General features: G+C 51.2%; 77 protein-coding genes, 3 pseudogenes and 1 riboswitch (1 of these 81 only partly in view). Of the genes and pseudogenes, 28 read left to right on the top strand and 52 right to left on the bottom strand.

What is annotated here, in order from left to right; translation table 11 throughout:
• The 3 genes in view from FKP33_RS10210 to FKP33_RS10220 are tightly spaced (at most 34 nt apart) and all read right to left on the bottom strand, a layout consistent with a single transcriptional unit that may run on beyond the window.
• Positions 1-725 carry the 5' end (the start) of an ABC transporter ATP-binding protein gene (locus tag FKP33_RS10210; protein WP_196426928.1) on the bottom strand. It extends 1,195 nt beyond the left edge of the window, so only the first 725 of its 1,920 coding nucleotides appear in the window; its start codon is at positions 723-725; its stop codon lies beyond the left edge, outside the window.
• Positions 722-2,452 carry an ABC transporter ATP-binding protein gene (locus FKP33_RS10215; RefSeq protein ID WP_141334863.1) on the bottom strand — a complete coding sequence of 577 codons (1,731 nt, stop codon included), beginning with the start codon at positions 2,450-2,452 and terminating at the stop codon, positions 722-724. The genes FKP33_RS10210 and FKP33_RS10215 overlap by 4 nt, the downstream gene beginning before the upstream one ends.
• A gap of 34 nt (positions 2,453-2,486) precedes the next feature.
• On the bottom strand, positions 2,487-2,966 hold the full coding sequence (locus FKP33_RS10220; protein WP_141334865.1) for a MarR family winged helix-turn-helix transcriptional regulator: 480 nt from the start codon (positions 2,964-2,966) through the stop codon (positions 2,487-2,489).
• Between the two features lie 392 nt (positions 2,967-3,358).
• Here FKP33_RS10220 and FKP33_RS10225 point away from each other — a divergent pair, with 392 nt between their 5' ends.
• Both FKP33_RS10225 and FKP33_RS10230 read left to right on the top strand, forming a co-directional pair.
• A complete protein-coding gene (locus FKP33_RS10225; protein ID WP_054797217.1) occupies positions 3,359-3,661 on the top strand; it encodes a hypothetical protein in 303 nt (100 codons plus the stop codon).
• 49 nt (positions 3,662-3,710) lie between these two features.
• Positions 3,711-4,373 (top strand): NAD(P)H-dependent oxidoreductase, encoded by a 663-nt coding sequence (locus FKP33_RS10230; protein WP_054797218.1) that lies wholly within the window; start codon positions 3,711-3,713, stop codon positions 4,371-4,373.
• 105 nt (positions 4,374-4,478) lie between these two features.
• On the opposite strand, the gene FKP33_RS10235 is transcribed toward FKP33_RS10230, so the two are convergent.
• The 3 genes from FKP33_RS10235 to FKP33_RS10245 form a co-directional block, all read right to left on the bottom strand.
• Entirely contained in the window at positions 4,479-6,344 is a 1,866-nt protein-coding gene (locus FKP33_RS10235) for an FMN-binding glutamate synthase family protein (RefSeq protein WP_127605187.1), read from the bottom strand.
• A 366-nt stretch (positions 6,345-6,710) separates the two neighbouring features.
• A complete protein-coding gene (locus FKP33_RS10240; RefSeq protein WP_141334867.1) occupies positions 6,711-6,923 on the bottom strand; it encodes a cold-shock protein in 213 nt (70 codons plus the stop codon).
• 73 nt (positions 6,924-6,996) lie between these two features.
• Positions 6,997-7,200, bottom strand: a complete 204-nt coding sequence (locus FKP33_RS10245; RefSeq protein WP_054799749.1) for a cold-shock protein — start codon at positions 7,198-7,200, stop codon at positions 6,997-6,999.
• 346 nt (positions 7,201-7,546) lie between these two features.
• On the opposite strand from FKP33_RS10245, the gene FKP33_RS27095 reads away from it, so the two are divergent.
• A complete protein-coding gene (locus FKP33_RS27095; protein ID WP_181410110.1) occupies positions 7,547-7,639 on the top strand; it encodes a PspC domain-containing protein in 93 nt (30 codons plus the stop codon).
• A gap of 207 nt (positions 7,640-7,846) precedes the next feature.
• Here FKP33_RS27095 and thiC read toward each other — a convergent pair whose 3' ends face one another.
• Complete coding sequence (thiC, locus tag FKP33_RS10255) at positions 7,847-9,625, bottom strand: phosphomethylpyrimidine synthase ThiC (RefSeq protein WP_141334871.1); 1,779 nt, start codon at positions 9,623-9,625, stop codon at positions 7,847-7,849.
• A gap of 393 nt (positions 9,626-10,018) precedes the next feature.
• Here thiC and FKP33_RS10260 point away from each other — a divergent pair, with 393 nt between their 5' ends.
• Both FKP33_RS10260 and FKP33_RS10265 read left to right on the top strand, forming a co-directional pair.
• Entirely contained in the window at positions 10,019-10,720 is a 702-nt protein-coding gene (locus FKP33_RS10260; protein ID WP_141334873.1) for a futalosine hydrolase, read from the top strand.
• Complete coding sequence (locus FKP33_RS10265; protein WP_127605384.1) at positions 10,720-11,571, top strand: 1,4-dihydroxy-6-naphtoate synthase; 852 nt, start codon at positions 10,720-10,722, stop codon at positions 11,569-11,571. Before FKP33_RS10260 ends, FKP33_RS10265 begins: the two co-directional genes overlap by 1 nt.
• A gap of 31 nt (positions 11,572-11,602) precedes the next feature.
• Here FKP33_RS10265 and FKP33_RS10270 read toward each other — a convergent pair whose 3' ends face one another.
• The 4 genes from FKP33_RS10270 to FKP33_RS10285 form a co-directional block, all read right to left on the bottom strand.
• Entirely contained in the window at positions 11,603-12,013 is a 411-nt protein-coding gene (locus FKP33_RS10270) for a YitT family protein (protein ID WP_141334875.1), read from the bottom strand.
• 82 nt (positions 12,014-12,095) lie between these two features.
• Entirely contained in the window at positions 12,096-13,310 is a 1,215-nt protein-coding gene (locus FKP33_RS10275) for a cation:proton antiporter (RefSeq protein WP_127605197.1), read from the bottom strand.
• Between the two features lie 3 nt (positions 13,311-13,313).
• Complete coding sequence (locus FKP33_RS10280; RefSeq protein WP_141334877.1) at positions 13,314-13,805, bottom strand: cation:proton antiporter regulatory subunit; 492 nt, start codon at positions 13,803-13,805, stop codon at positions 13,314-13,316.
• A 319-nt stretch (positions 13,806-14,124) separates the two neighbouring features.
• Entirely contained in the window at positions 14,125-14,487 is a 363-nt protein-coding gene (locus FKP33_RS10285) for a hypothetical protein (protein WP_054799747.1), read from the bottom strand.
• Positions 14,488-14,728: 241 nt separating this feature from the next.
• On the opposite strand from FKP33_RS10285, the pseudogene FKP33_RS28075 reads away from it, so the two are divergent.
• From FKP33_RS28075 to FKP33_RS10305, 5 genes and pseudogenes are all read left to right on the top strand, one after another.
• Positions 14,729-16,161 (top strand): annotated as a pseudogene (locus FKP33_RS28075) (spore germination protein).
• Entirely contained in the window at positions 16,158-17,273 is a 1,116-nt protein-coding gene (locus FKP33_RS10295; protein WP_141334879.1) for a GerAB/ArcD/ProY family transporter, read from the top strand. The pseudogene FKP33_RS28075 and the gene FKP33_RS10295 overlap by 4 nt, the downstream one beginning before the upstream one ends.
• A 29-nt stretch (positions 17,274-17,302) precedes the next feature.
• Complete coding sequence (locus FKP33_RS27665; protein WP_258313428.1) at positions 17,303-17,542, top strand: hypothetical protein; 240 nt, start codon at positions 17,303-17,305, stop codon at positions 17,540-17,542.
• Positions 17,521-18,360 (top strand): Ger(x)C family spore germination protein, encoded by an 840-nt coding sequence (locus FKP33_RS10300; protein WP_258313429.1) that lies wholly within the window; start codon positions 17,521-17,523, stop codon positions 18,358-18,360. The genes FKP33_RS27665 and FKP33_RS10300 overlap by 22 nt, the downstream gene beginning before the upstream one ends.
• A gap of 64 nt (positions 18,361-18,424) precedes the next feature.
• Positions 18,425-20,020, top strand: a complete 1,596-nt coding sequence (locus FKP33_RS10305) for a catalase (protein WP_174817554.1) — start codon at positions 18,425-18,427, stop codon at positions 20,018-20,020.
• A 68-nt stretch (positions 20,021-20,088) separates the two neighbouring features.
• Here the strand turns inward: FKP33_RS10305 and FKP33_RS10310 are convergent, their stop codons facing one another.
• Together FKP33_RS10310 and FKP33_RS10315 are read right to left on the bottom strand one after the other, a co-directional pair.
• Positions 20,089-20,589 carry a GNAT family N-acetyltransferase gene (locus tag FKP33_RS10310; RefSeq protein ID WP_141334881.1) on the bottom strand — a complete coding sequence of 167 codons (501 nt, stop codon included), beginning with the start codon at positions 20,587-20,589 and terminating at the stop codon, positions 20,089-20,091.
• Positions 20,590-20,610: 21 nt separating this feature from the next.
• Positions 20,611-21,219 (bottom strand): VC0807 family protein, encoded by a 609-nt coding sequence (locus FKP33_RS10315; RefSeq protein WP_054797226.1) that lies wholly within the window; start codon positions 21,217-21,219, stop codon positions 20,611-20,613.
• Between the two features lie 212 nt (positions 21,220-21,431).
• Between FKP33_RS10315 and FKP33_RS10320 the strand changes: the two genes are divergently transcribed.
• Together FKP33_RS10320 and bluB are read left to right on the top strand one after the other, a co-directional pair.
• Entirely contained in the window at positions 21,432-22,949 is a 1,518-nt protein-coding gene (locus FKP33_RS10320) for a LysM peptidoglycan-binding domain-containing protein (protein WP_127605207.1), read from the top strand.
• A 101-nt stretch (positions 22,950-23,050) separates the two neighbouring features.
• Positions 23,051-23,692, top strand: a complete 642-nt coding sequence (gene bluB / locus FKP33_RS10325; protein WP_127605209.1) for a 5,6-dimethylbenzimidazole synthase — start codon at positions 23,051-23,053, stop codon at positions 23,690-23,692.
• 89 nt (positions 23,693-23,781) lie between these two features.
• Here bluB and FKP33_RS10330 read toward each other — a convergent pair whose 3' ends face one another.
• From FKP33_RS10330 to FKP33_RS10340, 4 genes are all read right to left on the bottom strand, one after another.
• The gene (locus tag FKP33_RS10330) at positions 23,782-24,315 is read right to left on the bottom strand and encodes a YceI family protein (protein WP_054797227.1); all 534 of its coding nucleotides are present in this window, start codon (positions 24,313-24,315) and stop codon (positions 23,782-23,784) included.
• Between the two features lie 197 nt (positions 24,316-24,512).
• Positions 24,513-24,740: a class III extradiol ring-cleavage dioxygenase family protein gene (locus tag FKP33_RS27980; RefSeq protein ID WP_306439348.1), complete on the bottom strand. Its 228-nt coding sequence runs from the start codon at positions 24,738-24,740 to the stop codon at positions 24,513-24,515.
• Positions 24,707-25,285: a DODA-type extradiol aromatic ring-opening family dioxygenase gene (locus FKP33_RS10335; RefSeq protein WP_306439349.1), complete on the bottom strand. Its 579-nt coding sequence runs from the start codon at positions 25,283-25,285 to the stop codon at positions 24,707-24,709. The genes FKP33_RS27980 and FKP33_RS10335 overlap by 34 nt, the downstream gene beginning before the upstream one ends.
• Positions 25,286-25,296: 11 nt before the next feature.
• Entirely contained in the window at positions 25,297-25,947 is a 651-nt protein-coding gene (locus FKP33_RS10340) for an alpha/beta hydrolase (RefSeq protein ID WP_141334883.1), read from the bottom strand.
• A 148-nt stretch (positions 25,948-26,095) separates the two neighbouring features.
• Here FKP33_RS10340 and FKP33_RS10345 point away from each other — a divergent pair, with 148 nt between their 5' ends.
• The 4 genes from FKP33_RS10345 (at position 26,096) to FKP33_RS10360 (ending at position 29,133) form a co-directional block, all read left to right on the top strand.
• The gene (locus FKP33_RS10345) at positions 26,096-26,638 is read left to right on the top strand and encodes a helix-turn-helix domain-containing protein (RefSeq protein ID WP_127605386.1); all 543 of its coding nucleotides are present in this window, start codon (positions 26,096-26,098) and stop codon (positions 26,636-26,638) included.
• 72 nt (positions 26,639-26,710) lie between these two features.
• Complete coding sequence (locus tag FKP33_RS10350) at positions 26,711-27,013, top strand: ArsR/SmtB family transcription factor (RefSeq protein ID WP_054797234.1); 303 nt, start codon at positions 26,711-26,713, stop codon at positions 27,011-27,013.
• A 139-nt stretch (positions 27,014-27,152) separates the two neighbouring features.
• The gene (locus tag FKP33_RS10355; protein ID WP_141334885.1) at positions 27,153-28,130 is read left to right on the top strand and encodes an LLM class oxidoreductase; all 978 of its coding nucleotides are present in this window, start codon (positions 27,153-27,155) and stop codon (positions 28,128-28,130) included.
• Positions 28,131-28,143: 13 nt separating this feature from the next.
• Complete coding sequence (locus tag FKP33_RS10360; RefSeq protein WP_141334887.1) at positions 28,144-29,133, top strand: LLM class flavin-dependent oxidoreductase; 990 nt, start codon at positions 28,144-28,146, stop codon at positions 29,131-29,133.
• Between the two features lie 108 nt (positions 29,134-29,241).
• Here FKP33_RS10360 and FKP33_RS10365 read toward each other — a convergent pair whose 3' ends face one another.
• The gene (locus FKP33_RS10365) at positions 29,242-30,573 is read right to left on the bottom strand and encodes a purine/pyrimidine permease (protein ID WP_141334889.1); all 1,332 of its coding nucleotides are present in this window, start codon (positions 30,571-30,573) and stop codon (positions 29,242-29,244) included.
• Between the two features lie 242 nt (positions 30,574-30,815).
• Here FKP33_RS10365 and FKP33_RS10370 point away from each other — a divergent pair, with 242 nt between their 5' ends.
• Positions 30,816-31,142 carry a hypothetical protein gene (locus tag FKP33_RS10370; protein ID WP_141334891.1) on the top strand — a complete coding sequence of 109 codons (327 nt, stop codon included), beginning with the start codon at positions 30,816-30,818 and terminating at the stop codon, positions 31,140-31,142.
• A gap of 73 nt (positions 31,143-31,215) precedes the next feature.
• On the opposite strand, the gene FKP33_RS10375 is transcribed toward FKP33_RS10370, so the two are convergent.
• From FKP33_RS10375 to FKP33_RS10405, 7 genes are all read right to left on the bottom strand, one after another.
• Positions 31,216-32,799, bottom strand: a complete 1,584-nt coding sequence (locus FKP33_RS10375; protein WP_141334893.1) for a SagB family peptide dehydrogenase — start codon at positions 32,797-32,799, stop codon at positions 31,216-31,218.
• A gap of 19 nt (positions 32,800-32,818) precedes the next feature.
• Positions 32,819-34,762 carry a TOMM precursor leader peptide-binding protein gene (locus FKP33_RS10380; protein WP_141334895.1) on the bottom strand — a complete coding sequence of 648 codons (1,944 nt, stop codon included), beginning with the start codon at positions 34,760-34,762 and terminating at the stop codon, positions 32,819-32,821.
• A complete protein-coding gene (locus FKP33_RS10385) occupies positions 34,759-36,681 on the bottom strand; it encodes a putative thiazole-containing bacteriocin maturation protein (RefSeq protein ID WP_141334897.1) in 1,923 nt (640 codons plus the stop codon). The genes FKP33_RS10380 and FKP33_RS10385 overlap by 4 nt, the downstream gene beginning before the upstream one ends.
• 54 nt (positions 36,682-36,735) lie before the next feature.
• The gene (locus tag FKP33_RS27100) at positions 36,736-37,119 is read right to left on the bottom strand and encodes a hypothetical protein (protein WP_181410111.1); all 384 of its coding nucleotides are present in this window, start codon (positions 37,117-37,119) and stop codon (positions 36,736-36,738) included.
• 421 nt (positions 37,120-37,540) lie between these two features.
• A complete protein-coding gene (locus tag FKP33_RS10395; RefSeq protein WP_127605228.1) occupies positions 37,541-38,137 on the bottom strand; it encodes an MSMEG_1061 family FMN-dependent PPOX-type flavoprotein in 597 nt (198 codons plus the stop codon).
• A gap of 48 nt (positions 38,138-38,185) precedes the next feature.
• Entirely contained in the window at positions 38,186-39,196 is a 1,011-nt protein-coding gene (locus FKP33_RS10400) for a FecCD family ABC transporter permease (RefSeq protein WP_141334901.1), read from the bottom strand.
• Entirely contained in the window at positions 39,193-40,230 is a 1,038-nt protein-coding gene (locus FKP33_RS10405; protein WP_236595729.1) for a FecCD family ABC transporter permease, read from the bottom strand. The genes FKP33_RS10400 and FKP33_RS10405 overlap by 4 nt, the downstream gene beginning before the upstream one ends.
• Before the next feature lie 184 nt (positions 40,231-40,414).
• Here FKP33_RS10405 and FKP33_RS10410 point away from each other — a divergent pair, with 184 nt between their 5' ends.
• A complete protein-coding gene (locus FKP33_RS10410; RefSeq protein WP_141334902.1) occupies positions 40,415-41,374 on the top strand; it encodes an ABC transporter substrate-binding protein in 960 nt (319 codons plus the stop codon).
• A gap of 104 nt (positions 41,375-41,478) precedes the next feature.
• Here the strand turns inward: FKP33_RS10410 and FKP33_RS10415 are convergent, their stop codons facing one another.
• Positions 41,479-42,264, bottom strand: a complete 786-nt coding sequence (locus FKP33_RS10415) for a formate/nitrite transporter family protein (protein ID WP_127605234.1) — start codon at positions 42,262-42,264, stop codon at positions 41,479-41,481.
• Positions 42,265-42,511: 247 nt separating this feature from the next.
• Here FKP33_RS10415 and gdhA point away from each other — a divergent pair, with 247 nt between their 5' ends.
• Both gdhA and FKP33_RS10425 read left to right on the top strand, forming a co-directional pair.
• Complete coding sequence (gene gdhA, locus FKP33_RS10420; protein ID WP_054799229.1) at positions 42,512-43,873, top strand: NADP-specific glutamate dehydrogenase; 1,362 nt, start codon at positions 42,512-42,514, stop codon at positions 43,871-43,873.
• A gap of 150 nt (positions 43,874-44,023) precedes the next feature.
• Positions 44,024-44,812 carry an MBL fold metallo-hydrolase gene (locus FKP33_RS10425; RefSeq protein WP_141334904.1) on the top strand — a complete coding sequence of 263 codons (789 nt, stop codon included), beginning with the start codon at positions 44,024-44,026 and terminating at the stop codon, positions 44,810-44,812.
• 5 nt (positions 44,813-44,817) lie between these two features.
• On the opposite strand, the gene FKP33_RS10430 is transcribed toward FKP33_RS10425, so the two are convergent.
• Entirely contained in the window at positions 44,818-46,107 is a 1,290-nt protein-coding gene (locus tag FKP33_RS10430; protein WP_054799227.1) for a nucleobase:cation symporter-2 family protein, read from the bottom strand.
• The gene (locus FKP33_RS10435; protein WP_054796137.1) at positions 46,101-46,721 is read right to left on the bottom strand and encodes a xanthine phosphoribosyltransferase; all 621 of its coding nucleotides are present in this window, start codon (positions 46,719-46,721) and stop codon (positions 46,101-46,103) included. Before FKP33_RS10435 ends, FKP33_RS10430 begins: the two co-directional genes overlap by 7 nt.
• A 167-nt stretch (positions 46,722-46,888) precedes the next feature.
• Positions 46,889-46,992, bottom strand: a riboswitch (purine riboswitch).
• A 182-nt stretch (positions 46,993-47,174) separates the two neighbouring features.
• Here FKP33_RS10435 and FKP33_RS10440 point away from each other — a divergent pair.
• Positions 47,175-47,933 carry a DeoR/GlpR family DNA-binding transcription regulator gene (locus FKP33_RS10440; RefSeq protein WP_054796143.1) on the top strand — a complete coding sequence of 253 codons (759 nt, stop codon included), beginning with the start codon at positions 47,175-47,177 and terminating at the stop codon, positions 47,931-47,933.
• 39 nt (positions 47,934-47,972) lie between these two features.
• Here FKP33_RS10440 and FKP33_RS10445 read toward each other — a convergent pair whose 3' ends face one another.
• The 7 genes from FKP33_RS10445 to FKP33_RS10475 form a co-directional block, all read right to left on the bottom strand.
• Entirely contained in the window at positions 47,973-49,262 is a 1,290-nt protein-coding gene (locus FKP33_RS10445; protein ID WP_127605238.1) for an MFS transporter, read from the bottom strand.
• Between the two features lie 46 nt (positions 49,263-49,308).
• Positions 49,309-50,148, bottom strand: coding sequence for a carbohydrate ABC transporter permease (locus tag FKP33_RS10450; protein WP_141334906.1), 840 nt, complete (start codon positions 50,146-50,148; stop codon positions 49,309-49,311).
• A gap of 14 nt (positions 50,149-50,162) precedes the next feature.
• Positions 50,163-51,059 carry a carbohydrate ABC transporter permease gene (locus FKP33_RS10455; protein ID WP_127605242.1) on the bottom strand — a complete coding sequence of 299 codons (897 nt, stop codon included), beginning with the start codon at positions 51,057-51,059 and terminating at the stop codon, positions 50,163-50,165.
• Positions 51,060-51,143: 84 nt separating this feature from the next.
• Positions 51,144-52,463: an ABC transporter substrate-binding protein gene (locus FKP33_RS10460; protein ID WP_181410112.1), complete on the bottom strand. Its 1,320-nt coding sequence runs from the start codon at positions 52,461-52,463 to the stop codon at positions 51,144-51,146.
• A gap of 131 nt (positions 52,464-52,594) precedes the next feature.
• Positions 52,595-53,053: a ribose 5-phosphate isomerase B gene (rpiB, locus tag FKP33_RS10465; RefSeq protein WP_141334910.1), complete on the bottom strand. Its 459-nt coding sequence runs from the start codon at positions 53,051-53,053 to the stop codon at positions 52,595-52,597.
• A gap of 163 nt (positions 53,054-53,216) precedes the next feature.
• Complete coding sequence (locus FKP33_RS10470) at positions 53,217-54,278, bottom strand: LacI family DNA-binding transcriptional regulator (protein ID WP_141334912.1); 1,062 nt, start codon at positions 54,276-54,278, stop codon at positions 53,217-53,219.
• A 141-nt stretch (positions 54,279-54,419) separates the two neighbouring features.
• Complete coding sequence (locus FKP33_RS10475; RefSeq protein ID WP_141334914.1) at positions 54,420-55,463, bottom strand: oxidoreductase; 1,044 nt, start codon at positions 55,461-55,463, stop codon at positions 54,420-54,422.
• A gap of 250 nt (positions 55,464-55,713) precedes the next feature.
• Between FKP33_RS10475 and FKP33_RS10480 the strand changes: the two genes are divergently transcribed.
• The gene (locus tag FKP33_RS10480; RefSeq protein WP_141334916.1) at positions 55,714-56,286 is read left to right on the top strand and encodes a DeoR/GlpR family DNA-binding transcription regulator; all 573 of its coding nucleotides are present in this window, start codon (positions 55,714-55,716) and stop codon (positions 56,284-56,286) included.
• An 84-nt stretch (positions 56,287-56,370) separates the two neighbouring features.
• Here the strand turns inward: FKP33_RS10480 and FKP33_RS10485 are convergent, their stop codons facing one another.
• Entirely contained in the window at positions 56,371-56,784 is a 414-nt protein-coding gene (locus tag FKP33_RS10485) for a winged helix-turn-helix transcriptional regulator (protein WP_141334918.1), read from the bottom strand.
• Positions 56,785-56,941: 157 nt separating this feature from the next.
• Here FKP33_RS10485 and FKP33_RS10490 point away from each other — a divergent pair, with 157 nt between their 5' ends.
• Entirely contained in the window at positions 56,942-58,147 is a 1,206-nt protein-coding gene (locus FKP33_RS10490) for an MFS transporter (RefSeq protein ID WP_141334920.1), read from the top strand.
• 112 nt (positions 58,148-58,259) lie between these two features.
• Positions 58,260-59,099 (top strand): aldo/keto reductase, encoded by an 840-nt coding sequence (locus tag FKP33_RS10495; RefSeq protein ID WP_372814122.1) that lies wholly within the window; start codon positions 58,260-58,262, stop codon positions 59,097-59,099.
• Positions 59,100-59,196: 97 nt separating this feature from the next.
• Here the strand turns inward: FKP33_RS10495 and FKP33_RS10500 are convergent, their stop codons facing one another.
• The 5 genes and pseudogenes from FKP33_RS10500 to FKP33_RS10520 form a co-directional block, all read right to left on the bottom strand.
• On the bottom strand, positions 59,197-60,465 hold the full coding sequence (locus FKP33_RS10500) for a nickel pincer cofactor-dependent isomerase, group 22 (RefSeq protein WP_141334922.1): 1,269 nt from the start codon (positions 60,463-60,465) through the stop codon (positions 59,197-59,199).
• A gap of 17 nt (positions 60,466-60,482) precedes the next feature.
• Entirely contained in the window at positions 60,483-61,478 is a 996-nt protein-coding gene (gene pdxA / locus FKP33_RS10505) for a 4-hydroxythreonine-4-phosphate dehydrogenase PdxA (RefSeq protein ID WP_141334924.1), read from the bottom strand.
• Complete coding sequence (locus tag FKP33_RS10510) at positions 61,475-62,848, bottom strand: four-carbon acid sugar kinase family protein (protein ID WP_181410113.1); 1,374 nt, start codon at positions 62,846-62,848, stop codon at positions 61,475-61,477. Before FKP33_RS10510 ends, pdxA begins: the two co-directional genes overlap by 4 nt.
• Positions 62,849-63,337: 489 nt before the next feature.
• Entirely contained in the window at positions 63,338-65,200 is a 1,863-nt protein-coding gene (locus FKP33_RS10515; RefSeq protein ID WP_054796126.1) for a PrpR N-terminal domain-containing protein, read from the bottom strand.
• A gap of 215 nt (positions 65,201-65,415) precedes the next feature.
• A pseudogene (locus tag FKP33_RS10520) lies at positions 65,416-66,204 on the bottom strand (SDR family oxidoreductase); the annotation flags it as partial.
• Between the two features lie 242 nt (positions 66,205-66,446).
• Here FKP33_RS10520 and FKP33_RS10525 point away from each other — a divergent pair.
• The gene (locus tag FKP33_RS10525; RefSeq protein WP_127605396.1) at positions 66,447-67,571 is read left to right on the top strand and encodes an L-dopachrome tautomerase-related protein; all 1,125 of its coding nucleotides are present in this window, start codon (positions 66,447-66,449) and stop codon (positions 67,569-67,571) included.
• A gap of 1,206 nt (positions 67,572-68,777) precedes the next feature.
• Positions 68,778-69,851: an LLM class flavin-dependent oxidoreductase gene (locus tag FKP33_RS10530; protein WP_174817555.1), complete on the top strand. Its 1,074-nt coding sequence runs from the start codon at positions 68,778-68,780 to the stop codon at positions 69,849-69,851.
• Between the two features lie 171 nt (positions 69,852-70,022).
• Here the strand turns inward: FKP33_RS10530 and FKP33_RS10535 are convergent, their stop codons facing one another.
• The 10 genes and pseudogenes from FKP33_RS10535 to FKP33_RS27670 all read right to left on the bottom strand — a co-directional run.
• Positions 70,023-71,312 (bottom strand): polysaccharide deacetylase family protein, encoded by a 1,290-nt coding sequence (locus FKP33_RS10535; protein ID WP_219996649.1) that lies wholly within the window; start codon positions 71,310-71,312, stop codon positions 70,023-70,025.
• 39 nt (positions 71,313-71,351) lie between these two features.
• The gene (locus tag FKP33_RS10540; RefSeq protein WP_258313430.1) at positions 71,352-71,999 is read right to left on the bottom strand and encodes a hypothetical protein; all 648 of its coding nucleotides are present in this window, start codon (positions 71,997-71,999) and stop codon (positions 71,352-71,354) included.
• Between the two features lie 563 nt (positions 72,000-72,562).
• On the bottom strand, positions 72,563-73,336 hold the full coding sequence (locus FKP33_RS10545) for a TerC family protein (protein WP_127605291.1): 774 nt from the start codon (positions 73,334-73,336) through the stop codon (positions 72,563-72,565).
• Positions 73,337-73,995: 659 nt separating this feature from the next.
• Complete coding sequence (locus FKP33_RS10550; protein ID WP_141334934.1) at positions 73,996-75,084, bottom strand: ABC transporter ATP-binding protein; 1,089 nt, start codon at positions 75,082-75,084, stop codon at positions 73,996-73,998.
• Between the two features lie 12 nt (positions 75,085-75,096).
• The gene (locus tag FKP33_RS10555; protein ID WP_141334936.1) at positions 75,097-75,879 is read right to left on the bottom strand and encodes an ABC transporter permease; all 783 of its coding nucleotides are present in this window, start codon (positions 75,877-75,879) and stop codon (positions 75,097-75,099) included.
• Positions 75,876-76,739, bottom strand: a complete 864-nt coding sequence (locus FKP33_RS10560; protein ID WP_141334937.1) for an ABC transporter permease — start codon at positions 76,737-76,739, stop codon at positions 75,876-75,878. Before FKP33_RS10560 ends, FKP33_RS10555 begins: the two co-directional genes overlap by 4 nt.
• Before the next feature lie 36 nt (positions 76,740-76,775).
• Positions 76,776-77,870, bottom strand: a complete 1,095-nt coding sequence (locus FKP33_RS10565) for an ABC transporter substrate-binding protein (protein WP_141334939.1) — start codon at positions 77,868-77,870, stop codon at positions 76,776-76,778.
• A 32-nt stretch (positions 77,871-77,902) separates the two neighbouring features.
• Positions 77,903-79,075, bottom strand: coding sequence for an amidohydrolase family protein (locus FKP33_RS10570; RefSeq protein ID WP_141334941.1), 1,173 nt, complete (start codon positions 79,073-79,075; stop codon positions 77,903-77,905).
• A 257-nt stretch (positions 79,076-79,332) separates the two neighbouring features.
• Positions 79,333-79,983 (bottom strand): GntR family transcriptional regulator, encoded by a 651-nt coding sequence (locus FKP33_RS10575; protein WP_181410114.1) that lies wholly within the window; start codon positions 79,981-79,983, stop codon positions 79,333-79,335.
• Positions 79,984-80,349: 366 nt separating this feature from the next.
• Positions 80,350-80,439 (bottom strand): annotated as a pseudogene (locus tag FKP33_RS27670) (transcriptional regulator); the annotation flags it as partial.
• Between the two features lie 69 nt (positions 80,440-80,508).
• Between FKP33_RS27670 and FKP33_RS10585 the strand changes: the two are divergent.
• On the top strand, positions 80,509-80,757 hold the full coding sequence (locus FKP33_RS10585; RefSeq protein WP_141334944.1) for a hypothetical protein: 249 nt from the start codon (positions 80,509-80,511) through the stop codon (positions 80,755-80,757).
• A 313-nt stretch (positions 80,758-81,070) separates the two neighbouring features.
• Complete coding sequence (locus tag FKP33_RS10590; protein ID WP_141334946.1) at positions 81,071-81,472, top strand: 23S rRNA (pseudouridine(1915)-N(3))-methyltransferase RlmH; 402 nt, start codon at positions 81,071-81,073, stop codon at positions 81,470-81,472.
• Between the two features lie 54 nt (positions 81,473-81,526).
• Here the strand turns inward: FKP33_RS10590 and FKP33_RS27105 are convergent.
• Positions 81,527-81,961, bottom strand: a 435-nt coding sequence (locus FKP33_RS27105; RefSeq protein ID WP_181410115.1) for a hypothetical protein, incomplete at its 5' end; no start/stop codon positions are given.

Raw genomic sequence — 81,961 nt, forward strand, 5'->3', positions numbered from 1 at the left:
TTCTGCGAACGCGGTGTCACCAGCCGGATCACCATAAAGCTGAGCGGCAGCGTCACGACGACGATCAGCGTCATCAGCGGGCTGATCGTCAGCATCATCACCACGACGCCGACGAGCGTTACGACCGAGGTGATCAGCTGGGTCAAGCTTTGCTGCAGTGTCGAGCTGATCGTATCGACGTCGTTGACGACACGGCTTAACGTTTCGCCGTGGGTGTGCGAATCGAAATATTTAAGCGGCAGACGGGCCAGCTTCCGATTGACCTCGGCACGCAGATCGTACACGACCTTCTGCGAGATGCCTGCCATCACATATTGCTGAATGTAGCTGAATAGCGTACTGACCACATAAAGACCGGCCAGCAGCAGGAGCAGGCTGCCGATAAACCCGAAGTCGATGCCTGCGCCAGGCACACCCTTCATCTTCGCCGTCATGCCTTCGAACAGCTTGGTTGTCGCGTCGCCCAAAATTTTCGGGCTGACGATGGAAAATACGGTGCTCAGCACCGCTGTGAGGAAGACGACCATGAGCGCCGTGCGATGCGGCTTGAGATAACCGATCAGCCGGCGCAGCGTGCCCTTGAAGTTTCTGGCCTTTTGCACGGGCATGCCCATGCCGGGGCCGCCGCGTCCGGGACCGAAGCCGAAGCCCTGAGCGGGACCGCCGGGTCTGCCGCCCATGCCGCCGGCGCCTCCTTGAGAACGTTCGTGCGGACGCTCACTCATGCGATCTCCTCCTCCGATAGCTGCGAAGCTACAATTTCCCGGTACACGTCCGACGTCTGCAGCAGCTCGCGGTGCGTACCCATCCCGACGATTCTGCCTTCGTCGAGAACGATAATCCGGTCGGCGTCAATGACCGTGCTCACCCGCTGTGCGACAAGAATGACGCACGCATCCGCGGTTTCCGCCCGCAGGGCTTCGCGCAGCTTCGCATCGGTCTTGAAATCGAGCGCCGAGAAGCTGTCGTCGAACACATAGATGCCGGGTTTACGCACAAGCGCCCGCGCGATGGAGAGCCGCTGCTTTTGCCCGCCGGATACGTTGGCCCCCCCTTGCGAGATGGGCGAATCATAGCCGTCCTTCATGCCCCGGATGAACTCGGACGCCTGCGCAATTTCGGCGGCTCGGCGAACCTCTTCGTCCGTCGCCTGCTCCTTGCCGAAGCGGATGTTATCGGCAATCGTACCGGTAAACAGCAGCGCCTTCTGCGGCACAAGGCCGATCTGCGCCCGCAAGCTTTCCTGCGTCAGCTCGCGCACGTCGATGCCGCCGACGAGCACCTGCCCTTCCTCCACGTCATAGAAGCGCGGGATGAGGTGCACAAGCGTCGACTTGCCCGAACCGGTGCCGCCGATAATCGCTGTCACTTCGCCGGCGTGCGTCGCGAAGGAGATGTTCGAGAGCGCCTGCATCTCCGCGCCCGGATAGCGGAACGATACATTCCGGAATTCGACGGACGGTCTTACCGAGCCCGCACTCCGCTTCCCTCCATCAGCATCCCGGATGTCAGGCATCATGCTCAGCACCTCGTTGATCCGGGCCGCCGAAGCGGACGCTCTCGGAATCATGATGAACATCATCGAAGCGAAGACGAGCGAGAACATGATTTGCCACGCATATTGGATGAAGGCGATAAGATCGCCTATCTGCATATGTCCGGCATCGATCCGAATACCGCCGAACCAGATAATCGCAATGCCGGCGAAATTAAGCACCAGCATCATCACCGGCATCATGAACGCCATAATGCGGTTCACTTGAATCGCCGTATTCGTCAAATCGCGATTGGCCCGGTCGAACCGCTCCTGTTCGTGACCGATCCGGTTGAACGAACGGATCACACGGATGCCGGTAAGATGCTCGCGCAGCACAAGGCTCAGCTTATCCAGCTTCGTCTGCACCGCTTTGAAGAGCGGACCGCCCTTGCGGAAGACAAGGAAAATGAATCCGGCCAGCACAGGCACGACGGAGATGATAACCATCGCCAGCGCAGCGTCCTTCGACAGCGCCATCACGATGCCGCCGATACACATCATCGGGGCCATGACCATCACGCGCATCATGATCGTCAGCACCTGGTTCAATTGCGTAATATCGTTCGTCGTCCGGGTAATGAGCGACGCCGTGCCGAGCCGATCGAATTCGCTTAACGAGAATCGCTCCACATGCCCGAACAGCCGGCTGCGCAAATCGCGGGCAAACCCGCTCGCCGACTTCGCGGACCACAGACTCGCCCCGACCGAGCACAAAGCGCCGCAGGCGGCGACCAGCAGCATCAACCCGCCGATGCGCCAAATATAAGGCGTGTCGCCTTGAACGACGCCGCGGTCGACGATGTCGGCCATCAGGGTAGGCAAATACAGCTCCGCGATCGATTGCAGGAATACGAGCAGCAGCACGAGCCCAACCTGTCGGCGATAAGGCCTTAGAAAACGAAGCAGTTTAATCATAGGTTCACCTTCACTTTCCTTCGAATCCGATTCTTCAGGAATCCGTCTCCCGCTCCTGCGGCGGTTCGGCGGCCTGCGCACGGTAGTATGCGGCAACATCGTCGAGCAATTCGATGAGCTGTAAGCTGCGTTCGTGGCCCAAGTGGTCGATCAGTCCCTTCATTCCCTCCAGCATCGCTTCTTCCGCCTGCTCGGTTTCCCGTCTTCCGGCTTCAGTCAGCCGAATGCGCACAGCTCTTCGATCGTCCGGATCGGTACCTCGCTCCAGCAGCCCTCTGGCTACGAGCAAGTTAACCGTCTGTGTGACGGTCGGCAAAGAAACGCGCAGAATGCCGCTGATCTCCGACATCTTCAAGCCGGGCGAGCCGGCCGACATCCCCCGGCGAATGGCAAACAGCAGCATCGTTTCGCTTCGCGTACAGCCTTCGGCCGGTCGCCGGCCGCTCCAGTTCATATGCCGCAGCTGACGGAAGGCGCGGATGAGCTCAAGGGAAGTGGTGTATTCAGTAGTCAATCGCAACAGCCTCTTTTCGCCTCGAAAAATTAATAACCGAAATATTTAGTTAGATAACCTAATTATATAGATATTAATTATTTACTGTCAACGCAATTCCGCGATGGGCATCGGAAGCGGCAGGAAGCACGCCGGGCAGCATCCGATGCCGCTCCAAACCGCCGTACGGCCCCGGCGTCCGATACCGCGATCAGCAAGCAGTATGCGGCATGTCCGCATCCCTTGCCCGTTCCGCTCATTCTTCTGAATAGCCGTATTCCTGCTCTTCCCGCCATAAGGCACATCTTATTCCAGCTAACTTTATGTAAGCGAACCGCCGTGTTATACTCGAGAAAAGAATGAGTTCTCTCACCACACGCTTCAGGCGTATCCGAGAATGGAGGGCTGTTGATATGAACCAGATGTATATTCGACACACGGTAGGTAGCCGGCTGCTGTTGGATTCGGTGAAGCATAACGCCGATTTCGACATCCAGCCCGTTGACGGACAGTGGCAATTCGTCATCCGGCTTGCGGACGACAAGGTCGCTGAAGAAGTGCTTAAGTTCCGGGACGAGCTTAACCTGTTTGTCGTCGATGACGAGAAGCCGGACGTGAAGACCTGGTACTATTCCTCGGACGGACGGGTCGATTACGATAAGGCCGGACGCACCTTGACCATCATCGCCGACGCCAGACTCGATTATAACGTGTAGTCCGGTACGCAGCCGGACAAACGAAAAACAAAAAGGAAGGTGATCCCGGATGAGCAAGGAGCGCATTATTGAAGCTTACCGTTTCAGACACGCCTGCAAGGAGTTTGACGCTTCCCGCCGGATCCGTGAGGAGGACTTTCACTTCATTCTGGAGACCGGACGCCTTTCGCCAAGCTCCTTCGGCTTCGAGCCTTGGTCGTTGGTCGTGCTGCAAAATCCGCAAATCCGCGCAAAGCTTCTCCCCGTCACATGGGGCGGGCAGAAGCAAATTCCGACAGCCAGTCACCTCGTCCTTCTGTTGGCGAGAAACGCCTCTAGCCTGAGGCCAGACGCTCCCTATATTACTTCCATGCTGGAAGACGTGCGTAAAATCCCGCCAGAGCTCGTAACCGGCGCCCGCGATCGCTACCGGAAGTTTCTGGACAGCGATTTCAAGCTGAGCGGCAACGATCGGGCGATGTTTGAATGGGCGTGCCGGCAGTCGTATATCGCATTAGGCAACATGATGACGGCTGCAGCCCAGATCGGCATCGATTCATGCCCGATCGAAGGCTTCGACAAGGAGGCGGTAGAGACGCTGCTTCGGGCGGAAGGCGTTGTGACGGGCGACGATTTCGGTCTCGCCTGCATGGCGGCCTTCGGCTATCGTATCCGTGAACCGCGCGACAAGACCAGACGCCCTTTGGACCAAGTGGTGCGCTGGGTTTTGTAACCCGCGCAGCTTAAAGAGGGGCCGGCCTTTGTTTGAGGGCGGCCCCTCTTGGGCATGCATATTTGGTGCGCTTTCCACAGGCGGCTCCCCGCCAGCATCCGGCCGCTACGAGGACTTCACGATCCGAACCGCCGGTTCGTTCGGCCCGGCCGTGTCCCCTTCCGGATCGGGAAACAGCCGATCCATCCGGATCGCCGCGGCGTTCCGGTCTTTGAACGTCACATGGCTCCGCTTAAACCCGGTTGGCGACTCCAGGCCGCAAGAAGCGGCAAGCATAAAGACGCCTTCGCGCACCGTCGCCAAATAGTTGGCCGTCCGAAACCGCTTCTCCTGCACGACAAGTCCCTGCTTGAGCTCCGGCTTATGGCTCGTCACCCCGGTCGGGCATTCGTTCGTATTGCACTTGAGCGCATTAATACAGCCGATCGTATTCATCGCCGCCCGCGCGACGTTGATCAAATCCGCGCCGAACGCGAGCGCGATAGCCATCTTGTCGGCGGAGGCCAGCATGCCGCTGGCGAAAATTTTCACCCGGCCGCGAACGCCGTATTTGCGCAGCGTACTGTCGACGATCAGCAGTGCCGAATACAGCGGGAGCCCCAAAGAATCGGCCATCTCCATATACGTAGCGCCCGTTCCGCCCTCACCGCCGTCCACGGTCAAGAAGTCGGGCGAGCGGCCCGTGCTCCGCATATAGTCGGCCAGCTCCTCCACCGCCAGCTCGCTGCCCGCCACCAGCTTCACGCCGACCGGCTTGCCGGACAACGCGCGCAGCTTCTCGATGAAATCGAACAATGTCGGGATATCATGGAAGTCGGTAAAACGGTTCGGCGACTCCACATCTTGATCCCAATCCATCGGGATCCCGCGGATTCGGCGGATCATCGGCGTCAGCTTGCTCTTCGGCAGCTTGCCGCCGCGCACCTTCGCCCCCTGCGCCAGCTTCACTTCGATCAGCTTGACTTCCGGCCGCCCGGCCGTCTGCAGGAAAGCTTGTTCGTCGAACGTTCCATCCGCATCGACCCGGGAGCCGTTCTTGGCCGAACCGATCTGATAGATCAGATCCGTCTCCTTACGCTGCAAATAGCCGCGATCCACAAGCCGCTCAGCCGCGAGCACGTACGGATTGCGTTCCATGTCGAACACATCCATGGCGTCGTGCTCGATACCGCTCAAGTCCTTCATAATCTCAAAGGTCGACACGAGCAGCTTCCTGCCTACCAAGTCGTACACCTGAAGCTCCTCCGGTTGCTCCGGCCGGGGCAGCTTTCGGTCCCGCATCTCGTACACTTTGGACAAGTGATACGGCGACAGCCCGCCCTCTCCCGTATTCATCCAGGTGCCGGTTGCAATGGCAGCGCCTTGCGCCAGCGCCATCACCGCATGGTCGGACAACGAGCCGAAGCTCATCGCCGAGATGCCGATAAACCCTTGCGTCCGGTAAGGCTGCCGAACGTCGTTGCAGCCGCCGATGACAACGGCATCGCGCGCGTCAAGCAGCCAAGGCTTCGCCGACGTGAGATACCTTGTCTCCTTCCGGGAGACAAGCCCTTCCTTCACGATTTGATACTTATACGTGATCGAGATCGGGGACGACTGATCGACCGCGAGCTCATCCCCATTTTTAGGGAACATCGCGTTGTTCAAATAAAAGCCTTCCTGCGAGAAATCTTTACGCGAACCGAACCCGATGACGGTGGATCCGTATTTGCCCGCTTTGGCAATATACCCCTGCGTGTCCCGGTCGATCGGTCTGCCCTCTTTATCGCCCCAGATGAAATATTGGCGAAGCTCCGGGCCCAGCATTTCGAACACATACCGGAATCGGCCGATCACCGGATGCGTCCTCAGAATCGAATGCTGCTTCTGAATATATTTGTCCCATACATAGACCCCCGCTACCGTCAGCGGGAGCGCCAGAACGACGACCTTCGTCACGATATCGAGAATCGCCCACCATACATCGAACATTGTACCGCCTCATTTCCGTCTAAGATGCAACCTCATCTTTGAATGAAAACGTATACAACTTCTTCTGTTTCTTTCATTGCCGGCTCCTGGCCAGGAGGTAGAGCATGATTGGGCGTTCGCCGACATGGGCTGCAGCGCCGCGCATTTCCACCCCTACCATCTTATTCCGGCATTCGATAATTCGACTGGCGTTTCGCCCATTTCCCGGTATGAATCGCCGCGCGTCGGGAAGGAGAAGTCTGCGGCTGCCGTTCTTTGCGGCTCCACGGATCCGGCCTATCCCCCGGCCTCATCGCCAACAAAAAAACCGCGATCCCAAAGTTCAGACTGCGGTTATTATTCCAATATGAACTTTTCCTTCGCGTCTTATCGGAACGACTTGCGGTCCGCGTTCGAGTTGATAAGTGACGGGAGCATCCTGGTGTCGCTGACCATTGGAGATGCGCATAACGGGCAGCTCGGCTCGTGTTCGAACGCAAAGTTGTCCCGCATCCACCCCTTGCAGCCATCCATTGTACAAGACCAGATCGAGGTTTGCTCCGTAGGGATTTCCTCTAACGTCTTCTTACGAAAATTCATGAATACTCCCCCTTCTTATCCTTATCCGAAAAGAAAAACTGCTCTTAACAACCGTTAAGAGCAGCTAGGTTTCTTAGTAAACTTTAACGACGTTCTCAGCTTGCGGTCCGCGGTTGCCTTGAACCACATTGAATTGAACGCGTTGGCCTTCGTCCAAAGACTTGAAGCCTTCGCCTTGGATTGCGCTGAAGTGAACGAATACGTCGCTGCCGCCTTCAACTTCGATAAAGCCAAAACCTTTTTCTGCGTTAAACCATTTAACTGTACCTGTTTGCATTGTTTGTTGCCTCCAAAATTGTTTTTAACATGTTCATTTTTCCTATACGAAAAAAATTCACACATTGAAAAAAGTACCCTTCTAAACATGACACCTTTTTCAATATGCGAATTCCGGTTTCAAATTTTTCAATTACATACATCTTATCACAGCTGGAAGCAGAAAGCAAATACTATGATACTCCGTCCAAAGCAGAGGGATTCCCCGCCTGAAGGCTAGCTTCGAATACCGCCTTCGGTCCGTTTTCTCCTCGTCTTGCTTCCCCTAGAATAAAGACATGAACAACACCCGCGAAACCGGCCGCCGGCCGAATGAATCTTACCTGATCCCGAAAGGAGAACGAACCATGAATAGATTATACCGTTCCAGAACGGACAACAAAATGACGGGTCTTTGCGGAGGGATTGCCGATTGGCTCGGGCTTAACACCACTTATTAAATAAAGCGCGTCTGGACGAATATAACCGGCTGGCGGAGCAGTGCGAGAGGCAGGCGGTCGAGGCGTTGGCAGAAGAACGTACGGCGGAAGCCCGGCTGGCGCTGGAAACGCAGCTGCGCAGCGTACCGCCGACTCCCTAATAAAGACCGGACTGCCGGCCGGAACCTTGGCAAGCCCCCCTGCTTTGGCAGGGGGGCTTGCCTTGTTCTAGGAGTAGATGGCGCTGCCGCCTTCTTTAAACGCTTTGGCCTTCTCCTTCATCCCTTCTGCAACGGCCTGCTCATCCGTGAGCTTTTCTTGCTTGGCCAACTCGCGAATATCATGGGTGATCCTCATGCTGCAAAACTTCGGACCGCACATCGAGCAGAAATGGGCCGTCTTGGCCCCTTCGGCCGGTAACGTTTCATCGTGATATTCCATCGCTCTTTCCGGATCCAGCGACAGATGAAATTGATCTCTCCACCGGAACTCGAACCGGGCTTTGGATAAGGCGTTGTCCCTCTCCTGCGCGCCGGGATGGCCCTTGGCCAAATCCGCCGCATGCGCAGCGATTTTATAGGCGATGACCCCTTCGCGAACATCGTCCTTATTCGGAAGACCCAGATGCTCCTTCGGGGTCACGTAGCACAGCATCGCCGTACCGAACCAACCGATCATGGCCGCGCCGATAGCCGAAGTAATATGATCATAGCCGGGGGCGATGTCCGTCGTTAAAGGGCCCAAGGTGTAGAACGGGGCCTCCTTGCACACCTCCATCTGACGATCCACATTCTCCTTGATCTGATGCATCGGCACATGACCGGGCCCTTCCACCATCACCTGTACATCGTGCTTCCAGGCCAGCTGCGTTAACTCGCCTAGCGTCTCCAGCTCCGCAAACTGGGCCTCATCGTTCGCATCGGCAATGGACCCGGGACGCAGGCCGTCCCCGAGAGAAAAGGCTACATCATAAGCTTTCATAATTTCGCAAATCTCTTCAAAATGCGTATACAGGAAGTTTTCCTGGTGATGCGCCAGACACCACGCCGCCATGATGGAACCGCCGCGGGATACGATCCCGGTCACACGATTCGCGGTCATCGGTATATAACGCAGCAGCACGCCGGCATGAATCGTGAAATAGTCGACGCCCTGTTCCGCTTGCTCGATAAGCGTATCCCGGTAAATGTCCCAGCTTAAATCTTCCGCTTTGCCATGGACCTTCTCCAGCGCTTGATACAAGGGTACCGTTCCGACAGGCACGGGGGAGTTGCGGATAATCCATTCGCGGGTCGTATGTATTTGCTTGCCCGTCGACAAATCCATGATCGTGTCCGCCCCCCAACGGGTAGCCCACCGCATCTTCTCCACTTCCTCCTCGATCGAAGAAGCAACCGCCGAGTTCCCGATGTTCGCATTGATTTTCACCAAGAAGTTGCGGCCGATAATCATCGGCTCGCTTTCCGGATGGTTAATATTCGACGGAATAATCGCCCGGCCGCAAGCGACCTCGCTGCGGACGAATTCCGGCGATACGTTCTCCCGAATCGCGATGTATTCCATTTCCGGCGTAACGATCCCTTGTCTGGCATAATGCATTTGGGTTACGTTGGCGCCCGGCTTCGCTCTTAACGGTTGGCGTTCCAGGCCTGGGAACCGCTCCGGACTGTCCGGCTGTCCCTGCTTGTAGCCGTTGTCTTCGGGCTTGACGGCGCGGCCTGCATAAGCTTCCGCATCGCCGCGCTGCAAGATCCAGTTCAACCGGTTCCGGGGCAAGCCCTTGCGGACGTCCGCGCTGTACGAGCTGTCCGTGTAGGGGCCGCTGCTATCATACACACGAACGGGGGGATTCTCCTGCTCGGTACCGCCGACGGCCGTCGGCGTTAACGTAATTTCCCGCATCGGAACTTGAATATCCTCGCGGGAGCCTTGCACATACACTTTCCTGCTTCCCGGTATAGACGATAAATTCGGGACGACTTCCACTTTCTTGTTTTCGCTTGCCATTTCATTTCCTCCTCGGATGAATGTGGAGCAAGCGGAGAATTCCTTGTATACGCCAAAAAAGACCGCAACGAAGAAGCGGTCTTTGTGTGTACAAAGGCTAAGTCTTTTCCTCCGCTGGCATTACCCAGATCAGGTATTACGGTCGATAGCATTAGGGCTACCCTCTCAGCCTGGCTCACCAAGCTCCCGTGTTTATTCGGTTGTCGTAACTATCATATTACAGATCGCCCGTAAAAATCAATCCATAGCTTTTCGGGAGTCTGCCTGTCGGGAACGTTGCTTTTATCGCCCTTGATGTAGTATTTTGGGTATGAAGGGCTTGTTCGCATGATCGATAGACCAGGACGATTCCCCTTCCATCCGGACAGGGTAGATATAAAGGAGATTATCGCCATGAAGCTCGATCCAAACACGGAAACACCTGCCGGTTCAGGCTCCGGCGAACCGGACAAGCATTTGCGCGTTCTCGTGATGACCGCAGTCGCTGCCGAGCGAGACGCGGTGCTGCGCGGGCTCCGCGGATCCGGCAGATTCGATGTCCTGCTGGCCGGTGTCGGCCCGGCTATGGCCGCCGCCCGTACGGCAAGGGCATTAGCCTCGGCCGAGTACGGCTTGGTCGTAAGCGCCGGGATCGGCGGCGGATTTATCGGCAGGGCTGAAGTGGGGTCCCTGGTGGTGGCGAATGAGATCGTAGCCGCCGACCTGGGCGCGCAAACCCCGGAAGGCTTCTGCAGCCTGGACGAGTTGGGCTTCGGCTCTTCCCGCATCCAGGTCGACCCCAGCCTGACGATCCGGGTAACGGAGGCGCTGCAGGCGGCCGGACAGCCGGTTTATGCAGGCCCCGTACTTACCGTATCGACGGTGACCGGAACGGCGGCGCGAGCCTTGGAGCTGGACGTCCGGGTGCCGGGGGCTGCCGCCGAGGGGATGGAGGGGTTTGGTGTAGCTGCCGCCGCCCTCGACAGCGGCGTGCCGATCCTCGAAATCCGTGCCATCTCGAATGCGGTCGGTCCGCGTGACCGGACTGCCTGGCGTATCCAGGAAGCGCTGGACGCACTGGAAGCTGCAAGCACAGTATTACTGGAGGTGTTATGATGAACATTGCCTTTTCTCCTTGCCCCAACGACACGTTTGTTTTCCACGCCTGGGCGCACGGGCTGCTGCCCGGAGCTCCGAAGCTTGACGTCATGTACGCAGACATCGATATTACGAACACGCTGGCCGCCGGCCCGGACGGGCCGGAAGTGCTCAAGATCTCGTATGCGGCGCTGCCTTGGGTACTGTCCGATTACGCGCTGCTGCCGTGCGGGGGCGCACTTGGCAGAGGCTGCGGGCCCCTGGTGCTGACGGCCAATCCTGCAGTCAGCGCCAAAGGCCCGGCGGCCCTGAGCGGCCGGCGCGTAGCGGTACCGAGCGAGCGGTCAACCGCCTACCTGCTCTTCCGGCTATGGGCTGCTCAGCAAGTGCCGGGAGGCGTCGGCGAGATTGTGATTATGCCGTTTCACGAGATCATGCCGGCCGTACGCGATGGCGTGATCGATGCCGGTCTGGTGATCCACGAGGCGCGTTTCACCTATCCGTCGTACGGGCTCACTCTCCTGACCGACTTAGGCAGCTGGTGGGAGAGTGACACCAACCTGCCGATTCCGCTCGGGGCGATCGTCGCCAAGCGGTCGCTGGACCTGCAAGCGATCGCCGGCTGGATCCGCGCATCCGTCGAATACGCCTGGGCGCACCCGGAAGCGTCGCGCGATTACGTGCTAACCCACTCCCAGGAACTGGCCCCCGAAGTCGCCCAAGCGCACATCGACTTGTACGTGAACGAATTTACCGCGAATTTGGGAGACAGCGGATATGCCGCGGTGAATGCGCTGCTCAGCCGCGCCGCACAAGAAGGGCTGGTGCCGAAGATCGATCCGGCTGCCCTGCGGCTGCCGCAGGCATAACGGTCAGGTGGCGCCGGGTCTCACCTGCCGCTTATTTATAAAACACATTTCCATACTTGGAAACACGCGGCGGCTTTCCTGGCGAATGCCGCGTATTTCCGTCGTTTTCTCCGTTCTCGCGATCCATCGGGACAACGTCAACAATGGCGTCGGGATCGATGGAATGAACGAGTTCTCTCAGTGTCAGCTCTTCCAGCCTGTAGATGACCAATTGCAGCCTGTGCACGACCGCGCGATCCCCGCTTTGTATGCTTGCAAACCGTACCAGGTTACGCCCTGTCTCCCGTTTGACCGCTTCCTCCATGATATCCCCATGGCGGGTGTTAATCCGCATCATCCGATTCAACGACCGCACGTTCAGCAACCGATATCCTGCGATAAACGAAGTTGCCAGCACAATCGCATAAAAGACTGCATCGTATATCATCAGTTCATGTCTCACTTGGGTTCCTCCTCACCACATGGGTTAGAAGCTCCTTGACTCGACGCTTTTGTAACAGACTCGCATTCCTGCTGCTCCAGCTTTATCCCTTTTGTTTCTCACGGTTTAATCGGGATAGTTTAAATACGCGATCCAGGCCTTTGTATATCACTTTGGTTTCCTTCGTTAGCAGCGGCCCCAGCACCGCCAGAATCAATACGTACAGCGCCGCAAACGGCTGCACGATCGGCAGCAAGCCTCCCGCTTTGGCCAGGTTGGCCATAATAATTGAAAATTCGCCGCGCGCCACAATCGTGAGTCCGATATTCACAGACGCTTTCGGAGACAAGCCGGCGCTATGCCCGGCCCACATGCCTGCGGCGAAATTGCCGAGCAGCGTCAGCGCGACCGCGCCTAAAGACAGCCAGACGGCGCCGCCGAGCGAGAAGGGATCGATCGTCAGACCGAAGCTGAAGAAGAAGATCGCCCCGAAAAAATCGCGAAACGGTAAAATCAGATGCTCGATCCGCTTCATATGCTCTGTTTCGGCGAGCACCAGCCCGACGAGCAGCGCTCCGATCGCCTCCGCCACATGGATCGTTTCCGAGAACCCGGCGATAATGAACAGCCCGGCGAAAATGACGAGCAAGAACAGCTCATTCGAGCGAATATTCAACAGCCGGTTGAGCAGCGGAACCGCTTTGCGTCCGATGATCAGCACGAGCAGCATAAACCCGAGCGCGATGGACGCGGACAAGAGGACGCCTCCCAACGAGGAGGAGCCGCTGAGAACAAGACCGGAGACGACCGAGATGTAGATAGCGAGAAATACGTCCTCGAACATAATGATGCCGAGTATCATCTCCGTCTCCGGATTGGCCGTACGTTTCAGATCAACCAGCACCTTGGCCACGATCGCACTGGAGGAAATCGTCGTAATCCCCGCTACGATAAGCATCTCCAGAAAGGGAAGCCCCGCCACGAAGCCGAACAGGAGACCCAGCGTGAAATTGATCGCGATATAAATGGTACCGCCTACAGCGATGGACCGGCCCGATTTAATCAACCGCCCCACCGAAAACTCAAGCCCCAAATAAAAGAGCAGGAACAGAACGCCTATCCGGCCCAAAAAATCTATCAATGGCGCACTTTCTATAAACCTCAGATCAAAGTGCCACCACTCGAAGGAATGCGGGCCGACCGCCATGCCAACCAATATATAGAAGGGAATAACGGAGAAGCGCAGCTTGGCGGACAGCAGTCCGGCAAGCGCAATGAGCGCAATCGCCAACCCGATTTCAAATACGATGTAGTTCATAGGTCACTCACATCCATTCATTAGAATATTTTTGAAATGTTTCTGCTGCCTCCTTTCTCCCGCTACAACAAGCGTCGATTCCGCCTTTAGGACAACTTCGGGCCCCGGATTGATATGCTTGGATTGCTTCTCGACAACGGCGATAATGGTTGCGCCTGAAGTTTGACGCACGTTCAGCTCGCCTATGGTTTTGCCGACGCATTTGTACTCGGGCTCCACCCGATACCATTCAATAATAAGATCATCCAGCGCCATTTCCATCGTCTCCAGCGCCTTTGGCTTGTACGTCATCCCGCCAATAATGCCCGCGACTAACCGCGCTTCATCATCATCCAGCGTAACTAAAGAAATACTCTCGTCGGAGTCCTCGTAATCAAAATGGTAGCATTCCCGCCTGCCGTCATCATGGACGACGATCACCAGCTTGTCTCCCCCCCGTGTCGTGATTTGAAATTTTTTCCCGATTCCAGGGAGATCGCTTTCTCGAATTGTCATATCGATAACCCTCCTATATTTAATTTTCCCTATCCTTAATCCGATACGTACAGAACGTTTCGGCGCAAGGTCCATGGTATCATTATCGCCTTATAGGGACAGTTTTCAGACAACAGCAAACAGACCCTACGCTGTCGTTTTTTTTAAAACGAAGCAAGTGCGCATTTGATTATCGCATTCCTTGAAAAATTGGGAAGATTCAGTTTACAGATGAGCCCAGCACAAATAAACGTTCGGACATAACCGAAAAAATGGCTGTTCGTTCATGGAATGATCGCATGTCAGATTGTCAATAACCGACAGGGGCAGGAAGAAACAACTACACGAAGAGGGAGGTAAACTTAATGGGGGATAATAACAGCCGGGTTAAACGGCGCGCGATTTGCGGACGAAAGGAGACGCGGGCTTTTGGAAGCGCTCTCGAGGCGGCATTCTTCATAGCAAGCAGCAGAAAAGAGAAGGCAGAGATATGCCCTGCAAGCCGCAAGCCTTCGGTAGCCGAGGAGTGCTTCCGAACAGTCGCTTGGTTGGAGGTAAAAAATTCCATGCCATGAGACATTGAGGTGCGAGCCGATTCGCCGGCGCTTACCTCGAGACCGGGAGTCGGAGTAGCGAAAAGCATAAACACCATCATTAAAACTAAAGGAATCCAACGATTGGACGAGATATCACGCGAGAACATGCAAATACACCTCCTTTTCCGATGATTATAATGAAATTATACCATATTTCAGCCTTAACATCCAGATTACTTGCGATTTAGGGCTGGCAAGTTTTCCCCCATGCTGTATTAGGTATATATATTCACCAAACCATTTCCTCGTTCTGGATAAAGGCACACCTGCCTGAACATAATAAAGCCGATGATCCTCATATGCCATATTCTTGAACATGCGTGGTCAAATATGAACTCCAGGTGATGAATGATCATGTCCGTAACACTCGATGCCCTGAGACAACTCGTAGTGAACATGAATGATGCCGAAATCATAGAACGCCAAACCGGTCAGGGTCATCCGGTGACACTTCTGTTCATTCGAACGTTAATCGATCAGGAGCGTTTGAATGAAGCCGTTATCGGACCGCTGAACGGCCGCTCTCACGACACGATCATCGGCAGTCTGGCGGCCCCCCGTGATGCGAAAATCACGGCTTTGAATGAGGCGAGGAAGCACCTTCTGCAAGGGTCCGTGCTCATCCATGACGGAATCCGGGACGAGTGGTGGGCCGTGCCGTTACCCAATCCGTTGGCCCGTTCCATCGAAACCTCCGAAACGGAAACCATTATATTCGGACCTAAAGACAGCTTCAGCGAACAATTGGAACAAAATATTACTTTAATTCGCAGGAGGCTTCCCTTAGCGGCGCTAAAAACGGAGACATATACGCTTGGTTCCCTAAGTCAAACAACGGTTGTCCTCATGTACATCGATGGATTGACCAACCCGGAATTCATATCCATAGCAAGAAATAAAATAACGGCGATCGACTTCGATCTTTTTCTGGATTCCTCCCATATTGCCGCGTTCATGGAGGACCAGAATCACAGTTTGTATCCGCAGTTTATGCAAACGGACCGGCCCATTCCTGCGCGTATTCGCTTGGGCTGGGTAAACTTGTATTGCTGGTGAACAATACGCCGTTTGCCTTAATCGCTCCGATTACCTTGTTCCATCTGTTTCAGTCCCCTGAGGACTACATTAACCGTTGGCTGGTGGCCAGTGCTTTGCGTTGTCTTCGATACTTTAGCTTCTTCCTGTCGATCACGCTGATTCCGATGTACGTTGCCTTAACGACGCACCACTATCAGATGCTTCCGCTGCAAATTCTTTTTGTCATCCTGGAATCGAGAAGCAAATTGCCGCTTACGCCGTTCTGGGAAGCGTTTCTGATGTTGGTTACGCTGGAAATTCTGAAAGAAGCCAGCTTGCGGATGCCGACCAAAACAAGTCAAACCCTTGGAGTGATCGGCGGTATCGTCATCGGACAAGCGGCGGTGCAAGCCGGCTTCGCCAGTCAGGTATTGATTGTTCTGATGGGTATTTCGGCCGTTGCCTCGTTCCTGGTTCCCAACTATCTGGTGACCAAATCAAGTTTGATCATTCAGTTCCTTTTTCTGGCGCTCGCGTCTTTATTGGGTATCCCCGGGATGGTGCTCGGTTCGACCGCAGTGCTTGCTCATCTGAATGGACTTACTTCCCTGAAACAACCTTATTTGGCGCCTATATCCCCCTTTTACTGGAGAGAATGGATGGATCTTTTCATACGCGGTCCTTTGCGTTTCATGAATTTCCGTCCTGAATCTTTAAAGCCTTTATATAAATGGCGAAAACAGCCAAAGGAGAAAATAACTTGACGTCATCTTCACTATTCAATAAAACGTCTCCCTATGGCGGCGTATACGCCATGTTTCTGGTAAACCGGCTTCAAATGCTTTACTTCGTCCTGGTTATGCCTGCGTTTTTAGTTCATCCCTATATGATCTGGGCCATTATCGCCATGGGGTTATTATCGCAGGTTAATCTGATCATGCTCTCCAGATGGTTTGCTTCCGATCTTTCTGAACAGGGCTATGAAGGATTTGTGCTGCTTTTTGGCGAGCGGACGGTGCGTTTGCTTGCGATGGCAGGCCTATTGTTCATCTTGATCAAGATCACCGTTATCACGCAGGGCTACACCGATATTATTCATCAGTATATTTTTCCGTCGATGAACCGGAATTGGCTGATTCTTTTTCCCATCCTGATGAGTTTTTACTTGGCGGCTCAAGGCATGGAGAACATGATCCGCTTTATCATGATCGCTTGTTTAAGTACGTGCTGGATGGTTATCGTCTTTGTTCCCTTTTATTTTTCGCCGACTGCATCGCTGACCGATTTATATCCGCTGATCCCTGCAAGCGGGTCGGCGTTTACATGGAAATCGCTGTTATTCATTTTGTCCGCCTTGTCAGGTCCGGAATATTTGATCCTGTTAACCCCTTGGCTTAATCCGCGGCAGAAGACGCTGAAATATTTTACTGCTGCAAATGCATACACAATTTGGGGATATTTGTTTCTGTTTATCGGCGCGTTATTATTTTATGGTTCCCACTACTTGAACACGATCAAGTTTCCGATTGTGAGTATGGGACGATACTTGCAATCCCCGGTTTTTGAGCGCGTGGACATCTTTCTGGTGTCGGTACATATGATTTACTTCATGTATATGATGGCTCTCTTCTTGTTATTATGCTATGGGGCTGTGCGGATCATTGCAGGCAGAGTACACGCCAAGACCAGCCAGATCGGGCTTCTGTTAAGCGGTACGGCTGTACTTCTCTGTATGTTCGCGGTAAGCAATTGGTTTTGGGATGCAGGAACCGATCAGAACATGTGGCTCAGCCTGCAGAGCTGGTCAGGCGCATGTACGTATCTGCTCGCTCCCGCAGTCCTTCTGATAACCCTTAAACGAAAGAGGCGTGTCTAGCTATGCGGCATATCCAAAGGTGTGCGTTAATGGTCATATTGAGCGGTTTGTTGCTGCTGACAGGATGCGCCCCGTTCGTGGAGAACAATATGATCGAGGAGCTTTCCCCTGTCATTTTCTGGTCGCTTGAGGATGCGGGTGAAGGGAAGCTGACGATCAGCACGCTGGTACCGCCGCTGATCAGGGAAAGAAAGCGTATTCTCAAGCTGCAAGTCGATCTCATTAACAAGGGGGAAAGGGATTTAATTTGCTTTATTACCGCGAATTGAAAGCCGGACAGCTTCGAATCCTGTTAATCCATGAAGACCTTGCCAAAAAAGGGATCAATTCGCTGCTTAACAACTTATTGACGGACCCCGATATTTCGCATCGCCTTTATCTGGTGATCGTAAAAGGAAGCTTTGACGATTACATCAACAGTCAACTGCTAAAGCAAGAAAAACTTGATTATTTTCTTTACCGCATGCTCAAACATTACGAGAAAAAAAATCAAGGAGAGCTGACGATCGTCAATCTGCATCATTTCATGAAAAAGCTTTACTCTCCGTATTCGTACCCGACGCTGCCTGTCTTCAAGGTCAACAACGAAAATTTCACTTACGAAGGAACCGCTTTCTTCAAGCATGACAAGCTTATAGCAAACGTTAAACAAGCCGATGACCAAATTATCCAGCTCATTGGCAACAATCGTTACCTGAAATTCCTCCCCATACCGGAATTATCGGTCGCTGTAGGTCATATTCGCTCCAAGGTCGATGCGCGAATCAATGAAGATCATTCGTCCATGTATATGCACGTCGATCTGAACGGCCGGATTGAGGAATACCGGGGGAATGAAAATATATTGGAACCCGGCCAATTAGCCGAGCTCAACCAGGAAATAAAGTCCTACCTGGAGAAACAGACTACAGCCCTGCTGCAAAAAATGCAGCGCTGGAAAGTCGATCCCTTGCAGCTCGGGAATGTCACGCGAACCCCATTCTCGAAGGGCGTCCCTGAACAAGAATGGATGGATCAGTGGGAGAAAATGAAAATTTCCGTCACTTATGATCTTCACTTTCAGCCTTTGACCAATGTAAATCCATGAATGATACGGGTGCCGACTGGCAAATAATAGTATTCGGAAACTTTAATCCGAAAGGGGTATACCATTGAATCACGATAAGAAAAGCGAAACGAGCCCCAATCTCTCCGCAGCGAGCCAAACGCTGACGACCCGTCAGGGGCATCCGGTCACGGACAACCAGAACATCCGAACGGTTGGCAGCCGGGGGCCCAGTACGCTGGAAAATTACCATTACCTGGAGAAGATTACCCACTTTGACCGTGAACGCATTCCGGAGCGGGTCGTTCATGCGCGGGGAGCCGGAGCCCACGGTATTTTTGAGGCCTACGGGAAAGCCGGGGACGAGCCCATTGCGAAATACACCCGCGCCAAGCTGCTCCAGCAGCCGGGAAAACAAACCCCTGTCTTCGTCCGATTTTCTACGGTCATACATGGCACGCATTCGCCGGAGACGCTCCGCGATCCCCGCGGTTTTGCGGTTAAATTTTATACCGAAGACGGCAATTGGGATATGGTGGGCAATAACCTGAAGATCTTTTTTATCCGCGATCCGTTGAAATTTCCCGACATGATTCACGCCTTCAAGCCGGACCCCATTACGAATGTGCAGGATATGCAGCGCTTCTTCGATTTTGTATCGTTAAGTCCGGAAGCTACCCATATGATCACGTTTCTCTTTTCTCCATGGGGGATTCCCGCCAACTACCGGCAAATGCAGGGCTCCGGCGTCAATACCTACAAGTGGGTAAATGAGGCTGGGGAAGCTGTGCTCGTGAAGTACCATTGGGAGCCGTTGAAGCAGGGAATTAAAAACCTGCTGCAGCCGGAGGCCAACGAGATTCAGGCGGTGAATTTCAACCATGCGACACTGGATCTGTACCAGGCCATCGAGCGGGGCGACTATCCGGAGTGGGAGCTTTGCGTTCAAATCATGAGCGACGACGAGCATCCCGAACTCGATTTTGATCCGCTGGATCCTACCAAGCTGTGGCCTACCGATCAATTTCCTTTCCTGCCGGTAGGCAAGATGACGTTGAACCGCAACCCCGAGGACTATTTCACCGAAGTCGAACAGGCCGCATTCGGTACCGGCGTTCTGGTGGACGGGCTGGACTTCTCGGACGACAAGCTGCTGCAGGGGCGCACGTTCTCCTATTCCGATACCCAGCGGCACCGCGTAGGGACCAACTATTTGCAGCTTCCGATTAATGCGCCGAAGACACATGTCGCAACGAACCAGAGCGGCGGACAAATGCAGTATCGCCCGGACCGCGCCCCCGGACAAAACCCTCATGTGAACTACGAGCCCTCGTCCATGGGCGGTTTGCAGGAGGCGCCCAAGCGGGGCAAAGATCACGAGCCCTACTACGAAGCGAAGCTGGTCCGCCAGAAGATCGATCGGACGTGCGACTTCAAGCAGGCCGGCGAGACGTACCGGTCATTCGAGGATTGGGAACGGGATGAGCTCATTAACAATCTGGTCGATGCGCTCAGCATGTGCAAGAGCGATATCCGCGAGCGCATGATCCGTCATTTTACGGAAGCGGACGCCGACTACGGCCGGCGTGTGGCAGAAGGGTTAACCCGGGCCGATCAGATCAAAATCGAAAGCGGACAAACCGATCCTGAACAAGCTGTCAAGAAAGCGCAGCAAAAGGGACACGAAGCAGAACCTTATTGAGAAGAACGCCGCAGGCATACGCCTGTGGCTGCTTGCTGTAACGGCAGATAATTGTAATGCGCGTGCATTTACAATATTTTCTCAAAACAATAGTAAGGCGTACTCCGGAAAGGAAATTGGACGGCTCCGGTATGCATATACCCGGCTCGTATATACATCGCTAATGCCGTCTCATTCGCGGAGTACACATCCAGCCGGATGCTGGAGCATCCTTGCGTTAACGTATATTGCTCTGCAAATTGAAGCAGCTTCTTCCCGAGTCCCATTCCCTGATAATCCGGATGAACCGCAAGACGATGAATACAGGCTGCTTTTCCCTGACGATCTTGCCAGTTTACTTGTAAATATTTGGAGCTTTGCTTTTCATCCACGACGACCGCCGCAATGACGGCCCCATCCTGCTTCACCCCGAACAGGCAGCCGTTCTTGAGATCGTTATGAATGACGAACCGATTCGGATAGAAGCGGTCCCATTGATAAATACCGTTCTCTCTGAGGTGACTCGTAACCGCTTTGTACAAATGCATCACGCTCTTATGATCCTGACGCTGCAAGGCTGCAATATGCATAGCTACCCCCCGATTCTCTTCTTATTCCGACTGAAGCTTGATTTGTTCAAGACGCCGGGCAGATTTCTTCCGATAAACGACGGTCCATACAATAGCCGCGCCGACAAAACCATACAGCACGAAGTTGGACAAAGCCAGAAATTGCGAGGTGGTCAGTTGAAACACCAGGATCACACGGACAACCGACTCCAGAAGCAGCATGCCCCCCCAAACCAAGGTCATTAATCGCATGACAAACCGGAAATAATCATATTTCCAATTGTCGGAAATGTCCTTATTGAGAAATCGGACAACCAGGTAAAACATGAGCGGACGCTTGAACAAAAGAGAGCCCAGAAAGACGAGTCCAACCGCTCCCGTAATAAGCGACTCCCGAACCAGCAATATTTTCTCGCTTCCCCCGAAGGATACGAGTACAAGCGTCAGCACCAAAGTGAAAAGCATTAACGTCCCGAACGCATCCAGCTTCTTGTGCTTGATCAAATGAACGACGTTATCCGCGAGCGGCACTAGCGTTGCAATGGATAAGGCCGCTATACTGCTCATGTAATGGGATAACCATTCATAAATGGCCCAAGGTGCGAGACCGTTGATCAACAAGGCAAAAATGACGTATTTACGGGTGGACATTTCGTATCCCTTCCTTTTCCGAGCACTTATTTTTGTTGTATACCGACCGTCGGTATGTTATATATTCCATAATACAGACCGTCGGTCGGTATGTCAAGCGTTTTTGGAAGAAGTCTCTTCCGGGGCATCCCGATCATCTTCTGCATGTCCGTCCTATTGGATAGGCTTTGTGAATAGCATAGTATGGATAAACGTGTAAAGGGAGATTGTCCATGCTGACTTATGTGGTTCAACAAGGCGATTCGCTTTATCTCATCGCCAGACGGTTCGGAATTACCGTAGAGGCTTTAATGAAAGCGAATCGTCTGACTTCGTCCGTCCTTTACGTCGGCCAAACGTTGACTGTTCCTGTAGCTTTGCCGTTCATGTACCAAGTACAGCCGGGCGATTCGCTCTACTCGATTGCCCGGAGATTCAACACGACCGTAGATGCGATCATGGTCCTGAACAGCCTGACATCGGCATCGCTCTATGTGGGCCAAAGACTGCGAATTCCCGTCTATACCGAGGTGGTGGTCACGGTCGAAACGGCCAATGTGCGCAGCTATGCGGGGACGGGGTTCTCGGTCATCGCCCAAATGGACCGCGGCGCCCGTCTTCCTGTGACCGGGATTGCCGGCGATTGGGTTCGGGTTCGGCTATATAACAACAGGCCGGGCTGGATATTCCGCGACGTCGTCAACCTGGTTGCGCATGACGGCGAACGCCCGATCAAGGAAATATTGGGCTATTATACGGAAGAAGAAGGACCGACCTTGCCCAGCTCCCATCAGGTCTTCGTGCAGCAAAGCGCCCAGCTGTCCAATGTCGGGATGTTCCATTTCCGTATAAACAGGGAAAGCCCGACGCAAGTCGAGAAGTTTCCCGTGTTCGATGATTCTTATATGCGGCAAGAGGTCGAGTTCGGTCACCGCCACAATGTTAAAATGCTTGCCACCATTCATAACCTTCTATATGAACGGGGCAATCAGGAGGTCAATAAGGAAGTGGTCCGGCGGATGCTGGCCAGCTCCGATACCCGCAAAGGGTTTATCCAACATGTGATACGTCTTCTTCAAACCTATAACTTCGACGGCGTGAATATCGACTTTGAAGATGTTCATTACGAGGACAGAGAATTGCTTAACTCGTTCTATCGGGAATTGGGCCGGGAATTAAAGCGTTTAGGGTATTATTATTCCGTCGCTGCCCCGTCACGCACTTCTGACGAACCGACCAATCCTTTCTCCGCTCCATTCAATTATGCGCTTCTTGGGGAAGTTGTCGATGAGCTGGTGGTCATGCTTTATAACGAGCACGGCTGGCCGGGAAGCGGCCCCGGTCCGGTCGTTTCCATCGGATGGATGGAAAGCGTCATCAAATATGCCTTAACGAAAATGCCGGGCCGAAAAATTACGGCTGCCGTTTCCGTATTCGGTTTTGATTTCAATTTGACGACCGGCCGGAATACGTATGCGACTTACGATATGGCGATGGACCTTGCGAAAAAATACAATAAAACCATCACTTTCGATCAAAAAACACAAACGCCTATGTTCGCTTATACGGATGAGTCCGGCAACGAGCATGAAGTATGGTTTGAGAATGCGGCGAGCATTCGCGCCAAGCTTCTGGCGGCCCAGCGCCTTGGCATCCGGGGAATTGCCCTTTGGCGGTTAGGGATGGAGGATCCCGATATATGGAGGATGATTGCAGACGAATTTGTCGTAGAGAAAAGTATTGCGCCTTGAGCAAACCCATTCACTCCCGCATCCAATACGGCAGCCAAACGTTTCCTTTTTCGGTATAATGAAAGGCGTATAGACGTGTTTTGTCATGGGGGGATGCCTGCGTGTTTAACGAACAAGAAAAAGAAGCCTTTTACAAAATCATTCACACGAGAAGAGACGTAAGAACCTTTTTAACCGATCCGATTCCTCCTGAAACGATCATGAATTTGCTTGATGCGGCACATCATGGCCCTTCGGTAGGCTTCATGCAGCCATGGAATTTTATTTTAATAACGAAGGAAGAGATTAAGGCAAGGCTGGCTTGGGCAGCCGATAAAGAAAGACGGGCGTTGGCCATCCATTACGAAGACGGCCGGCAGGACCAGTTTTTAAGCTTAAAGGTGGAAGGCATCAAGCAGGCGCCGCTGACCATCTGTGTCACGTGCGACCCCACTCGCGGAGGTTCCCATGTCTTAGGACGAAATTCGATCCCGGAAACCGACATCTTATCTACGGCTTGCGCCATACAGAACATGTGGCTGTCAGCCTGTGCCGAGGGTCTTGCTATGGGCTGGGTCAGCTTTTATAAAAAAGCCGACGTCCGTGATATTTTAAGTATCCCTCCCCACATCGAGCCTGTTGCTCTGCTATCCGTTGGATATACCGAGCATTATCCCTCCAAACCGATCCTGGAAGCAGCGAATTGGGAAAAAAGAAGAAGTCTTACCCATCTTATCTTTCACGAATCGTGGGGAACCGCCTGACTCGGCCGGCTAGGATCCCCTTCTCCCGGTATGGACGGATACAGCCGAAAAAAGGCAGGCGGGCTGTGCCCCCTGCCTTTCCCTTATCGTTACGCTTGCTTGGAAGCTTCAATTTCAATCGTAAATTTAACCTCATCGCCGATGAGCACTCCGCCTGTTTCCAGGACAGCGTTATACGTTAAACCATAGTCGCTGCGTTTGAGTTTTCCTTGCCCGCTGAATCCGACTTTCTCATTCCCCCACGGATCTTTGCCCGCACCCTCGAATGTGACGGAGAACGTTTCGGAACGAGTTACGCCATGAAGCGTCAGATTGCCGGTCACATCGTATTCTCCATCGCCGGTTTTGGTGATTTGAGTAGATTGGAACGTCAATTTCGGGTGTTGCTCAATATCGAAGAAATCGGCCGAGCGCAAATGATTATCGCGGTCGTTATTGCGTGTATCAATGCTGCTTAAGTCGACCTGCAATTGAATATCGGCCGATGTGAGGTCTTCCGGATCGGCTTCAATCTGGGCCTCGAAGGAATGAAAGGCTCCTTTAACTTTAGCAATCATCATGTGTTTAATCGTGAAATCGATACTGCTGTGCGTGGGATCGACGTTCCATTTCGATTTAGCCATAGATATGATGCCTCCTAATGAAATTTACTTACTTTTAATTATCGGCTTATAATTTATTATCTTATAATCATTCTATTTGTTTATCCTGATTTTGTCAATCCTGTCTTGGAAAATTTTGTTTTGATCTCCTTCGGTTTCCTGACACTTGGCTTCTTGGCCGTGATCAGCGTCGCTTACCGCTCCATGCTGCGCTCGCCTTACTCGAACTTCCAGCAGCTTAAACTCAAGCTGCCGTATTGATAGCTTCGGTGCGATAAGCTCGCCCTTCGGTTCGGGTCGCCGGTTCCCATAGCCAGCAGTAAGGGGATAAAATGCTCCGGGGTTGGCACGGCTTCCCGGGCAAACGGCGCCAAGCGATCGTATTGAAATAGCGCCTCCAGATCCCATGCTGTCAGCTTGTCCTCCAGCCAGCTATCAAATTGCAAGGCCCAATCGTTGACACGGGACGATCCTCCCCACTCCAAGCGCCGAAATTATGCACCGTTCCCCCGCTTCCGATCATCAATATATGTTTCTCCCGAAGGGAGGATAACGCTTTGCCGATCCGGTATTGCTCGGCATTCGACAAATGACGGTTGACGGAGAGCGCGATGACCGGGATATCGGCCGCCGGATAGAGCAGACGCAGGACGACCCAAGCGCCGTGATCCAATCCCCGGACGGTATTGATTCCGGCGGCAATGTTCTCTTGCCGGAATAAATCTTGAATCTCGCTTGCAATCGCCGAATCGCCGGAAGCAGGATATTGAACTTCGTACAGCTCCTTTTGAAACCCGGAAAAGTCATAGATCGTATCATACGATTCGGCGCCGGCGATTTGTTGTTCTCTGCTCTCCCAGTGGGCGGAAAACAGGACGATGGCTCTCGGCTTCGGCAGCTCTGAAGCCAATTGCTTCAGAAAGGCCGTGTATTCATTCTGTTCCAACGCCAGCGACGGGGCGCCATGCGCAATAAAATAGGAAGGGATCACAGGTAAGCTCCTTATCGGTTATTGTTGGCATCTTGCAGCAGCCATAGCGTGAAATCTCTTCGATTATCGGAGGTCACCTCATGGGCGGCCGCATACGTTTTGTACGTGACATGGTTGGACAATCCGCGGAAATAGGCATGGTTCGCGTCGCCCAGCTGCTGCGGAAATACGGGATCATACTCGCCGTGGGAGATGAAGACGGACATATTCTTCACCGATTGATGCGGGTATTCGTGCTGCACGAAAGCCGGAATATATCCGTTTAAGGCAACGATCCCTTTCAACTGCTCTCCCATGACCAGCGCCAGCGACATGGAAAGAATCGCACCCTGGCTGAAACCGAGAAGGTAGCGGCGGCCAGGGTCAATGGCGTATTTATCGGTAGCGCAGCGGATAAAACGTTCCAGCTCCCGGATCGATTGATCAAAGTGTTCGCGAATCGGATTGCCGATGCTTTTAATATGGAAATAAGCATACCCGCTCCCTTGGGACAGATTTCCGCGGACGCCGATCACAATAAAATCATCCTTCAACCCGTCCAATAACCCCATCATGTTCTTCTCGTTAGAACCAAGTCCATGCAGGGCGAAAATGGCCGGATACTTCTTCTCGGGGTCATAGGAAGAAGGCAGCTGCACGTCATACCTATAGTCGATAGTCACGGAATCAATCTCCCTTCATTTGTATTCTTATAGAATACTTAGGTTCATATTTGTTAACTTTAAACTATCATGCGACGCTTGGAGTGTCAACCGTTTGTTTGGTATTATGAATATTATATATTTACGACTAAACCAAGGGGCATTCATGATGAATATCGGAGCTACCATTCGCGCTATACGCAAACGTAAAAAACTAACCATTCCCCAGCTGTGCGAGGGAACCGGTCTATCCAAAGGGTTTATCAGCAATGTCGAAAATAATAAAACCTCTCCTTCCATCGCTACATTAGAGAGCATAGCCGCCTTTCTCAAAGTGCCTCTCCCTTATTTGCTGCTCCACGAAGAACAACGGATGCAGGTGACTCGAAAGGAAGAAAGAAAGCTTACCACAACCGGCAAACAAAAATTGAAGGTCGAGCATCTCTCGGCACAGGGAGGACTGCGCATGATGATCGTCGAATTCCCCCCGGGGGCAACGACCGGCGATAACATCCATGAGGGAGAAGAATGCCATTTCGTCTTGAAAGGAACCCTGCTGGCAGAGCAGGGCGAAGATTCAGCCGTACTGGAAGAAGGGGATTCGTTCAGCTGGAACGCCAGTGTCCCCCATAAAGTAACGAACACCGGCGAGGGTCCTGCGCTGGTGCTTATCTCCGTTTACAAGGAAGTGCATTCATATGAGGAGATGTAGCAGGTCGAATCGACAAAATTTACACTTTTCTGGAATATTGACATATCGGTATTCGACGATATAATGAAGCACATGGATCCTATTTTAATTTTTAAAGCTCTATCGAACGAAACGCGCCTGCAAATTCTTCATTGGTTGAAAGAACCGGAGAAATACTTTCCCTCCCAAGAAGGCGGTGACAGTAAGAAAATCGGGGTTTGTGTCAGCCACATTCAAGAGAAAGCGGGTTTATCCCAATCGACCGTTTCTCAGTATCTGTTAATGCTGCAGAGGGCCGGTTTGTTAGAAGTGAACCGCTACGGCCAGTGGACCTACTACAAGAGAAACGAAGCCGCTCTGCAACAGTTGTCTGCTTATATCCGGAATCAACTTTAATAAAGCATACCCAAGATACATGGCTGAATTTCTTCCGACTGGAAATTCAGCCATGTATATATTGCGTTTAATATATCTAAAAATTTAGATATGTAGATATGTGAGTTTGTAAATTCGTGGATGGGAGCGGGCGAATACAATGAATTCAATTGAACAAAATAGAGCTTATAAGCAAATGTATGCCAAAGATAAGCTCACCCTCGGTTTCTTTATCCCGATTGAAGCTCATAAAGGCCGTGACATTCCGACCATGGAAAACCAGGCTCAACTGGCTCGCCGCGCAGACGAGTTAGGCTTCTCCGCGCTCTGGTTTCGCGATGTTCTTCTGCATGATCCCTCTTTCGGCGATGCGGGCCATCTGTATGATATGTGGATTTATTTGACCTATATCGCTGCGGGCACCAACCAGATAGCGCTTGCCACCGGCAGCGTTGTATTGCCGCTTCATCCTCCGGCACGGGTTGCAAAAATGGCGGCTTCTTTAGATCAATTGTTTCAGCAGCGTTTGATCCTTGGCGTTTCGTCCGGAGACCGCATGTACGATTTTCCGGCTCTAGGCGTTTCTCATGCCGATCGATCCGAGCTCTTCCGGGAATCCTTTGCTTATTTGCAAAAGGTTATTTCGGAATCGTTCCCGATCATTTCCTCACCTCTCGGCGTCATGCAAGGAAATGTAAACCTGATTCCCAAACCGTCCGGAAGGGTGCCTACCTTCATTACGGGCTACAGCCAACAAACCATAGAATGGATTGCCGAGCATGGAGACGGATGGGTGTACTATCCCCGGAACGTGGCCAATCAGGCCCGGTCCATTGCGGAATGGCGCAGATGCATCGAAGAGAAAACACCCGGCGTGTTTAAACCGTTCTCCCAGTCGTTATTCATCGATCTGAGCGAGGATCCGGACGAAATGCCTACCCCGATTCATCTGGGGTACCGGCTAGGCAGGAACTTGCTGATTGAACTCTTGGAAAGCTTCCGGGAAATCGGGGTCAATCACGTCGCGCTCATTCTTTCCCTGGGGATCCGGCCGGCTGACGATGTGCTTGAAGAGCTTGGACAATTCGTCCTTCCCCACTTTCCCACCCATACGCATGAACACATGCATAGACCTTAGGAGGTAACGAAAGATGCTTATATCCATTTTGGATCTTGCCCCCATCGTTGTGAACGCTACAGCGGCAGATTCGTTCCGCAATACGCTTGATCTCGCGCAGCATGCCGAAAAGTGGGGCTATAACCGTTACTGGCTTGCCGAGCATCACAATATGCCGGGGATTGCCAGCTCGGCCACATCGCTGGTTATCGGCCATGTCGCAGCGGGCACCAAGAAGATCCGCGTAGGCTCCGGCGGCATCATGCTGCCCAATCATGCTCCTCTGGTCATTGCCGAGCAGTTCGGGACGCTGGAATCGCTCTACCCGGGCCGCATTGACCTGGGGCTCGGAAGAGCCCCGGGGTCCGATCAGCTTACAGCCCGGGCTCTGCGGCGCGGTCTGGGAAGCGACGGTCATGATTTCCCCGAGCTGCTAAGCGAGCTCCGGGCCTACTTGAACCCGGCAGCCGCCGACGCCCGTCCGATGGGCGTGCGCGCCATTCCCGGCGAAGGTCTGAATATCCCGATCTGGCTGCTCGGCTCCAGCGGCTTCAGCGCCCAGCTGGCCGGCCAGCTGGGCCTTCCCTTCGCCTTCGCCAGCCACTTCGCTCCGGATTATATCAAGCAGGCTTTAGAACTGTACCGCAGCAATTTCCGTCCATCGGAAGCGCTGGATAAGCCTTACGTCATGATTGGCATTAACATCATTGCCGCGGACACGGACGAAGAGGCCCGTAAGCTGGCTACGTCACAGGAGCAGCAATTCCTGAACCTCATCCGCGGCGGCACCGGCCCCTTGAAGCCTCCGGTAGAAAGCATGGATGCTCTGTGGTCTGTCCATGAAGAAGCTATGGTTCGCAGACAATTGAGTTATACCATTGCCGGGAATAAAGAGACGATTCGGAAGGAATTGCCTGCTTACCTTCAAGCAACGCAGGCCGACGAATTGATCGTCGCCGGGCAAATTTATGATCATCAAGCCCGTTTGCGATCCTATGAAATTTTAGCCGAGGTCGTGCAATAACATAAACGTGACCTATATGAAGGACCTGGCCGAGTGGCCAGGTCCTTTGTTGTGCACATCCATGAATCAGACTTTCCCCGTGCCGGTTCTGCTCTCCGGAAGCGCCCGTTAAGGACGAATGCCCTCGCTGACCGGCGCCTGCTTGGGAAGCCACGTCTGCTCGAGCAGCAAGGCGGTCAAAATCCCCACCAGCACGCCGTTACTCATGATATACTGCAAGACCGTCGGCAATCCGGAGAAAACGGCTTGCGGCAAAAACATAACTCCTGTTCCAAGCGTAAGCGAAAGGCCAAGGATGGTCAGACGCCGTTGATCCAACGTTTCTTTCAGGACCGAGCTGATCCCAATCCCGACCATCTGTGAAAACAACGCCAGCATGGCTGCATTCGCAACGGGCTCGGGCAGCGTGGAGAGGAACGCGTATACGAACGGAAAAAAAGAAGCCGCGGCAAACGCCAGACAGGCGATAAAGAACGGAAGCATCCGGGTCTGACCGGTCGTGCGCACAAAGCCTGAAGAGACGGAAAAGGGAACGGTTGCTATCGTTGAAAATACGGACGCCAGGATTGTCGATACACCGCTGATCAATCCGCCCTTCTCTAAACGACCTTCACGGCCGACAGGCTGGCCTGTCATCTGCTCTCTTTCACTAAGAACCTGCCGCATAGAGGATACCGAAACGATGACACTGGAAACGAGTACAAGCGAGACCATGACCGAGGAAACGAACGTGCCTGCGTCCAGCCGCGGCAATCCCCATGCGAATAGATCCGGTAAGGATACAAGTGCCGTCGCCCGGGGCATACTTTCTCCCCCGTTCACCAGCACAAAGACCACCCACCCGGCAATCATCCCTGTGAGGACCGCATAGCTTTTCATCCAGCTTTTCCCCCAGATGGAGAGAGCCAGCACCAGGAGGAAGACGGAGAATGAAACGGCGACATTGCCCGGCTCAATCGGGGTCGACGTCCCGCTGAACCCTATCATTCCCTTTAACATGGCGCCGCTTAATTGAAAAGTGAGGATGATCAAGTAAACCCCGTTGACCAGAGGTGTAAATAACTTGAGCATCTTTTCCATCCAGCCCGCCGCCCCAAGGACCGCCAAAATCGTGCCCGCCAGCAGCATGGAGCCTTCCAGCAGCCGCAAGTTCTCCATGGGATCCTGTTGATTTAAGAAAGCCATCTGCCCCATTAAAACAAAAACCCCAACCCAGATGCCGGCCGGACCGTCAACGATAGGCAAGCGGTGACCTAACCATCCCCCCAATAAAGTCGATACCCCCACGACAAGGAACGTGCGCTGCATGAACCCGGAAATTTCATCGGCGGGCAGTTGATAGGCATGGCCGATGATGATCGGAAACGCTATAGATCCGGCAAGCAAAAACATAAACCATTGAATGGAGGCCATAGCCGTTCCCCATGATCCGTTTTTCATTCTTGATCTCCTCTTCTTCCTCTTCGTAATGGTAACCGAATCTTGACATTTATTCTCTAAGATTACTCTTACTCCCCCTGCAGCTCAAGATTTTTTTGGCATCCGCGTATAGGGATAAGTGCCCTTTTCCCGCATGCCGGCATATGATGCAGTATGTTAAGCGAAGGATCCATGGCTGTACGAAGCAGGGAGAGGCATAGATCCGGCGCGACAAAGCTCAACTTCACCGCGGGAGGAAAAACATGAATCAACAACAACTATCCGGACAGAGCCCCCTGGCAGTACCCCCATCCTACCAGCCGATGCAGCCGGGTCCGGCTCAACCGTCTATTTATCCTTGGCCTCGTCAAGACTACATCCTGTATGAGGACTACTTTCAAGACGTACGCGATCATGACTACTACTTTCATGATGATTATGTTCATGACTATTGGGATCAGCCGGAGCCTGCCTGGCACCATCCATGGGATCATCACGAACACCGCTACTCTTGGTGGCATGACGGGCTGTGGCACGACAACCCCTACCCTCCATCCCTCTTGCCGGCTTATCCTGGCTTTATCGATTAAAGAAAGCCGACACCCCTACTACGGGTGTCGGCTTGAGTCCTATCCAATATAGCGGCTAGTTTCCCTTGGATAACTAGCCGTGCAAACCTCCTTGCAGCCTTGGGCGATGCCGATACGGGCCGACTGCGATTTGGATCAGACTCGTTTTGCCTTGCGGCGTTAACCGGTAGATCTCATCGCACACAGCCGCATCAAAGGCGAGCAGCGGATGTCCTCCCATCCCGAGAGCGGATGCCGCAAGCAGTAACCGCTGCACGAGCATTCCCGCTTCCATCTGTTGGATGCGGTATCCTCTGTAGCCCAGTTCAGACTTGTAGTGCTCCTTGTCCCCCGATACGTGCAGGCAGAGCGGCACCTGGAACAGATTGACAATGTCTGGAGGCGTCCCCTGCAGCAGCCGGAACCGGTGGTCACCGGGACGTATGGGCCGCAGCGCATGAGCTGAGCGGTCATAGCGGTAAGCGCCATCCGGGACGCCTTCTACATGATGTAAACAGCCATGCAGCGATACCCGGGACTCCGGCGGCCGTCCATGCGCTCCATCCAAGTCGTTCCAATACGGGAAGGATGCCGTCGCCTCGTGAAGCAGCGCGGCTACTTGCAGCCGGCTTACCTTGGCCAACGCGAAATCCATCGCCGGCGAATACCGCTTTCGGCAAGCCGAAGCCAGATCATAGGACAATCGCTTCACAGGAGGCAAGGCCACCGCCCGATCCCCGCCCTCAGCGGTTCGTCCTTCCCCGACCTGCCGGAACGATTCCCTCGAATCCAGCCGGGACGCTTCATTCATACGGATCAGCATCGGGTACTCCACCATTCTCCGCGACCGCACATAGTGGTCGTGCCGAACCGCAGGCAGCTCCTGGCCTAGTTGTGCGGCCGACCCCATCGTGCCTCCGTCGCTCCCGACCCCGAACCATGTGACTGCAGGCTCCACGGACAAAGGAATGACGGCGTACACGCTCTCCTCATTGTCGTTGAGCCCTATAAGATGGTTGACAGCCCGGTCGAGAAACTGGAAGTAAACCCCCGAAGCAAACTTGTAGCGTTTGGCCACCTCCAGCAGCTGCCCGATCAGCACGCCGGCATCCAGCCCTTGAAGGCGGTATGAGAAATTGTGGTATTTAAAAAAGTTTTTCCAATACATCGCCGACACAAAAACGGCGGCGAAACAAGCCGACACCTCGCAGCGGCCGCCAAGAGCCCGGGCCAGATACGAATCGAAATGTCCTTCGCGCAGCAAGACCAGGCGATGGTGCGCGGCATCGTAGTGGTATACCCCGGCAGGCAAATCGTCCAGTTTCAGATACACGTACAATTCATTGGCATACAGCCCCCCGCCGGACGGGGCAAACCGCCGGCAGGTTGAGCTCAGATCCGCGGATTGTTCCGCAGGATCCGACCAAAAGACGGATTGACTGAACTGCGTGAGTCCATAGGTGTACCAGAGGAAATGACCGATTTCGCGAAGAGCGGGCATCGAGGGCGATACCCGTCCCTCAAGCGTCAGCGGGATTTCAGCAGACAACGGGACCGTAGGCAGCCCCCGGTAGAGCTTATAGGCAAGCGGTGCGTCTTCCCAATCCACCTCCCAGTCCGCGGGTTTGTTCTGGTCGATGTCAACATGCAGATGGCGCAGAAAGGCATCCAGACTCATCTTTCCCTCCTACTCGCGTTTATGGAAACGGATGCGGATGCGGATTAAGCTGTTCAAGTGTGAGCGGCTGCTTCACATAGCCGAGTTCGGCCGGAACCCGCAGCACCCTTTCCAATCCTGTCAAGCGCGTCAAGTGATGTCCGAATGTCATCGGCAGCATGCCCGGTATCAGTACTTTCACACAGTGCAGTCCGTTTCGCCTCATCTCCGCCGTCGTCTGATTCACGACGATGACTTCGAGGTTCAAGCGGTTGAACACTTGAATCAAACTCATCAGATCATCAGTAAGATCGGCCCGTCTCTCCCTTGGCTTGAATTCCTCGTTAAAGGTTCGCAGCGGGCGCTTCTCATCGAGCAAAAAGTGCAGGCGTTCTTCCGCCTGCGGCAAACCGTACAGCATGGAGTGGTGTTCCATCTGCTGCACCAGGGACGAATCTTGGAGCATTCGCGCATATTCCTCCCGGTTTGCCTCAAATTTCTCGTCCATCGTCCGCATCATACCGGCCAACTCGTAAATCGCGCCTTTCACCGCCCGGATCGGGTCCAGATGGGAGCCTGCTGCACAGATGAGGTTCAGCCCGGTCGGCTTCCTGTTTTTCGCCACGGCCCAGACGCTGGGGATCCCGTTCTCCATCGTCGCGTTAAATACATGCAGATCGAATCCCGCCACGGCCTGCACACGCTCGACCATCAACTGCAGCTCCTCGTCGTCCGCTGAACGAAGCTCGAGGCGCGGGAGCGGCAATTGCGCGTACCAGGTCAGCAAGAAGGAATCGCGCTCCACGATCTCCAAAATACCGTAAAATATAGCTTCCTCCAGGCTTCCGCCCAAGGCGCAGCCGTTGGAGGTTTCATAAACGAAGCCGTGTCCGCAGCCCAAGCTGTAATAGGAGAGCAGCTCCGGAACGAGAATCGGCCGTTCCTGCAGGAACGAATAGCCCCATACCCAGTCGATTTTACGATCGGGATGAAACGGCTTGAACGGAAACCTGGGACGCTCATACTGCGCCTTGTCGTGCACGCCAACCTGGAAAGGGTTGAGCGCTTGGTCCCGCAGACGGCTGAAGCTGTCGCGGATGACGGTCCGCTTGCCCCGGGGAGTAACGCCGCCGTAGCGCTCCAAAGCCTCCAGAACGGCGGTCAGCTCGCTTTCCGCATAGGAGTGCGTCCGGCCCGCCGAAACTTCATCGCCCGCGAACAGCGGCTGGTTCACCGTTACATCGGCAAACGGCGACACGAGATCTACCATTTTTCCGTTCAACAGGCCGGTCCGGTAATCCAAGTAGTCTTTGAGCAAAACTTGCTTCAGTTCGTCCAGCGGACGGCAGCGGAAGCTGTCCGGGCTGCTCTTCGGATTAGGCTGCAGCGAAATGTGCGCAGCTTCCGGCGAATCGTCGGGCACTTGCCCGCAAACGGAACAAAGCGGGTTGGGCAGGAAGAAGTGAAGCGAGCTGCGCAGCGTTTTCAGGTTGATGGCATATACCTTGTCTCCCAGTAAGGCCGGTTCTCCCTGAAGCGCTCGCCGGGCTTCCGCCGCGAGCAGGTGAGCCGCCTGCAGCAGCCCTGTGCGAGACGCCCACGCATCGCGGCGGAAGCCCTCGTGCGCAGCCAAGCTTTGCCGCAGCTCCCACATTTCCTTGCGGTCGCGCCCCGCCATCAGATGCCGCATGTCGGCGCACTGCGAGCACCCGGGGATACCCGGGCGAACCAGCGGTCCGATGAGGCCCTCGCCGAAGTGGACGAAGCCCCGTAACCAGGCAATGCCGGCCGACTGGAACATCTCTTCGGCCTCATGATACGCGGAGGGATGCCACGCATCATGCAGCAGCAACGCCAACTCCGCTGCTTGCGGGATGCCATCTCTCAAGCCTGTTTGACGAACGACCTGATATTGGGCGGACAACTCGCTGCATACATAGTCGGCCAACAGTCCATCTCCGACAACCGCGACGACAGCGCTCATTGATGCTCCTCCTCTCGCCATACCACGCCGAACGCACCCGCCAGCTCCTCTTCCCACAACGGTTCCGCCGTCAGCTCGAAGACTTCGAGCCGCTTCTGATTCCGCTTCAAGACCTGCAGGGCCGATTGCAATACCTTCGACTGCTCCCCGTCTTCACACGGGGAAATCACGAGGCTTTGCCGTGCGTTTCTTTCAGGCTGCAGGGATAACACCTCGACGGCTTGCGTCAGACGCGCCGCCGGATGTTGTACCTTCAGCAGCGCCTGCTGCAAGGCTTGCCGCAAGGCCAGCGTCGCATTCAACCCTGCACTGCCGTACCAGCGACCGCCCGTTCCGATCCACGCTACGGGGAATCCGCACAGTTCCTCCCCCAGCCCGATCATCGGTTCTCCTTGCAAGGTAGTCAACGCCTGTAAATAATACCGGCAGCGGTCATCCTCTACCGCACGAAGCCGCAGCGGAATGACCGTTGTCTGCCGCTCCTCTTGCCGCTTGCGCAGTTCCTCGTCCAAACGATGACGCAGCCCGCGGCTAACGCCTTCCGCGACGGTTGCCCCTGCTCCCACACCGACGAATTCATGCGGTTGCACAAGCTTACCCTCTGCCAGCGGCCGGACCATACGCGACAGATACGCTTCGATCCCGGCCAGCCCCGCTTCCCTTCGCGCTTCCTCATGCGTCAGCCCCGCAGCAATGATGTCCGGCAGCGGCATAACCGGCCCCTCCGAGAGCGGATCGGCCGGCCGGACGCGGCATAGCGCCAACGGCAGCTGCTTCAAGTCGCCCTCCTCCCAACTGTGGAAAATGCCCGATTGCGGCGATGTCAGCTGGTTAAAGAAAGGAAGCAAACCCCCGGATTCATCCCCGTCCTTGCTGTGTTCGAGCCGCACATCGAGATCTTGAACCCATTGGACGGCGGCACGTCCGGTCACCAGCGGATGGGGGACGAACGTATGCCAGCCGCCTTCCAGCGTCTCCAGATCAAGGAGGAAGAATTGATTGTACAATTCCGCTTCGGTCATGCCCGTAATCGTTTTAAACAGCTCAAACACAATGACATTCGCGAGCATCGCTCCCGCTACGGAAGAAAACGGGTGCAGCTGCGGGTCTTTGTCGATGGCGGACCGGTGTATCCGGCGCCAAGCCGACTCCCAGCACCCCTCGGAGTCCGGGTGCACCACAGGGCCGGCGAAACCGACCTGCTGCATACACATGGCGGGGAGAAACACCTTCTTCTCAGCTCGGCAAACCGCATGAAGAGCCCTCAGTTCCTCGGTATTGCCCTCCTCCGACACATACAGAATCGAATGAAACGGCTGCACGGCTTCGCGCCAGCCCTCTTGCAGGCCAACCTCTACAAGCGCCGCCTCGGGATCGGCTCTGCGGGCATGCGCCTCCAGTTCCGCCAACCGCCACCGGTGGGCCGGCTCCGACTTCGTGATCAGCACGTGGACCTTAGGCATGCCGGATTCGAACAACGCCGCAACGAGCGAGGCCAGGAAGGAACCTGAGCCGACCGCCAATACCGGGGCTTCCCGATAGGATTGGAAACGGTACGCGCCCGAATCGCCGAAATTGTCCAACAATTCAATTTGCGGGGCAAAGTTTTGGAGAACTTCGTCCGGCAATTGATGCGGGCGGTCTTGACTCACATCCCGGACAAAACCGTTTTCGTACATTTTTCCTGCGATTTCATACACCCGATTCCGATACGGTTCCGGTAATCCGTTCGTCAAATCGTCCAACGTGTACTTGCCGTTGAACACCGGGATCAGCTTCTCGATCCATTGATCGATCGTACTGCCTTCCAACTTGAACGAGCCTGAGTTATTTCGAAAATAGACATGGCCATCTGGATCAGGAAGAAAAAACGTATCCCCTTTCACTTTCAGACGCATAGAAGGATTCAAACCCGTCATTCCGCTCCTCCTTACCGCGAGCAGCTTTATAAGCTGTGCCCTCACGTTTTATCTTTATCTTATGTACGGCTTGTTGTCCCACTTGCCTAATCTTTTTCTTGTTGAGAAAAAACCCCTGCGAAACAAATGCATGGTCTGCGCAGGGGTTACCTTTTCTTCAATACCAGCCGCGGTTTCCTTCAGAAAACTAGCCTGCGAAACAACGGTGGGCACAACCGCCGCAGCCGCCGCAGCCGCCGCAGCCACCGCAGCCGCACCGGAAGCCGCCACAGCCGCACCGGAAGCCGCCGCAGCCGCACCGGAAGCCGCCACAGCCACAACGGAAACCGCCGCAGCCGCATCGGAAGCCGCCTCCGCCGCACTGGAAGCCGCATAGTCGAGCCGGATCGTACTGGCCTTGGTACTCCATAGGTACCATCTCGCCTGCTTGGAATTCACTAATTTTCAATTGTTGAAGCTCTTTTTTGAAATCATCCATGATTTAACCTCCGAAAATTTAGTTTAGTTGGAGTTTGCCGCGTAACAGGAATGTGCAGGAAGCACGAGCTTTAGGCAAACGCACCATCCAACATATACTGCAACTGTATGAAGGAGGCTCCGCTCTTGTTACTGATTTTCTCCTTTTTCTTTGCAGCCCTTGGCCACATGCAGGCCCCATCCCGCTTCCATCGGCGGAGATTCCACAGCTGCCTATACCTTCTTGCCCCGGAAGCTTCCCCGCATCATGGAAAAAACAAATAAGGCACCCTCAACAGGTGCCCTTACCGCTTACCGCACAATGAGAAATATATTTCCGCAGATTGCGCATCGGACCTGATATCCGAACGCCTTCATCCTTGTTCCCTTTCAAGGACGAAGGCTATTCCTTCAGTGTGTAGCCATTGATCTTCAAGTGAGCTTGAAACATCTCCGCTGCTGAAGGCAAGTTCTCTTTCGAAGGCCACGTGTCAACATCCCAAATTTGAGATTTGTTTAAAGCTCTGGAGCAATGGATAAAACATTCCTCCACCTCAACCACAACGCTAAGTAAAGGAGGCTCTTGGTTCGCGGGCCACTTTGGCATAACGTCAGCGGTTTTGACTACACAGGCACGTCCATTAATCCGCAGCACTTCATGGAGTCCGGGGATGAGAAAGAGAAGTCCGGCATGAGGGTTGGATAAAATGTTAAACATTGAATCCCCCCGTCTGTTGCCCGGTTTTTCGGGGATCATCAATCGACGCTCATCCAGAATGTGCACAAATCCCGGCTGATCCCCCCGGGGGGAAACGTCGCATTTCCCTTCTGCGCTGCTGGTCGAAATGAATACAAGTGGCGACATGGAGATGAAATCCTGGGTACGTTCATCTAACTGAGCAACACTTTTCTTTACAACCGCTTGGTGAGGCGTCCCTACCAGCTCTCTTAACTCGTTCTGCGAACGAATGGAAAGTTCAAAAATATCGCTACCGTCCATGGTTGAATTCCTCCGTCTTCTGGTCAAAAATGGTCATCGTCATCCGCCTTACTTCACTCTCATCAGCAAATACACAAAATACGGTGCGCTAACCATGGAAATGACCAGTCCGGCGGGAATCTCGGTGGGCGGCAAGGCGTTTTTTCCAATCGTATCCGCCAGCAGCAGGATGAGCGAGCCCAACAGCGCCGCTGTCGGCAGCAGCATCTGATGTCTGGGCCCGACAAGGCGGCGGGCGATATGGGGAGCGATGAGGCCCAGGAAGGAGATTCCTCCCCCGGCAGCCACACCGAGACCCGCCAGCGCCACCGCCAGCACGAGAAGGATGAGGCGCTCCCGGTCTGCACGAACACCGAGTCCCATCGCCACCGGACTGCCCAAATTTAATACATTAAGCGTATGAGCTTTATACAGCGTGTACGGAAGCAGCACCGTATACCAAGGCAGCAGCGCCCATACAAACGACCACTGCGTCGTCCACAAATCGCCCGACAGCCAGACCGCCGCTTTCATGAAGTCAAGCGGATTCAGCCTCAGCTGCAGGGCAATCAGGATAGCGCTCAGACCGGCGTTGATGCCTATCCCGACCAGAATGAGACGAGTGGCTTGAAGTCCGCGCTTCCAGGCAAATACGAAAATGAAAACTGCGGTCAATAAGGCCCCGGCAAAAGCAAAGAGCGGCAGCATGAACGTGCTTAGCGTGCTCAGCCCTCCGGTTGCAGTTTGAAACAAGGTGATATAAACGACGACCGCTAACCCCGCTCCCGCATTAATCCCCAGGATGCCGGGATCCGCCAGTTCGTTGCGCGCCGCGCTTTGCAAAATAGCCCCGGAAACCGCCATGCCGGCGCCAACGAGGAGCGCCAGCACGATGGAAGGCAGCCGAATGTGCAGCAGGATCAGCTGCTGTTTCTCGCTTCCGCTGCCGATGAGCGTCCGGAATACTTCGCCGGGTGACAGCGAAACGGCGCCGAGGTTCAGGCTGACTAAAGCGACAAGAAAGAGGAGCACCGCCAGCGCCAGCATCGTCCAACCAAATTTACCCGGCATGCTGTTCATGAGAACCGTCCCCCTTCTCTTCGGACTAAATACAGGAAGAACGGCACGCCCATGGCGGCTGTCACTACGCCAACCGGCGTTTCGTACGGCGGACTGATCATCCTTGCCCCTACATCGGCCAGCACCAGCAGAAAGCTGCCCAGCACGGCGGAAACCGGAAGCAGGAAGCGGTAGTCCGGCCCGACCAGCATGCGGCTGATATGAGGGACAACCAGTCCTACAAAGCCGACCGCCCCCGCTACGGCAACCGAGCTGCCCGTTAACAGCAGCACCGCGAAGACCCCGAGTATTTTAACCAGCATCACATGGATGCCCAGTCCCTTCGTCACTTCCACTCCCAGATTGAACAGCGTTAACGAGCGGGCGAGCAGGAGGGCCAGCGGAATGCCGATCGCACCGGCTGCCGCAAGCATCCGAACCGCCTTCCAATCGGTATTGGCCAATCCGCCGGCATACCAGAAGCTCATCTCTTTCGACACGTCAAAATGCAGCGCCACCACGGAAGTGAGCGAGCTCAGAAACATGCCGATCGCCACACCGGCAAGAGCCAGCTTGACCGGCGTAATCCCCCCTTTGGAGACGGAGGTAATCGTAAAAACAAAGAAGGCCGCGAGCCCCGCGCCGATCATCGAAGCGGCTGTCGCCCCAAGCGCCGAAACGCTCGGGAACAGCGTCATCGTGATCACGAGAGCGAACGCCGCCCCGTAAGAAACCCCTAGGAGCGAGGGCTCCGCGAGCGGGTTTCTTGTCATCGCCTGCATAATAGCGCCCGATATCGCGAAATAAGCGCCAATCAATATGGCCGCCAGAGCCCGCGGCAAACGGATTTCCCCGACGATTTGGTGAGTCGTATTACCGGCTTCATAATGAAACAAAGCCTCCCATACGGTTGCCAGCGTCAAGTTTTTCGTCCCGTAAACAAGAGAAAGGGCCAGCGCCAACAAGACACAAATGATGCCGACGGAAAACATCAAGCCGGTTCGCGCCCCCCGTCCCGCGGGTGCCTTGATTTGTCCGAACTGGTTCGTTGCCAATTACATTCAACCTTCCTAAACCGTTAATAGGGTACTGATGAGAATTATTATCATTATAAAAGTATGTAACGCTTGTTTCAATCACTTTCGCATAAAAGAGCCCGATTATGAAATTAATGGATGTTGACGATTATCTTGAGAATGGTTATCATTATCGTCGGAAACACATTCGAAGGAGGCCACTATGCTATTTCGCAAACAAACGATAGGATCGACCATTCTTATGATCTGCGCTTTATTCCTGCTGGCCGCATGCGGCAGCAATGACGGCAAGAGTACAAGCGTGAACGAAAGTCATAAACAGGCTGGAGCGGAATTGAAAGTAACGGACGCGATGGGCGAGGTGACCGTTCCCGCAGACGCCAAACGCATCCTCGCGCCGCACCTGGAAGATTCGCTGATAGCACTGGGGGTAAAGCCTGCGGCCCAATGGTCGATCGGCGCTACGGTGCTCGATTACCTGCAGACCGATTTGAAAGGCGTGCCTACAATCGGTTGGGATTTGCCGATCGAACAAACGATCGGAGCTGACCCGGACCTGATTATTTTCAGCTCGGCATCGGCTATCCAAAACGGGCAGTACGAAAGCTATAAAAAAATCGCCCCGACTTATATTTATAAAGATGCGGATAGCGCTGACTGGCGGAAGCAGCTGCAGATCATGGGCCAGCTGCTCGGCAAAGATAAGGAAGCCGCCGATAAGTTGGCCAGTTACGATGCGAAAGCCAAGCAGGCCAAGGAGAAGATCAAGGCGGCAATCGGCGACCAGACAGCCGCGATTCTTTGGGTGATCGGCGACCAGTACTATCTGTTTGAGAATAACCGGTTTGCGGCGAACGTCCTGTTCGGTGACCTCGCGGTCGCTCAGCCGAAAATGATCCAACAACTGCCTGCGGCGGAGAACACCTGGAAACCGATTGCTCTTGAAGCATTGGCCGATCTCGATGCCGACCATCTGTTCCTTGCCAGCAAGCCGGAAGAAGCCGGTCTGGACAAACTGAAGCAGAGCGCGATTTACAAAGGACTCAAGGCGGTCAAAGGCGGTCACGTGTATGAGATGGCCGATCCGAGTCCCTGGACGATCAGCGGCCTCATAGCCAACGAAATCACGATGGATCATATCGTTAAAGCCTTAGTGAAATAACGAGGATCGTTACAAAGAAACTCCCGGCTGAGCATACCGTCGCTTGGCCGGGAGTTTTTCGATTATTTTTTGCAAAACCTCCCGCACGTTCTACCGGCAGGCTGCTACCTGCTTCTCTCCTGCGTACCTCTGATATAGGAGATCCAATACACGAGCGCAACGAATAGCGAACCTCCAACCGCATTGCCCAGAAAGACAGGAATGAAATTACTGCCCCAATCGGCCCAGCTGGCATGACCTGCAAAAATTGCAGCCGGAATGATAAACATATTCGCGACCACATGCTGAAAGCCTATAGCTACAAAACCCATGATTGGAAACCATATGGCCACAATCTTCCCTGTGACATCGTCGGCCGAATAGGAAAGCCAGACGGCCAGTCCGACCAGCCAATTGCACCCGATGCCGGATACAAACGCCTGAAGAAAAGTTTCACCCAGCTTCGCATCGACAATCGACAGCGTTTTCGCCAGGAATGGACCTTCGGCCGTTAACCCGACCACATGACCGAAAAGGAACGCTACACAAACAGCGCCCAGAAAGTTACTCACGGTGATCCAAAACCAATTCCGCAGAAGTTGACGAAATGAAGCTTGCCCGGCAAGCATCGCCATCGTTACCAGCATCATATTCCCGGTCAGGAGCTCCCCGCCGCCGACGATGGTAAGAACGAGACCTAACGGGAACACAGCCGCCCCTAGAAACCCGGACAAGCTCCCCCACTCCTTGGGCATGCTCCCGCTGACACGAATATCCAATAAAAAGCCTAAAGCGATAAATGCGCCGGCCAAAAAACCGAGGGACAACAGCGTTGGAAGGGGCAAACTTATTTTGCGCTTGCCTGCCTCGATGCTTAATTCCGCGACCCGTTGAGGAGTATTGTAAGCCATTGATTACCTCCAACCCTTATTCCCTGTTAGGTTTTCCCTATTTGGACTTGTTATTCCTGATTTCTTTTCACAAATTTGGAGTTGTTTTTTTGTAACAAAACTGTATACTTAACAAGCGGTGTAAATAATTGTTGCCGCATTCTTCATCCTGTGTAAAAATAATAAATAGTAGTTTCTTACTTGCCATAGGCTTGATATGAATTAATTTTATGAAGGTGGTTGAACAACAGTGAGTATTCTTCAAACGATGAGTCAAGAAGAAGTGAACGCAAGAGATTACGTTCAGGACGTATACGAAACCGTCGTCAAACGCAATCCTCATGAAAGCGAGTTTCATCAGGCAATCAAAGAAATCCTCGAATCCCTAATCCCCGTTATCGCCAAGCATCCGAAGTATAAGGAACATGGCATTCTGGAGAGAATCGTTGAACCGGAGCGATTGATCAGCTTCCGGGTACCTTGGGTAGACGACCAAGGGATTGTAAGAGTGAACCGCGGATTCCGCGTACAATTTAATAGCGCGATCGGGCCTTTCAAAGGCGGATTGAGATTCCACCCTTCCGTCAACGCCAGCATTATTAAATTCCTCGGATTCGAACAAATCTTTAAAAATTCCCTTACCGGCCAACCGATCGGCGGGGGCAAAGGCGGATCGGATTTCGATCCGAAGGGGAAATCCGATGGAGAAATTATGCGGTTTACCCAAAGCTTCATGACCGAATTGTTTAAATATATCGGCCCCGATACGGACGTGCCTGCCGGCGACATCGGCGTAGGCGCCAGAGAAATCGGGTACATGTTCGGCCAGTATAAACGAATCCGCGGTGGCAATGAAGCGGGCGTGCTGACAGGTAAAGGCATTGTATACGGCGGCAGCTTGGCACGTACGGAAGCTACCGGATACGGTACCGTTTATTTTGTTAATGAGATGTTGAAATCGAAGGGATTAAGCTTTGAGGGAAGCACGGTTGTCGTTTCCGGATCAGGCAACGTAGCGATTTACGCGATCCAAAAGGCCACCCAGTTAGGCGCAAAAGTCGTTGCATGCAGCGATTCTAACGGGTACGTCTATGACAAAAACGGAATCAATCTCGAGACGGTACAGAGATTGAAGGAAGTCGAAAGAAAACGCCTCAGCGAGTATGTGAAGGAGCATCCGGACGCGATCTACTCGGAAGGCTGCCAAAACATCTGGACGATTCCATGCGATATCGCGCTGCCTTGCGCTACGCAAAACGAAATCGATGAGACCTCCGCCAAAATATTGGTCTCGAACGGTGTTCAAGCCATCGGCGAAGGCGCCAACATGCCTTCCACGCTCGATGCCATCGACGTATTCTTAAAAGCCGGTGTGTTATTCGGACCCGCCAAAGCCGCCAATGCGGGTGGCGTAGCGGTTTCTGCGCTCGAAATGTCGCAAAACAGCATGAGATATTCGTGGTCCTTCCATGAAGTCGACGACAAGCTCCATCAAATTATGAAAAATATTTATAGAAACTCCGTCAACGCCGCTGAGGAATACGGTCATCCCGGTAATCTCGTGGTAGGCGCCAACATTGCCGGATTCCTTAAAGTCGCGGACTCTATGATCGCGCAAGGTGTCATCTAATCATGAACCAAGCACCTCTTCTGACGAAACGTTGGAAGAGGTGCTTTTTTTTTCCTATCCATGGGGCAGTCGGGGCTTCCTGAACGAAAGAGGGGAATAATTCGGATGAAGCCGCGCATCCTAACCACATGAATGGAGGGAATGTAAAAAATGGATGCAGGGCCTGAAGATATGCTGTACATGAGAACATTAATAGCGAATGTCGTTTTTGTCGGAGAACCGGGGAGCGATGACTGGGTGTTGGTGGATGCGGGTGTCTATACGTTTGCCGATAATATTGCAGATACCGCGAAAAAACGGTTTCGTTCCGTTCAGCCGCGAGCCATTGTACTGACCCACGGACACTTTGATCATGTCGGGTCACTTGCAGATTTATTGGAGCTCTGGGACGTTCCGGTATATGCTCACGAAAAAGAACTCCCCTATCTTACGGGGAAGGCGGATTACCCCGAGCCTGATCCAACCGTCGGAGGCGGCTTGATGTCGCAAATATCGCCTCTTTATCCTCGTAAAGGCATCGATATCGGTCAGCGGGCTCAAGCGCTGCCGGATGATGGCAGCATCCCCGTGATGCCCGGCTGGCGATGGATTCACACGCCCGGACATACGGAGGGGCATGTTTCCTTATTCCGCGAATCGGACCGGACGCTCATAGCCGGGGATGCTTTTATTACAGTCAAGCAAGAATCAGCGCTCGCCGTCATCACGCAACGTGCAGAAATTCATGGACCTCCCGCTTATTTTACCGCGGAGTGGGACAAGGCCTGGGCATCCGTCAAACGCTTGGAAGCTCTCAAACCGCTCTTCGCCGTTACAGGACACGGCATCCCTATGTTCGGGGAAGAGCTTGAACAGGGACTGGCCAGGCTGGCCCGCGATTTCGATAAGCTGGCGATTCCGGAGCATGGCCGATACGTCCATCATCCTGCTGAAGTATAACCTGGTTAGGCGTCCTTCAGGACAGCAGACGAGGCGTCCTTCTGCTTGGATAAGAACAGATTCAACAAAATAGCGGTCAAGGAACCGGATACGATGCCGTTTTGCATGAGCATTTTCGCAAAAGCCGGCAGTTGGTCGAACATTTGCGGCAGCGTCGCCGAGCCCAGGCCGACAGCGATGCTGCATGCGGCAATCAGCAGGTTGCCATCCTTGCGCAGATCAACTTCTGACAAAATCGAGATGCCCGAGGCCGCAACCGATCCGAACATGACGATCATCGCGCCGCCAAGCACGGCGCTGGGGATGACTGTCGTTAAAGCCGCCAGCTTAGGCAGCAGGCCCAAAATAACCATGATGCCTCCCGCAGCAAAAATAACATCCCGGGATTTAACGCGGGTCAGCGAGATCAGCCCGACATTTTGGGAGAAAGCCGTGTATGGAAATGCATTGAAAATTCCGCCGAGCATAATAGCAAGACCTTCGGAACGCAGGCCGTTCACAATCTGCTTCTTCTCGACCTTCTGTTCAGTCGCTTTCCCTACTGCAAAATAAACGCCGGTGGACTCCACCATACTGACAATATTGACGATAATCATCGTGAAAATAGCCGTGATGCTGATTTGGGGAACGCCGAAGTAGAACGGCTGCGCAATGCTAACCCACGACGCTTCCGCAACGGATGAGAAGTGAACGATACCCATGGCATACCCGGCAGCCGTTCCGGCCACCAAGCCTACGAGCACGGAAATGGAACGCAAAAATCCGGTAGCCAGACGGTTAACGATTAAAATAACGAGAAGCGTGCCTAGCGCAAGCAGCAAATGATGCAGCTGGCCGAAATCGGCGCTTCCCTGGCCGCCTGCCGCATTGTTCATCGCCACCGGAATTAAGGAAAGCCCGATAATCGTTACCACGGAGCCGGTCACAATCGTAGGGAAAAACCTTAGCATTTTGCCATATAGCGGTGCGGCCAAAACAACGAACAAGCCGGACAGAATAATGGCTCCGTACGCGGTAGCCAGATTCGAAGCGGAGGCAATCGCAATGATCGGGCCAACCGCAGTGAAGGTGCATCCCAAAATAACAGGCAGTCTGCTGCCAAAATACTTCGTTCCCATGACTTGTAAAATCGTCGCGATCCCGCATGTAAATAAATCGGCTGCGATCAGATAAGCCATCTGGGTGCCGTTCAGCTTAAGCGCTCCACCCACAATCAGCGGCACGATGACAGCGCCCGCATACATCGCCAGCACGTGCTGAAAGCCCAGGGTAACCACTTTCTGTTTGCTTAACATCCTGCATTCTCCTTCATCTGATGGATTGACGTATCGTCTTCGTCTTCTACAAAGCGAACCTCACCTGGCGACATCGAGGCGATCCGGGCCAGGGCGTGAACGCGCACACCCTTTTGCTCCAGCAGGGCGCGACCTTCTTGAAAGCTTTTCTCAATCACACAGCCGACACCCAGCAGCTCCGCTCCCGCTTCTCTCACGATATCGACGAGCCCCACAAGAGCTGCGCCCGTAGCGAGAAAATCGTCCACAATCAGCACTTTATCGTTCGGGCCCAAGTATTTCTGAGAGACGCTGACCTGGTACGTCTCCTGCCGGGTGAATGAGTGCACGGATGCCGCATACACATTCTCGGAGAGCGTGACGGCTTTCTTTTTCTTGGCATAAATAAAAGGAACGCCAAGCGCGATCCCCGCCGCCATCGCAAATTGAATACCGCTGGCTTCAATGGTCAGCACTTTGGTAATCGGCTCATTGGCAAATATCCGCCCGAATTCCCGCCCGATCTCCAGCGCCAGCTGCGTATCGACCTGATGATTCAAAAATGAATCGACTTTCAGCACCGTATCGGACAATATGAGTCCCTCTTGACGTATGCGCTCTTCAAGTAATTTCATGCTACATGTCCCGCTCCTTCTCCAAAATAACAAAAAGGACAGACTCCCTGAGCTATTTCTCTCAAGTGAAGCCTATCCTTCCGGGCTTTTATCCCTTATGGTGTAACACGTAAAGTGTCTGCATCACTCGGACCAGTCCTTCTTCCGCAAAGCAAAAGAAACGGAACCCTAGATGCGCTCTCACTCATAGTCGGACGATTACAATGGTCATCCGGTAGAAACTTATGGGCCATATCCCCAAAATTATACGAGTCGTTTGAAGTTATACCATGTTATAGTACACACTCTTTCCTGCGTTTTCAAGAGGGAATTTGACACAACACGACAATTTTCGCAATTCTCCTGGTTCAGCTAGCTCGCTTCTACAAAGAACTGTGCTATATGCTGAGATTGAAGAAACAAGCAGCTGATTATACAATGAAGGGAGACATTCGGTTAAAGGGTGGGCCGCGCATGAATCAAGAGGAACGAATAAAAGCGATCGTGGATTATTTGAAACTGAATGCGAAGATCAGCATGGAAAAGCTTTGCTCCATGTATGGGGTTTCTTACGATACGGCTAGACGCGATTTGGTGAAAATGGAGCAGGATGGCTTAATCGTTCGTATCCGCGGAGGAGCTATGCTGCCTTCTCTAACTAAACATATTAGCAGCTACAAGGAGCGGTTGGGCGACACGGAAAACAAACGCTCCATCGCTTTTGCGGCAGCTTCGCTTATCCAGGACGGCGATTATCTGCTTATGGATACAGGCACCACAACGCAATATACGGCTGAATTTTTGACGACCCAAAATAACGTAATTGTGACCAATTCCATCGATATCGCAGCCATCCTGTGTGAGAAGCCTCAAACCACCACCCATCTGTTGGGCGGGCAATTGAATACTTGGCACCGCTACGCTTTCGGCCCTCGCGCCATCGAAATGCTAGCCGACATCAGAGTGGATAAACTTTTCCTCGGCACGTGCGGCATTTCGACCGAAGGCTTGTTCGCCCCTACGGTGGAGGAAGCCTACATGAAAAGAGAGATGATCAAAAGAGCAAACCAAATCATTGTGCTGGCCGATTCAGCCAAATTTGATAAGCATCTTTTCCACCGCGTATGCTCGTTCGACCCTATCGATATCCTGATCACGGACGCCGAACCGAAGCCGCCTTTCGATAAAATATTAACCGATTTCAACATTAAGCTTATGATCTCGCCGAGTTAGATCGGCAATGCGGCCTCACGCTCACAAACTGTGCGCGGTCTACGGAATTCTTGCAGGCGGCGGAGCTGAGAAAGCAAGCAGCGCCCCGATGGCCCAGAAGATGACCATCATCCATAGAATGGGGTTGTAATTCCCGATATGGTCGTAGGCCCACCCCAGCTGAATGGGGCCTAGTGCAGAACCGAAAACCATTGCGGTCGTTGTCACGCTGTTAATCTTCGCCAAATGCTTGCGGCCAAAGTAATTCGGCCATATGACGCTAAGAGGCGCATTCACCAACCCTTGACCGGCTCCCCATATCATGGCAAAGAGGTATATCATCGTTTCCGACTGCGCGGTAATCAGCAGAGCCGGGGTCAGCATGTTTAATCCAAAGGTTAAGCCGAGCATCGTGTGAACCCGGACGCGTTCCACAATAAAGCCCGCAAACAACGAGCATATGAAGCTGATCAAAGGAACGAAGCTTAAGATAAAGGCGGTTGTCATCCGATCGATCTGGTGTTCGTTCAAGATCGAGAAAATTTGGATGGTAATTCCGCCGTAGACCATAGCCGGTATCGCGGTGCAAACCAGTATAAACCAGAAGGCTCTTGTTCTCATGGCCTCCGATAACGTCCAAGAATCTTCGCCGGCAGAGCTGTGCGAAGATTCTTGATCCGAATCCGACGATGCATGATCCGGCAGCAACCCGACATCCTCCGGTTTATTTCGCACCCAATAAAAGGCTGCAGGAGCGAAACAGCATAATATGGCGGCTCCCAGCACCCTCCATGCCGTCTGCCAGCTATAGGCTTCAATCAACCAGTTATTCACTGGCGGAAAGACAGCCGCGCCCAGCAATCCTCCCAGACCGGCAAAACTTAAAGCCCGGCCTCTGCGCTTTACAAACCATTGGGAAACCAACGTATTTGGAATTAAAAACATCGATCCCTGTCCAAATAATCGTATCATCAAAAATCCGATAAAGAGAGTAACCGTACCTGCCGCAAAGCTGTTCCACAAACAAGCCAGTCCCAGCAAAACAGCAGTCCATGTCATCATCACTCTATGGCCGTAGCGATCGGTCAATTTGCCCACACCAAACAAAAGAATCCCGGCGATCATCGTTGCTAGCGAGTAAATGCTCGAAACCGTTGTTCGGTCCATATGGAATTGTGCCATATAAGACTCGATAAAGACAGCATTGGAATAGGCTTGGCCTGGTCCGGAGAAGAAGATGGCCCATCCGCTGATCAGCACGATGTACCACCCATAATAAATCGTTGTTTGTATAGGAACCAAGGGCATGCAGGTTCGTTTCGATACCATGTCGTCGTTAGTAAGCGGCACAAAACTCCTCCTGCCTGTGACAAGCGTCAAACCGGATATACCGGATTTATTTAATACCGGACGTTGCAATTCCCTCGACGATATATCGCTGGAAAAATAAGAAGATGAAGAATACCGGTATAATGGACAGCACCGACATGGCAAACAACGAACCGAGCGCAGCCTCTCCGCCCGCATCAGTGAACATCCGAAGCGCAAGCGTCACCGTATATTTCTTCACGCTGCTAAGATAAAGAAGCTGGCTGAAAAAGTCGTTCCAAGTCCAAATAAATGTAAAAATCGTCGTGGTCACGATGGCCGGAGTGGTTAACGGCAAAATAATCCGCGTATAAATACTAATCGGTCCGCATCCGTCTACGGTTGCCGCTTTATCCAGCTCTCGCGGCAGGGAGCGAATAAATTGCACGGTAAGATACACGAAAAATCCTTCAACGGCAAAAAATTTCGGTACGACGATAGGAAGTATCGTATTGACCCATTCCAATTTATTGAAAATAATATATTGCGGAACAACCAGCACATGCATGGGAATCATCATCGTCATCAACATCAGGGCAAACATCGCTTTCTTCCCTTTGAACTCCAGCCGTGCAAAGGCATACGCCGCAAGCGAGCAGGATATGATATTGCCAACGACGGCCAGCCCGACCATAAGCAGAGAATTCATATAAAAGGTCGTGAACGTAGTGCCCGATGTACCTTTCCACCCTTTGATATAATTCGAAAGTGTCAGGTTTCTCGGCCAAAGGCTGTTATCTGTCAGAATGGTTTCCGTCGGTTTAAATGAACTGATGATCATCCATAGGATCGGGTACAGCATGATGATGAACCCTGCGATGATGAGTGCGTGAAGCAGCAGCTTTTGAACCTGAACCCTCATTGCCATTATATCTGTCACTCCTAATCGCCGTAATGAACCCATTTTTTCGAGGTAATAAAGATCAACCCTGTAAAGAAAGCAATGATGACGAGAAGCGCCCAGGCCATCGCGGAGGCGTAGCCCATCTGAAAGTTACCGAAGCCGTTCTGGTATAAATACAGCGTATAGAACAGTGTCGAATTCACAGGCCCACCCGTACCGTTACTGATAATATACGCCGGCGTGAAGGCTTGAAACGAACTGATGATCTGCATGATGGCATTAAACAATACGATAGGGGACAAGATCGGCAGTGTGACATGATAGAATTGACTCCACTTGCCTGCACCATCCAGGGAAGAAGCTTCATAATAGTCTGGCGGAATTTGCTTGAGCCCAGCCAGAAAGATAACCATCGGGGAACCAAACTGCCACACCTTGAGAAAAATAATCGACCAGATGGCATAATCGGGCGTGCCTACCCAGCTTGGCATATCGATTCCGATCAAACTCAACACTTGGTTGACGATACCGCGCTCCCCGAACACCTGCTGCCACAGAATGGCAATCGCTACACTTCCCCCGATCAACGAAGGCACATAATAAACCGCCCGGTAAAAACCGAGTGCCCGTATTCCCTTATTCAGCACCAGCGCCAAGAAAAGGGCGAAGGCCAGCTCTAGCGGCACGGCAACGAGCACATAAGTTACCGTAACCTTCAATGCTTGCAAATACTGCGGATCCTTGCCAAACATGGTCACATAGTTTTTCAATCCGATCCAATTCGGCGAGGACACGAAATTGTAGTTCGTAAATGAGAGATATAAGGAACTGAGAATCGGGATGGCGTTGAACACCAGCAGTCCGATCAACCAAGGTGCAAGAAAGAGGTATGGTAGGATCCATAACCATCGTTTGCTTTTCGAAATTATCGGCATGGCATGAAATCTCCTCTGTATGCGGCTGGAGCTCAGGGCGTTAGCTCCCCGGGCTCCAGCCCTATTAATGACTTATCAATGGACTTATCGGCCCAGAACCTGATTCGCCTGTGCGAAGAATTCGTCAACCGCTTGCGGAATGGTCTTCTTGCCGAACGCTATCGCTTCATTGTTAGATAGCAGCAGCTTCTGAACCGATGTGCTTCCGCCCGGCATGGTTGGATATGGCTTCGTGGTCGGCATCATTTCATTAACGAACGCGTATTCCTTCTCCTCCGGCTTGCCAAGCAGCGGCTTGATCACTTCCTGCATTTTCTTGGAGGCCTGCGGACCATGCTCTCCCTTAAAGATATTAGCCGCATCCGGATCGTTAACGACAAAGTTGATCAGTTTAGCCGCTTCCTTCGGATGCTTCGTTTTTGCGGAAATGCCCAGCGAAGCCACGATCAGTGGAATTTTCTTTTGCCCGTTCGGATCCATCGGATAACTGACGATGCCGAGCTCGTCTTTGGCGCTGCCTTGATAAATTTTCAGCTGATTGGAGCTTTTGGTGATCATCGCTACCTTGCCGCGCGCAAGCATCGACTGTTCCTGCGTTTTATCCCCTTGTTCCGATTGAATCGCCGGAGGCGGGGTTAAGCCGTCTTTTCGCATTTGATCCCAGAACGTAAACCAGTCCGTCAAATCCTGTTTATCTATACCAAGCCCGTTCTCGGTAAACACTGACTTGCCTCTTTGCTGAACGAAGAGCTCCAGAACCCTGTACACGCCGCCCTCATCCTCACTCGCCCAAGCTTCCTTGCCCAGCGATTTTTGAAGCGCTTTCGCCGTAGCGACATAATCATCCCAGGTCCAGTTGTTTTTAGGCATGTCCAGACCGGCTTTTTTGAACATCTCCGTGTTATAGATGATCCCATTAATATTGTGCCCGAGGCTGATCGCATACAGCTTGCCATTTACTTTACCGCCGTCTACATCGACAGGGTCAAAATCGGAAACGTTGATATCCCCGGATGCGACTAGCGGATCCAGTTCGAGCATCATATTGCGCTTTACAAAGTCGAATTGGAAGAAGCTGCTTGTCTGCAGCACATCCGGCGCATTACCTCCGGCCGCCTGTGTCGTGAATTTCTCCGCGTATTGGTTCTCCGTCGTGAATTCACGGGAAACTTTGATATTTGGATTTTTTTGTTCAAACAAGTCGAAAAGTTTATTCATTTTATCATGGCGCGCTTGACCTCCCCACCAGGCTACGCGCAGCTCCACTTTCTCGCCGCTATCGGATTTGTCCGTGCTCTTGTTGCTCGCTGCAGGATCGTCCTTCGCGTCTTGCGCTCCGCAGGCGGTTAACCCCAAAACCAACATAGCAGAAATGATGGGCATTACGACTTTTTTAGACTTCATTGACTTCCCCTCCATTTATATAATTGATGAGATGCCAGCCCCGCATTCAAACAATCGCCGGACCCTATCGGATTCACAAGCTTAGCTGTATGCGCTTTCAACATCTGGATAACGCCGCGTCACGATGCCTTCTACTTTGGCACTGTAAACTGCCGCTCCATTTCATGCAGCTTTTCAACTCTCCGCCGGAACTCCTCTGCGGTGCTGAATTCAGCCTTCAAGAAACTTTCGAGCAGTTCCACGACGATGACAGGACCGATAATTTGTGCGCCTACGCACATCACATTGACATCATCGTGTTCCACACACTGATGCGCAGAATAAATATCGTGGCATACGGAAGCACGGATGCCCGGGATTTTGTTAGCCGCGATGCATGCCCCTACACCTGTACCGCATACCATAATGGCCCGTTCCGCCTCTCCCGAGAGGACTGCTGCACATACGGTGCGGGTAATATCCGGGAAATCGACGGGATTGCTGTCATACGATCCGAAATCCGTAACCTCATGACCCATTCTTTTTAAAGCTGTTACAACCGTTTCCTTTAATGGGAAACCAGCATGATCTCCTCCAACTGCAATTCTCATGTTCTCTTCCTCCAGTTATCTGCATCTGTCTTCATTCTCTAGTAAATTTTTTTACTGAACCAACGGTTTTATGTACAAAATGCGGTTAATCGTTTAAATGTAAGTGTGCAGAAAACCAACGAGAGTCCTTCGCGCCCGGCTTGCTTTGTGCCAGTCTTCAATATCATAAGCTCGATAGGACGTCTCTCAATTGGTCCGATGCGTCGGGGAATTGTTGGTCGACCTTGCATCCGCAGGAACGCCGGATGATCAACGTCGTATCCATATACATGATTTCCCGCTTCACTTGCCTGTCTTTAATTCTTGCCAGCATCAAGCTTGCCGCCTGTACGCCAAGCTGATAAGCGGGCTGCCTTACCGTTGTAATCGGCGGGTCTACGATATCCGCCCAGTCGGGATCGTCATATCCGAGAACCGCGATTTGATCGGGAATGCTGATACCGGATTCCTTCAAATATTTGTATGCCCCGAGTGTCATGGAGTTGTTGCAAATAAATACGGCATCCGGCTTCGTTTCCTGTTCCATCAGTTCTTTCATCTTGTCGTAGCCGCTCTGGATGGTGAACATTCCTTCCTTCACCAGCTCATCGGATAGTGTGACGCTGTAATCCTCAAGCGCTCTCTTATAGCCAATTAAGCGATCTTTGCCCGTGCTAATGGAAGAAGGGCCTGTAATAACGGCGATTCTACCGTAACCATGCCGAATCAGATGCTCCGTGGCGGAATAAGCTCCCTGTATATTGTTCGTCATGATAACATCGGAATTCATAAATTCCGGACATCGGTTCAGAAATACAATCGGCACGCCCGACTTGTCCAGCGAACGGAAGTAATCGCCTGTGTTCCCGGCGGATGAAACGATCAGACCGTCCACCCTTTTGCCAATCAGCACTTCAAGATACTTACGCTCCTTCTCAACGGAAGAATCCGTGTTGCACAGCAGGATGTTATAGTTGCTCTTGGCAAGCTCTTCTTCGATCCCCCGCACGACAAGAGTCAGGAACGGGTTGGCGATATCTGAGATCAACAGCCCGATGATTCGGGATTCCTGCACGCGCAGACTCTTGGCTACAATGTTAGGCTGATAATTCAGTTCCTGTATCGCCGCCTGAATTTTGTCGATGACTTCTTCGCTTACATATTTTGTTCCGTTCAGCGCATTGGATACAGTAGCCGTGGAAACTCCAGCTAACTTTGCTACCTCTTTGAGCGTCGCCCTCTTCAATTCAGAGGTTTCACCTCCTTTTTAATCGTTTAACCGGATTATAAACCCGACTGGTTACATATGTCAATAGTGTTGTCCCAGCTAAGCACCATTCATTCACTTTTTATTTTTTTGTCGGCCGTGTTTTAACGGGCGCCTCGGTTATTGAAAGAAAACTACTCGTTTTTCCTGACTGCTTTTTTTAACCAGCTCAATCACCTTAATGGTATGCATGGCGTCGGTTGCGCTTACGGGCACCGGTTTGTTATCAACAATCGCGTCAACGATCCCTTCATAATAGGCTTCGTAGGCACCTGTCGCTGTTTCCACCTTTCCTTTCAACACTAGATCGCCTACGCCTACCGTTAATTCACCGTAGTATTCGGCTTGATCCTTGCCCCAGAGAGCATCTCCCGGCGCTTTTCCTTGCCTTAATAAACCTTCTTGCGAATCCAGACCATATTTAATAAAGCTGCCCTTACTGCCATGGATTTGAAATTTGGGGCCGCCGTTCTTCACGATCGAACTGGAATGCAAGATCACTCTCAATCTTTCATACCCTAGAACAATGTGAAAATAGTCGTCTACGACCGAATTTTCCCTTTGCGCGAATACATCCCCATAAATGGTTTCAGGCAGCCCAAAGAGGTGGAGCGCTTGATCGATCAAGTGCGAACCGAGATCATAGAGCATACCCGAGCCTTCGATATTTTGCTCTCTCCATCGATGGGTGACTTCAGGACGAAACCGGTCGTAATGTGCTTCGTAGGAATAAATTTCGCCCATAACCCCCGACTCCACACATTCCTTGACGGTAAGGAAATCATTGTCCCATCTTCTGTTTTGGAATACGCTTACTATTTTATTTTGCTCGGCCGCAATGCGAATTAGATCCTCTGCTTCCTGCGAATGGTTCACAAATGGTTTTTCTACCACTACATGTTTGCCCGATAATAAGGCTTGTTTGGCATAGGGATAATGCGTTGTGTTGGGCGTTGTGATGACAACAAGGTCAATGTCGGGGTCTGAAAATAGTTGTTCCACTTCTGCGACAACCTCAACATGAGGACAAATTTCATGTACCTTCTGGGCATTCGACGAAACAATTTTGGAAATTTCCAAACCTTTAATCGTTTTTATAATAGGCGCATGAAACGTTTGTCCGGATAGCCCGAACCCAATAATACCCACTTTTATTTTTTTCACGAAGCCCACCCTCTCCTCATAATTAAAATATGCAATAATCATACGTTAAGTACTTAAATATCGCAAGATAATTTCAAGTTTTTGAATTAATAATTTGAATCATTTAAGTATTAAACTTATAATCAAACTACATCATTATTTTTCTGGAAGAGGTCTCAGCATGAATCAGGATGAAAGAACCCGCTCCATTCTTCAATATCTACAGGAACATCATAAAATTCAACTTGAAGATATTTGCGGGCTGTAAAATATAAAGAGTTACCGGGAACGGTTACATGATGCCGACAACAAACGCGCGATTGGCCGCATTGCGGCCACCCTTATTCAAGATGGGGACTATGTCCTCATGGATACGGCTACAACCATACAATATACCGCCGAATACATGTCTACGAAAAACAACGTGGTGGTAACCAACTCCATAGATATTGCCGGAATTTTATGCGACAAGCCTGACATAACCACGCATTTGCTAGGCGGCGAATTAAATGCCTGGCATCGGAATGTCTTCGGACCCCGCACGTTAGACATGTTATCTGATATTAAAGTAAATAAACTGATTGTCGGTGCGTGCGGCATTTCTTCCGACGGATTATCGGCGCCTTCTGTTGACGAGGCCTATGTAAAATTGGAAATGATAAAAAGAGCTGATCAAGTTATCGTATTAGCGGATGCATCCAAATTCGGTAAAAGCCTTTTTCATCGAATTTGCGACCTTGGGCAAATTCATGTTCTCATCACGGATCAAGAACCTGATCGTAAGATGAAAGATATTTTAATAACCCATCAAGTTGAAATTATGGTTATCCCTGCGGGAAGCTGACCGCACAAAGGGTCGGGGATTCCTGGTCCCCGACCCTTATCCAGTCCTTTGCTCCCGGTATGGCCACCTTGTCATGCTTGAACCTTAAAGCACATCTTGATCGCGTTGATCGCGGTTATCTGTCCCTTCTTTTACATGGTTATTTAATATGTTATCTTCCAGTACAGCAAATTTATCACCGTATTCTTTAATAATATGGTTTTCTCCCCAAGCGCATAGAGAGTCCAATATCGTTTTCAAACTCCAGCCGTACTCACTAAGCTCGTACTCCACTTTGGGCGGAATCTGATTGTAGATAATCCGATTTACAATCCCGTCCTGTTCCAACTCTCTCAATTGTTGAGTCAGCATTTTTTGCGTGATGCCCGGCATCAAACGCTTGAGCTCGCTTGTTCGTTTTTTGCCGCGTGTTAAATGACAAAGGATTACACACTTCCATTTTCCCCCGATGACCTCCAGGGTCGCTTCCACTGATATGTTATATTTCTTCTTGACCACAAGGTATCCCCCCGGACCTATTTATAGGAACTTTTTAGTACCTATAGTACTGTTGAGTACCTATAATACTAAAAAGTACGTACTATTCATTTATGTGTACTTAACTCATAATAGCATTTACCGGCCGGTCATTACCATACTATTAGGAGTGGAACAAATGACATTAGATAAAAAACGGAGTATATTGGCGCTCCTTGCGTTAGCGGCGAGTGCCTTTGCGATTGGAACAACCGAGTTTATCAGTGTGGGACTGCTCCCTCTCATCGCTGAAGACTTTCAAATATCCGCCTCGACTTCGGGATTAACCGTTACCTTATATGCTTTAGGGGTAACTTTGGGAGCCCCCATTCTAACGTCTCTGACGTCTAGTGTCTCGCGGAAATCATTACTGCTATGGATCATGATTGTATTTATTGCAGGCAACAGCCTGGCGGCCGCTGCGGATGGCATCATCGTGCTGCTGATCGCGCGCGTGATCTCCGCGTTATCCCATGGTATATTTATGTCGATTGGTTCCACGATCGCAGCCGATCTCGTCCCTGAGAACCGCCGGGCCAGCGCAATATCGATCATGTTCTCCGGTCTTACCGTAGCCACTGTTACAGGGGTGCCCCTGGGAACCTTCATCGGACAACAATTCGGTTGGCGAGCTGCCTTTATCGCCATCGTTGCCGTCGGCATCCTGGCTCTCATCGCCAATCTGTTGTTGATTCCTTCCGATTTGCGCGCAGGAACCAAAGCGCTGCTTCGCGATCAGCTTAAACTGGTTACGAACGGACGATTGCTGCTCGCATTTGCCATTACTGCCTTGGGGTACGGCGGCACGTTTGTCGTCTTTACTTATTTATCCCCGCTGCTTCACGACATAACCGGATTTAAGGAAAAGACGGTAGTCGCCATTCTTCTCGGATACGGAATCGCCATCGCCATCGGCAACATGATCGGAGGGAAAGCCGCTAACCGCAAACCTGTCGCTGCCTTGTTCTATATGTTTGCTTTTCAATCCCTGGTGCTCTTCCTGTTAACGTTCACCGCTCCCTTTAAAGCCGCCGGTCTGGTCACGATTTTCTTCATGGGGCTGTTAGCTTTTATGAACGTTCCCGGATTGCAGGTGTATGTGGTTATGTTAGCCGAACGTTTTGCACCGAATGCGAAAGATGTAGCTTCTGCTGTCAATATTGCCGCGTTTAACGCAGGCATTGCGATCGGGGCGTATTTGGGCGGTATAGTTACGGATACGATCGGCCTTATTCATACAGCGTGGGTGGGAGCCGTGATGGTTCTGGGCGCTGTTATTTTGACGGGCTGGAGTCGTGCCTTGGAGAAAAAGGATGAAGCCGCAACCGGGCACTGCCCCGCTTAGGCGCTGCACTCGTGTTCACCGAAGCATGAGGTGCCCTGCGCTTGCTCAGGAGCTGCTGGAACCTTGAATCGCGAATATAACTGTAATCTAAAATTTAGGAGGCTATTTGATTATGAAAAACCTGCAAGATACAACAACTCTGCACAACGGTATCCGCATGCCTTGGCTCGGGATCGGGGTATTTAAAGTCGAAGAGGGGGCTGAACTGGTACATGCTGTGAAATCAGCCATTCAACATGGTTATCGCAGCATCGATACAGCGGCTATTTATGAGAATGAACGAAGTGTCGGACAGGGAATTCATGAAGGCCTTCAGGAAGCTCATTTGTCCAGAGAAGACCTCTTCGTGACTTCTAAAGTTTGGAATGCCGATCTTGGATACGAATCAACACTTGCCGCCTACGAAGCAAGTCTAAATAAACTTGGATTGGCGTACCTCGATTTATACCTCATCCATTGGCCGGTGCAAGGTAAATATAAAGAGGCATGGAGAGCTTTGGAGACCCTATATAAAGAAGGGCGAGTCAAGGCAATCGGGGTAAGTAATTTCCAAATCCATCATCTTGAAGACTTAATGAAGGAAGCTGAAATTAAACCCATGGTGAACCAGGTGGAATTCCATCCGCTGTTAACTCAAAAGGAACTGCTGGAATTCTGCAAGAAGCAGAACATTCAGTTGGAAGCATGGTCTCCGTTAAGGCAAGGTCAACTGTTAGATCATCCTGTGTTAAAAGAAATTGCGGAAAAACACGGCAAATCGGTTGCCCAAGTCATTCTGCGCTGGGATTTACAGCATGGCGTTGTCACGATTCCAAAGTCAACGAAAGAACATCGGATTATCGAGAACGCGGCCGTATTTGATTTTGAGCTAACCCTTGAAGATATAGCCCGGATTGATGGATTGAACCAGGACGATCGAGTGGGTCCGGATCCGGACAACTTTGATTTCTAAGTGAACAGGCTCCCACATGAAGAAAGCCAACTCCCTTAACAGGAATTGGCTTCTTTAACGTGGCATGGTTCTATCATACAGTGGCGATACCCCGCATTTAGTGGTCAAAATCGCTCTTGGCAAAATAACCTGCCGCGTCAAACGCCATCTCTTCAGGCTCGCCAACAATTTCGATATGCGGAAGCTTGGCGACCTCCGGCAGCAGCACTTCCGATACGTAGGCATATTTCAAGTGGAGCGTATTAGGAATCCGGACAATGCGGGCCTGCTTTGGTTCAACGCCCCAAGTTGAGCGTAGAGCTACACGCAATGCCTCCCTGTCATTGTCCATGACGATGGGAATCATGGCACGATGCAGGAACGAGCTTGTTATCACATTTTCATTCATAGCCTGTAAATCGATTTTATGGAACAGCCGCCGTGTGGTCAGATCGGCAAGTCCGATGCCAAGCGCATTTCCGTGCGATGCCTCGCCGAGGTCGCTGGCGATAATATACTTGATCCGCGGACTGCTCGGTTCCTGCTCGCCCAATATCCGTATGCGGCCAATAATGTTCGTGTCCATACCCGTCCCACTGTAACTTTTGCCTATCTCGTCAACTACCAATACGTCAATATCCTCAACCGGCAGACTGGGCATGAAACTCTTGGATATTCGCAACAGTTCCCTCTCACGAGCCGGAATGTTCTCCGTAGGAACCGCTTCGATGATCGCCGTTTGATCGAATGCATTCTCGACAATACCAACCCCGAACAGAACATTCAGCTGATCCAGCACGACCTGACCAACCTCAGGCATAATGTCCCGAATACCGTGAATCCCGTAGCTGTGCAGCAGCAGTGCCTGCTTGTGCTTACCGACGCCTATAGCGGCCATCTTGAGCAAACCGCTCTCGATCCATTGCGCCGATTTGAAATCCGTATGCATTTTGATCCGTCCGAGCAAAATAAGTCCGTCGCTTGCCAAAATATGATTATCGGCATGTACCGGCATCCCGCTTGGCGTCGTCCCAATTTGGGTCACATCCATGCAGGATAAAATAGGAGCCTCGCAGAACTCCTCCGTCACGCCGAGACTATGAAGAATTTCAACCTGGCCCTCGGCCGTAGCCCCGCCGTGGCTCCCCATGGTGGGAATAATGCGCGGTTCTGCACCCAAATCTCGCAGCGCTCTTGCAATGGAGCGGATCATCAAGGCAATATTGGCAATCCCGCGGCTGCCCGCGGTAATCGCGATTTTCATACCAGGCTTGACTTTATCGGCCAATCCTATCCGTTCCATCTGACGAAATACTTCCGCTTCAATGTCTTCTATTACCGGACCGGTAAAGGTTTGTTTAATCTTCACGAGCTTCGGCAATTCCATAGCGTATTCCTCCAAACCTATCTTTTTGGCGCCAGCTCCACAGCTTGTCGGACCGCTTCCTTTAAGCTTAATTCGTCAGCTATGCCTTTGCCTGCAATATCAAAGGCCGTACCATGGTCTACGCTGGTGCGGATAATCGGCAGACCGACCGTAATATTCACGCCGGCTTCAAGCCCGAGCACCTTAATCGGCCCATGTCCTTGATCGTGATACATCGCCACGACGATATCGAAATCCCCGCGCACGGCCCGGAAAAATAACGTATCCGCGGGCAGCGGTCCCTGCACGTTGATGTTCTCCGCTTTGGCCCGTTCCACCGCAGGCACAATCTTCTCTTCTTCTTCACCATATCCGAACAAACCGTTCTCTCCGGCATGCGGATTAATTCCGCAAACGCAAATCCGGGGATCGGAATAGCCCGCTCTTTTCAGCGTGTCAGCAGCCATTCGAATAACCGAATATACCCGCTCCGGTGTAATCGATTTAACCGCGTCAATGATCCCGATGTGCGTCGTAACGTGAATGACCTTGAGCTTTGGGGAGCTCAGCATCATCGCATAGTCTTGGGTTCCGGTCAAATCGGCCAAAATTTCCGTATGTCCGGGATACCGATGCCCGCCTTTATGTAAAGCCTCTTTGTTTAAAGGAGCCGTGCAAATCGCATCGATTAGCCCAAGACGCGCCAGTTCGATCGACTTCTCCAGAAAGCGGAACGCCGCATCCCCCGCTAACGGAGAAACTTGTCCATAAGGCAAATCGCCGGGAAGCAAGTCCATGTCCAGGCAGTAGACGACACCGGCTTCTCCGCTCGCTTCCTCTACCGAGGAGATCGAACGGACGCGAAGGCCGGTCTGCAAAAAACGTTCCGCCCGGGTTAAAAATTTAGCGTCCCCAATCACGATGGGGCGGCACTGTTCATGGATGTGCGGATCCTGCAGCGCCTTCATAATAATTTCGGGGCCTACGCCTGCCGCATCCCCCATCGTAATCCCAATCGTCGGTCTATCCATCATATATTCCTCCCGCTGCTAAGTCCTTGTGCGCCGGTCTGATCGGCAACCCCGCCGCCGCTCATCGGAGAATGCCCCAGGCTCCTGATGGCACGGGCCGCAATAAGCATCGAATGACGATGGCCAAAGGCGCCGGCTTTCGTCACTATAGGCATCGTCCATGCGCCCTCTGTCAAACAGAGCGGAAGCCCCTCTTCCACTTCATCGATGATCCGTAAGCTGCGGACACCCAGGTGCTTGCATGTGCGATAGGCGATGTCTCCACCGGTTAATACAGCTCCCGCTAGCGATCCTTGCGACATAATGGCCGCTGCCAGCTTGCCCATGCCGTCGGCAATCCGATCTCCCCCATCCATGCCGCCGATGCCAGACTCCTGCAAGAACGCTTGAACCTGATTGCGCTTGGCGGCGGATACATCCGTGGAGATCACTACGCTTTTACCGGAAGCGATGCACTGCTTCGCCTTGCTGCTTATCGTTTCGATTTCCAGCAGTCTGTCATTTCCTTTATCCCCGTTCGCTTCGTCCAGAAATATCAGGGGGTCGATCAACAATGGCTCAAATCCATCCTGCTTCAGAGATTCAACCTGCCCGAGCGTCACAGCGCTGACGCTGCCGGCCATCACTAACACAGGAGGCCCCCCGCTGCCCTCCGTCGGCTGTACCGTCTGCAGCATCTGCCGGGGGTATTGCCCGGCCAGCGCCTCGGCAAGCCCTGCCGCTCCAACCCAGAGCACCCGCTGACCGGACAGTTCGGCGACAATCTGCTTGATATCGTCTTCCGTTGCGCTGTCAAAGACAAAAACGTTTTCTCCCGCACGCTGCAGCGCCTCGAGCTGGGACAACCACGCCCCGCTGCGAATCGTACTGATTCCGATCTCTCCGATCGAACAGTTCCACTGGCGTCTGATGATTTCGGAGACCTTCGAATGCGTAACCGGGAATTTGGGATCACGCGAGATCTCGCTATCTTCCAGCAGCTGCTGATGCACCAGTTGATAGCCGCCGACGGTTTTTCTTCCCTTCTGCGGATAAGCGGGAACCACGATCGCCGCCTTGAACAAGCCCGTTTCCATACATGCTTGAATTTCTTTACCGACATTGCCGCGCAAAGTGGAATCGATTTTTTTAAATACAATCTGATAGCTGCTCAAATCGATCGATTCGAGCAGCCGTCCCCATTTCCGGTAAGCCTCCTCCGGCGATAATGAGCGACTTTCCACATTAATTACACATGCCGTGCCTTCTGATGCAGGATCAGGTAGTTGGCAATCATCGATGCATACCACCGTAGGGATTCCGTGTTTAGCAAACTGAACGCCGGAATCGTTCGCCCCGGTCAGGTCGTCTGAAACAATTATGATGTTGTCCACTAGCCTCACCTCTGATTGACATTATGCCCACCGCTCCTTCATATAAGAACGGATTATTCAAACAGCATTGTGCATAAGAGCACGATGTCGCCCGGCTTGATTTTTGCCGTGCGATGACACAAGCGACCTGCTTGGCTTGCAGCTGCCGCATCAGATTAAACAGCCGTTTGACCTCACTGCTGGATAAAGGGGCCTTTTTGCAACATCGATCATCAGCCAACATTGTTGCAAAATGTATTTTTCAAAGCTTATGGCTTTACTTTATTTCGATTGTATCAGCCGTAGTTACAATTATCAACATATATTTTCCTGTTTATTGTTTTATTTTTAAACAATTTCGCTATGCGAAAAGGCCAGCCGAATGCCGGCTGGCCTGATCCCGCGAAAATCCCCTCCAACTACACTGGATTCGTCTCCACCAGCGCTGTTTTCTTAAAGGGGATGCTCTCCTGCTTATGAACTGTTGTTTTTTGCAGCGGTAACCTTCCGCTACTCCTGGTTCAGTTTCCTCCATAGCGTTGTCCGGTTTATGCCTAACCGTTTGGCCGTCGTCGACTGATTGAAACCTTCCTGCTCCAGAACGATCCGAATAATATCCCGTTCGATCTCCTCCAGCGTCCGGTCTTTGCCGACCAACTGCCGCAATGCCCCCTCCGGAGCCGGGCGTTCGAAGATCGAGGCAAGAATCGGCTCGGCTTGCTGCATGGTCACAAACGAGCCGTCGCTGGATTCGATCAATACCTTAAGCACACGCTTTAATTCCAGCATATTTCCCGGCCAATGATAAGACTTCAGCAGCTTCATCACATCCGGCTTAATGCCCAAAACCTGCTTGCCCAACGATCGGTTCATTTCGGCCAAGTACCAGAACACCAGGTGATCCAGATCTTCGATGAAAGAACGAAGCGGAGGCATATGAATCATGTGCGGCTGCAGCAGAGTGAACAGCTGCCGGTCAAATTCATTCGCCCTGACCTTCTCCTCCAGATCGTCCGATGTGGAAACGATCAATCGGAACGGGGGAGTGAAACTATAAGCCCCCTCTCCCCGTCGGTTTGAAGCTTGCAGCATGGCAGCCAGCCTGCGCTGCGAAGGCAGCGGAACATACTCGATATTATGAATATACAGTGTCCCCGCTTCCGCTCTGAGTACAAGCGCATTCTCGTCGCTCTCGCCGCTATCCGAACCAAAGAGCAAGCGGCCTAGCTGATCGGAAGGAGTTAGATCGGCATACAGGACGACAAAGGGCCCTTTATGATAACCGCTGCGATTGTGCATCGCTTCGGCCAGCGACCGTTTCCCTGTGCCCGACTCTCCCACGATGACAATCGGATCGGCAAGCTCGCTCCACTGCTCCGCCCTATCCATGTAGGAAGCTTTAATAAAGTCCGTTTTCACAAAATGCTGGAATTGGCTCGCGGGCGGAGAGAAGAGGTCCTCCTCGGCACGCCGGAATTGCTGCTGCAGCAGCCGAATGTCTTCCTTCCGGTAAATGGTGTAGTTCATCCCCCCGTCCGCCATGGGCTTGCCGTAAATTAGCAAGCCCTTATTGTAATGGGCCTTGCCGACAACCACTTGAACAAATTCTTCCCCCCTGTCAGCCTCCAGCGAGATTTGGGCCTGCGTTAGGAAGTCCCCCCATTTCATTCGCACAGCTTGCTCGGCGCTCACCCCGAAGATTTCGGCGGCCGTTTGGTTGTAAAACTGGATAGACCCATCCGCATGCACCCCGATCACGCCTTGTCCCATCGTATTTAGCAGTTGTTTGATAAAGGCCATTTCCTGATGTTTTTCAAGACGCGATAACACCGTTTCCTTGGCCCGTTCAAGTACTTCGAGGATAGCCTCACGGCCGGATGTGATCAGAATCGCCTTCAGTCCGTAGTTCTCCGAGGTAGCCACCGTAATCACGTCGCCAATCACAAGACTCACACCCTGCTCCTTGGCCTGCTGAACGGCACTGGCCGCCTGATCCTCGTGATGAATTACGAATTTCATCACCTGCATGTCCAACAGCTCCGCAATCGTGTCAACGCCATTCACAATGTTCGGAAAGCCGATAATGCCGACCTTACCGGGATATTCCTTAAGAAAAGTCAACGAGCGCAAAATATCATAACCGTTGACGGCAATTTCAATGACAGGGATGCGTACATGCTGACGAATCAGCTTAGCCGTTCCCCCGCGGCTTATAATAACGTCATATTTTTGCTGCTCCGCCGCCTTGGCGATCGTTAACCCCTGCTGCAGGTCGCCAACCTCGGCATGTATTTCATACGGAAGCTCTTCCGCCATATCTTCCAATAAATCCTTCAACCCTCTATAAGGTGCGATAATCAAAAATTTAAACATCAACGGCCCCCCATGCTTTCAAAAAGCAATGCCGCTTCGCCTATAACGAAGCAATTTTACACTCAATATGATGCAATATTCATCAGTTACATTATACACAAATCTTTATTTCTTGTCTTTCGTTAATTTAATGTATCATTTCGAAACACAATTTATGGCATACAATTATATAAGGCTTTCGTAACCGAAAGCCTTTCAAACTTGCCTTTATCAGCTCAAGTTTCCGTCATCACGCCGCCGTTCACGTGAAGCACCTGTCCCGTTACATAGGAGGAATCGTCCGATGCCAAATAAATGTAGGTCGGCGCAAGCTCGAACGGCTGTCCGGCGCGCTTCATGGGCGTTTCCAAACCGAACGTTTTTACATATTCGGCCGAATAGCTGGATACGATGAGCGGGGTCCAGAACGGGCCGGGTGCCACGGCATTGACCCGGATGCCCTTGCTGACCAATTGAAGCGACAGCGAACGGGTGAACGATACGACCGCGCCTTTGGTTGAAGAATAATCGATAAGTAAAGGGGCGCCTGCATAAGCGGTAACGGATGCCGTCGATATAATGGTGCTTCCCGGCTTCAAATAAGGAAGCGCGGCCTTCGTTAAGTAGAAATGGGGAAAAATGTTGGTACGGTACGTATCCTCAAGCTGCTCGTCGGAAATATCCAATATGCTTTCCTGGGGGAACTGGACCGCTTGGTTCAAAATAAGCACATCCAGCTTCCCGAAGCATTCCAATGTTCTTCCTACCGCTTCCGCGGAAAAAGCGGGCCGGCGCAAATCGCCTTCGATCAGCAGGCAGCGGCGCCCGTAACTCTCCACCATGCGCTTGGTCGCTTCGGCGTCTACGCGTTCATACAAGTAAACGATCGCCATATCCGCCCCTTCTTTGGCGAAGCCGATCGCGACGGCGCGGCCGATGCCGCTGTCGCCTCCGGTAATCATGGCGATTTTCCCAGCCAACTTGCCGCTTCCCTTGTATTCGGGATTGTCGGATATGGGTGCCGGGTTTTATTCACCCTTTTCTGGTTTTGCAAGGGACCCGTTCACACGGCAACCCGCACCATCTTCCGCTATAGGCATATATCTATAAGATCAGGTGATGATCATGATTAACCAACAGTGGGAGGCTATATATGATGCAGTACCCTAATGGGCAGAATCCCCGTCAGCAGTCCCCTTATCGACAAGCGTTTTACCAGCTGCAAAATCCCGTTTCAAAAGAAATCCAGCCAATAGGCCAATATCAAATGATCTTCCATTGGAATCGATTGGATTGGAACTTTCCTGACTTAAAGATGAAACAGGATTTTGAAACCAATCAGTATTGGAAAAAGGCGATGCCTGCCGGAGTAAAGGTCGACCAGCAAGGCCATTATTACGTTTCGGTGCCCCGCTGGGCTGATGGCATTCCTTCCACCATGAATCGAATCATAATCAAAGACGGGAAACCACTCTTGGAGGCTTTCCCGAGTTGGGAATGGAATCAAGCGGGCAATGTCCATGTTCTCCAATCCGTTCTAGGTTATGAAATTGATGAATATAACCGGATGTGGCTGCTGGATCAAGGAAAGATTGCCTACGCCCCTTCTCCGGAAGGGTCGCAGAAGCTGATCGTCTGGGATTTGAATACCAACCGGATGATCGACTCCATTATCATCCCGAATGAGATTGCGCCGTACCGGACTTCTTTTTTAAATGATGTGATCGTGGACAATAAGAATGGTTTTGTCTATATAACCGATTCTGGTTGCGGTTGGCCGGATCACCCGCTTGACGGCGGAATTATTGTGTATAACATGAGAACGAGAACGCTCAGACGGGTGCTCGATCGGCATTACAGTACACAGGATTTTCCCGATTTTCATTTTCAAATTGACTATAAGCCGGTATTCAAGGATAAACCTCTTCGAATCGGAGCTGACGGCATCGCCTTATCCGCGGATCGTTCCACGTTGTATTACTGCCAGGTCACAGGGCGCAATCTATATGCACTTGATACTTCGCTGTTAAGAAACTTTACTACGCCGTTAGAAGAAATCCGCAAGGCCGTGCGGGCCATTGGCAGCAAGCGCACGACCACCGATGGGATGCACGCGGATAATAAGGGAAATGTGTTCTACACCATGCTGGAAGGAAAGGGAGTAGGCATCTATACACCTTCCAGCCATACATTCCATGATTTTGTGTCTGACGACCGAATGCTATGGGTGGACGGGGTCGCTTTTGATCAAAAGGGCTCCATTATCTTCAACAGCAACCGCCTGCACGAGATGTTTGGGGGCTATGAGATGGATTGGACCTATCCCTATAACCTTATCATTTGGAAAGCATTTGTCGGCCATGGCGTCAAGTCGTACTTGTATGCCGATTGATAACCGATGAGCCTGGCTTCTACCGTGCAATGACATCCGTGCGAGGAACACGATAGACCGCGGCATTGCGGATACTATAGAGTTCCGTGGGATTCGCTATTCCTGTTTATGAGGAAAGGCTAACGCATAAAACATAAAAATCGCCCTCCACCTTGGTCGAGAAGCCAAGTTAGAGGGCGATTATCTGTTTGAAACCCGTTTTTGAAGGTGTAGTCTGTTCTACACCTCAGCTTTCAGAGCTGAAAATAATGGGTTTCTCCACAGTCCGACCATTACCATTCCACGGAGAATGGCTTCGATTTTTATATATTATTTGATTTTAAATTTCGAAGCAATTGTCATTACGATAAAAGATACTTGTCATCGATTTAAACCGTTAATCGGGGTCATTCCAGTAAAATCTATTCTTTTAAATCCATTATTACTCAGAAATTCAAATCCTTCGTTAATTGAGGTCTTCCATTATAGAAGAATATTCTATATAGTGCTTATTCCTTTCGAATCCCATCATGTCTAATTGATGAGAAATTTCATCTACATAAGAACTCGATATTATGATCAAGATTTCGTTTTTATCTTCATAGAGTAACTTTTCTGGAGGATAAATAGATGATTGTAAAAATGTTTGGTATTGTTTTAATTGATCATTATCGATATAGAACGCAACACTACCAACAGAGTTAATATATTTTGTAATTTCAACTCCGGCACTACCAGTCCAAATAATATTATTTTTTTATTAGTAATAATTGATAAGGGCTTCTTTAAGTCTAGCACTCTATCACTCCTTCATTATCTATAAGGCACTATTTCTATTGAAAAATATCCAATTCTACACCAAATGTTATCACATAATCGGCAAACATAAGATGAGTTAAATCTTGCGGTTACTAATTGGTGCGGTTCCCCCTTTGACCTTAAACATCTGAAACACCCAGTTCCACCAACAATATTTTTTACCAATACGGAAGCGGATCCCGTTATCTAAAATGACGACGATTGGAAGTTGATCTACGTCCACATGAGGATTAAATGGAATAGACGTGATATCTTGCTGCTGTACACCTTGCTTCCTCCTACTTCATTTTATGGACAAGAATACTATTATAGCCGTAAGTCGGAACAACAATCCCGATAGCAACTTATTAAATTTGAGAAGCCATAAATAAATGAGTAAACTATAGGTAATAAAGGAGGCGAATCAACATGGCCGATTCGGCGATCAACATGGAAATAGGAATAAGTACATTTCTGGAGACTACACCTGACCCGGTGACAGGAGAGGTCATCAGCCATGCCGAGCGGCTACGCAATGCGGTTGAGGAGATCGTACTGGCCGATCAGGTCGGACTGGATGTCTATGGAATTGGGGAGCATCATCGACCCGATTACGCAGGCGCCGCGCCCGCTGTTGTATTGGCGGCAGCGGCTGCCATGACCAAGCGGATAAAGCTTACGAGCGCTGTTACCGTGCTGTCCTCGGACGACCCGGTACGCGTGTATCAAGCTTTCTCCACCCTTGACGGCATTTCCAACGGCCGGGCCGAAATTATGGCGGGCCGGGGTTCGTTCATTGAATCCTTTCCGCTGTTCGGATACAGCCTGGATGATTATGACGAATTGTTCGAAGAAAAGCTGGAGCTGCTGCTAGCGATCCGCTCCTCGGAGAAGGTGTCTTGGCGCGGCGGTCATCGTCCCGCTATCCATAACCTTGGTGTCTATCCCCGGTCCGTGCAGAACCCGCTGCCCGTTTGGATCGCAAGCGGAGGGAATCCACAGTCTGCTGTTCGGGCAGGAATGCTGGGTCTTCCGATCGCATTCGCCATCATCGGGGGAATGCCCGAGAGTTTCGCGCCGTTAGTCGACCTCTATAAGAAGGCTGCCGCGAAGTCCGGGCACGATCCTGCCAAACTGCCGATTGCGACTCATTCCCACGGATTTGTCGGGGAAACAACCGAGCAGGCTGCCGATTTATTCTTCCCTCCCACACAAGCCCAAATGAACGTTATCGGGCGTGAGCGGGGTTGGGGCCAGCATTACAGCCGGGCAACTTATGATGCCGCACGCAGCCTTCGGGGCGCCCTCTATGTGGGTGATCCCGAATATGTGGCGGAAAAGATTATTCTACTGCGCAAAAACCTGGGGGTTACCCGTTTCTTTCTACATGTGAATGTCGGTACGATGCCGCACCGTGAAGTCCTGCGTGCCATCGAACTGCTCGGCACCAGGGTCGCACCAATCGTACGTAAGGAGCTTGCCCGAAGCGAGGCAAAGGAATAAGCAAATGGCGGGAATCCCCTCGCCTCCTAAACGAAAGGACGCTGACCGCGTGAGGTCAGCGTCTTTTTGCGTTTGCAGGCGGTATCAGGAGCATATGCAAATGGGGAGCTACCCCTTCTAGAGAACACACCTACTGCTGAGAATCTGTACTATCTATCACTTTGGTATATTTTATTTGAAGGCGACGAACGTTAAGTTCTTTCCTTTTAAGTATTTTATAATATCTGGAAGCGCCTCCACCGTGTTCTTGTCTTCATGCAGCACATATACGCCCCCAGCAGCTTCGACCTGATGGAAGTATCGAATGATGTCCTCTGGCTTCTTCGCATTCCAGTCCTCCGGATCTCGATTCCACAGGAGGATCTTCATATTCTGCTTCTTGGCCGCGGAGACAAGTTCATCGTTAACCGCACCGTATGGGGGGCGGAACAAAGTAACGGCAGTATGCGTTAGGGATTCGACAACGCTGCTTGTCTTCGACAAATTTTCACTCTGATCCTGAGGGGCGGCTTTCGTCAGTACACTGTGATCCCAGGAATGATTCCCGATCGACATTCCATGCTCGCTCGTATAGGTAACGGCATCCGGATTGCGTTCCGCATTCTTCCCTACGAATAGAAATGTCGCCGCCACCTTGTGCTCCGTCAGAATGTCCACGATATTCTTCGTGAACGGGGAGGGCCCATCATCGAAGGTTAAGGCGACGTATTTCTCCGGCAACCCGAAGAACTTCTTCTCTTCATCGATGTCGATGACTTCAAAGTCTATCTGCGCCTGATTGACGTTGGGCTGAATCGAGGCTTGTGTTAGGGCTGTTTGGTCTGCCACGACAGCCGCATGTGAGATATCGCCCTTGTGCATATCACTAATGGATGCGGGAACAATCGGTGCATTCGAATCATCCGTTGTTACCACTGCCTTCGCTACGCCGATTTGCTCGCTAAGTATACGTACGGAATCGTCCTTGCCTCCGGAAGCGATAGATAGAAAAGCCAGCAAGCCGAGCATAACCGGGAGTAGATTCGCTATCCTCGGCACGCGTGCAGAGAATCGGCGTAGGAATTGGGATCGGCGCTGAGCGAATTTCTCTACCCCGCCATCCTGCCCTCCCTCGTCCATCGGAACGGGCGGAAGGTCTGTTTGCCTGATCCGCTTTATCTGACTTATGTATTCTTCGCTGCATGGAAAATACAGCGTATCCCGGGAGACGCCTGTGGTTCTGATTATGGCACTATAAAAGGTATTTCGGTAAGGATCCCACTTGGAGTAGGGAGAGAGTCGAATCCTGTCTCCATTCAATGGCCTCAACGCTTCAAGCCCAAGAAACGTAAACTCGTCTATATCGATCACGTATGTAGCTTGCCTGTCCTCTTGGGTAACGACGACCTTGATTTGGTTTACACCATCGGAGGTCTTCCCAAGCGACAGCAGTTCCATCACCTGTGTACTGTATGTCTCCATACCCATCTTCGTCCTTCTCTTCTCAATCCCGACATGACCTTAATCGGTTGAAGCTCCATCAATCGGGCCTGCATTCGGTGCAAATGGAGACGTTAGCCGGTTAGTAAAGTCATTTACAATATTAAGGAGATGCGTCTTCTCCTGACGAAGGGCATCGAATTTCTGTTTCATTTGGGAGAGCTCGGCTTCAAGCCTCCCGTTCTTCTCTTCAAGCTCGCTGATTCTCTTGTTCTTATCGGCAGTCGTCTCGTTGTGCTTCTGAAGCAAGCCCGCATAGTTCTGGCGTTCGAGCTCAATCACGCTTTTAAGCTCCTCGATCTCACCAGACAAGGTGGAATGGAGCTCTCGGTAGTCTTCCATCATCTGGTCGACCTTCAGATTCTTATCGGTCAGTCTCTGCTCCAGCTCCTGGATGCTCTTCTCGCGCTCCTCGATGACCTTGCCCATGTTCTTCAAGTCCCTGTTCAATCGATCAATTTGTCCGTTCGAATGGCTTAGCCGATCCTGCAAATCGTTGTAGCTCATTTCGACATGCTGCTTGGCCTTAATCATCTGCTCTACGGCGAATATCAGATCGAGCGACCTTTTGTCCGTATGGGCCTTATTTATCATAATAGAGCCTGAAGGCTCTTCACTCGCCTCGGATTTAGCTGAATTTACCGACACTTCCTCCTGTGGTTCTTCCAAGTCCCTCCTTATGCCGAGATCCCCTCGCGATTGTTGCTCCTCAAGGCCATTCTTCTTCTTTTGGAAAGGAGAAAACATAGACAACTCACCTTTTCTGAGAAAATATCGATTAATATCGAAAAAAGTTTCCTTAATTATAGATGAGTTTTCCAAATTTATATGCGGGTCTAAAGTACCAATTTATGCCTATTTTTAGGCTAAAAGGAGCGGTAGTATAGGAGGATATCAACGCTGTCTCGCTAGATCCATAAAAATTCGGGAGTTCGAAATAAGAATGGAGACGGAAGGCTTACTCCGCCCGTCTCCATTTTGCTTTAGAGTATCTAAAGTGGGCTAATCGCACTAGCCAAAGAAATCCAAAGTTTCGCCTCACTTATGATACGGTTCACCGCGCTGTCTTTAACGGCAAGTTTTAGGGCCATCCTACAATGGATGGTTCACCTGAACGCCTTAAACGTCGGCAATTACTCCTTAGTAGCAGCAGCTAAAATCAAAATGCAAAATGGGGCTGTCCTTAGGGGATGGCCACTTGTCAGCTATGAAGGACTGTCTGGATGTTGAACCTAGAGCTGATCAGCCTGTGAATGTTTTTTCGCAGGCGCAAACCAACCGAGAAGGGCGATCGCAACCAACACACCATAGAAGATAAGGGTCCAGCCTGTGCTATGCGGGAAATGATGACCTAACACACCAATATCTTCATGGGCCAGGGTAATCACAGCGAGCTTCACACCGACCCATGCCACGATCGCGTAAGCCGTGGTCTCCAGTGCTGGCCGCTGAGCAAGCAGCTTCACAAACCAATTAGCCGCGAATTTGATTAGGACGAGCCCAGCGATTCCACCAAGCACAACAACGATGAATTGTCCTCCGTCCATACCGCCGAAGTCACGAAGCGGTGAGTCCGGGAGACCGAGTGCTAGAGCTACTGCAGCAAGAATGGAATCAATCGCAAAGGCGAGATCCGCAAGAGCAATTTTTCCTACGGTTGGCCAGAAGCCTTTTCCTGTAGCATCTTTTTTTATGTCCTCACGGATGTTCTCGTTTTCCTTGCCGAAACGCGCTTTGATTATGTGCTTTAACCCAAGGTATAGAAGATAAGCTGCTCCGATCGCCTGTATTTGCCAGACGTTCGCAATAAACGATATCGCAAACAGAGCGGCGAAGCGAAAAACAAAAGCCATAATGATCCCATAATTGATGGCTTTCTTCTTCTGGTCCTCCGGTAAATGCTTCGCGATAACCGCCAGAACAAGGGCATTATCCGCCGATAGCAAACCTTCCAATCCAATAAGAATCAGTAATGCCCATGCATACTCCAACCAAAGTGAATCCAACAGCACTTCTCCTCTCTATGTAAGAATGGTGATGACAAAGTTGTCGCTTACAACCTAAGTTCAATAGAGCCCAGGATTTCCCCGTGTTCACGGCTTTGATTGTACCGTTACTCCTTTTCACTCTCCTAAAGACCTTGAAGTAAATGCCTTTTTATTATTAGCTTGTCCGACTATAATATACCACTTTGAAGCTGTCAAGTAATGTCTCATTTCATTTTATTAATCGTATAAAGAACATTCTAATCAGATCGATGATTCCTACCGTCATTCAATTGAGAGATATCCTGACCTGAAGCTAAAGAAAAGCAGGAAAAAACTTGCCGTTACTTATGATACGGTTCGGCGTATCATCAATAAGGCGAATTTTTGCCGCGGTGTTAAATACAGTCGACTTACATTGGATAGGGGTTCAGGTTGGTGAAGAATGGCTTGGCAAATCCAAAATTTCCTGCCGGAGTCTGTAAAGTAAAAGGTGGAACCTTTGAACCCGAGTCAAAATGGACAACCTACAATCCTTGAAAACTCGGTTGGAGGGAACCCCACATGGCGGATGAACTTTGGTCTTCAAGGTTCACAGCCTCACATTCCAGATGATTCATAGAGGTTTTTTTGTAAAAAGAAATACGGGAGCATGATCACCAATGCTCCCGTTCCCCACATTAAAAGGTTAACGTCCTCGAAATATCCCATTGCAGGATAGCTTCGTCTCCCACTCGTAGGCCAAACTCCCTTTGTGAATCCTGGATTCGAACCATAAAGTGCTTCTCTATACCCTCTAAGGTAACCCCCATTAGGTAGGATGAGCCTGCATAATGGATAAAGGATACCGTGCCATGCAGACAATTATGCCACTCATCGCCCTGCACAGGCTTGGCTTGCGTTCCCAACGGCAGTATCTGGACCCCCTCCGGCCTCACCATGGCAAAGGTCGGAGGTGCCGTTGCGGCACTCTTTTCTGCCCGTAGGATCTGTCCGTTCGCGAGCTCAGTCCGCCATCTCCCTTTTTCCACAGTTACATTGGACACCGGAAGAAGATTCGATTCGCCCACGAAGTCGGCTACAAAAGGGTCGGCGGGTTGCGTATAGATCTGTTGCGGTGTTCCAATCTGAATGATCTGCCCTTGTCGCATGACGGCAATACGATCCGATAACACCATAGCTTCGTCCTGGTCATGGGTTACAAAAATCCCTGTAAATCCATATTCCTTTTGGAGCATTCTAATTTCAATGCCCAGGGCTTGTCTCAGCTTGGCGTCCAGGTTACTAAGGGGTTCATCAAACAACACCAGTGGTGGCTTCAGCACCAGAGTCCGAGCCAAAGCCACTCGCTGCTGCTGCCCTCCGGACATCTGTGCGGGAAACCGCTCCGTATAATCGCTTAATTGTACGGATTGTAGCGCAGCGACGACCCGCTGTCTGATCTCGGATTTGGGGACACCGTGCCGGCGCAAGCCAAATGCCACATTGTCATAGACGTTCAAATGAGGGAATAGGGCGTAATTTTGAAATACCAGACCGACATATCTTTGGTGAGGCGGCACATAGGTCAGATCCCGATTATCTAACAGGATTGAACCCGAGGTAGGAGTCTGCATCCCTGCGATCATGCGAAGCGTTGTCGTTTTCCCACAGCCGCTGGGTCCTAAAAGGGACAGCATTTCCCCACTTTCCACATCGATACTCAAATCATTAACAACCGTGTTATTACCATACTGCTTGAACAGGTTTTTAATCTGCAGTTGACTCATAGTTCACCTCTTCTACAATCTTTCGTTCCGCCCCATCACGCTAACTCCCAATAATCCTATCAGCAGCGTACAAATAATTATAATAGATGAAATTGCCGCTAATGAGGGTGAAAGGTTGAATTGGATATCCGAGTAAATCGTCATGGGAAGCAAAGTGATGCCCGGGCCGGTTAAAAACAAAGCAATGACCAACTCGTCAAAGGAGAGAACAAGGCTCAAAAAAGCACTTGCCAGCAAAGCGGGCTTGGCTAGCGGCAAGGTGACCAGAAAAAAAGTTTTGACAGGAGAAGCTCCCAAAATAATCGCCGCCTCCTCTACCGCCCGCTCCATACGCGAGAAGCCAGCCAGCATCGTCCGAATCACATAAGGGATGATCAGTACAATATGTGCAAGCAGCAGCCTGAGAAAATACATTTTGATTCCCAAATAACTGAAATAGATCAGCAGGCCGATACCAAACAATAAGGTTGGAATGACCAGCGGCGAAAGGAACAAGGCTTGAATCGCTGATTTCCCTCGAAACTCAAACCGTTGCAGCGTATAAGCAATCATCGTCCCGACTGGTAAAGCTATGGCAGTGGTGGCCAAGGCCAACCACAAGCTGTTCCAAAAAGGCGTCCCGTACCGTCCGCCGGTCAATACCTTCTCATACCAGACCAGGGAGAAGCCCTGGGGAGGGAATACGAGGTATTCCCCCGGGTTGAAGGACGAGATAAGGATCACCAGCAGCGGGCACAAAATGAAAACATAAATCAGAACGTTGATGATGCGCAGAAGAGGGAATTTTCCGATCATATCAGATTCGCTCCTCCCGATCGGTTACGGTTAAGCAACCGTTTATAAAGACTGGTTACGGCAAGCATAGTTACCAACAAAATGACACCCATGGCAGAGGCATACGGCCAATTGAGCAAATTAATGGTTTGATTATATATCTCCGTAGCCATCATCTTTACCTTGGCCCCTCCGATCAGAGACGGCGTAACGAAGAAGCTCAAGGCGATGGAGAAGACAAGCAAGGTGCCGGCTACGATGCCTGACAGTGACATGGGCAAAGTGACAAACCAGAAAACTTTTACCTTGGAAGCACCCAGATTAGCCGCTGCATTCTCCAGATTACGGTCCATCCCGTCCAGAACGGAGTACAACACCAGTACCATATAGGGAAGCATCACATGAACAAGCGCTATCACGACTCCCGCTGGCGTATAGAGCAGGGAAAGAGGCTCTTGAATAACTCCGAGCTTCAGCAGCATTTCGTTCAGAATCCCTTTGCGTCCCAATATAATAATCCACCCAAAATTGCGTATGACAGCACTGGTCAATAATGGAAGGGCAATGAGCACTAACAGCATAAAACGATGCCGGGGATTTGCGCGGGACACTCCATAAGCGAGGCAATATCCCAGGATCAGACAAATCCCACTGACCAGCAATCCGATCAGCACCGAACGCAACAGCATTTGCAAATAAAAAGGGTCGGTGAAAAATCGGACATATTGATCCCAGACAACAGCAGGCTCCATTGCACCGGAAGTTGTCGTGCGATAGAAACTAATTACAAACAAACGGCCTATGGGCAGGACAAAAACAAGAAGAAAGATGAATAGTCCCGGAGCTAGTAATATCCAATGAGGAGGGATACGTTTGCGCATGGTTCCAGGCCTCCCCTCGCTATAGAATCATTTCGTTTATTTCGCAATGACCTTGCTCCATCTCTCCATCCAATCCGATTTGTTGTTATTAATCAGCCCTAAATTCAGCTTAATTAATTTGTTGAAATGATCTTCTGTACTTGGAATGACCGCTTTGAGCTTGTCGGGCAGATTCGCTTTTTTGTTTGTAGGGGAGTAACCGCCTCCCTCAGCGGTAAGCACTTGTATATCCGGTCGCAAGAGAAAATTAATGTATTTTTGTGCAAGCTCAGGGTTTTGACTACCCTTTACAACCTGAGCCGTGATATAAATCCCTACAGCACCTTCTTTGGGCGTCGCGAACTTGATAGGTACCCCCTGCTTGCCAAAGGTATAAGCATATCCTGAATCGAAAGGGGCAATCCAAGCTTCCTCCTGAACGAATAAGCTGCCTACCTCTGGACTTGATTTGACGATCGCGGCCGTGTTGGGCAACAGTTCCTTGACCACATCCAGACCCGGCTGAATATTGTCTTCACCGCCGCCATTCATTTTGGCAGCAGCCACCAGAAACTGGTTGCCGTAAGTATTGGAGATATCGACCAGACCTACCCGTCCCTTATATTCAGAGCTCCACAAATCCTTCCAGGAAGTAGGAGCCGTCTTTATCTTCTGATCATTATAAATGATGCCAAGAGCCTCATATCCGAAAGTTGGCGCATATCCATCTGTATTCAGCGCTGCAGGATACAAATCATTCAAGTGGCTCACCTGGGCTGTGTCAATCTTCATGATCAGATCCTCTTTGGCAGCTATTTGCTCCTGTCCTCCCGAGAACAATACAACGTCAATGGTCTGGTTATTTTTTTCCGCACGGATTCGGGCCAACGCATCCGCAGAATATAATGTGACGACATCCACTTTAACGTTATATTCCTGTTCAAATTTCTTAATATATTTTCGTTGTTCCTCTTCAATAGGACCGCCAAAGGAAGTCACGACCAGCTTCCCCTTTTCCTTGGACACGCCTTGGGGCGAATCGCCCGGGGAGGAGGCATCCTTACTTCCACTGCCGGACCCACATCCGGATACAACCAGCATAAGAACAGCCATGACACCTGCTACTAGTTTAAGATTACATCGGTTTCCCATCGGGAGTTCCCCCTCTTCTCATGAATAATTGATTATCTGCCATTAGTGCTTCTGTCCCAATTCTTCTTATAAAGATCTCGCGCATTCTCGGATAAAATCATCGCCGCCGCCTTGTAAGCATATTCCTCATCTATGATGCCTTCCTCTACGAAATCGCCAAGTACCTTCCCTAATTCCTGTCTAATGAGTTTGCCGCCAAGCCAACTGATCTCTGGAATGTTAAATCCATCCGAGCCATACATTACCTTCGTAAAAGGAGCCATTTCAAATATCTGACGCAACTTGGCATAGATGCCTATACTGCTGAAAGGTACCATAGAGGATAAATCCAGATAAATATTGTGATATTGATTGACCAGATATCCCGCTTCTTCCACGAAGGGGTAGGCGGTATGAATAAATATAATTTTTACCCCTTGATAATAGGGGTCACTGACAATGTCATGCATAAGTAAAGGACTGGACTGCTTGACATCAAGCAAAGGGGCATCGCCCGCTCCGGAATGCATTTGAATGGGAATATCATATTCCAGGCACAGTTCAAAGGACAGCAGGACCAAATAATCCCGTACCTCTTTTTCCGCCTGCCGGTTTCCTGCATCCGCCAGAAATGAACTGTAGCTCTTGGCCGCCTGTTCCTTTGAGATTTTTTTAAGATGGAGGCCGGTATGGTAGGCAATGACTGTCTTAAACGCTATCGTTCCCTGATTTTCCACCTCGTCTCTTAACTCGCGGATATATGTCTCCACTAGCTCGTCGAAACCAACCCTTTCCTCGAACAGCTTATGATAAGTGGCTTCGACTCGGTGGATGCGTCTGGTTGTGACAGAAGACGACATATGATGAAACCAGTCCAGTTCATCCTGTGATAACCGTGAGCCCATAACCGGAAAGCCATAATCGACCAGGAGAGATTCGATGCCCGCATCCTGAAACAGCTTGTCTACGTAAGCTTTGGGATTGGATCGGTATAATTCATTTCTCACATTTATGAGTTCATCGTCTGTTATGCCCGGATTAACCTGCAAAAATGGAATCAGCTCACGCCGGACTAATTTGAATAGCAGCGTATTTCTGTTATCCCTGCTCCGAGGGGGAATAAGAGAGAGTGTGAAGCAGTTATCAAACTCTCTGACCTCACGGGTCAGCATAAAGGGGTGGCAGTGATCGTCAATAATAGGCAGCTTGCTTAAATCAATATTCATTGGATCTCCTCCGCAACTAAATTATGTATACAATCTGTTTTTGTTAATGTATACAATATAGTATATCGGCCTTTTAATGTCAAATAATATTACACAAAATAAAATATTATTTTATATTGTAAGATTATATAACATTGTAATAACATAATTTTGATTCTCTACTAAGAAAAAGCCGTCATTTGGGGCGATCATGTCGAGATGATCGTTCCAAATGACGGCTTTCCATACGCCCTTGTTTTTAACATATTGAATCTACCCTATTGCAAATGATCCTGATGCGCATAAAGCAAGAGCTCGGATTTTGCCCTGCTCCAGTTTTGTTGCATATAGTGACGGGCCTTTTCTTTATCTTTATTTTTAAGGGCTTGCAAAATATGCTGATGCTCCAGCGTTGCTTTATCCAAATTCACACCGCTCATAAACTGCGTCTGTATCCGGTACGTCTTGTGAAACAATTTTTCTCCATGATAGATCAAAAGCTTGTTATCACACATTTTATAAAGCGTCTTATGAAACTCGATATCACATTCCTTCCACTTGTGAAAGTCCGTCAGCCGCTTTTGTTCATCCATTTTTTCGACCAATCGCTCCAAATTTCCGAGATGTTCCGAGCAGGGATTCTGCGCTGCCAAATAAGCAATCATTCCCTCGATAGCTTCCATCATTTCGTAACAATCATTAATATCCTCTGCAGACAAAACACTAACATAGGCCCCTTTGCGGGGATAGACTTTAACAAAACCTTCGACTGAGAGCAACCGAATTGCTTCTCGGACCGGGGTTCTGCTCATATCCAGCTTCCGTGCATATTCCTCTTCTATAATGGGCTGACCTTGCATCAACTTGTTCTCTTTAATATCCCGGAGAATGCTATCATATGCAAGCTGAGCCTGGTTTTGCTTAACCATATACATCCTCCTATAAGTTCTATGAAGTATTACTTTCTTTTAATAAACGAGAAAAATTTAATGACAGATAGATAACGTCTTACATATCAGATCAATGAAAGTAACACAAATATGTCACTCCGTCCGTTGCTTCTATTACATGAAGGTTATTATACTTATTCCCAATAGGGTTGTAAAGTTTCCCGAAACAAAAGCACCGATCCGCTGAGGAACCGATGCTTTTGGTGTGCGGATAACATTGTCCATTACTTGGTCATCAATCCGCCATCCGCGGGGATGCTCGTGTGTGTCATGGCGCTGAATTCATCGGAAGCCAGGAAAACCGCCACGTTGGCGATTTCAACCAACGCTGGAAAAGATGGTTGTGGGGTTGGACATCTCAGGCTCTTTTAACCAATCGAATATATGCAAGCGTGTTTCATTCGACAGAGCCTTAAATATTAGAATTGGGTCCATGGCATGTATTATATCGAAAAATCTCGATATGTCAATGAGGGGTGACTCTCTTTCTTCGGTGTTTTTGCCATGTTCGGGGCCGACTCGACGGGAAAAAGCGACGGCGAGCTGGCGCAGCGATCCAGGCGCTTCGCCGCTTCTGGAGCTCGCTTGCGCGCTGACTCCAACATCGACGCGTCACGGCTCGACGAGTTGGTAGACAAATCGTTCATGAAATACCGCATCGGCAACTTCATCGGAATGGGTATCACATCCCATTTAGTCAAAACGCAGTCCGTTGACAACGGGCGAATTCGGGACGCAGGAAATAAAGGGTAATGAAGTCTTCGAGGGTCAACCCATTTCTTACTAATAAGTTTGCGTCATTTGTGATACGGTTCACCGTATCTATTGATAGGGTAAACTCAGATGAATCCGTTGTATCTTCAGAGTAAAAAGTGCCGCCTCGACAAGCAGAAATACCGCATATTGATATGCATTAATGTTGCGGTTTTTCAACGGACTTAGCAGCATGTTATACTTTTATAAATGATGACCCGATTTAATCAGACCACTATTCATTGAGGCCCAGTCATTAACTATATGCTGGCTCTCCTTTTCTGCATCCATCTTGAATATTGAGGTACTTCCTATGAAAATTAAAGTGTATGCTATTGGTGATAGGTTAGAAAAGTTCTATCTCGAAGCCATTAAAGAATATGAAAAGCGGTTGAGCCGCTACTGCAACATTAAGTTGGTCCACTTAAAGAAAGAAGAACATCTTCAGAAAAAAATATCTCCGAATTCCTTTGTCATTATTATCTCCACCGTCGGAAAGACCATTTCTTCTGAGGAACTAGCAACAACAATAGATCAATGGGCATCTTCAGGGCTGTCTGACGTTTCCCTTGTCATTGGGGCAAATCAACCAACATACAATGAAACCATGACTTTAAGTCAGATGGAGATGGACTTTGGTTTAACAACATCTATTCTTTTTGAACAGGTTTATAGAGCGTTTCGGATAATTAATAACCACCCATACCACAAATAAAAATAAAAGCAAATGCACGGGGAGACGTCCTGCATTTGCTTTATTTTTACAATTTCAGATAACTGGGTTCTCTAAAAAAATTTCAGCTAACAACTTGATATCTTTTAATTGAGATGTAATGGTTCTTAGTGAAATTATATTTTCAGAGTTGTACGGTCCTAGCTTTGCTTGTGGGTGCGTACAGCGGTTTCTATCCTCTCGCAACTGTTTTATTTTATCTTCATCAAAAATACTATTAAATTGAGAAGCATACGCTGATACTTTTTGATCAAATTGCTTAGTGTGTGTGTCAAAGTAATGCTCAACTACTTTGAAAAATTGCTCATATCGTCTAAGTGGATTCTGAATTCGCAAAGCATCTGTATATGTTGCCAGTGCTGAAGATTGATTAAATTTAACTGGATCCATAAACTTTTCAGGTTCAAGTTTCTCCGGAATTTGAAGCATTGCCCCAATAGAGCTATAACCTATGATAGCTTCATTTTTTAA

This window comes from Paenibacillus sp. tmac-D7 (assembly GCF_006519665.1).
Taxonomy (GTDB): domain Bacteria; phylum Bacillota; class Bacilli; order Paenibacillales; family NBRC-103111; genus Paenibacillus_G; species Paenibacillus_G validus.

What these genes read in the sequence shown, in the direction of transcription:
- FKP33_RS10215 (WP_141334863.1), bottom strand. Translation starts at nt 2,452, where the DNA reads ATGATTAAACTGCTTCGTTTTCTAAGGCCTTATCGCCGACAGGTTGGG.
- FKP33_RS10225 (WP_054797217.1), top strand. Translation starts at nt 3,359, where the DNA reads ATGAACCAGATGTATATTCGACACACGGTAGGTAGCCGGCTGCTGTTG.
- FKP33_RS10230 (WP_054797218.1), top strand. Translation starts at nt 3,711, where the DNA reads ATGAGCAAGGAGCGCATTATTGAAGCTTACCGTTTCAGACACGCCTGC.
- FKP33_RS10235 (WP_127605187.1), bottom strand. Translation starts at nt 6,344, where the DNA reads ATGTTCGATGTATGGTGGGCGATTCTCGATATCGTGACGAAGGTCGTC.
- FKP33_RS10240 (WP_141334867.1), bottom strand. Translation starts at nt 6,923, where the DNA reads ATGAATTTTCGTAAGAAGACGTTAGAGGAAATCCCTACGGAGCAAACC.
- FKP33_RS10245 (WP_054799749.1), bottom strand. Translation starts at nt 7,200, where the DNA reads ATGCAAACAGGTACAGTTAAATGGTTTAACGCAGAAAAAGGTTTTGGC.
- FKP33_RS27095 (WP_181410110.1), top strand. Translation starts at nt 7,547, where the DNA reads ATGAATAGATTATACCGTTCCAGAACGGACAACAAAATGACGGGTCTT.
- thiC (WP_141334871.1), bottom strand. Translation starts at nt 9,625, where the DNA reads ATGGCAAGCGAAAACAAGAAAGTGGAAGTCGTCCCGAATTTATCGTCT.
- FKP33_RS10260 (WP_141334873.1), top strand. Translation starts at nt 10,019, where the DNA reads ATGAAGCTCGATCCAAACACGGAAACACCTGCCGGTTCAGGCTCCGGC.
- FKP33_RS10265 (WP_127605384.1), top strand. Translation starts at nt 10,720, where the DNA reads ATGAACATTGCCTTTTCTCCTTGCCCCAACGACACGTTTGTTTTCCAC.
- FKP33_RS10275 (WP_127605197.1), bottom strand. Translation starts at nt 13,310, where the DNA reads ATGAACTACATCGTATTTGAAATCGGGTTGGCGATTGCGCTCATTGCG.
- FKP33_RS10280 (WP_141334877.1), bottom strand. Translation starts at nt 13,805, where the DNA reads ATGACAATTCGAGAAAGCGATCTCCCTGGAATCGGGAAAAAATTTCAA.
- FKP33_RS10285 (WP_054799747.1), bottom strand. Translation starts at nt 14,487, where the DNA reads ATGTTCTCGCGTGATATCTCGTCCAATCGTTGGATTCCTTTAGTTTTA.
- FKP33_RS27665 (WP_258313428.1), top strand. Translation starts at nt 17,303, where the DNA reads ATGGTCATATTGAGCGGTTTGTTGCTGCTGACAGGATGCGCCCCGTTC.
- FKP33_RS10310 (WP_141334881.1), bottom strand. Translation starts at nt 20,589, where the DNA reads ATGCATATTGCAGCCTTGCAGCGTCAGGATCATAAGAGCGTGATGCAT.
- FKP33_RS10315 (WP_054797226.1), bottom strand. Translation starts at nt 21,219, where the DNA reads ATGTCCACCCGTAAATACGTCATTTTTGCCTTGTTGATCAACGGTCTC.
- FKP33_RS10320 (WP_127605207.1), top strand. Translation starts at nt 21,432, where the DNA reads ATGCTGACTTATGTGGTTCAACAAGGCGATTCGCTTTATCTCATCGCC.
- FKP33_RS10330 (WP_054797227.1), bottom strand. Translation starts at nt 24,315, where the DNA reads ATGGCTAAATCGAAATGGAACGTCGATCCCACGCACAGCAGTATCGAT.
- FKP33_RS10345 (WP_127605386.1), top strand. Translation starts at nt 26,096, where the DNA reads ATGAATATCGGAGCTACCATTCGCGCTATACGCAAACGTAAAAAACTA.
- FKP33_RS10350 (WP_054797234.1), top strand. Translation starts at nt 26,711, where the DNA reads ATGGATCCTATTTTAATTTTTAAAGCTCTATCGAACGAAACGCGCCTG.
- FKP33_RS10355 (WP_141334885.1), top strand. Translation starts at nt 27,153, where the DNA reads ATGAATTCAATTGAACAAAATAGAGCTTATAAGCAAATGTATGCCAAA.
- FKP33_RS10360 (WP_141334887.1), top strand. Translation starts at nt 28,144, where the DNA reads ATGCTTATATCCATTTTGGATCTTGCCCCCATCGTTGTGAACGCTACA.
- FKP33_RS10365 (WP_141334889.1), bottom strand. Translation starts at nt 30,573, where the DNA reads ATGAAAAACGGATCATGGGGAACGGCTATGGCCTCCATTCAATGGTTT.
- FKP33_RS10370 (WP_141334891.1), top strand. Translation starts at nt 30,816, where the DNA reads ATGAATCAACAACAACTATCCGGACAGAGCCCCCTGGCAGTACCCCCA.
- FKP33_RS10375 (WP_141334893.1), bottom strand. Translation starts at nt 32,799, where the DNA reads ATGAGTCTGGATGCCTTTCTGCGCCATCTGCATGTTGACATCGACCAG.
- FKP33_RS10380 (WP_141334895.1), bottom strand. Translation starts at nt 34,762, where the DNA reads ATGAGCGCTGTCGTCGCGGTTGTCGGAGATGGACTGTTGGCCGACTAT.
- FKP33_RS10385 (WP_141334897.1), bottom strand. Translation starts at nt 36,681, where the DNA reads ATGACGGGTTTGAATCCTTCTATGCGTCTGAAAGTGAAAGGGGATACG.
- FKP33_RS10395 (WP_127605228.1), bottom strand. Translation starts at nt 38,137, where the DNA reads ATGGACGGTAGCGATATTTTTGAACTTTCCATTCGTTCGCAGAACGAG.
- FKP33_RS10400 (WP_141334901.1), bottom strand. Translation starts at nt 39,196, where the DNA reads ATGAACAGCATGCCGGGTAAATTTGGTTGGACGATGCTGGCGCTGGCG.
- FKP33_RS10410 (WP_141334902.1), top strand. Translation starts at nt 40,415, where the DNA reads ATGCTATTTCGCAAACAAACGATAGGATCGACCATTCTTATGATCTGC.
- FKP33_RS10415 (WP_127605234.1), bottom strand. Translation starts at nt 42,264, where the DNA reads ATGGCTTACAATACTCCTCAACGGGTCGCGGAATTAAGCATCGAGGCA.
- gdhA (WP_054799229.1), top strand. Translation starts at nt 42,512, where the DNA reads ATGAGTCAAGAAGAAGTGAACGCAAGAGATTACGTTCAGGACGTATAC.
- FKP33_RS10425 (WP_141334904.1), top strand. Translation starts at nt 44,024, where the DNA reads ATGGATGCAGGGCCTGAAGATATGCTGTACATGAGAACATTAATAGCG.
- FKP33_RS10430 (WP_054799227.1), bottom strand. Translation starts at nt 46,107, where the DNA reads ATGTTAAGCAAACAGAAAGTGGTTACCCTGGGCTTTCAGCACGTGCTG.
- FKP33_RS10435 (WP_054796137.1), bottom strand. Translation starts at nt 46,721, where the DNA reads ATGAAATTACTTGAAGAGCGCATACGTCAAGAGGGACTCATATTGTCC.
- FKP33_RS10440 (WP_054796143.1), top strand. Translation starts at nt 47,175, where the DNA reads ATGAATCAAGAGGAACGAATAAAAGCGATCGTGGATTATTTGAAACTG.
- FKP33_RS10450 (WP_141334906.1), bottom strand. Translation starts at nt 50,148, where the DNA reads ATGGCAATGAGGGTTCAGGTTCAAAAGCTGCTGCTTCACGCACTCATC.
- FKP33_RS10455 (WP_127605242.1), bottom strand. Translation starts at nt 51,059, where the DNA reads ATGCCGATAATTTCGAAAAGCAAACGATGGTTATGGATCCTACCATAC.
- FKP33_RS10460 (WP_181410112.1), bottom strand. Translation starts at nt 52,463, where the DNA reads ATGAAGTCTAAAAAAGTCGTAATGCCCATCATTTCTGCTATGTTGGTT.
- rpiB (WP_141334910.1), bottom strand. Translation starts at nt 53,053, where the DNA reads ATGAGAATTGCAGTTGGAGGAGATCATGCTGGTTTCCCATTAAAGGAA.
- FKP33_RS10490 (WP_141334920.1), top strand. Translation starts at nt 56,942, where the DNA reads ATGACATTAGATAAAAAACGGAGTATATTGGCGCTCCTTGCGTTAGCG.
- FKP33_RS10495 (WP_372814122.1), top strand. Translation starts at nt 58,260, where the DNA reads ATGAAAAACCTGCAAGATACAACAACTCTGCACAACGGTATCCGCATG.
- FKP33_RS10500 (WP_141334922.1), bottom strand. Translation starts at nt 60,465, where the DNA reads ATGGAATTGCCGAAGCTCGTGAAGATTAAACAAACCTTTACCGGTCCG.
- pdxA (WP_141334924.1), bottom strand. Translation starts at nt 61,478, where the DNA reads ATGATGGATAGACCGACGATTGGGATTACGATGGGGGATGCGGCAGGC.
- FKP33_RS10515 (WP_054796126.1), bottom strand. Translation starts at nt 65,200, where the DNA reads ATGTTTAAATTTTTGATTATCGCACCTTATAGAGGGTTGAAGGATTTA.
- FKP33_RS10525 (WP_127605396.1), top strand. Translation starts at nt 66,447, where the DNA reads ATGATCTTCCATTGGAATCGATTGGATTGGAACTTTCCTGACTTAAAG.
- FKP33_RS10530 (WP_174817555.1), top strand. Translation starts at nt 68,778, where the DNA reads ATGGCCGATTCGGCGATCAACATGGAAATAGGAATAAGTACATTTCTG.
- FKP33_RS10535 (WP_219996649.1), bottom strand. Translation starts at nt 71,312, where the DNA reads ATGGAGACATACAGTACACAGGTGATGGAACTGCTGTCGCTTGGGAAG.
- FKP33_RS10550 (WP_141334934.1), bottom strand. Translation starts at nt 75,084, where the DNA reads ATGAGTCAACTGCAGATTAAAAACCTGTTCAAGCAGTATGGTAATAAC.
- FKP33_RS10555 (WP_141334936.1), bottom strand. Translation starts at nt 75,879, where the DNA reads ATGATCGGAAAATTCCCTCTTCTGCGCATCATCAACGTTCTGATTTAT.
- FKP33_RS10560 (WP_141334937.1), bottom strand. Translation starts at nt 76,739, where the DNA reads ATGCGCAAACGTATCCCTCCTCATTGGATATTACTAGCTCCGGGACTA.
- FKP33_RS10565 (WP_141334939.1), bottom strand. Translation starts at nt 77,870, where the DNA reads ATGGGAAACCGATGTAATCTTAAACTAGTAGCAGGTGTCATGGCTGTT.
- FKP33_RS10570 (WP_141334941.1), bottom strand. Translation starts at nt 79,075, where the DNA reads ATGAATATTGATTTAAGCAAGCTGCCTATTATTGACGATCACTGCCAC.
- FKP33_RS10575 (WP_181410114.1), bottom strand. Translation starts at nt 79,983, where the DNA reads ATGGTTAAGCAAAACCAGGCTCAGCTTGCATATGATAGCATTCTCCGG.
- FKP33_RS10585 (WP_141334944.1), top strand. Translation starts at nt 80,509, where the DNA reads ATGTTCGGGGCCGACTCGACGGGAAAAAGCGACGGCGAGCTGGCGCAG.
- FKP33_RS10590 (WP_141334946.1), top strand. Translation starts at nt 81,071, where the DNA reads ATGAAAATTAAAGTGTATGCTATTGGTGATAGGTTAGAAAAGTTCTAT.